General features: G+C 71.5%; 92 protein-coding genes and 1 pseudogene (1 of these 93 running past the window's edge). 41 read left to right on the top strand and 52 right to left on the bottom strand.

What is annotated here, in order from left to right; all coding sequences use genetic code 11:
• Positions 1-1,106, top strand: the 3' portion of a protein-coding gene (locus tag AB0I91_RS22160; RefSeq protein ID WP_498782595.1) for an aminotransferase class I/II-fold pyridoxal phosphate-dependent enzyme. 496 nt of this gene lie to the left of the window's left edge; the window shows 1,106 of its 1,602 coding nt (coding positions 497-1,602); its start codon lies off the left edge, out of view; its stop codon occupies positions 1,104-1,106.
• 90 nt (positions 1,107-1,196) lie between these two features.
• Here AB0I91_RS22160 and AB0I91_RS22155 read toward each other — a convergent pair whose 3' ends face one another.
• The 5 genes from AB0I91_RS22155 to sigK form a co-directional block, all read right to left on the bottom strand.
• On the bottom strand, positions 1,197-1,580 hold the full coding sequence (locus AB0I91_RS22155; protein WP_498782597.1) for an HNH endonuclease: 384 nt from the start codon (positions 1,578-1,580) through the stop codon (positions 1,197-1,199).
• Between the two features lie 120 nt (positions 1,581-1,700).
• Complete coding sequence (locus tag AB0I91_RS22150) at positions 1,701-2,342, bottom strand: fasciclin domain-containing protein (RefSeq protein ID WP_498782599.1); 642 nt, start codon at positions 2,340-2,342, stop codon at positions 1,701-1,703.
• Between the two features lie 128 nt (positions 2,343-2,470).
• A complete protein-coding gene (locus tag AB0I91_RS22145) occupies positions 2,471-4,066 on the bottom strand; it encodes a molybdopterin-dependent oxidoreductase (RefSeq protein ID WP_499609563.1) in 1,596 nt (531 codons plus the stop codon).
• A 54-nt stretch (positions 4,067-4,120) separates the two neighbouring features.
• Positions 4,121-4,891: an anti-sigma factor gene (locus AB0I91_RS22140; protein WP_498782603.1), complete on the bottom strand. Its 771-nt coding sequence runs from the start codon at positions 4,889-4,891 to the stop codon at positions 4,121-4,123.
• Entirely contained in the window at positions 4,888-5,487 is a 600-nt protein-coding gene (gene sigK, locus AB0I91_RS22135; protein WP_498782605.1) for an ECF RNA polymerase sigma factor SigK, read from the bottom strand. The genes AB0I91_RS22140 and sigK overlap by 4 nt, the downstream gene beginning before the upstream one ends.
• A 444-nt stretch (positions 5,488-5,931) precedes the next feature.
• Between sigK and AB0I91_RS22130 the strand changes: the two genes are divergently transcribed.
• Complete coding sequence (locus AB0I91_RS22130) at positions 5,932-8,046, top strand: PQQ-dependent sugar dehydrogenase (RefSeq protein WP_499638504.1); 2,115 nt, start codon at positions 5,932-5,934, stop codon at positions 8,044-8,046.
• A gap of 96 nt (positions 8,047-8,142) precedes the next feature.
• The gene (locus AB0I91_RS22125; protein ID WP_498782609.1) at positions 8,143-9,153 is read left to right on the top strand and encodes an SMP-30/gluconolactonase/LRE family protein; all 1,011 of its coding nucleotides are present in this window, start codon (positions 8,143-8,145) and stop codon (positions 9,151-9,153) included.
• Positions 9,154-9,162: 9 nt separating this feature from the next.
• Here AB0I91_RS22125 and AB0I91_RS22120 read toward each other — a convergent pair whose 3' ends face one another.
• The 5 genes from AB0I91_RS22120 to AB0I91_RS22100 are packed head-to-tail and all read right to left on the bottom strand — an operon-like array spanning position 9,163 to position 13,810.
• Positions 9,163-9,834: an RraA family protein gene (locus tag AB0I91_RS22120; RefSeq protein ID WP_499638501.1), complete on the bottom strand. Its 672-nt coding sequence runs from the start codon at positions 9,832-9,834 to the stop codon at positions 9,163-9,165.
• Positions 9,831-11,186 (bottom strand): hypothetical protein, encoded by a 1,356-nt coding sequence (locus AB0I91_RS22115; protein ID WP_499638499.1) that lies wholly within the window; start codon positions 11,184-11,186, stop codon positions 9,831-9,833. The genes AB0I91_RS22120 and AB0I91_RS22115 overlap by 4 nt, the downstream gene beginning before the upstream one ends.
• Complete coding sequence (locus AB0I91_RS22110; RefSeq protein WP_499638497.1) at positions 11,183-12,127, bottom strand: aminotransferase class IV; 945 nt, start codon at positions 12,125-12,127, stop codon at positions 11,183-11,185. The genes AB0I91_RS22115 and AB0I91_RS22110 overlap by 4 nt, the downstream gene beginning before the upstream one ends.
• Entirely contained in the window at positions 12,124-12,876 is a 753-nt protein-coding gene (locus AB0I91_RS22105) for an iron-containing redox enzyme family protein (RefSeq protein WP_498782617.1), read from the bottom strand. Before AB0I91_RS22105 ends, AB0I91_RS22110 begins: the two co-directional genes overlap by 4 nt.
• Entirely contained in the window at positions 12,869-13,810 is a 942-nt protein-coding gene (locus tag AB0I91_RS22100) for a hydroxymethylglutaryl-CoA lyase-like TIM-barrel protein (RefSeq protein ID WP_498782619.1), read from the bottom strand. Before AB0I91_RS22100 ends, AB0I91_RS22105 begins: the two co-directional genes overlap by 8 nt.
• A 694-nt stretch (positions 13,811-14,504) precedes the next feature.
• On the opposite strand from AB0I91_RS22100, the gene AB0I91_RS22095 reads away from it, so the two are divergent.
• Positions 14,505-17,216, top strand: a complete 2,712-nt coding sequence (locus tag AB0I91_RS22095) for an AfsR/SARP family transcriptional regulator (RefSeq protein ID WP_499638495.1) — start codon at positions 14,505-14,507, stop codon at positions 17,214-17,216.
• A 72-nt stretch (positions 17,217-17,288) separates the two neighbouring features.
• Here the strand turns inward: AB0I91_RS22095 and AB0I91_RS22090 are convergent, their stop codons facing one another.
• On the bottom strand, positions 17,289-18,905 hold the full coding sequence (locus AB0I91_RS22090) for an FAD-binding oxidoreductase (RefSeq protein WP_499638493.1): 1,617 nt from the start codon (positions 18,903-18,905) through the stop codon (positions 17,289-17,291).
• Positions 18,906-19,058: 153 nt separating this feature from the next.
• On the opposite strand from AB0I91_RS22090, the gene AB0I91_RS22085 reads away from it, so the two are divergent.
• Both AB0I91_RS22085 and AB0I91_RS22080 read left to right on the top strand, forming a co-directional pair.
• Positions 19,059-19,757, top strand: coding sequence for a response regulator transcription factor (locus AB0I91_RS22085; protein WP_498782625.1), 699 nt, complete (start codon positions 19,059-19,061; stop codon positions 19,755-19,757).
• Entirely contained in the window at positions 19,754-20,545 is a 792-nt protein-coding gene (locus AB0I91_RS22080) for a sensor histidine kinase (RefSeq protein WP_499638491.1), read from the top strand. Before AB0I91_RS22085 ends, AB0I91_RS22080 begins: the two co-directional genes overlap by 4 nt.
• 15 nt (positions 20,546-20,560) lie before the next feature.
• On the opposite strand, the gene AB0I91_RS22075 is transcribed toward AB0I91_RS22080, so the two are convergent.
• Complete coding sequence (locus AB0I91_RS22075) at positions 20,561-21,358, bottom strand: hypothetical protein (RefSeq protein WP_499609540.1); 798 nt, start codon at positions 21,356-21,358, stop codon at positions 20,561-20,563.
• A 189-nt stretch (positions 21,359-21,547) separates the two neighbouring features.
• Between AB0I91_RS22075 and AB0I91_RS22070 the strand changes: the two genes are divergently transcribed.
• A complete protein-coding gene (locus tag AB0I91_RS22070; RefSeq protein WP_498782631.1) occupies positions 21,548-21,754 on the top strand; it encodes a hypothetical protein in 207 nt (68 codons plus the stop codon).
• Positions 21,755-21,852: 98 nt separating this feature from the next.
• On the opposite strand, the gene AB0I91_RS22065 is transcribed toward AB0I91_RS22070, so the two are convergent.
• The 5 genes from AB0I91_RS22065 to AB0I91_RS22045 all read right to left on the bottom strand — a co-directional run bounded on the left by AB0I91_RS22065 (position 21,853) and on the right by AB0I91_RS22045 (position 36,181).
• Entirely contained in the window at positions 21,853-22,266 is a 414-nt protein-coding gene (locus tag AB0I91_RS22065) for a hypothetical protein (RefSeq protein ID WP_498782633.1), read from the bottom strand.
• Positions 22,267-22,528: 262 nt separating this feature from the next.
• On the bottom strand, positions 22,529-23,005 hold the full coding sequence (locus AB0I91_RS22060; protein ID WP_498782635.1) for an SMI1/KNR4 family protein: 477 nt from the start codon (positions 23,003-23,005) through the stop codon (positions 22,529-22,531).
• Complete coding sequence (locus tag AB0I91_RS22055) at positions 22,998-31,919, bottom strand: SpvB/TcaC N-terminal domain-containing protein (RefSeq protein WP_499638488.1); 8,922 nt, start codon at positions 31,917-31,919, stop codon at positions 22,998-23,000. Before AB0I91_RS22055 ends, AB0I91_RS22060 begins: the two co-directional genes overlap by 8 nt.
• 156 nt (positions 31,920-32,075) lie before the next feature.
• Positions 32,076-32,321 carry a DUF6289 family protein gene (locus AB0I91_RS22050; RefSeq protein WP_498782639.1) on the bottom strand — a complete coding sequence of 82 codons (246 nt, stop codon included), beginning with the start codon at positions 32,319-32,321 and terminating at the stop codon, positions 32,076-32,078.
• A gap of 143 nt (positions 32,322-32,464) precedes the next feature.
• Positions 32,465-36,181, bottom strand: coding sequence for an nSTAND1 domain-containing NTPase (locus AB0I91_RS22045; protein WP_499638486.1), 3,717 nt, complete (start codon positions 36,179-36,181; stop codon positions 32,465-32,467).
• 111 nt (positions 36,182-36,292) lie between these two features.
• On the opposite strand from AB0I91_RS22045, the gene AB0I91_RS22040 reads away from it, so the two are divergent.
• Entirely contained in the window at positions 36,293-37,900 is a 1,608-nt protein-coding gene (locus tag AB0I91_RS22040) for an FAD-binding oxidoreductase (protein ID WP_499638484.1), read from the top strand.
• Between the two features lie 30 nt (positions 37,901-37,930).
• On the opposite strand, the gene AB0I91_RS22035 is transcribed toward AB0I91_RS22040, so the two are convergent.
• On the bottom strand, positions 37,931-38,473 hold the full coding sequence (locus AB0I91_RS22035; RefSeq protein ID WP_499638482.1) for a hypothetical protein: 543 nt from the start codon (positions 38,471-38,473) through the stop codon (positions 37,931-37,933).
• A gap of 11 nt (positions 38,474-38,484) precedes the next feature.
• A complete protein-coding gene (locus AB0I91_RS22030; RefSeq protein WP_499638480.1) occupies positions 38,485-40,515 on the bottom strand; it encodes a toll/interleukin-1 receptor domain-containing protein in 2,031 nt (676 codons plus the stop codon).
• A 367-nt stretch (positions 40,516-40,882) separates the two neighbouring features.
• Between AB0I91_RS22030 and AB0I91_RS22025 the strand changes: the two genes are divergently transcribed.
• From AB0I91_RS22025 to AB0I91_RS21985, 9 genes are all read left to right on the top strand, one after another.
• Positions 40,883-41,419, top strand: coding sequence for an EF-hand domain-containing protein (locus tag AB0I91_RS22025; protein ID WP_499609517.1), 537 nt, complete (start codon positions 40,883-40,885; stop codon positions 41,417-41,419).
• A complete protein-coding gene (locus tag AB0I91_RS22020; RefSeq protein ID WP_499638478.1) occupies positions 41,416-42,510 on the top strand; it encodes an isocitrate/isopropylmalate family dehydrogenase in 1,095 nt (364 codons plus the stop codon). Before AB0I91_RS22025 ends, AB0I91_RS22020 begins: the two co-directional genes overlap by 4 nt.
• Complete coding sequence (locus AB0I91_RS22015) at positions 42,507-43,136, top strand: cysteine hydrolase family protein (protein WP_498782653.1); 630 nt, start codon at positions 42,507-42,509, stop codon at positions 43,134-43,136. Before AB0I91_RS22020 ends, AB0I91_RS22015 begins: the two co-directional genes overlap by 4 nt.
• Complete coding sequence (locus AB0I91_RS22010; RefSeq protein WP_498782655.1) at positions 43,112-43,960, top strand: SAM-dependent methyltransferase; 849 nt, start codon at positions 43,112-43,114, stop codon at positions 43,958-43,960. Before AB0I91_RS22015 ends, AB0I91_RS22010 begins: the two co-directional genes overlap by 25 nt.
• Before the next feature lie 313 nt (positions 43,961-44,273).
• Entirely contained in the window at positions 44,274-44,678 is a 405-nt protein-coding gene (locus AB0I91_RS22005; RefSeq protein WP_498782657.1) for an excalibur calcium-binding domain-containing protein, read from the top strand.
• A 3-nt stretch (positions 44,679-44,681) separates the two neighbouring features.
• Complete coding sequence (locus AB0I91_RS22000) at positions 44,682-45,380, top strand: class F sortase (protein WP_499638475.1); 699 nt, start codon at positions 44,682-44,684, stop codon at positions 45,378-45,380.
• A 143-nt stretch (positions 45,381-45,523) separates the two neighbouring features.
• A complete protein-coding gene (locus tag AB0I91_RS21995; protein WP_499638473.1) occupies positions 45,524-47,029 on the top strand; it encodes a S1 family peptidase in 1,506 nt (501 codons plus the stop codon).
• Positions 47,026-49,221 (top strand): serine/threonine-protein kinase, encoded by a 2,196-nt coding sequence (locus AB0I91_RS21990; RefSeq protein WP_499638471.1) that lies wholly within the window; start codon positions 47,026-47,028, stop codon positions 49,219-49,221. Before AB0I91_RS21995 ends, AB0I91_RS21990 begins: the two co-directional genes overlap by 4 nt.
• A 9-nt stretch (positions 49,222-49,230) precedes the next feature.
• Positions 49,231-50,652: a vWA domain-containing protein gene (locus AB0I91_RS21985; protein ID WP_498782665.1), complete on the top strand. Its 1,422-nt coding sequence runs from the start codon at positions 49,231-49,233 to the stop codon at positions 50,650-50,652.
• Between the two features lie 26 nt (positions 50,653-50,678).
• Here the strand turns inward: AB0I91_RS21985 and AB0I91_RS21980 are convergent, their stop codons facing one another.
• The 3 genes from AB0I91_RS21980 to AB0I91_RS21970 all read right to left on the bottom strand — a co-directional run bounded on the left by AB0I91_RS21980 (position 50,679) and on the right by AB0I91_RS21970 (position 53,701).
• Positions 50,679-51,752 (bottom strand): transporter substrate-binding domain-containing protein, encoded by a 1,074-nt coding sequence (locus AB0I91_RS21980; protein WP_499638469.1) that lies wholly within the window; start codon positions 51,750-51,752, stop codon positions 50,679-50,681.
• The gene (locus AB0I91_RS21975) at positions 51,749-52,996 is read right to left on the bottom strand and encodes a GlnX family signal transduction membrane protein (protein ID WP_499609491.1); all 1,248 of its coding nucleotides are present in this window, start codon (positions 52,994-52,996) and stop codon (positions 51,749-51,751) included. The genes AB0I91_RS21980 and AB0I91_RS21975 overlap by 4 nt, the downstream gene beginning before the upstream one ends.
• 264 nt (positions 52,997-53,260) lie before the next feature.
• Entirely contained in the window at positions 53,261-53,701 is a 441-nt protein-coding gene (locus AB0I91_RS21970) for a hypothetical protein (protein ID WP_499638467.1), read from the bottom strand.
• 384 nt (positions 53,702-54,085) lie between these two features.
• Between AB0I91_RS21970 and AB0I91_RS21965 the strand changes: the two genes are divergently transcribed.
• On the top strand, positions 54,086-55,312 hold the full coding sequence (locus AB0I91_RS21965; protein ID WP_498783062.1) for a chymotrypsin family serine protease: 1,227 nt from the start codon (positions 54,086-54,088) through the stop codon (positions 55,310-55,312).
• A 72-nt stretch (positions 55,313-55,384) separates the two neighbouring features.
• On the opposite strand, the gene AB0I91_RS21960 is transcribed toward AB0I91_RS21965, so the two are convergent.
• Positions 55,385-55,939 (bottom strand): RNA polymerase sigma factor, encoded by a 555-nt coding sequence (locus AB0I91_RS21960; protein WP_499638465.1) that lies wholly within the window; start codon positions 55,937-55,939, stop codon positions 55,385-55,387.
• A gap of 104 nt (positions 55,940-56,043) precedes the next feature.
• On the opposite strand from AB0I91_RS21960, the gene AB0I91_RS21955 reads away from it, so the two are divergent.
• The 3 genes from AB0I91_RS21955 to AB0I91_RS21945 are packed head-to-tail and all read left to right on the top strand — an operon-like array spanning position 56,044 to position 60,987.
• Entirely contained in the window at positions 56,044-58,812 is a 2,769-nt protein-coding gene (locus AB0I91_RS21955) for an AfsR/SARP family transcriptional regulator (RefSeq protein WP_499638463.1), read from the top strand.
• Positions 58,813-58,825: 13 nt separating this feature from the next.
• On the top strand, positions 58,826-59,158 hold the full coding sequence (locus tag AB0I91_RS21950; protein ID WP_499638461.1) for a hypothetical protein: 333 nt from the start codon (positions 58,826-58,828) through the stop codon (positions 59,156-59,158).
• The gene (locus AB0I91_RS21945; protein WP_499638459.1) at positions 59,155-60,987 is read left to right on the top strand and encodes a RiPP maturation radical SAM C-methyltransferase; all 1,833 of its coding nucleotides are present in this window, start codon (positions 59,155-59,157) and stop codon (positions 60,985-60,987) included. Before AB0I91_RS21950 ends, AB0I91_RS21945 begins: the two co-directional genes overlap by 4 nt.
• Positions 60,988-61,036: 49 nt before the next feature.
• On the opposite strand, the gene AB0I91_RS21940 is transcribed toward AB0I91_RS21945, so the two are convergent.
• From AB0I91_RS21940 to AB0I91_RS21930, 3 genes are all read right to left on the bottom strand, one after another.
• A complete protein-coding gene (locus AB0I91_RS21940) occupies positions 61,037-62,854 on the bottom strand; it encodes a hypothetical protein (RefSeq protein WP_499638457.1) in 1,818 nt (605 codons plus the stop codon).
• A gap of 220 nt (positions 62,855-63,074) precedes the next feature.
• Positions 63,075-63,527: a DMT family transporter gene (locus AB0I91_RS21935; protein ID WP_499638455.1), complete on the bottom strand. Its 453-nt coding sequence runs from the start codon at positions 63,525-63,527 to the stop codon at positions 63,075-63,077.
• Complete coding sequence (locus AB0I91_RS21930) at positions 63,527-63,847, bottom strand: DMT family transporter (protein WP_498783076.1); 321 nt, start codon at positions 63,845-63,847, stop codon at positions 63,527-63,529. The genes AB0I91_RS21935 and AB0I91_RS21930 overlap by 1 nt, the downstream gene beginning before the upstream one ends.
• Positions 63,848-64,187: 340 nt before the next feature.
• On the opposite strand from AB0I91_RS21930, the gene AB0I91_RS21925 reads away from it, so the two are divergent.
• Positions 64,188-64,544, top strand: a complete 357-nt coding sequence (locus AB0I91_RS21925; protein WP_498783078.1) for a MerR family transcriptional regulator — start codon at positions 64,188-64,190, stop codon at positions 64,542-64,544.
• Positions 64,545-64,643: 99 nt separating this feature from the next.
• Here the strand turns inward: AB0I91_RS21925 and AB0I91_RS21920 are convergent, their stop codons facing one another.
• Positions 64,644-65,912: a lysyl oxidase family protein gene (locus AB0I91_RS21920; RefSeq protein WP_499638453.1), complete on the bottom strand. Its 1,269-nt coding sequence runs from the start codon at positions 65,910-65,912 to the stop codon at positions 64,644-64,646.
• Positions 65,913-66,124: 212 nt separating this feature from the next.
• Positions 66,125-66,583: a winged helix-turn-helix transcriptional regulator gene (locus tag AB0I91_RS21915; RefSeq protein WP_499638451.1), complete on the bottom strand. Its 459-nt coding sequence runs from the start codon at positions 66,581-66,583 to the stop codon at positions 66,125-66,127.
• A gap of 82 nt (positions 66,584-66,665) precedes the next feature.
• Between AB0I91_RS21915 and AB0I91_RS21910 the strand changes: the two genes are divergently transcribed.
• Entirely contained in the window at positions 66,666-67,865 is a 1,200-nt protein-coding gene (locus AB0I91_RS21910; RefSeq protein ID WP_499638536.1) for an MFS transporter, read from the top strand.
• A gap of 243 nt (positions 67,866-68,108) precedes the next feature.
• Complete coding sequence (locus AB0I91_RS21905) at positions 68,109-71,303, top strand: S8 family peptidase (RefSeq protein WP_499638449.1); 3,195 nt, start codon at positions 68,109-68,111, stop codon at positions 71,301-71,303.
• Between the two features lie 137 nt (positions 71,304-71,440).
• Here AB0I91_RS21905 and AB0I91_RS21900 read toward each other — a convergent pair whose 3' ends face one another.
• The 4 genes from AB0I91_RS21900 to AB0I91_RS21885 all read right to left on the bottom strand — a co-directional run bounded on the left by AB0I91_RS21900 (position 71,441) and on the right by AB0I91_RS21885 (position 75,236).
• A complete protein-coding gene (locus AB0I91_RS21900; protein WP_499609466.1) occupies positions 71,441-72,058 on the bottom strand; it encodes a TetR/AcrR family transcriptional regulator in 618 nt (205 codons plus the stop codon).
• Between the two features lie 29 nt (positions 72,059-72,087).
• Positions 72,088-72,768 (bottom strand): ABC transporter ATP-binding protein, encoded by a 681-nt coding sequence (locus AB0I91_RS21895; RefSeq protein ID WP_499638447.1) that lies wholly within the window; start codon positions 72,766-72,768, stop codon positions 72,088-72,090.
• The gene (locus tag AB0I91_RS21890) at positions 72,765-73,892 is read right to left on the bottom strand and encodes an ABC transporter permease (protein WP_499638445.1); all 1,128 of its coding nucleotides are present in this window, start codon (positions 73,890-73,892) and stop codon (positions 72,765-72,767) included. Before AB0I91_RS21890 ends, AB0I91_RS21895 begins: the two co-directional genes overlap by 4 nt.
• A 1,053-nt stretch (positions 73,893-74,945) precedes the next feature.
• Complete coding sequence (locus tag AB0I91_RS21885; protein WP_498783091.1) at positions 74,946-75,236, bottom strand: DUF4342 domain-containing protein; 291 nt, start codon at positions 75,234-75,236, stop codon at positions 74,946-74,948.
• Between the two features lie 732 nt (positions 75,237-75,968).
• Here AB0I91_RS21885 and AB0I91_RS21880 point away from each other — a divergent pair.
• The gene (locus AB0I91_RS21880; protein WP_499609458.1) at positions 75,969-76,310 is read left to right on the top strand and encodes an HIT family protein; all 342 of its coding nucleotides are present in this window, start codon (positions 75,969-75,971) and stop codon (positions 76,308-76,310) included.
• Between the two features lie 490 nt (positions 76,311-76,800).
• Here the strand turns inward: AB0I91_RS21880 and AB0I91_RS21875 are convergent, their stop codons facing one another.
• Entirely contained in the window at positions 76,801-77,145 is a 345-nt protein-coding gene (locus tag AB0I91_RS21875) for a hypothetical protein (RefSeq protein ID WP_499638443.1), read from the bottom strand.
• Between the two features lie 495 nt (positions 77,146-77,640).
• Between AB0I91_RS21875 and AB0I91_RS21870 the strand changes: the two genes are divergently transcribed.
• Positions 77,641-78,345 carry a hypothetical protein gene (locus AB0I91_RS21870; RefSeq protein WP_499638441.1) on the top strand — a complete coding sequence of 235 codons (705 nt, stop codon included), beginning with the start codon at positions 77,641-77,643 and terminating at the stop codon, positions 78,343-78,345.
• A 78-nt stretch (positions 78,346-78,423) separates the two neighbouring features.
• Here the strand turns inward: AB0I91_RS21870 and AB0I91_RS21865 are convergent, their stop codons facing one another.
• The 3 genes from AB0I91_RS21865 to AB0I91_RS21855 all read right to left on the bottom strand — a co-directional run bounded on the left by AB0I91_RS21865 (position 78,424) and on the right by AB0I91_RS21855 (position 81,188).
• Positions 78,424-79,659, bottom strand: coding sequence for a sensor histidine kinase (locus AB0I91_RS21865; RefSeq protein WP_499638439.1), 1,236 nt, complete (start codon positions 79,657-79,659; stop codon positions 78,424-78,426).
• A gap of 13 nt (positions 79,660-79,672) precedes the next feature.
• A complete protein-coding gene (locus tag AB0I91_RS21860) occupies positions 79,673-80,221 on the bottom strand; it encodes a hypothetical protein (protein ID WP_498783095.1) in 549 nt (182 codons plus the stop codon).
• Positions 80,222-80,525: 304 nt separating this feature from the next.
• The gene (locus tag AB0I91_RS21855) at positions 80,526-81,188 is read right to left on the bottom strand and encodes a hypothetical protein (protein ID WP_498783097.1); all 663 of its coding nucleotides are present in this window, start codon (positions 81,186-81,188) and stop codon (positions 80,526-80,528) included.
• A 273-nt stretch (positions 81,189-81,461) separates the two neighbouring features.
• On the opposite strand from AB0I91_RS21855, the gene AB0I91_RS21850 reads away from it, so the two are divergent.
• Positions 81,462-81,878 (top strand): DUF6892 domain-containing protein, encoded by a 417-nt coding sequence (locus tag AB0I91_RS21850; RefSeq protein ID WP_499609443.1) that lies wholly within the window; start codon positions 81,462-81,464, stop codon positions 81,876-81,878.
• Between the two features lie 65 nt (positions 81,879-81,943).
• Here AB0I91_RS21850 and AB0I91_RS21845 read toward each other — a convergent pair.
• A pseudogene (locus AB0I91_RS21845) lies at positions 81,944-82,116 on the bottom strand (transposase); the annotation flags it as partial.
• Positions 82,117-82,199: 83 nt separating this feature from the next.
• Here AB0I91_RS21845 and AB0I91_RS21840 point away from each other — a divergent pair.
• The gene (locus AB0I91_RS21840) at positions 82,200-83,114 is read left to right on the top strand and encodes an IS982 family transposase (protein WP_499609441.1); all 915 of its coding nucleotides are present in this window, start codon (positions 82,200-82,202) and stop codon (positions 83,112-83,114) included.
• Positions 83,115-83,135: 21 nt separating this feature from the next.
• Here the strand turns inward: AB0I91_RS21840 and AB0I91_RS21835 are convergent, their stop codons facing one another.
• Positions 83,136-83,870 (bottom strand): SDR family NAD(P)-dependent oxidoreductase, encoded by a 735-nt coding sequence (locus tag AB0I91_RS21835; RefSeq protein WP_499638437.1) that lies wholly within the window; start codon positions 83,868-83,870, stop codon positions 83,136-83,138.
• A 272-nt stretch (positions 83,871-84,142) separates the two neighbouring features.
• Here AB0I91_RS21835 and AB0I91_RS21830 point away from each other — a divergent pair, with 272 nt between their 5' ends.
• Positions 84,143-84,724: a hypothetical protein gene (locus AB0I91_RS21830; RefSeq protein ID WP_499638435.1), complete on the top strand. Its 582-nt coding sequence runs from the start codon at positions 84,143-84,145 to the stop codon at positions 84,722-84,724.
• A 168-nt stretch (positions 84,725-84,892) separates the two neighbouring features.
• Positions 84,893-85,453 (top strand): hypothetical protein, encoded by a 561-nt coding sequence (locus AB0I91_RS21825; RefSeq protein WP_498783104.1) that lies wholly within the window; start codon positions 84,893-84,895, stop codon positions 85,451-85,453.
• 528 nt (positions 85,454-85,981) lie between these two features.
• Here AB0I91_RS21825 and AB0I91_RS21820 read toward each other — a convergent pair.
• Both AB0I91_RS21820 and AB0I91_RS21815 read right to left on the bottom strand, forming a co-directional pair.
• The gene (locus AB0I91_RS21820) at positions 85,982-86,722 is read right to left on the bottom strand and encodes a response regulator transcription factor (RefSeq protein WP_499638433.1); all 741 of its coding nucleotides are present in this window, start codon (positions 86,720-86,722) and stop codon (positions 85,982-85,984) included.
• Entirely contained in the window at positions 86,719-87,924 is a 1,206-nt protein-coding gene (locus AB0I91_RS21815; protein WP_499638431.1) for a sensor histidine kinase, read from the bottom strand. The genes AB0I91_RS21820 and AB0I91_RS21815 overlap by 4 nt, the downstream gene beginning before the upstream one ends.
• A 204-nt stretch (positions 87,925-88,128) precedes the next feature.
• Here AB0I91_RS21815 and AB0I91_RS21810 point away from each other — a divergent pair, with 204 nt between their 5' ends.
• Positions 88,129-88,926, top strand: coding sequence for an ABC transporter ATP-binding protein (locus tag AB0I91_RS21810; protein ID WP_499638429.1), 798 nt, complete (start codon positions 88,129-88,131; stop codon positions 88,924-88,926).
• Entirely contained in the window at positions 88,926-91,178 is a 2,253-nt protein-coding gene (locus AB0I91_RS21805) for an ABC transporter permease (protein ID WP_499609428.1), read from the top strand. The genes AB0I91_RS21810 and AB0I91_RS21805 overlap by 1 nt, the downstream gene beginning before the upstream one ends.
• 314 nt (positions 91,179-91,492) lie before the next feature.
• On the opposite strand, the gene AB0I91_RS21800 is transcribed toward AB0I91_RS21805, so the two are convergent.
• The gene (locus AB0I91_RS21800; protein ID WP_499638427.1) at positions 91,493-92,227 is read right to left on the bottom strand and encodes an SDR family oxidoreductase; all 735 of its coding nucleotides are present in this window, start codon (positions 92,225-92,227) and stop codon (positions 91,493-91,495) included.
• A gap of 114 nt (positions 92,228-92,341) precedes the next feature.
• On the opposite strand from AB0I91_RS21800, the gene AB0I91_RS21795 reads away from it, so the two are divergent.
• Together AB0I91_RS21795 and AB0I91_RS21790 are read left to right on the top strand one after the other, a co-directional pair.
• Complete coding sequence (locus AB0I91_RS21795; RefSeq protein WP_499638425.1) at positions 92,342-93,016, top strand: TetR/AcrR family transcriptional regulator; 675 nt, start codon at positions 92,342-92,344, stop codon at positions 93,014-93,016.
• A 481-nt stretch (positions 93,017-93,497) separates the two neighbouring features.
• Positions 93,498-94,847: an MFS transporter gene (locus AB0I91_RS21790; protein WP_498783118.1), complete on the top strand. Its 1,350-nt coding sequence runs from the start codon at positions 93,498-93,500 to the stop codon at positions 94,845-94,847.
• Between the two features lies 1 nt (position 94,848).
• On the opposite strand, the gene AB0I91_RS21785 is transcribed toward AB0I91_RS21790, so the two are convergent.
• Positions 94,849-95,487 (bottom strand): TetR/AcrR family transcriptional regulator C-terminal domain-containing protein, encoded by a 639-nt coding sequence (locus tag AB0I91_RS21785; RefSeq protein ID WP_498783120.1) that lies wholly within the window; start codon positions 95,485-95,487, stop codon positions 94,849-94,851.
• A 66-nt stretch (positions 95,488-95,553) separates the two neighbouring features.
• On the opposite strand from AB0I91_RS21785, the gene AB0I91_RS21780 reads away from it, so the two are divergent.
• From AB0I91_RS21780 to AB0I91_RS21770, 3 genes are read left to right on the top strand one after another with little or no spacing between them, the layout of a single operon-like run.
• Positions 95,554-96,513, top strand: coding sequence for a zinc-binding dehydrogenase (locus tag AB0I91_RS21780; protein WP_499638423.1), 960 nt, complete (start codon positions 95,554-95,556; stop codon positions 96,511-96,513).
• A 35-nt stretch (positions 96,514-96,548) separates the two neighbouring features.
• On the top strand, positions 96,549-97,760 hold the full coding sequence (locus tag AB0I91_RS21775) for an FAD-dependent monooxygenase (protein ID WP_498783124.1): 1,212 nt from the start codon (positions 96,549-96,551) through the stop codon (positions 97,758-97,760).
• 5 nt (positions 97,761-97,765) lie between these two features.
• The gene (locus AB0I91_RS21770) at positions 97,766-98,944 is read left to right on the top strand and encodes an FAD-dependent monooxygenase (protein WP_499638421.1); all 1,179 of its coding nucleotides are present in this window, start codon (positions 97,766-97,768) and stop codon (positions 98,942-98,944) included.
• A 144-nt stretch (positions 98,945-99,088) separates the two neighbouring features.
• Here AB0I91_RS21770 and AB0I91_RS21765 read toward each other — a convergent pair whose 3' ends face one another.
• Together AB0I91_RS21765 and AB0I91_RS21760 are read right to left on the bottom strand one after the other, a co-directional pair.
• Positions 99,089-99,937, bottom strand: coding sequence for an NAD(P)H-binding protein (locus AB0I91_RS21765; protein WP_499638420.1), 849 nt, complete (start codon positions 99,935-99,937; stop codon positions 99,089-99,091).
• On the bottom strand, positions 99,934-100,377 hold the full coding sequence (locus AB0I91_RS21760) for a nuclear transport factor 2 family protein (protein ID WP_499638418.1): 444 nt from the start codon (positions 100,375-100,377) through the stop codon (positions 99,934-99,936). Before AB0I91_RS21760 ends, AB0I91_RS21765 begins: the two co-directional genes overlap by 4 nt.
• Positions 100,378-100,505: 128 nt before the next feature.
• On the opposite strand from AB0I91_RS21760, the gene AB0I91_RS21755 reads away from it, so the two are divergent.
• A complete protein-coding gene (locus tag AB0I91_RS21755) occupies positions 100,506-101,327 on the top strand; it encodes a helix-turn-helix transcriptional regulator (protein ID WP_499638416.1) in 822 nt (273 codons plus the stop codon).
• Positions 101,328-101,499: 172 nt separating this feature from the next.
• Here the strand turns inward: AB0I91_RS21755 and AB0I91_RS21750 are convergent, their stop codons facing one another.
• The 3 genes from AB0I91_RS21750 to AB0I91_RS21740 all read right to left on the bottom strand — a co-directional run bounded on the left by AB0I91_RS21750 (position 101,500) and on the right by AB0I91_RS21740 (position 105,699).
• Positions 101,500-102,732 (bottom strand): FAD-dependent monooxygenase, encoded by a 1,233-nt coding sequence (locus AB0I91_RS21750; RefSeq protein WP_499638414.1) that lies wholly within the window; start codon positions 102,730-102,732, stop codon positions 101,500-101,502.
• Positions 102,729-104,276 carry an MFS transporter gene (locus AB0I91_RS21745; protein ID WP_499638412.1) on the bottom strand — a complete coding sequence of 516 codons (1,548 nt, stop codon included), beginning with the start codon at positions 104,274-104,276 and terminating at the stop codon, positions 102,729-102,731. Before AB0I91_RS21745 ends, AB0I91_RS21750 begins: the two co-directional genes overlap by 4 nt.
• A gap of 574 nt (positions 104,277-104,850) precedes the next feature.
• Positions 104,851-105,699, bottom strand: coding sequence for a helix-turn-helix transcriptional regulator (locus AB0I91_RS21740; protein ID WP_499609701.1), 849 nt, complete (start codon positions 105,697-105,699; stop codon positions 104,851-104,853).
• A gap of 95 nt (positions 105,700-105,794) precedes the next feature.
• Between AB0I91_RS21740 and AB0I91_RS21735 the strand changes: the two genes are divergently transcribed.
• Both AB0I91_RS21735 and AB0I91_RS21730 read left to right on the top strand, forming a co-directional pair.
• Entirely contained in the window at positions 105,795-106,544 is a 750-nt protein-coding gene (locus tag AB0I91_RS21735; protein ID WP_499609404.1) for an SDR family oxidoreductase, read from the top strand.
• A 32-nt stretch (positions 106,545-106,576) separates the two neighbouring features.
• Positions 106,577-106,786, top strand: coding sequence for a 4-oxalocrotonate tautomerase family protein (locus AB0I91_RS21730; protein ID WP_499609401.1), 210 nt, complete (start codon positions 106,577-106,579; stop codon positions 106,784-106,786).
• A gap of 321 nt (positions 106,787-107,107) precedes the next feature.
• Here AB0I91_RS21730 and AB0I91_RS21725 read toward each other — a convergent pair whose 3' ends face one another.
• The 5 genes from AB0I91_RS21725 to AB0I91_RS21705 all read right to left on the bottom strand — a co-directional run bounded on the left by AB0I91_RS21725 (position 107,108) and on the right by AB0I91_RS21705 (position 114,066).
• Entirely contained in the window at positions 107,108-108,118 is a 1,011-nt protein-coding gene (locus AB0I91_RS21725; RefSeq protein ID WP_499638410.1) for an NAD(P)/FAD-dependent oxidoreductase, read from the bottom strand.
• Positions 108,119-108,720: 602 nt separating this feature from the next.
• Positions 108,721-110,508: a condensation domain-containing protein gene (locus AB0I91_RS21720; protein WP_499638408.1), complete on the bottom strand. Its 1,788-nt coding sequence runs from the start codon at positions 110,506-110,508 to the stop codon at positions 108,721-108,723.
• Between the two features lie 5 nt (positions 110,509-110,513).
• Positions 110,514-110,660 (bottom strand): hypothetical protein, encoded by a 147-nt coding sequence (locus tag AB0I91_RS21715; RefSeq protein ID WP_498783147.1) that lies wholly within the window; start codon positions 110,658-110,660, stop codon positions 110,514-110,516.
• A 341-nt stretch (positions 110,661-111,001) separates the two neighbouring features.
• On the bottom strand, positions 111,002-113,398 hold the full coding sequence (locus tag AB0I91_RS21710; protein ID WP_499638406.1) for a VIT domain-containing protein: 2,397 nt from the start codon (positions 113,396-113,398) through the stop codon (positions 111,002-111,004).
• Positions 113,395-114,066 (bottom strand): MerR family transcriptional regulator, encoded by a 672-nt coding sequence (locus tag AB0I91_RS21705; protein ID WP_499638404.1) that lies wholly within the window; start codon positions 114,064-114,066, stop codon positions 113,395-113,397. The genes AB0I91_RS21710 and AB0I91_RS21705 overlap by 4 nt, the downstream gene beginning before the upstream one ends.
• A 307-nt stretch (positions 114,067-114,373) precedes the next feature.
• Here AB0I91_RS21705 and AB0I91_RS21700 point away from each other — a divergent pair, with 307 nt between their 5' ends.
• A complete protein-coding gene (locus tag AB0I91_RS21700) occupies positions 114,374-114,553 on the top strand; it encodes a hypothetical protein (protein WP_499638402.1) in 180 nt (59 codons plus the stop codon).
• The last annotated feature ends 790 nt before the right edge of the window (positions 114,554-115,343 follow it).

The raw sequence follows: 115,343 nt of genomic DNA, 5'->3' as shown, positions 1-115,343 counted from the left end.
CCAGGGGCATCAACTTCAACTCCCAGGACTACCTGTCGTTCAACGCCCACCCGGAGATCCGGGAGGCGGCGGTGCGGGCGATGCGCGACTTCGGCCCGCACAGCGCCGGGTCGCCGATGGTGCTGGGCAACACCCGCATCTCCGACGAGCTGGAGGTCGCCCTCGGCGAGCTGGTCGGCCTGGAGCACGTCACGCTGTTCTCGAACGGGTGGTCGGCGGGGTTCGGCACCGTCACCGGGCTGGTCCGCCAGGAGGACCACGTCCTCATCGACCGCCTCGCCCACTCGTGCCTTCAGACGGGCGCGCGTGCGGCGACCAGGAACATCACCCGCTACACCCACCTCGACGTCGAGGCGGTGCGCACCCACCTGGCCCGGATCCGCGCCACGGACACCCACAACGGGATCATGGTCATCACCGACGGCCTGTTCTCCGTGGACGCCGACTGGCCGGACCTCGTCACCCTCCAGGAGGTCTGCCACGCCTACGACGCGACCCTGCTGGTCGACGTCGCCCACGACCTCGGCTCGATGGGCCCCGGCGGCACCGGCGTCCTGGGCATGCAGGACATGCTGGGCAAGGTCGACCTGGTCATGGGCGCGTTCTCCAAGACCTTCGCCTCCAACGGCGGCTTCGTCGCGGCCGGGTCGCCCGCAGTCAAGCAGTACATCAAGATGTTCGCCGGGTCCCACTTCTTCTCCAACGCCCTGTCCCCCATGCAGACCGCGGTGGTGCTCAAGGCGGCCCAGATCATCCGCACCGACGAGGGCGACGCCCTGCGCGGGCGGCTGTTCTCCGCGATCCACGCCCTGCGCGACGAGCTGACCACGCGCGGGTTGACCTGCATGGGCTCGCCGAGCCCGATCGTGCCGGTCCTGATCGGGAACGAGAAGCTGGCCCGGACGGTCAACCGCCTGCTGTTCGACCGGGGGGTGCTCGCGTTCATGGTCGAGTTCCCCGTCACCCCGACCGGCGCCTCGCGCTTCCGGTTGCAGGTGCAGGCCGCGCACGAGCCGGAGCAGGCGAGGGAAGCCGCGCGCATCATCGACGAGGCCCTGCGCGACGCGAAGGAGCACCTGTCCAGCGCGTTCGGCAACTCGTTCTGACGGGACGGGCGCTCGCGGCGAACGCGAGCGCCCTCCCCCGGCCGGAAGCCCGGGATGCGGAGCCCTTGCCGAAGTGGCGGGTCCCGCCGGCTAGTCGTGCGCCTCGATCGCCTGGACGGCCGGGGGCGTGAACCGCGACGCCAGCTCGGCGTTGACCTCCACGTGGCGCAGCAGGAACGCCCGCTCGTCCAGCCGCTTCCGCCTCAGCCAGCCGGTGACCTCGTCGTTGCACTTGCTCGCGTTGCACGACCCGCACGCGGGCACGATGTTGTCGAGCGTGTAGCGCCCGCCGCGCGACAGCGCCTGCACGCAGTCCTTCTGGAGCGGCACCCCGGTCGACCCGCAGTAGGCGCAACCACCCCACGCCTCCTTGAGCGCCGCCCACTCCGCCACGGAGAGGTCGTGCTCGACGCGCTCCATCCGGCGCTTCCGCTTGCGCGCCGCACGCGCCCTCCTGCTGCCACCGACGGCCATGCGCGAACCTTACGCTCCGTCACCCCTCCGGCGCGGGCAGCCCCACCGCGGCCTCCGGGACACGACCGGAGGGATCGCGGCCGGAACGCGGCCACGATCCCTCCCGTCGGACGCCCTGGGTCAGGAGGCGGGCATCATGACCTTGTCGATGACGAAGACGGTGGCGTTGGCGGTGGGGATGTTGCCGCACAGCACCTTCGAGCCGTTGACGGTGATGTTGTCGCCGGAGCCCTCGACCTTGAGGGTGCCGCCCTGGACGGTGGGCAGGCTCGCGGAGGACACGATGCCGTCCCTGTCCATGCGCTGCGGCACGACGTGGTAGGTCAGGATGGTCGTGAGCTTGGCCTTGTCGGCCAGCACGGCGTTGAGCGCGTCCGCGCCGAGGGCGTCGAACGCGGGGTCGTAGGGCGCGAAGACGGTGTAGCCGGCGTCGCCCTTGTTGAGGGTGTCGACGAGGCCGGCGGCCTTGACGGCGGCCACGAGCTTGGTGAGCAACGGGTTGTTGCTCGCGGCGGTGGCCACCGGGTCGTCGACCATGCCGTCGAGGGAGCCTTCGGTGTCCGCGGGCAGGCTCGCACAGCCGGCGCCGAAGACATCACTGGTCCGGGTGACGCCGTCGCTCATCGCCTCGGTGGTGGTCGTGGTCGTCGGAGCCGCCGCCGACGTCGTGTTCGACGCGGCCGGTTCGCTGCTACAGGCGGTGACGGAGATCAGTGCCGCGGCGAGGACGCCGATCGCGGACGCGAGCCGGGTGTTGCGCATGAGGGGTGCTCCTTTGTGGACGATGCTCGGAACGAGGGCTCCGAGGCTTGTCACGAGTGGTTCGGCGCCGTCGCCGCGTCGGATTGGCGGACCGGCGGGAAAGTTCGGACTTCCCGGGTCGCGGCTGGTCAAGGCCGGGTGGTGAACACGATCGTGTGCCAACCGGAAGCGCCGTCCGGGATCGGTTCGGCCCGCTCGCCGGTCTGGGTGTGGCCGGTGCGGTCGGTGGCCCGCACTTCCAGCGTGTGCGACCCGGCGGGCAGGTCCAGCTCGACTCGCCACATCCGCCACGTGTCGACGTCGACCTCCGTGCTCAGGGTCGTGGCCTGCCAGGGACCGCCGTCGACGCGGACCTCGACCTTGTCGACGCCCCTGTGCTGCGCCCAGGCGACCCCGGCGGCGACGAACCTCCCCGCGGGCACCTGCTCGAAGGCCTTCGGCCGGTCGACGCGGGACATGGTCTTGATCGGGGCACGGCGCGCCCAGTCGCGTCGGACCCAGTAGGCGTCGAAGTCGGCGAACGTGGTGAGTTCGGCGTCGACCAGCCACTTGGTCGCCGAGACGAACCCGTACAGGCCGGGCACGACCATGCGCACGGGGAAGCCGTGCTCGACCGGGAGCGGTTCGCCGTTCATCCCGATGGCCAGCAACGCGTTGCTGCCGGGCCTCATGATGTCCTCGACAGGGGTGCCGCAGGTCCAGCCGTCCACGCTGCGCGTCGCGAGCTGATCGGAGCCCGGCCGCACGCCCGCCTCGGCGAGGATGTCGCTCAGGGACACGCCGATGAAGTCGGCGGTGGAGATGTAGGGCCCACCGACCTCGTTGGACACGCAGCAGAGGCTGATCGTCTTCTCCACCAACGGCCGGTCCAGCAGGTCGTCGTAGGTGAGCACGAGCTCGCGGTCGACCATGCCGTGCACGCGCACGCGCCAGTCCCGCGCCCGGACCCTGGGCACCGACAACGCGGTGTCCACCCGGTAGAAGTCCGCGTTGGGCGTGATGAACGCGGGCGTCCCGTCCCGGGCGAAGTCCGCGCCCGCCGGGATGGGCGGTGCGCTCACGTCGGGGGTGAGGCGGATCGAACGGCGGGACGCCTCCACGTCGACCCGACCACCGATGAGCTGGCCCGCGGCGGCGGTCGCCCCGGCCGCGGCCGCGACGGCGGTGGAGGTGAGCAGGAAGCGGCGGCGGCCCAGGCCGGGCACCTGCCAGTCCACCGGACGCGTCCCCTCACCGTCCACAGCGGCTTCCGCCGAACGGGGCGCGAGCCGGTGCAGCCACCGGAAGACCAGGACGCCGACGAGCAGACTGACCAACGGGGCCAGTGCGGCCGCCGTGCCCAGGGTGGGCCGGGCCAGCACCGCCGCGAGGCCGACCACGCCGAGCCCGACCGCCAGGATCGTCCCCGGCAGCGGGCTCCGGCGGGACAGCAGCCCGGCGAGCGCCGCGGCGACGGCGATGACGAACGCCATGCCCGCCAGCAGGACGGCTTTGTCGTCCTCGCCGAACGTGCGGATCGCGAAGTCCTTCACCGGGTGCGGTGTCAGGTCGATCGCCGTGTTGCCCACGGCCAGGAACGGCGAGGCGAGCGGGTCGACGACCGCGGCGACGAGGTGCCCGGCGGCCGAGGCCGCCGCCACCGCGATCAGGCCCGTCGCGACCGCCGCCCACAGCGGCAGCCGCGACGTGCCGGGATCCGCGTGCCTGCGCGTGGTTGTGTTCACACCAGGTGTTCGACGCCGACGACGTCGCGGATTGGCCTTCGCGGCCGGACTTCCTCAGACGAGTGGAAGGACCACCACGGTCGGCGTCGTGGGCCGGGGGGATCCGCCCCTCGGCTCCACGGTCAGCCCCACGGCCTCCCGGCCGGTGAAGCCGCTCGCCAGCAGGGGGTCGGCCTGCCCGTCGGACGACGTGAGCAGCCCGGCCGGCCGCGGCCCGTCGGCGCCGATCAACCACAGCTGGTAGGTGCGGTCCTCGGGCAGTCGCGGCAGGCCGTGGGCGAGGAAGAGCACTTCGCCGTGGGCGGAGGACGCCACCACGGTGCCCGTGCCGCCGCCCGTCACCTCACCGCGGACGAGCTTGGCGTCCGGCGCGGCCAGCAGGTCGGCCATCCGGCTGTGGTAGCCGTCGACCTGTTGCAGCGCTTGCAGGTCCCGTTCCAGGCGGCGGTTGGCGTCCGCGCCCTGGATCCCCAGCGTGACGGCGACCGCGATGCCCGCCGCGGCGGCGAGCGCGGCGGTCCGGCGCCACCACACGCCCGCGGCCCCCGGCGGCTCCGGTCCGATGGGGACGGTCTTCGCCCGGACGTCGGCCTCCGGCGGGAGTTGGCGGGTGTCGGCGATGGCGGTCATCACCCGGTCGCGCAGGTGCCGAGGAGGTTCGACGGTGGCCGCACCGGCCAGCAGCGCGGTGGTCTCGCGCAGTTCGGCGGTCTCCCGCACGCAGGCCGTGCAGTGCGCGAGGTGGTCGTCGAAGGCGCGGCGCTCGGTGTCGGAGACGGCGTCGAGCACGTAGGCGCCGATCAGCGCGTGGGTGTCGTCGGTCACCGGTTCACCCCCAGGCAGTCGCGCAGCCTGATCAGGCCGTCACGCATCCTCGTCTTGACCGTGCCCAGCGGGATGCCGAGCACGGAGGCCGTCTCCGGGTAGGTGTAGCCCCGGAAGTAGCCGAGCAGGATGGACTCCCGCTGCAAGTCGGTCAACGTCGCCAGGCACCTCCGCACCTGCCGCTGCTCGATGCGCGCGGCCACCTGCTCGCTGACCGCGTCGAACGGCGTCTCGACGTCACGGCGGGCGGCCACGTCCTCCCGCCGGGTCGCGGCCTGCGCGGAGCGGACCCGGTCCACCGCACGGCGGTGCGCCATCGTCATCACCCACGCCGACGCGCTGCCCCGCGCCGGGTCGTACCGGGCGGCGGTGCGCCACACCTCCACCAGCACCTCCTGGGTGACCTCCTCGGACTGCGCGTGGTCGCGCAGGATCCGCCGGACGAGGCTCAGCACCTTGCCCGCCAGCACGTCGTACAACCGCTCGAACGCCCTCTCGTCACCGCGCGCCACCAGGCACAGCAACTCCTCGGCCGAGGCGTCACCCGCCTCACCGACACCCGCCACCGCTCGGAGCTCGTGCTCACGCCCTGCCATCGCGTCCTTCCCGATCGACCGGTCCACGACAGGCATTCGTCGCCGACCGCCCTTCGGTTCGGTCCCGCTCACGTGAGGGCACGCTGTTATCGCTAACAATTACCGAACCGCCGACCCTGCAGCCTTGTCGGGCACGAACCGGGTGCGCTACGGTGCATCTGGGAGCGCTCCCAAACGCCCTCCCCCGGCACCTGGCGACTACCACCACGCACCCTGCTCGCAAGGAGACGAAGCATGGCTCTACGTGCGCAATGGAGATCCAGGTCGCTCTCGTTCCACCGCGGACTCGGCCCGGCGCCCTTCGCGACCGCCGATCAGCGCATCTAGGAACACCTCCGCTCGACCACTTCGGCGCTTGTCGACCGCCATCGACTCAGCATTGTTCCGCCTCGGTTTGTTAGCGATAACAAGGCGTTTTGCCTGGCAATCCGCGAGAGGAAGACCATGCGAGATCACCTTGCGACGACAAGGGGCGCGGTCCGCCGCCGGCGACGGCCACCGGTGTGGGTGGCGGTGCTGTCGGTGCTCGGCACCGTTGCCCTGACGCCCGTCGCGTCGGCCGCCACGGTCGACACCACCGCCTCGTACGTGCTGGTCAACCGCAACAGCGGCAAGGCGCTGGAGGTGTACGGACGCGCCACCGCCGACGGGGCCAGGATCTCCCAGGCCACCCGCAGCGACGGCGCCTGGCAGCAGTGGCAGTTCGTCGACTCCGGCGGTGGCTACTACCGCATCCGGTCGAAGCACAGCAACAAGGTCCTGACCTTCCTGTCCACCGCCGACCGCGCCGGACTGGTGCAGAGCACCGACCTCGACCGCTCCGGCCAGCGGTTCCGGTTGGCCGACTCCGCCGGCGGCCACGTGCGCCTGCTCAACCGGGCCAGTGGCAAGGCCGTGAGCGTGCTGGACTCCTCCACCGCCGACGGCGCCCGGATCGTCCAGCTCCCCGACACCGGTGGCGCCGGCCAGCAGTGGCAACTGGTCAAGCTCGGCGTCGACACCACGCCGCCGACCGCGCCGGCCGACCCCCGCACCTCGAACCTGACGTGCACCGGGGTGACGTTCTCGTGGTCGGCGTCCGCGGACGACACCGCCGTGGCGTTCTACGACGTCTACCACGACGGACAGCTCATGACCTCGGTGCCGGGCACGGCGCTGTCGGCCGACCTCACCGTCGCACCGGGCGCCACCTGGGGCCTGTACGTCAACGCCCGCGACGCCGCGGGCAACGTGTCCCAGGCCAGTTCCACGGTCACCATCACCGTGCCGCAGTGCCAGGCCGACACCGAGCCACCGAGCACCCCCACCGACGTGACGGCGACCGCCGCGGGCACCACGGTCACCGTGCGGTGGACCCCGGCCACCGACAACATCGGCGTCACCGGCTACGAGGTCCTGCGCGACGGCACGCAGGTCGGCTCGGTCAGCGGCGCGTCCACGACCTCCTTCACCGACAGCGGCCTGGCCGCGGAGACCCGCTACCAGTACCAGGTGCGGGCACGGGACGCGCAGGCCAACCGCTCGGCGGCGAGCACGGCGGTCGCGGTCACCACGGGCAGCGCGTGCGCCACGGCGCTGTGCTCGGTCACCCGGGTCACCACCGAGACCGACCTGCCCTGGGGCCTGACCACGCTGCCCGACGGGCAGGTGGTCTTCGGCCGCCGGGACGCCTTCGAGATCGTCCGGCTCGACCCCGCCACCGGCACGAAGACCAGCCTCGGGCGCGTGCCGGGCGCGGCGGGCACCGACGGCGAGGGCGGGGTCCTGGGCCTGGCCGTGGCCGCCGACTTCACGGCCGACCCGTGGCTGTACGTCATGCACACCACCTCGACCGACAACCGGGTGGTGCGCATCCGCTACACCGACGGCGCGCTCACGGGCACCCCGCAGGTGCTGCTCACCGGCATCCCGCGCAACAAGTACCACAACGGCGGCAGGCTGCGGTTCGGGCCGGACGGCAAGCTCTACATCGCCACCGGCGACGGCCAGAACGGCGACTGGGCCCAGGACCGCGCCAACCTCGCCGGCAAGGTCCTGCGGATCGACCCCGACGGCACCGTCCCCTCGGACAACCCCTTCGGCACCCCCGTGTGGAGCTACGGCCACCGCAACCCCCAAGGCCTGGCCTTCGACTCCCAGGGCAGGCTGTGGGAACAGGAGTTCGGCAACTCCGTCATGGACGAGACCAACCTGATCGTCCGCGGCGGCAACTACGGCTGGCCCACGTGCGAGGGCACCACGGGCGACTGCGACGAACCCGGCTTCATCGCGCCCAAGCACACCTACCCCGTCGCCGAGGCCTCGTGCAGCGGCATCGCCGTGGTCCGCGACGCCCTCTACATCGCCTGCCTGCGCGGAGCGCGGCTGTACCGAGCCGAGATCTCCGGTGACGACCTGACCAACGTCCAGCAGTACCTCAACGGCACCTACGGACGGCTGCGCACCGTGGAACCGTCCGCCGACGGTGGGCTCTGGCTGACCACCAGCAACCGCGGCGACAAGGACAGCATCGCCGGCAACAGCAACGAGAGCATCCTCAAGGTCCAACTCGGACGGTGAACCGGCCGCCGGGTCGGGGCGACCGTCCCGACCCGGCGCCTCCTCGATCCCGCGATCGACCGGGACCAGCCCCGTCCAGGAGACGAAGGAGTCGCCATGACGCACCGCACAGCATCACGCCACCGGCGCACGCGGACGCTCACGGCGGTGGCGATCGCCCTCGCCGGCGCCGTCGTGCCCGCCACCTCCGCCGACGCCGCGACGACCTCGCCGTGCACCCCGGGCGCGTCCTACGGCCCGCCGTTACCGACCCGTGCGGTGACGGCCCAGCTCATCCGGGGAGGGTTCAACTTCCTCGAAGGCCCGACGTGGGACCGGCGGACGGGCACCTTGCTGCTGTCGCACATGCAGCGCCCCACCGGCCCGCAGGGCGTGCAGCCGTCGTCGGTGCTCCGGCACACGCCACCGGCCACCTTCGAGACGTTCATCGCCGAGTCCGGCAGCAACGGCCTCGCGGTCTCGCCCGACGGCACGCGGTTGCTCGCCGCCACCCACGACAACCGCACGCTCTCCTCCTACAGCCTGACCGACCGCAGCCGCACGACCGTCGCGGCCAACCACCTCGGCCGCGCCTTCAACTCCCCCAACGACCTGACCACCGGCCCGGACGGCACCACGTACTTCACCGACCCGAACTACCAGCGCGCCAACCGCGCCGACGAGCAAGGCGGTCGAACCGCCGTCTTCCGCGTCCGCGACGGCGTGGTCGGCCTCGTCGACGACACGCTGCGACAGCCCAACGGCATCGTCCTGTCACCCGACGGCAAGACGCTCTACGTCGGGGCCACCGCCGACAACACGATCGTGAAGTACACCGTCAACCCCGACGGCACCACCGGCGGCCGCACGACGTTCGCGAGCATCCGCACGCCCGACGGCGCGACCGTCGACTGCGCGGGCAACCTGTACTGGGCGTCCTACGACGAGGGCCTCGTCCACGTCTTCTCCCCGTCGGGCGAACGGCTCGGCGCCATCTCCGCCGGCCGCAACAGCACCAACGCGGCGTTCGGCGGGCCGGACGGGCGGACGCTGTACATCACCTCCGGTGTCCCCGGCGGGTTCGGCCTCTACCAGACCTACCTCAACGTGCCCGGGAACCCGTACTGAACCCGAGCCTCACGGCCTCGCCGACGTGGCCCGCGCGACGTCGTTGTACCCGTGGTCGCCACGGGCGACCCGCAACGGCACGCCCGCCCGCACGTCGGCGAGCACCCCGGCCTCCATGGCGGCCACCCGCGTCACGGTGTCGACCACCACCGCCACGAGGTCGGCCGGCACGACGACGACACCGCTGCCGTCGGCGGTGACGAGATCGCCGGGGCGCACGGTGATCCGCTCCCCCTCGGCGCCGATGGTCACCGGCTCCTGGGTGGCCGCCATGCGCACGCGGTTCTTGCCGGAGCGCATGAACGCGCCGTGCGCCCACACCGAGTAGTCGAGCGCGCGGATGCCGTCGACGTCGCGGCAGTAGCCGTCGATCACGGTCCCGGCGACGCCCCGGGCCACCGCGACCTCGGTGAGGATGTCGCCCCACACCGTGCAGCGCGGGCCGTGGTTGGCGAGCACGACGACCGAGCCCGGTGGCACGTCGTCGACGTAGTCCGCGGCGGCGGCGCGCTCGCCCTCGGCCACCGGCTCGAAGGTGACGGTGAACGCGGGGCCGACGACCACGCCGGAGCCGGACTGGCGCGTGGGGCCCCACAGCGCGCCCGACACGCCCAGGACGTCCAGCGCGTCGCTGACCGCCGACGTGCCGAACGCCGCGAGCCCACGGCCGACGTCCGTCATGAGCCGTCGCCGATCACGTGCACGGCCAACTTCCGGCCTCCCTGGAAGATGTTGACCTTGGCGTGGCGGCTCGCCTTCGACCCGAAGCCGGCCACCTGGCCGCCGAGCAGGTACGTGTCCAAGCTGATCGGCATGGCCTGCACGTGATCCGAGCCGGCCTCCACCACGGGGTAGCCGGTGGGCGCCACCCGCCGCTGCACGAGGTGCCCCGCGCGCAGCCCGGCCGCGACGGCGTCGCGCCACGCGTCCGGAGCGCAGTCGTGGCCGATGGTCACGCCGTCGCCCCTGATGTCGTACGGCTGCTTGAGCACGAACTCGCGCGGGTCGGCGAGCAGCCGGTCGACCAGCGGGCCGCCGTCGTCGTCGACCGCGGCCGGGGTGAGCTTGCGCGACCACGGCAGCAGCTCGGCGACCAGTGCTCGTTCGTCGGCGGTGAACAGGTCGGCGAACTCGGGCTGCTGCACGAACGCCAGCGTCAGCTTGTTCTCCGCGACGTACCGCGCGCCGAACGGGTTCACGTGCACCATCGCGGTGTCCCGCACGGCGTGCGCCCACCGGTCGACGAAGGCCGGGTCGGCGCAGTGCGGCAGCCACGACACCGTGTTGACCTTGTTCCAGCACAGGTCGGCGGCCTTGCCGTCGAACCGCACCCGGTCACCGTCGACCTCGATCGCGCGCGGGTCGGCGAGGAACGCGTCCACGCCGGCGGCCCGCAGGCACTCCACCAGCTCGACGCTCTCCGCGCTCGGGGCGCCCGCGCGCTGGAGGACCGCGATGTGCGACGGGTCGGCGCAGCGGCCCGCGTCCCGTTCGGCGGCGGCACGCGCGGCGGCTCGCAGCGCGTCGAGGAAGCGGTGCTCGCCGGTGTACGTCATCGCGCTCGGCGAGCTCGACCGGATCCGGGCGACCACGTCGTTGATCCGCGCGGTGAACAGTGTGCCCGCGGGCGAGTCGGCGTTGTTCTCCAGCACCCGCAGCCGTTCCGAGCCCGCCTCCAGGTAGCCGTCGAGCCGGCACACCCACGGCGCGTCGCCCACCGCGCGGTCGGCGTCGACCAGGAGGTCGGCGGCCGGGCCGAGCCGGTAGAAGTCGCGCACGTCCGGCCGTGCCCGGTACAGCGCGACGACCTTGCCGAGCAGGTCGACGTAGCGGGTCAGCAGCGGCGCGAGCCGTTCGGCCCGATCGGCGCGGACCAGCACCGGCACCGGCGAGAGCGGGAACTCCTTGTTCCGGAACACCGGTCCGGCGGCCACCGCGCGCTCGGTGGCCGTGCGGGTGTCCGCCGGGCGCGCCACCGCGTCGTGGGTGGCGAGCAGGGCGGCCGGCCAGTCGATCAGACCGGTGACGCTCACGACGGCCGACCCGGCAGGCCGAGGTCGACCCCGGTCGGCACGGCGGCGCCACGCGCCTGCGCGAAGTACGCGTCCACCAACGCCTTCGTGACCGGGCCGGACGGCCAGCCGCGCAGGGGCACGCCCGCGACCTCGCGCACCGGGCCGAACTCGATGCCCGTCCCGCACAGGAAGACCTCGTCGGCCGCGGTGAGCCGCTCCTCGGTGACCGCGTCCTCGACGGCCTCGTAGCCGAGCGCGGCCGCGGTCGCCAGCACCCACGCCCGCGTGACACCGGGCAGGACGTGGTCGGAGAGCCTGGGTGTGACGACGCGGTCGCCCTCGACGAGGAACACCGTGGCCGTCGGCGCCTCGCTGATCAACCCGTCGGCGGTGCGCAGCACGCACGAGTCGTAGCCGTCGCGCTTGGCCTGCGCGAGCGCGAGGCGCGGCCCGGCGTAGGCCGAGATGTTCTTGGCGGCGCTGGGGAACACCGCGTCCGAGGGCCGCTGCCACGCGCTGATCCCCAGCCGGATGCCCTCGTGCTCGGCCAGCCAGCGCTTGCGGCCCGACGGCGTGATCGTGACCGTCAACGCGGTCACGGCGGCCTGGGCGATGTCGCCGGCGTTGGCCGCGCTCGCCGCGACCCGGACGTAGCCGTCCGCGTCGATCCGCTGCGCGGCGACGAGCTCGTCGACGATCGCGGGCACGTCGGCCGCGCAACCCTCGTCGAGGCCCATGAGCCGGCACGAGTTGCGCAGCCGGTCGAGGTGCGGCCCGGGCAGCCAGGGCGCGACGCCACCGGAGTCCTGCCGGTAGAGCCGGATCCCCTCGAACACCGAGATGCCGTAGCGCAGCGCGATGCTGCCGACCGGCAGGGTCGCCTCGTCGCGCGGCACGAGCCGGCCCCGGTGGTGGGCCAGCGGCCAGACCGCGTGGCCGTCGGCGGCGAGGGACGTCATGCGGTGTAGCGGAACACCGGCTCCGCCGGGTCGTACGCCGTCCGCAGGATCATGTCGAAGTGGCGGTGCCGCAGTTCGAGCGCGGCGGCCAGCGCGGCGATCGCGTCGCGCCGCAGCTCGGGGGTGTCGCAGTAGCGGCGGAGCAGCTCGCGCGCGGCGGCGGCGTGCTCGTCCTCCAGCTCGCTGACCGCGTCGTCGCCCTCGTCGGCCGAGGCGTGGTGCACGAAGAACTCGTACCCCTTCGCCGGCAGGCCGTAGACGTCGCGCATCACCGAGAGCATGCTCTTGCCGCCCTGGTCCACGATCGGCGGCTGGCCCTCCATCAGCAGCAGCACCGACGCGACGCCCTGGGTGAAGTGGGTCTCGGTGTTGCAGACCCGCACGTTGTGCTCGACGACCGCCGCGGTCTCCGGCACGACCGGCGCGTCGGCGAGCTCGTCGGCGGTGACCCCGACGGCCGCGCCGAAGTCGGCGAACGTGTCCAGGTGGCGGCCGGAGCCCGACAGCCTGCCGGTCTCCTCCTCGTAGATGTTCTCCACGAGCAGGACGCGCAGCCGGTGGTCCTCGATCCGCGAGGCGATGCCCAGGATGTTGCGGGTCCAGAAGCTCTTGATCGGCCAGCGGTGCAGCACGAAGTCGTGCAGCAACCGCCGGGTGGCCTTGCCGGCGAGGATCGTCTGGTAGAGCCCGCTGGTCATCTTCTTGCGCTCGTCGATCATCCGGTCGAGCTCGAGGACGAAGTCACTCATCGGCACCTCCGTGGTCGTTGGCGGGTTCGGCCGGCGGTCGCCCCCGACCGGTCAGCGTCAGGATCGTCGCGTCGAGCCCGTGGGCCGCGACCAGGTCGGAGAAGTGGGCCGCGCCGTCCAGGTTCACGTCGAGCAGCCCGCTGACCACGGTCTTCGAGCCGCCGTCGGCGATCATCCGCAACTGGGTGGCCAGCGTGGTGCGGTCCGCGGCGATCGGGTCGAGCCGCAGCTCCGCGCCGTGCCGCACGATCAGGTGCGCGACGATGACCTCCAGCCGCAGGTTGCCGCCGCCCTTGCCGATGCCCGCGATCGACGCGTCCACCGCGGTCGCGCCCGCCGCCATCGCGGTGGTCGTGTTGACGAACGCCAGCCCGAGGTTGTCGTGCGCGTGGAAGCCCACCGGCACGGGGCTCGCGCCGACCGCCGCGCCCACCCGCTCGGCCACCGAGCCGGGTTCGAGGCTGCCGTTGGAGTCGGCGAGGTAGACGACCTGCGCGCCCGCGTTCGCGCAGTCCTCGACCGCCACGGCGAGCCGCTGGGGGTCGCGCTCGCTGACCCGCGTCAGGTTCATCGCCACGTCCAGACCCGCCGCGCGGGCGGCGGCCACGTACGGCTCGGCCGCCTCGACCGAACCGCCCGTGACGAGCACCCGGACCATGGCGACGCCCCGGTCGGGCAGCTCGGCGATGCGTTCGAGCGGCGCTTCGCCGGGGCGCACCATCACGACGAGCTCCGGTCGCCCGGCCACGGCCGCGAGCGCGTCCAGGTAGGCGGGCGGGCAGCTGGCCGTCGGCCGTCCCGGGTCGTGCGCCTGCCGCAGGTAGCCGATTTCCGCGTACGGCACGCCGGCGGCCCCGACGGCGCGCACGATCGACTCGGCTTCGCGGGTGGTCCAACCGTGGTCGTTGAAATAGCCGCCGTCACGCAAGGTCACATCGAGGAGAATGGGCGTCGAATTCACGTTCACCGCGCGGTGCGGCCGGGTGAAAAAGCTTCGGCTGCGCAGAGCACAATCAACCGCCCTTTCGGCCCATCGCCATGGTGGATGACTTCAGCCTAACCGGCCGTCACCTCACGTGGCAACCTTCGGCCACGCACCTCCGGGCATTGACCCGATTGTCGTACCGATTCGACGTCCGGCCGCCGAAAACTCCCTGACCAGCGAATATGAATTAGGACCACGGTCGCCCGCGCAACCGCGCCGGGCCCACCCCGGCCCGACCGATCCGGGCCGACCCGAACCCCGTCAGCCGATTACCGGGGTCGCGCTCCCGGGATGCGGCACTGGTTCACGCCGGCCGCGTGCGCCCTTCGGCGTCACCCCGCTGAGCAATACGGCCGCGACGGCCGCCCATTCCCTTCGACCACCCACAGGATCCCCCTGTTCGAGTTCCGACAGCCCGACGTTAGGCCCTCGATGCGGGCCCGCGGCCCGTTCGCCCTGTTCGGGTCTGTTTCGAACGGGCGGACGGCGGCGGACGCGTTCGGCAACACTCGACCTGACCGCAATTCGGCGGGAACGCGGCGCGAGCGGCGCATTGTGACGTGGCGATCTGGGGAAGTTCTGGGATCCGCCTTGTCGACGGCGGTCGGAGTCGGTAGGCCGGTGTCAGGAGGGGGGACTTCGGGTGGCGGTGTCGTTCGAGTTGCTCGGCGAAGTGCGGATGCTCGTCGACGGAGTCGCGGTCGGCCTCGGGCACGCCCGCCAGCGGTGCGTGCTGGCGGCCCTGCTGGTGGACCCCAACCGGGTCCAGTCACCCGAGTCGATCGCGGCGAAGGTCTGGGCCGACCGCGCTCCCCGGCAGGCGCGCACCACGCTCCACGGCTACGTGTACCGGTTGCGGCAGGCGCTGGGCGGTGTTCCCGGCCTGGTGATCGACCGGACGTCCGCCGGCTACGTGCTCCCCGTCGACCCGGACAGCGTCGACCTCCACCGGTTCCGAAGGCTGGTCGAGCGGTCGCGCTCCGGCGCTGACGCCGAGGCGTTCGCCCTGGTCGAGGAGGCGCTCGGGCTGTGGCGGGGCGAGGCGCTCGGCGGGCTCGACGGCAGCTGGGCCGACGCGGTGCGGCAGGGCCTCGACCGGGAGCGGTGGTCGGCGACGGCCCACCGCAACGACCTCGCGCTGCGGCTGGGACGGCACGAGTCGCTGGTGGCCGAGCTGTCCACGCTGGTGACCCGCGACCCGCTCGACGAACGGCTGGCCGCGCAGTTCATCCTGGCGCTGCACCAGTCCGGCAGGCAGGCCGAGGCGATGGCGCACTACCAGGTCGTCCGACGGGCGCTGTCCGACGAGCTCGGCACCGACCCCGGTGTCCGGCTGCGCGAGCTGTACCAGCAGATGCTGGTCGGCGAGGTGGCCGCACCCGTGACCGGACGACCGCCCGTGCCGCGGCAGCTGCCGGCCCCGCCACGGCTGTTCGTGGGCCGCGACGACGAGTTGACGTCGATGGACAAGGCGTTGGCGCAACCGGGAGAACCACTCGCGGTCGTCGGGCCGGGCGGCTCCGGGAAGACCGCGTTGGCGTTGCACTGGGCGCACCGGGAGCTGGACCGCTTCCCCGACGGGCAGCTGTACGCCGACCTGCGCGGGTTCGACCCGACGGGCCCGCCGGCGTCGACCTCCGCGATCCTGCTCGGCTTCCTGGACGCGCTCGGCGCCGATTCGCCTCCCGCCGACGTGGACGCCCAGGCCGCGCTGTACCGGAGCCTGGTCGCGGGCCGGCGCCTGCTGGTGGTGCTGGACAACGCGCGTGACAGCGACCAGGTGCTCCCCCTGCTGCCCGGCGGCACCACGTGCACGACGTTGATCACCAGCCGGCACCGCCTGAGCGCCCTCGCCGCCTCGCGGGCTGTGCCGACGCTCGCGCTCGACGTCCTGCCCGACGATGTCGCGCACGCGTTGTTGGCGGGCTACCTGTCGCCGCAACGGATGTCGGCCGAGCCGGAGGCCGTCGCGACCCTGTTGCGGCACTGCGCGGGACTTCCGCTGGCCGTCGGCATCGTGGCCGCGCGTGCCGCCGCGCACCCCGACTTCCCGCTCGCCGCGCTCGCCGACGAGCTGGGCCGGGCCGACGGGCTCGACGGGCTGGACACCGCGGAGTTGAGCACCAGCCTGCGGGCGGTGTTCGCCGCGTCGTTGCGGGCGCTGCCGGCGGACGCGGTGAGGCTGTTCGCGCTGCTCGGCATCGCGCCCGGCCCGGACATCGGCCTGCCGGCGGTGGCCGCGCTCGCCGACGCGCCGGTGACGCGCGTTCGGTCGTCGCTGGAGAAGCTCGAAGCCGGTCACCTGGTGCGGCAGCACGTGCCGGGGCGCTACCGGATGCACGACCTGGTGCGGCTGTACGCCGCCGAACGGGCGCACGGCGAGGAGGCGGCGCTCGCGCGGGTGATCGCCTACTACGTCGGGTCGGGCCTGGCCGCCGAGCGGGTCCTCTACCCGCACGACACACCGGCCGCCGTGTCCTCCGACCAGCCCGGACCGGCCGACGACGGCGCCGCCCTGGCCTGGCTGGCCACCGAGTACGTGTGCGTGACCGCCGCTCAGGAGGCCGCCGCACGGGTCGGCGACCACCCCGCGGTGTGGCGGCTGGCCTGGGCCCTGGACACCTTCCAGCGCCGCCAGGGTCACCTCCACCACGACCAGATCACCGTGTGGCGGGCCGGGCTGGCAGCCGCGGACGCCGCCGACGACCTCGACGCCCGCGCACTGGCGTCGTGGCGGCTGGGAGCCGCCCTCGCCCGTGCCGGCGACGTCGACGAGGCGTCCGCGCACCTGGACCGCGCCCTGCTCCTCAGCCGGGAAGCGGACGATCTCTCCGGCGAGGCCGCCGTGCACCAGTCGTTGGCGTGGGTCCGGGAGACCCAGGGCGACGACCGCCGAGCCCTGCGCCACGCGGTGAGCGCCCTCGACATCCTGAGCACCCTGGACCGCCCGATCCGCCAGGCCCACGCCCTCAACCAGGCGGGCTGGTACGCGGCCCGGCTGGACGACCTCGACCGGGCCCGCCGCTACTGCGAGACCGCCCTGGCCCTCGCCCGCGCGCACGCCGACCGCGACGCGGAGGCGCGGACGTTGGACAGCCTGGGCTACATCGCGCACCGCGCCGGTCACCACGACGAGGCCGTGGCGCACTACGAGCTGGCCCTCGCGCGCTTCGAGGACGTGGGCGCGACCTACGACTACGCCGACACCGTCGAACGGCTGGCCGACGCCCACGCGGCCGGAGGTCGCCGGGACGAGGCCCGCGAGCACCGGCTCAAGGCGCTGACCCTGTTCCTGCACCAGCGCCGCACCGCCGACGCCGATCGCGTGACGCTGACCATCGAGGACGCCACGTGAGCCGAGGTGGCGCGGCCGGGCGTGGTGAGCGAGCAGGCGTCCGGCGTGACGTCGCCCGAGCGGGTCCGGCCGTCAGCTGTCGGGCAGCTTGATCGACAGGGCGTGGTGGAACACGTCACGCGGGTCCCAGCGCGCCTTGACCTCTTGGAGCCTGCGGTAGTTGTCCTTGTAGTACAAGGCGTGCCACGGGACGCCGGACGTGTTCCACGTCGGGTCGGCGGTGTCGATGTCCGGGTAGTTGATGTACGAGCCGTCGTTCACGCCGTTCGGCACCGGCACGCCTCCGGTGTCCTGGTACATCTCGCGGTACCAGCGCCGGATCCAGTCCATGCTCGCCCGCTCGCGGTCCGGGTCGGTCCAGGTGGCGATGTAGACCGCTTTCATGATGCTGTCCCGCTGGGGCACGGCGGTCGCGTCCGGCGCCACGGTGTTGACCTGGCCGCCGTAGGACACCAACAGCAGCAACGCGCGCTCGTTGTCGTGGTCGGTGCTGGTGAGGTAGGTGTACGCGGTCCTGATCTGCTGGTCGGTGAACCGCTTGCGCAGGTAGGCCGCTTTCGCCTTGAACATCCCGGACTCGTCGGCCTGGCTCAGCGACCCGGCCTCCACCGCCGCCAACCACGGCAGCCGGTGGGGTGGCTGCAACGTGATCGTGCCCGGGACGCCCTCGGTGACCTCCGCCAGGTAGTCGTCCAGCAGCTGGTCGGCGTCGGGCCGGCTTCCGTCCACTGTGGCCACCAGGGCGATCGCACCGGGGTCGGCGCCGGTGTTGCGCCGGCTGACCAGCATCGGGCTGAACAGGCTGGCGTAGCGGGAGCCGGGCGCGCTGTTGCGCTCGTGCCACTCGCCGTAGTTGCGCAGCAGCCGGTGGAACGACTCCTCGGTGACGTCCCGCCAGCTCCACCCGATCGTCGCGCCGAGCGTCACGGCGGGTGGCTTCGGCAGCAGGCGGCTGGGATCGTCGCCGGTGGCGCCGGGCGTGCGCATCCAGTACCGGGTGACCACGCCGAAGTTCCCGCCCCCGCCCCCGGTGTGCGCCCACCACAGGTCCCGGTTCGCGTCGCCCGGCTCACGGGTCGCGACCACCGCCCGTGCCCGTCCGGAACGGTCCACCACGACGACTTCCACGGCGTGCAGGTAGTCCACCACCGAACCGAACTGCCGGGACAGCGCGCCGTACCCGCCGCCCTGGATGTGCCCGCCGGCGGCCACACCGCCGCACTGGCCGCCGGGGATCGTGACGCCCCAGCCGAGGTAGAGCCGCTCGAACACGTCCCAGAGGCTCGCGCCCGGCTCGATCGAGAACGCGTTGCGGCGCCGGTCGAACCCGACCTGCCGCATCGCGGACAGGTCGATGACCACCTCCGCGCCGTCGCCCACGAAGTTCTCGTAGCAGTGCCCGCCACTGCGGACGGTGACCCGCTTGCCCGCGCGCACGGCGTCGTCCACCGCGCGCACGACCTGCTCGGTCGTGGTGGGCAGCCGGAAGTACCGCGGCCGGGGGAAGAACCGCTCGCTCGTCCGGCGCAGCACGAGGTCCTCGTAGCGGGGGTCACCCGGCAGGATCGCGGCCGACTCGAGCCCGCTCCCCTCCGCCGCCACGTCCGCGGTCGCCGGACTCCCGATCAGCGCCGCACCTCCCAGAGCCGCGGTGCCGGTGATGAACCCACGACGGGTAGGACCAGACATCCTCGTCCAATCTGTTCGTTGGTGTGCCGGGGAAAACGCTAGGAGCGGCCAGGCGGCGAGACCACCCGCGGCGGCCGACTGTCAGGGAACCAGCAGGAAACCGTCAGGTTCGCGCACCGGCGGTGCGCCGCGCGGACCCGGCAGGATGGTGTGATGGAGGACGTGGATCGCATCCTGGTGGTGGACGACGACCCGGGCCTGCGGGAGCTGTTGCTGTCGGCGCTGCGGTTCTCGGGGTTCGAGGTCGAGGCGGTCGGCGACGTGCCCGCCGCGCTGGCCGCGATCGGGGCGCGCACGCCCGACGCGATCGTGCTGGACGTGATGCTGCCCGGCACGAACGGCTTCGACCTGCTGCACCTGCTGCGCTCGCGGGAGGTCCACGTGCCGGTGATGTTCCTGACCGCGCGCGACGAGGTGGACGACCGGGTGCGCGGGCTGCGCCTCGGCGGCGACGACTACCTCACCAAGCCGTTCCACGTGGTGGAGGTCGCCGCACGGCTGGAGGCGCTGCTGCGGCGTGCCCGCCGCGTGCCGCCGGTGGTGCCGGAGGGCGTGTGGCGCTGCGACGACCTGGAGCTGGACGAGGTGCGGCACGTGGTGACCAGGGGCGGGCAGCCGGTCGAGCTCTCCCCCACCGAGTTCCGGCTGCTGCGCTACCTGTTGATCAACTCCGGGCGGGTGGTCTCCAAGGCGGACATCCTGGACCACGTCTGGCAGTACGACTTCGGCGGCAACGCGAGCGTGGTCGAGCGGTTCATCTCCAACCTGCGCCGCAAGATCGACTTCGGCGGGCCGTCGCTGATCCGCAGCGTGCGGGGGTTCGGGTACAGCCTGCGGCCGGTGCGGCCGTGAAGCGGCCGTCCCGGTGGCGGCGCGCCCTCGTCCTGCTGCTCGCCGGTCCGGAAGCCGCGGTCGCCGTGGCGGTCAAGCAGGCGTTCGACGCCCAGCGGCGCGCCCAGGACCGGCTGCGCAGCTTCGTCGACGACGCGGGCCACGAGCTGCGCACGCCGCTGGCGACCGTGCAGGGCTGGATCGACCTGTACGTCCAGGGCGCGCTGACCGACCCCGACCAGCTCGACCACGCCATGGCGCGGATGCAGGCGGAGGTGGGCCGGATGCGGCTGCTGGTCGACGAACTGGCGCTGCTGGCCCACCTCGACGCGGCCCTTCCGCTCGACCGCGAGCCGGTGGACGTGGTGGCCCTGGCGGGCGAGGTGGTGGGTGACGCGCGGGTCGTCTGCCCCGACCGGGTCATCACCCTGCGCGGGGCGGCGGAGGCGGTCGTGCGCGGGGACGGCGCGCGCATCCAGCAGGTGCTGCACAACCTCGTCGGCAACGCGGTGCAGCACACCCCGCCCGGCACACCGGTCACGGTCACCGTCAGCTCGCACGACGCGGACGTCGTGATCGCGGTACATGACGAGGGCGACGGGATCGGGCCGGAGCACCTGGCGCACGTCTTCGAGCGCTTCTACCGCGCCGACCCCGGCCGCAGCCGGGCCGGCGGCGCCTCGTCGGGCCTGGGCCTGGCCATCGTCGAGGCGATCGTGACCGCGCACGGCGGCACGGTCGGCGTCACCTCGGCGCCCGGGCAGGGCACCACCGTCCGGGTCACGTTCCCCCTCGACCGTGCTACGTGACCGGACGCCGCCTCGTCAGGAGCTCTGCTCGTCCGAAGAGGACGACATGTCCTCCAGGTTCCCCAGTGCGGCGGCGGAGAGCTGGTTCTGCCCGGCCAACGCCGTGTTGTAGACCTGCGCCCCGTGCTCCTGGGCCAGCGGGAACAACTCCCTGAACCGCTGCCACCCGCCACCGGTCGCCCCCACCTCGTCCAGGGCGCTGCACGCGGCCTTGACAGCACCCGGCGTCCTGGCGTTCTCGGATTCGCGGATGAGCCCGTAGAGCACGGCGGCGGCGCGCTTCTCCGTCGCGGTCATCGCGGCGAGGACGGCCTGGTCCAGCGCCCGGCCGCGCAGGGCTTCCGCGACGAGCGGCAGGTGCTGCTGCTGGAGCTGGGCGAACACCTCGACGTAGAACGTCCCGACGGACGAGGACCGCGGGTGCTGCCGGTTGTTGGACGTGATGTACCCCTGGTGCCCGTACCCCGATTGCACCGTGTAGTTCCCGAACGGGCTGGTCCCCTGGCCGGGCTCGACGCGCGACGCCTGCCCGCGCTCCACCTCCCGCTGGTTCGCCCTCCGCAACCGGCTCAACCCGTCCATCGGCTTGTCCTCCAGCGGGCCCTGCCCCGTGCCGCCCTCGGACGTGCGCTGGACGGCCACCGGCTCGAGCGCCGCCGCGACCGCCGCGTTCCCGACGGTGCGCTGCAGGGCGAGCACCGCGTTCGGCGTCATCGGCCGCCCCCAGGCAGGCGGGGCGTCGGCAGTGCTCGGCGGGTGCACGTGCCCGGCGTGCGCGTCCTCCCGTTCCGGAGGCCGAACGTGCTTGCGCATCCACATCACCTCGTTTCGTCAGGGCCGGCAGCGGCGCACCGACAGCGGGTCAGCCGTTGTCCCACGCTCCGGGAGCACGGGGGTCCTCGGCAACGGTCGCAAGGGCAAGCCACGGGCAGACCCGCTGCCCGTGCCGCCAGACGGCCGGGAGCAGTGGCCCGGTCGGCGAGGACCTGGGACGATCGAGGCATGCGACCCGCCACCACCTCCGGAGCCGTCACCGCGAGCCGTCGCCGAGGCGTGCAACTGGTCACCGGCACCGCCGTCGTGGGCGGCTTGTGGTCCGCGGCCGCCCCGTGGTGGGCGTGGGCCGTCCTGCTGTCGTGTCTGCTGCTGCTGGCCACCGGCTTGCGCCGGATGAGCCCGACGGAGCTCCTGACCAAGTGCAGCGGCTAACGGCCGGCTGCACGTGATCGATCGCCGGCCGCCGGACCCCCCCGCTCGGGAGGTCGCTGACCGGACCGGTCGACGGCGTCCTCAGACCGGCGGGAACTCTATTCGATCTCGATCAAGTCGATGCCGTACCCACGCCGCACGCTCTCCACAAAACGCCTCGATCCACCGTTCACCATGCCCCGAGCCCACCAGAATTCCTTCGGAATCCCAGGGAAAACGTCCGCCGTCAGAAGTGCGCGAAATCGTGAATCGATCCTCTCCACACGCGCGCGCAGACGGGACATTTCAGGGTGGATCTGCAACTCGACAGAAGCAAGGGCCCGCTCCAAGGCATCCCTCGAGGTGAGATCGTTGAAGTAATCTTCAGCGTCGTGCGGGTAACCCCGCACGCACTCGTCGACGAACCTCGACCACCGCCCCAGGAGCGCGTCCGGAGCAGTGTCCCGCCACCGTCCCGACGCCTTGACGAAGCTGGAGAATTCCTCGTCGAATGCGGCAACACCCGAGTTCATCGGGCCGTCTCCCTCGAGATCGACAGCCGGGTCACGACCAGCACGTGCCCGCCGGCACCACGGCCACCACGACCGAGTTCGACCCCTTCCGCACCCGGAAGACCAACGGCAGGGATCACGGAAGACAAGCGAGTCGCGCTTGGCCTGGAAACAGCTTCGCCAGGACCCCCGTCATCACGATCGGCGGAGGGGTCCTCGTCACAGAGGATCGAACACCCGTGTTCCACGGGAGCGACGAAGCGACGCAACAGTTCACCCACGGTCAGTCCGGGCAGCTCTCGAGCGCCGCGACGAATTCGTCGAACGACGCGGCGACGCGGCGAGGCACCCGGTCCTCGTCGATGTAGGCCACGGACGGCTCGCCGGTCGGGCCGCACTCCGAGTAGTCGAGCATCACGGTGTCGTGGCCCGCCGACGGGGTGTCGCAGATGACCACCCCGATGTCCGGGTAGCCCCACTCCCCCACCAGGTACCGGCTGCCCAACTCCGCCGAATCCACACCCCAGGCGCCGCCGAGGCCCCGCAGACCGCGGATCTCGAAGTGGTCCGGGGCCCACGACGTCGGGAACGGGGTGGGCAGGCAACGGCGGCGTGGGGTGCCGCCGTTGCGCCGCGCCAGCAACGCGAGATAGGCCCGCGGGAGCCGGACGCCCAGGTGGGCCTCCGCCGCGCGGACCATCCCGTCGGTCAGAGGAGGACCCGTGTAGTACGGGTCCTCCTCGAAGAACGGCTCACTCATGCAGCTTGACCGCGTGCCCTCCCGTGTGGCCCGTGGCGGCGTGGACGTCACGGCGGATCAACTGCATCAGACCACTGTCCTGGTGGTGGTGCCAGGTGTAGTCGGACGGCGTGTTCTTCAGCCCGGCCGCCTCGTTGGCCAGCCGCTCGTCCACCTTCCGGTTGCCGGTCAGCTTGATCCGCACGTCCGGGACCTTCGGGTGGCGCCACTTCGAGAAGTCCGGGAAGCCGTTCTTGTCGAACGGGACCCCGGTCTTCGGGTGCTTGCCGCCGGCCAGGTGCTTGTTGCGGATGACGGGACCACCGCAGTTGTGCACCAGGACGTCGACCGCACCCGCCGCCACGTGGTAGGTGTGCAGTCCGCCGACGGTCAGGTTGTGCACCCGCTGCTGCTGCGTCCACGCCCTGACCGCGACCACCTGGACGTAGGTGCCGCTGCCGGTCCGCAGCAGCGTCCCGACCCGGAGGTCCTTCGCGTCGACCCACGACCCGAGGTCGGCCGCCCAGAACGGGTGGCCGTCGGTGGCGATGACGGCGCCCTTGCCGGCACCGGTGTCGACGGTGATCTCGACCAGGTCCTTCGAGCCGTCGCCGACGATGAGGTCGGTCACCGGTCGGACCTCGGTCACGCCCGTCTCCGGGTCGGTGGCCACGACCAGGTCGCCGACCTCCACCTCGCCGATCGGCTTGCGCGTGCCGTCGGCCATCAGCACCGGCGTCTCCGGGGTGAAGCTGTTGGGCACCGCGCAGGGCACCGACGTGGTGCGCGCCGCCTTGGCCGCGTCACCGCCCTTGTCCGCGGCACGGGCCGTGGCCTGGACGCCTTCGACGACCCGCTCCGCGTCCCGTGCCCGGTCGGCGGCCCGGACCACCTCCACGCCCTTCTCCGCCGCGCGACCGGCCTTGATCAAGGCGCCCGCACCGCCCGGCACGACGGGCAGCACCAGCGCCGCGCCGTCCGCGACGATGCCGACCGCGTCCAGCGCCGCGCCCCACCCGTTGCCCTCGCGGACGTTCTGCACGAAGCTCGCCACGCCGATCCCCAGGCTGATGGCGTCCCACGCGCTCTCCACGTACCGACCGTCGGGGTCGGTGAACTTCACCGGGTTGTTGTGGGCGTAGGTGTAGGCCGCGAGGTTGGCCGGCCGGTGCACGCCGCCCGCGGGCCCGCCGTCGAGGTAGGACTCGATGATCGGGTCCGGGCTCTGCCAGACCTGCGTGCGCGGGTTGTAGTAGCGGGCCCCGTAGTAGTAGAAGCCGGTCTCCTCGTCCAGCTCCTTCGACCCGTACAGGTACGGGACCGGTGTCGGCTGCGCCGGGTGCTCCTGCACCCACGGCTCGCCGAACGCGAAGTACTCGGTGTGCTCGGTCAGGTTGCCGTGCTCGTCGGTGACGTACCCCGACGAGCCGAGGTGGTCGGCGTGGAAGTAGAAGTGGTGGTTCTCGTAGGTGGAGTCGGTCTTGACGGTCTTCGTCGCGATCCGGGTGTCACCGACGAACACGTGCTTGAACGACGTGCCGTTGCGCTCGCTGAACGCCCGGTTGGGGTAGATGTGCTGCGGTCCGGCGTTCTTGACGACCCGGTTGCCCTCGTCGTCGTAGACGTACCTGACGGTCGCCGGCTGCTGCGGGCTGGTGCACGCGTCCGGGTGCTGGGCGACGGTCTTGTTGCGGCTGTGGTCCTGGTTGCAGGCGAGCCGGTTCTCCTCGTCCCACACGAGCTGCCGCCGCTTGCCCGGCGCGGGCGGCAGGGTGTTGACGGAGTCGACCAGGTTGCCGTTGGCGTCGTAGGACTCGTTGACGGGACCGACCGCGCTGGGCGCGTGCGGCTTCCCGCTGTGGTAGGCGTAGGCGTAGTCGTAGGTGGTCTTCTTCTGCTCCTGCGCCGTCGTCGCGGCCTGCACCGAGTAGGCGACCGGCTCGTACGCGGGTTGCGTGGTCGGCGCGGGCTCGGTCTGCGAGACCTGCTCGTCCTCGGGCTCGATCGGCCCCAGCGGCGGCAGGGCCTCGCCGGTCGCCGGGTCGGTGACCGGCTCGTCCGCCAACGTCGTCGTGTCCTGCGACAGGGCGGACGTGGAGCCGGACTGCACCAGGATCTCGTGCCGCTGGCTCTTGGCCGTCAGGTTGTGGATGGAGTCGTAGCCCAGGGCCATGGAGTACCGGTCGAGCTTGTTGTCCTTGTTCCGGTACTCGCCGGTGGCCGAGGTGAGCCGGTACAGGTCGTCGTAGCCGTAGGTCTGCCTGCTCGGACCGCCGATCGGCTTGCCGTGCGGCAGCGGCACGGTGTTGGTCAGCGACAGGACGTTGCCCACGTTGTCGTACTCGTAGCTGATGTCCTGGAACTGGTGACCGTCGGCCAGCCGCGACTTCAGGTTGCTCAGCTGCCGGTCGGCCGGGTCGTAGGCGAACGTGGTGCGCACACCCGTCCCGGTCTCCTGGAGCAGGCGCTGGCCGAACTTGTCGTAGTCGAGCCGCGTCAGGTACGGGTAGTCGAACCCGGCCTTGTGCCCGGTGGCGCGGGTGACCTGGCCTCCGGAGTCGTACTCGTAGGTGAGCACCTCGCCGTCGGGGTAGGTCAGGTCCAGCACCCGGTTGAACGAGTCGTACCGGTACCCGGTGGTGTAGCTCCGCGCGGGGGTGGTGAGCGCGGTGACCTCGCGGGTCTCGCTCGTCTTCTCGCCCAGCGCGCCGTACTTGCGGGTCACGGTGCCCGCCGCGTCGCGGACGGCCACCACGCGGTCCGCACCGTTGTCCGGCGCGCCCGGCCCGCCGTAGGTGTAGGTGACGTCGTTGCCGGAGAACACCGGGTACCGGATGCCGGCGAGCCGGTTGTACTCGTAGTCGTACTCGACGGCCTTGCCGGCCGCCCGCAGCTTCGCCGTGACCTTCGCCGTCTTGTTGCCCGCCAGGTCGTACCGGGTCTCGGTGCGGCCGGAATCGGGGCTGTCGACGACGGTGCGGCGGCCGAAGTTGTCGTACTCGGCCCTGGTCGTGTTGCCCTTGTCGTCCACGACGGTGGTGAGCTGACCCATCGGGTCGTAGCCGTAGCTGGTCCAGATCGCCGTGCCGGCGTTGAACTCCTGCACGGCGGTGGTCAGCACCCGCACGTCGGTGTAGGTGCTGCGCTGCTTGCCGTTGGCGTCGGTGGCGACCGTCCGGAACCGGGTCTCGCCGGAGCGGTCGGCGCCGAAGCCGTAGGCCAGCTCGTTGGACGTGCCGTCCGGCAGCACGGACTTCACGCTGCGGTCCACCACGTCGTAGCTCAGCCTGGTCGGTGCGACCGCGTCGTAGGCCGCGTTGAACGCCGTGTTGCCCGCGCCCTTCGGCTCGGTCACCGGGTAGTACTGCTCGACGACGCGGCCCAGCGGGTCGAACGTGACCCGACCGGACACCACCATCACGTCGGCCGGCGCGCTGCCCGCGGTCTCGGCCACGGAGCCGTCCTGCTTGCTCTGCACCGGTCGGGCCAGGCCGTCGGCGAACTGGACGGTGTCGATCGTGTCGTCGCGGACGCCGGTGGCGGTGCGGTCGAGGTGCCGGGTGACGGCGTACGGGACGGCCGCCTCCGGGTGGTACTCGAAGTCGATCGTGGCCCGGCCGGAGCCGATCTCGTACGGCCCGACCACCTCGTCCACCCGGCCGACGCTGTCGTAGGACATGCGCAGCGACTGGCGGTTCTCGTCGACGGTGAGGTCCGGCAGGCCGAACCGCAGGTCGTGCGTCGCCGAGGACTCGTAGCCGAAGCTGTCCTTGATGGACTCGACGTGCACGCCGACGACGCCGTCGTAGCCGTACTCCTGCCGGTAGCGCTGCCCGTTCTTGTTGGCGGGCCCCGTGATGGCGAGCAGGTTGCCGTTGTCGTGGTAGGTCAGGTCGCTGACCGCGGCCGACCCGTCGGGCAGGATCTCACGCACCGCCAGCACGTCACCGGTCGCGCAGTCCAGTGTGGACTCCCGGTGGCGCATCAGGGTGCGCGGGGTGGCGCCGTGCTCGCGGACGAGGTTCGCGACGCCGATGATGTTGCGGTCGCGGCACGCCGGGATCGAGGACGTGTAGCCGAACTCGGCCTCCACGTCGTCACCCGGGCCGGTGTCGGCGGCGTCGAACGACCGCACGAGGTTGCCGTGCTCGTCGTAGGCCATCTCGGTGTAGGTGGACTTGCCGGGGTTCGCCTGGCCCTCGTGGTAGTGCTTGTCCACGCGGGCCAGCAGCGGGAAGACCCGCGCCGTCGTCGCCTTCGGGTTCGCGTCCGCGCCGGTGGCGACGTCGCGCAGCCGGTAGGTGTTGACCGTCTCCTGGAACAGCCCGCCCGACGCGTCCGCGGTCGCCGACCGGGTCACCAGGCCGCGCAGGTAGTAGCTGTCGGTGCGGTACTCGCTGGTCAGCGCCCGCAGGAGGGCGTCGCCCGAGCCCGCGTCGCGCTGCTCGGAGACCACCTTGCCGTAGCCGAGGAACTCGCGCTCCAGCCGGTCGTACCGGCCCGCCTCGTAGCGGAACGTGGACAGCTGCACGTCCTGGCCGTCACCGGGGTGCCCGTCGTGCACGGCGGAGCGGGAGAGCACCCACTTCGAGTCGGGCTGGTCCTGCGTGTTGCCGGACCGGGTGTAGTCCAGGTCGATCCGGGCGCCCAGCGGCCGGGACACGGTGCGCAGCAGGTTCGTGCGCCCGGTCTTGTTGGCCGCCACCACGAGCTCGTCGTCGCGGGTGGAGCGGACGTGGTCGGCGTAGCCGTCGCCGTTGACGTCGCGCAGCGCCACCTCGGCGCGGCCGATGCCGGTGGAGACGTCGGCGCCGGGGTTGAAGACCAGGCAGCCGAAGAAGAAGCAGAACCCGAACGTGAAGTACACGCCGCCGCCGAGGGTGGCGTTCTCGTCCTTGCCGACGTCGCCCGCGCTGCCGCGGAACGGGGTCGGCGCGCCGAAGCCGTTGCCGGTGTTGACGGCGACGCCGACGGGGTTGTCGCCGTTGGCGAACACGCGGTCGGCCAGGCCGTCGCCGTTGACGTCCAGCAGCGTGGCGCTGGTGACCGACGAGCCGAGCGCCGCCGACACACCGCCCGCGAAGCCGTAGTAGTTGGTGTTGAAGCCCAGGTTCACCCCGGCGCTGGTGGTCTTGCCGTCGTTGACCGGGCCGCCCGGCCACGGCTCGCGGGCGGCGAACGAGTAGCCGAGGTTCAGCGCGGCGTCGCCGTTGTCGAACACCTTGTCCGGCAGGCCGTCGCCGTTGATGTCGATCAGGTCGTGCCCGGTGTCGGACTCGCCGCCGCCGACGTTGCCGCCCACGCCGAGCGCGGGCATCTCCGGGCCGGACTTGGCGCTGTTGGCGTTGCGGCTGCCCGAGGGCGCCGCCTCGCCGCGACCGTTGCCGCTGGTGCGGGCCGGGCTGCCCGCGTTGGCGTTCACGCCGTAGGCCAGCGAGTCGGACTCGCGCACCGCGCCGCCGACGCTGCCCCTGGTGTCGCCCAGACCGCCGGTCATGTCGGAGTACTGCACGCCCGCCGACCCGACGACGTCCGGGAACCGGTCGCCGTTGAGGTCGAGGAAGTCGAGCTGCCCGGTGGAGCGGCCCTTCGCGACGCTCGCGCCACCGCCGATCGGGACGCCGGGGATGCTCGCGCCGAACGTGGTCGAGATCTGCTGCGTGCGCCCGCGCCGGGACACGGCCGCCGCACCCGCGACGTCGCCGTCGGTGAGGACGTCGATGGTGTCCAGACCGAGGCGCGAACTGGCCGAGGCGTCCCGCGAGACCCACGTGTTGTCGTCCGCGCCGGCCCAGCGGTCCTGCGCGGGAAGCGGTGCGAACACCACCACCCTGGGCTGCTTGACCCGCGGGTTCTCCGTGAAGCCCGGCACGTCGTCCTCGGTCGGCCCGTCGGGCAGCTCGTCGCGGTAGCTCTCGTCCAGGACGAGGTCGCCGCGGCTGATCGGCTTGGTCGCCCGGTCGCGGTTGCCCTGGTAGCCCACGGCGCCCCAGCCCCGGTACGGCTGCGCGAACGCGCCCTGCTCGGCGGAGGCGTGCAGGGCGCTGGGCACGGCGGTGAAGTTCGTGCCGTCGTGGGAGAGCGACGCCGACTGGCCCGTCAACCGCGAGGGCAGGGCGGTGTCGAGGGTGGCGAAGTCGAAGAACAGCTCGTCGCCCTGGGCGACCTCGGCGGTGACGCGCAGCGAGGCCGGGTCGGGCACCTGGCCGTCCACGACGTCGATCACCCGCTTGGCGAGCAGCCCGCCGCGCTTCTTGACCGTGAAGACGACCCGGGTGTCCGGGGTCTGGCCCGCGAAGTCGAACGTCAGCGCGGGCTCCACGGTGACGGTGCCGCCGTGCGTCGCCGTGTACGACGCCTGCGGCGCGGTCAGCGTGGAGACCGGGTACATGTCCAGGTCGTACGGCGGGTGGATGACCAGCGTCGGGTTGCCGTTGTCGTCCACCACCGAGTCGACGCCCTGCGCCGCCGTGTAGTGGGCGCGCGGCACCCAGCGCAGCGTCCCGGCGTCGACCGGCGAGTCGACCTTCAGCCGCCACGACAGCGTGTCGTCGGCGGTGACCGGGACGTCCAGGTCGATCGACGCGGTGCCGGCAGCGCCGCGGGCCAGCGTGTGGCTGTAGACGTCGGAGCCGTTGCGGGTCACCACGACCGTCACGTCGTCGGTCGTGGGACCGGACTTGGCGACGTCACCGGACAGGTGCAGCGTGCCGGTCAGCGGCGCGACGACGACCGAGGGCCGGCCGCCGAGGGTGAAGTCGCGGGAGGCGAGGTAGGTGTCGTTGGCCAGGCCGTTGACGTCGGTGCTCGCGGGGACGCCGGTGTAGGTGACCCGCGGGTCCCACGCGACCGCGTCGAAGCGGCCGTCGAGCACGGACTGGACGCGGAAGAACAGCGCTTCGCCCTTGCGCACGGCGATGTCGTCGGTGCCCGTCGGCGCGAACTCGATGTGGTCGTCCGGGCCGATGCGCTGCGACCACAGCTCGGTGTCCTGGTGCTGGACGGCGACCCGGACGCCGTCGGCCGAGCGGTACGCCTGCCGTTCGGGGCTCGTGTCCTGCACCAGCTTCACGCGGCCGTCCACGCGGACCGTGCCGTCGAACGGCGCCACCCAGCGGCGGACGCCGTCCAGCAGCGGGAACGCGTCGACCTGGCGCTCGAACTCGGCGGTCTGGTCGCCGACGATCGTGCCGGACGCGGTGCCGTCGCCGACGGGGACGCCGGTGTCGCCGCTGTCGGCGCTGTAGGCGGGCCGGCCGTCGGCGTCCAGGTGGCCGAACAGGACGCCGCCGTTGTTCACCAGGTCGGTGATGCCGTCGCCGTTGACGTCGGTGAAGTAGCGGTCGGAGGTCGTGGTGGTGGAGACGTGGTCCAGCTGTGCCGCCACGCCGAAGTAGGACTCGATGCCGACCGTGCCGGACCGCGTCTTCTCCGACGAGATGCCCGGCAGGTTCGTCAGGCGGATCGGGGTGTCGCCGAACCTGGCCTGGCCGTCCGGTCCCGACTCGTTGGGGCGGTAGAACACGCCGCCGTCGGAGCGGAACACCTTGTCCGGCAGGTTGTCGCCGTTGACGTCGGCGAGCGCGAGCAGGCCGTCGGAGGAGCCGGAGTTGTAGCCGACCTTGAGCCCCGCGGAGTTCGACTTGCTCACCGAGGTCGGGTTGTAGCCGACGTACAGGTGCCCGCCGGCGCTGGTCGACGTGGTCGCCGAGAGGGCGCTGGCCTCGCCGTCGCGGATGTTCACGCCCAGGTCGTCGTCGGCGACGGCCCAGTTGCCCGCCGCGTCGAACGCGTCGTACCCGCCGGAGGCGTCGCGGATGTCGTCGAAGTAGTCGAACGTGTGGGTGTTGAAGCGGGTGTTGCCCGCGTCGAACTGGCTGACCGAGCCGAGCAGCGTCTTGGCGAACGCGCCCTGGCGGTAGTCCAGCTCGTAGGCGCGGATCAGGGTGTCGTCCACCTTCACCTCGACCCGCCGCAGCAGGTCCGCGGTGACCCGCTTGAACCCGGAGCGCGCCTCGATCTGGACGTCGCCGCGGCGCGGCTCGCCCCGGTCGCGGTCGCGGGTGAAGGTGACCGAGTAGCGGCCCTCGGTGTCGCCGTGGCCGGTGTAGGTGATCTTCGCGGGGTACAGGTTGGCGCCCGGCACCGATCCGCCCGCGACACCGGCGTCCTCGACGCGGACGTTGTGGTAGCGCACGAAGTTGTCGTTGGTGTCACGGGTTTCGCGCAGCGCCCAGGTGGCGATGTTGCCGGACGCGTCGGCCAGCGTGGCGGTCTCCTCGCCGCCGAAGACCGACCGCGTGCCTTCCCGGTCCACGACCTCCCACCAGTAGTTGGTGGGGTGGTCGCCGTGCCGGACGATCTTGTCGAACCGCCCCTCGACGCGGGTGTGGAACACCTTCTCGGCGGTGCGCGCCTGGAGCTCGCCGCGGTGCGCGACGGGGGTGAGCTGCTCGCCGTTGAGCAGGTAGGTCTCGGTTTCCAGGCCGGCGTGGTAGCGGGGCACGCCCCAGCGGGTGTCCAGGGTGATCGCGGCCTGGGCGAGGTCCCAGCCGACGCCGGTCCAGCCGTTGCCGCCGGCGGAGTTGTACTGGACGACGAGCTGCGGCTGCATGCCCGCCCGGCCCGGCGGCACCTCCAGCGGGTACGACAGCCGGGCGTCGCCCAGGTTGTTCGCACTGGGCGCGGAGACGAGGTTGACCCCGCTGCTCGGGTCCGCGGCCTTGATGCCCTTGAGCTGGTTGGGGTTGAACGCGGCGCCCTCGGGGTGGTCCGGCGCGGTCACCGAGCCGCTGCCCGCCGAGGTCGGGCTGACCCGGTCGTACAGCTCGGGCGGCGTCAACCCGATGCCGACCAGCGCCAGGAGCGCGAGGAGGGCGGTCGCGGCACGTCCCCTGGACCTCGGTCTGCGGCGTAATCCGGCGCGAGCGAACATGCGGCGTCCCCCTCATCAGGCGGCGGTCTTCCCTAGCCTGTTCGGGGAGCGGCGTCCCGGTCGTTACGCGAGCGCCCGTCCGTCACTCGTCCGGCCTAGCAACACGACGGCGGTGGTGGTGTCAGTGGCGGTCCAGGCCCCAGTTCCCGATCGGGCTCAGGCGGCGGTGTTGCAGCGTGCCTGGCCGAACACCAGGTAGCCGCGCTGCACACCGGAGCTGTCGACGTTGCCGTCGCAGTCGATCGCCCGGTAGCCGTTGAACTGGGTGTGCTCCGGGTCGGCGTACCACTGGTACAGGCACGCGTAGCCGCTCTTGCACACCGGGATGGCCTGGGCGGAGGCGGGCGCGAGGGCCACGACGCCGAGTGCCGCCACGACGGCGACCAGCAGCCGACGGATCACGGTGGACCTCCTTGCTCCGGGAACGGGTCCCGGGACGCGCGGTGCGGGGACGCCGTCCAGGATGGCAGCGGGACCGGAAACCACAGCACCACCGATCGGCAGATCGCTTCGGGACGACCGAAGCCGTGCACCGCCGCACGGCGTCACTCGCGCTCCGCGCAGGTCGCGGGCGGCGGTTCGCGCACGGGGAAGTCGTGGGCGATCACGTGGCAGAGCCGGTCGATCGCCTGCTCCACCCCCGTGGTCCACGGGGTGATCGTCCGGTCCCGGCTGCTGCTGGCGACCGTCGCGCCGTCCGGGCTCCAGGACAGGTCGGTCACGGACCCCGTGTGCCCGCTCAGCTCCGCCCAACGGGTGTAGCCGTCCGTCTCCCACAGCGTCACCGCGTGCTCTTCGCCGAACGTGGCGATCAGGCGACCGTCGGGGCTGAACGCCAACCACTCGATCGGACTCGTGCGGCTGACCAGCTCGCCCTTCCGCTCCCGCGTGGCGACGTCCCAGACCACGACCTCGCCCTCGCCGTCGATCGTGGCCGCCTGTCCCCCGTCCGGGCTGAACGCGACCATCGGCACCGGCCCGTCGCCGACGTCCAGGGTCCCGCGCGGCTCTAGGGTGGTCGCGTCCCAGAGCAGGACGCGCCCGCGCGAGGTCGCGACCGCCAGCACGCTCCCGTCGGGGCTGTACTCCATGTGCAGCGCGGATTCCCCCTCCACGGTGCGGCTCACCCGCGGCCGCCCGGCCACGTCCCACAACGCGACGGTCCGGCCGTTGGTCAGCAGTGCGAGGGTGCGCGAGTCCGGGCTGAACGCCGCGCGCCGCGCCACGACGCCGTCATCGCGACCGGTCACCACGGCCACGGTCCGCAGCGTCTCCGCGTCGCGGATCGTGACCTCGCCCTGGTGGCCGGCGGCGAGCAGTCGCCCGTCCGGGCTCTGGACCGGACCGATGGTGTCCAGGGAGGTGTTGCCCGAGCCCGCGACGGTCGCGCGCGGCGTGCGGTGCTCCCGGTCCCAGACCACGAGCGTGCCGTCCGCGCTGCTGCTGGCCAGGGTGGCGCCCTCGGGGTTGAACGCCACGCCGCTGACCGTGTCGACGTGACCCACGAACGGGAACCCGGCGCGGTCCCACAACAGGATCCGGCCACCGCTGCCCGCGATGAACCGCCCGTCGGGGCTGAACGTCGCGCTGGCCACCCCGCGGCTCTTCGACTTGACGAGCTGCCCGATCCGCGTGCGGCGCGGGACGTCCCACAGCAGCGCGTCCCCGCCGATGTCGACGGCGACGAGCCGGTCGCCCTGCCGGCTGAACTCCACCCGGCGCACGCTGTCGACGTGGTCGAGATCGGCGACGTGCCGCCGGGTCGCGGTGTCCCACAGCCGGACCACGCGACCGGGACCGGCGGTCGCGATGGTGGCGCCGTCGGGGCTGAACGCCACCGACAACGACCGCTTGGTGTCGTCGACGGGGATGCGGTCCACCGCCCGGGACGTCGCCACGTCCCACAACGTGATCCCACCGCCCCCGTCGGTGAACGCGAGCAGCTTCCCGTCCTGGCTGAACGCCAGGTCGGAGGGACCGCGGTCCACCAGCGTGACGAGCGGCCGGCCGGTCGCGGCGTCCCAGAGGCGCACCCCCGCGTCGCCGGCGGAGGCGAGCAACCGCCCGTCCGGGCTGAACCTGATCTTGGTGATCGAGCCGGGGGCCCTGCCTTCCAGGGCGACCGACCGGTCGGCCACGTCCCAGACGACGAAGCCGCCGTCCGCCGTGCCGTGCGCCAGGCGGCGGCCGTCGGCGCTGAAGTCGACCGTCAGCGCCTGCCCGGGCCGTCCGCTCAGGACGCCCGACTTCGTGCGGCTGCCCACGTCCCACAGGTCGACCTCGCCGGCGGCGCCGGGAGCGGCCAGCAGCCGGCCGTCCGGGGAGAAGGCGGTCTCCGCGGGCATCCCGGCCGAAGGGGACAGCTCGGCGGCGTAGTGGCGCCGGGACGCGAGGCTGAGCACGGCGCTGCGCGCTTCGACGGTCGGGTGGCTCCGGTAGGCGTCCAGGGCGCGCCGCATCGCCGCCCCCACGTCCTGGTCGGCTTCGGTCATGGCCTCGGCGGCCAGCTGGCGCGACGCCGTGATCAGCCCCTGGGCGATCGCGTCCTGGCGTTGGCGCACGGCCACGGCGGTCATCGTGATCGCGGCCACCAGCAGCACCGCGAGCGCTCGGGACGACCACCGCAGCTGCCGGGTGCGGCGTCGGCGGGAGGCCTGCTCGCGTTCGTCGGTGGTGAGGCTGGTGCGCAGGAACGACGCCTCGTCGGTGGTGAGGTTGCCGCTGTGGCGCTGCGCCCAGTCGCGGGCCGCCACCAGCCGTGAGCCGCGGTACAGCGCGCCCGGGTCGCGGTCGAGGGACAACCACGTCTGGGTGGCCTCGGTGAGCTGGCGGTGCACGCGCAGGCCGTTGCGGTCCTCGGCCAGCCAGCCGCGCAGTCGCGGCCAGGAGCGGACCAGCGCTTCGTGCGCCAGCTCCACGCCGTCGTGGTCGACGGTCACCAGCCTCGCGTCGACCAACGTCGCGAGCACGGCGGTGGTGTCGGGGTCGTCGTCGAGCTCGCCGCGCCGGACGCGGCGCTTGGTGTCCTCGGTGCCGTCGCCGAGCGCGATCAACCGCAGCAGGATCTGCCGCGCCAGTTCCCGACCGCGGTCACCCAGCGCGGTGTAGGCGTGCTCGGCCGTCTGCGCCACGGCGCCGCGGATACCGCCCGCCATCTCGTACCCGTGCACGTCGAGCGTGTTGCCGCGGCGGCGCCGCCACGTCTCCAGCAGGGCGTGCGAGACCAGCGGCAGCGTCCCGACCTGGCCGGTCACGTCGGCGACGATCCGGGCGAGCAGCGCGCCCTCCACCGCGTACCCCGCCTGGACCGCCGGGCTGGTGATGGCCTGGCGCAGCTCTTCGGCCGTCATCGGGTCGACGGGCACGTGCGCGTCCGCCAGGAACGCGGCCAGCCCCGGGTGGGCCGCGCAGTGCCCGTAGAAGTCCGCGCGCACCCCGAGCACGACGCGGCAGCGGCTGTTCTCCGCCTGCGCGGCGACCAGCAGCGCGTCGACGAAGTGGTTCCGCTCGTCCTCGTCGTGGCAGAGCGTGAACACCTCCTCGAACTGGTCGACCACGAGCAGCAGCTCCACCTCCGGCGGCTGCTCCGCCAGCGCCTGCCGGACGAACAGGTGCAGGTTGCGCGGGTCCGCGGCGAACTCCGCCCGCAGCTGCCCGGCGGTGCGCCCGTCGAGCCGACCGAGGTGGATCGCGCACTCCTCCAGCGGCCGGGCCCCCGGCGTGAACAGGACCGCCTGCCACCCGTCGGCGCGCAGCCGCGGCAGCACCCCGGCGCGCAGCAGGGAGGACTTGCCCGCCCCGGAGACGCCGGACACGACCAGGAACCGGCCGCCCGCCACCCGCGAGGTCACCTCGGCGACGAGCCGGTCGCGGCCGAAGAACCGGTGCGCGTCCTCCGACCGGAAGGGCGCCAACCCCACGTACGGCGAACCGGTCGTCTCCGCGGGCCGGTCGCGCTCCCGCGCGGCGGCCGTCGCGGCGGCGAGGTCATGCCACCGCTGCTCCCACTCGGCCTGGTCGCCGTCGCACGCGCGGACGTAGGCCAGCGTGACCGGCAGGCTCGGCAGCTTCCGCCCCGCCGCGGCGCTCGACAGCGCCGTGGCGGAGAAGTGCGCCCGCCCGCTCAGCTCCCGGTAGGTCGGGCTGCCCGCCTTCTCCCTCAGCCGGCGCAGGTCGGCCGCGAACTCCACCAGCGCGTCGTCCCCTGCCTCAAGCGGGCGCTCCCGACGTGGCAATGCCGTCCCCCAGGCATCGGTGGCCATTCATCAGACCTTGTTGTACACCGTCCGGCCACCGACAGCGATCAATTCCGCGGCACTACGGATGAGGTCGACGGGCGCGACACCGTCGAGATCGACAACCGTGAGAGGCCGGTGCTGACGTTGACCGAGTTGACCCGCCGTGCGTTCCTGGGCACGACCACCGTGACGGGAGGCGCCGCCCTCGGGCTCATCGGCGCCAGGGCGTCCGCGAGCCCTCAGCTGCGCTTCCCACCGCAGGGAGCGGTCGCGGTGGGACCGGACGACCTGCGCTACCAGGACCTGGTCAACCGCGGTTTCAACGCCCGGTTCGCGGCGCGGCCCGAGTGGATCCGCCTGGTCCACACGACCGGGCAGGTCGTGCGGGTGGTGGACGAGGCCGTGCGCGCCGGCAAGCGGATCTCCGTGCGCAGCGGCGGGCACTGCTTCGAGGGCTTCGTCGACGACCCGTCGGTGCAGGTGATCGTCGACACCTGCGAGATGAACGAGGTGTACTACGACCCCGAGCGCAGGGCGTTCGCCGTCGAGGTCGGTGCCACGCTCGGCCAGGTGTACCGGACGCTGTACCTGGGTTGGGGCGTCACGGTCCCCGGTGGCGAGTGCCACCAGGTGGGCGTCGGCGGGCACGTCGTCGGTGGCGGGTTCGGCCCGCTGTCGCGCCGGGACGGGTTGATCGTGGACCACCTGTACGCGGTGGAGGTGGTCGTGGTGGACCGCTGGGGGCGTGCCCGCGCGGTGGTGGCGACCCGTGACGCCGACGATCCGAACCGGGAGCTGTGGTGGGCGCACACGGGTGGTGGCGGCGGGAACTTCGGCATCGTGACCAGGTACTGGCTGCGGTCACCGGGGCGCACCGGCGACGATCCGGCGACCGCGTTGCCCGAGGCGCCGGGAACGCTGCTCAAGGCCGAGGTGACCTGGCCGTGGAGCCGGATGACCGAGCAGGCGTTCACCCGGCTGGTGCGCAACCACGGCGCGTGGCACGAGCGGCACGCCACCGACCAGGCGCCGTGGTCGAGCCTGTGGAGCCAGCTCACCCTCACCCACCGCGCGCTGGGCCGGATCGGCCTGATCGCCCAACTCGACGGCGCGCTGCCCGGCGTCCGGCAGTTGATGGACGGCTACCTCGCGGCGCTGGCCGACGGCGTCGGTGTGCCGCACGAGGTGCGGACGTCGTTCACGCCGTGGTTGAAGGCCACCATGGGCAACGGCTTCGACACCACCGGCATGAACCGCACCAAGTCCGCGGACGCCTTCCTCCGCCGGGCCTGGACCGAGCAGCAGATCGCGACCTGCTACCGGTACCTGGGGGACGGGCGGCAGACGGGCATCGGTGCGGTGTTCCTCTACTCGTACGGGGGGAGGATCAACGCGGTGCCGTCGTCGGAGACCGCCGTGCCGCAGCGCGACTCGGTCCTTCGGGCCTGGGTCACCTCGTTCTGGGCGGCACGGGAGCAGGACGCCGACCAGGTGGCGTGGGTCCGCGAGTTCTACCGCGACCTCTACGCCGCGACCGGCGGCGTCCCCGTGCCCGACACCGCGACCGACGGCGTGGGCGTCAACTTCCCGGACGTGGACCTCGCCGACCCGCGCTGGAACACCTCCGGCGTGCCGTGGCACACGTTGTACTACAAGGCGAACTACCCCCGACTGCAACGGGTCAAGGCCCGCTGGGACCCCCGCGACGTCTTCCACCACGCCTTGTCCGTCAAGTCGACGTGACGGCCCAACCGATCACCGCGCGACGCCCGTTCACCCCGCGACGTCGGCGAAGAAGGTCACCGCCGACCAGTAGCAGAACGCGAACAGCGCCAGGTAGATCACCGACGACTGCGCGAACTGGTGGCGCAACGGCACGGCCAGCGTGTCGCCACCCTGGCCCGGGACCGTCGGCAACCACCGTCGCACTTCGTCGGCGTGCGGGGTGAGCCAGGCCAGGGCCAGGAAGACGTTGACGAGCGCGCCGAGCAGGATGATGCCGAACTGGCTGTCGAACGACAGCAGGAACTGGAGCTGGGTGACGTACAGGACGACCACGACGGCGTTCAGGCGTACCCGGAACCGCGCATACGTGGTGCGGGACGACGCGAGTTCCATGGCCAGCCAGAAGAGGTAGAGGCAGCACGGCACGCAGATCCAGAACATCAGCTTGGCCACCACCGGGACGAGGCGGCCCACACCCTCGTCCTGGATGAAGCTGCTGTACACCCGGCCCTCTCCGAACAGGGTGACGGCCAGCAGCCAGGTCGCGCACAGCCTCATCGCGTGGCTCTTGTACCACACGGGTCCGGGCACGACCATTCTCGTCAACCTCTCCGGGAGGGCCGGGAAGGAGTAGGCGGTATTCGTCGCCGGACCCTGTCGGATGGAGCGCGCGAGCAGGGCGAGCTTGTCGGGCGATCGCTCGCGGTAGTCGAACCACTGGTGGCGGTTGAGCAGTTCCGGGTCTCGACGTGCCGAATGGTCGTGCACACCACGTAGATCAGGTCGGGGTTCTCTCGCTCGACGCGCTCCAGCCAATCCAGCGGGGTGCGGTTGGACAGCAGGACGACGGCGACGTCGCGCTGTTGCGAGCCGCCACCGTCGGCAGCCGCGCTCTCGGCCAGTGCGGCCTCGATCTCCGTTGCGACGTGACCATCGGCGGGCTGGTGCAGCAGTCGCCACGGCCGTTCGGATGCGGTCCGCGGCGGCTCCGGCGGTGTCCCCCCGCGCTGCGATCGTTCGGCGGACCGGGGCGGGTCCACCGCGAGCGCGCCCCGGTCCTCGTTGTGCTGGAGTCGTGACCTCTCGGGCGCGACGCCGGTGGCCAGCCAGCGGTACAGGGAGGCGGAGCGCCGTGACCTCACGTACGCGACCACCGCGAGCCCGAGGAGCAGCAGTGTCGGCCAGCGCCACTGCGCGCTCGTGGCCGTCAGGTACGGCGCCGCGTCACCTGCGGAGAGAAAGGCGGATCCGTACTCGAAAGAAGATGACGAGCTGTACTCCACGTACTGCGCGAGGAGCATGTCGTCGAGGTCCCGCCAGGCCGAGGAGTGCAGGTTGGCCGGCGTCGACATGAAGCCGCCGCCGATGCTGACGATGACGTGACTGGTCGAGTGGTCGATGAAGCTGGTGTTCAGGTAGAGCCAGCAGGAGCCGAGCAGCGCGAGCGGGACCAGGGGGAAGGAGAACCTCCGCCGGTAGAGGATCGCCACCAGGAGGAACGCCACCAGACCCGTGAGCGTCAAGGTGATCACGGCGATTCCCAGGAATGCGTAGACCTTGCTGGAGAGCCTGTGGAAGGTCAACCCGAGCAGGTGGGTCGTGAAGCCCACGTCGGCCTCTTCGGGAATGTTCTTCTCGTGCGGCGTGGTGATCGCCACCAGGGTTCGGAGGTTGAGGACGTCGAAGAACACACTCGTCGCGAGCACCAGGACCAGGGTGGCCGTCGTCAGGAAGACGTCCGGCGGCAGGCGCAGCGGAAGGCCCAGCGGGTTTGCCCTCGGGACCCGATCGCGATGGTGCCGGGGCTCGGCCAGCAGTTCGACCAGTGTCCGCACCTTCGGTTCGAACCGGCTGCGCAGGTCGACGACCGCCACGGCCGCACGGCTCAACTCGGGTGGAAGATCGACCGCTTCGAAGAGGACGACGTATATCCGCTTGCCGTTCTCCAGGGCCGTGCGCCATTCGTAGTCGACGTTCTTCGACGCCAAGGCGTCACGTGACGCCACGAGCACCAGGGAGTCGCACGCCGCGAGACCCCGATCGATGCTCTCCCGCCAGTCGGCACCCGCCTGGATCCGGTGCGTGTCGAACCACACGGACACCGAACCACCCGTCAAGCGCAGCATCAACGACTCGGCGAAGTAGAACTGCCTCCGCGAATAACTGAGGAACACGTCGGGATCTCCCACCTGGTCTTCCCGCCCCGCACCTCGCCCGACATCGGAATCCGGCGGCACATCGCCCGCGCCCATGTCGTCGAGGCCGTCGTGGAAGCGAGTGCGGAGGTAGCCCAGGACGATCGGGCTGACGGCCGCCGACACCACGAGCCAGCCGTCCAACGACGTCTCGACCAGCAAGGCGATGACCACTCGCAACGCCTCGGCGGAGACCGCTACGGCGAACCCGGGACCGCGCCGGGCGAAAATGAGCAGGACACCGACCACCTCGATGGCGGACACCACTCCCAGCACCGGATCCCAAGGTGACGACGAGCGCCCGTGGTCGATGTCGACCTCGAATTCGGTGACCGTGATGTACATCGCCCAAGCGGCCTGCCCGAGAACGAGGCAGAGCAAGGTGATCGGTAACGCCCCTTCTCCCCGGGACGAGCCTGCGCCGGCGCTGTGGTGCATGGTCCCCCACTCGTCGAACAGCCGCGACAGTCGACGTCCTGACCGAACTCGCCCCCCGGCATCCTCCCGTGCAGGCGAGGCGGTCGAGGACTTGGCGACACAGTAGCGTCGAGGACTTGCCCACGGGACCGCATCGGGTGAGAGCAATCGGAAGGAGCAGCCGGGCCGCCAGGACGATCGGCACGCCGACTCACGCTCGGACAATTCCAGGTGACGTCTGACAATTCACACTTTCCAGTGAAGATACGAATCGTTCGGCCGGGCAGGCGGAGCCTCCGACATCATGGGGACACCGCCACCGGCACGGCGGCGGACGACCGCGCGATTCCCTCCGCTGTCGCATATTTCCGGACGAAGAGAAGGAAACATGAACCATCCTCAGGCGGCACTGAGCCGGGTCGACGTCGTCTTCGCGCTGTTCGACGCCAACGGCTCCGGTGAGATCGACGCGAGCGACTTCGAGGCCATGGCCCGCCGGGTGGTCGAGGCGGCGCCGCAGTCCGACGCGGCCGCGAAGGACGCGATGACCGCGGCGTTCCACCGCTACTGGAAGACCCTCGCCGAGGAGCTGGACGACGACCGCAACGGCCGCGTCAACCGGGACGAGTTCGAGGACATCGTGCTGTCGCCCGAGCAGTTCGAACCCACCGTCGACGAGTTCGCCCGCTCGTTGGCCCGGTTGGGCGACCCGGACGGCGACGGCCTGATCGAGCGGGAGGTGTTCACCGCGCTGATGACCGCCATCGGGTTCGAGCGCCAGAACATCGACGCGCTCTTCGCCGCCCTGGAGCCGGACCGGGACGACCGGATCTCCGTGTCGGACTGGGTGGACAGCATCAAGGACTTCTACCGACCGGAAGCGGCCGGCATCCCGGGCGACCGCCTGGTGCCGAGCGCCGGATGACGGCGGAGGTCGGACTCGCCGTGGGTCGAGGCACGGGGCCTGAACTCGCGGACGTCTTCGAACGGGTGGTGGACCGGCTCGGCCGGGCGCACGGCGGCGCGCCGACGATCACCCGCTCACCCCGGGTCTACCACTCCTACCACTCGTTACGCGCGGAGGCCGGCGGGATCGCGGACCTGCGCCGGCTCACCGAGGACGACGCCGAGCACTACGAGCGGTTCTGCCGGACCCTGGCCAGGCGCGGCGCCGGCGCGGTGTTCCGCACGGCCGTCAACGCGCAGTCGCTGTACCTGGTCAGGCAGCGCCTGCGGGCGGTGAAGGTCGACGTGATCCCGACGCCCGGATCCTCGCCCGACGAGGCGCTGCTGCTCGTCCGGGACGAGGCCCAGGGCTTCTACACCGGCGAGAACCGGCACGCGCCGGGCGTGCTCACCCGCACGATGCGGTTCAGCCGCGAGGTCACCGACGACGTCATCGCGCACGCCTTGGCCCGAGCGCGGCAGCAGTGGCCGGACGGCGGCGCCGACCGGATCGTCATGGCCTACAAGCACCACCTGCTCGACGGCGCCTTCGACGACTGGGTGCGCGCCGCGGCCGAACGCCACGGGGTGCGGATCGAGCTGAGCCAACCCGACACCGTGAACCGCAACCTGATCCAGCACGGGTTGCCGAGGCGGGCGGTCGTCGTGGCGGGCAACGAGTGGGGCGACATCATGCACGTCGTCCTGCTGGACCGCTACGGCGGGCAGAAGCAGGAGAACCGCTGCACCGAGAACGTCTACCTGCACCCCGAGCTGCACGGGCTGGTGGAGTACCAGACCGTGCACGGCTCCGCCGACGACCTGGCCGGTCGCGACACCGTCAACCCGGTGGCCACCGTGCGGGCCGCGGCGGCCGTCGTCGAACGGCACTGCGACGGCGCGGGCGCGATCGAGTCGACGGAACGGGCCCTCGCCGCCGTGACCGCCCGCGGCGTGCTCACCCCCGACCTCGGCGGGCGGCACTCGACCACGGCCGTGGTCGACGCGCTGCTCGCCGAACTGCCCGACCGGCGCGTCGGGCGGTCGGCGAGGCTGGAGGCGGGTTCGTGACCCGGACGGCACTGGTCGTCGTGGACCTGCAGAACGACTTCTGCACCGGACCGGTCGCCACGGCCAGGTACCCCGGGGATCCCGCACACCTGGACGCCGTGACGACCAACGCCGCACGCGCGGTCGACCTGGCGCGAGACCGCGGCACCGAGGTGGTGTTCGTCCGCTTCGTCGGCGACGCGGAGCACCAGGGCCCGAGTTGGCGCCGCCGCAATGAACGCGCCGGTCGGACGCCGACCTGCCGTGAAGGCACCTGGGGTGCGGAGTTCTGCAAGGTCGCCCCGGCGCCCGGCGAGTTCGTGGTCACCAAGCACGCGTGCTTCGACGCGTTCCTGACCCCCGGCTTCGAGCAGCACCTGCGGCGGCGCGGCATCGAGCACCTCGTGTTCGCCGGCGTCTACGCGGACGTGTGCGTGGACTCGACCGCCCGCACCGCCTTCCAGAAGGGCTGGCACATCACGCTCCTGGTCGACTGCACCACCAGCCTGCGGCAGCGCGACGAGGACACCGCGCGGTTCATGGCCGACCTGTACGGGGCCCGCACCACCACCCACGACCGTCCCGACACGTGGTGCGATCCCCTCGGGCGAGAGGACGGGCGGTGCTCGGCGACGGCGTCGCGCTGACCGCGCTCATGATCGCGGCAGCCCGCGCGATCGAGACCCACCGCCCGGACTCCTTGGCCCGCGACGACTACGCCGAGCACTTCGTGCGGGCCGCACCGGCGTCCGCGAACTGGCCCGTGCGCCCGCGCGACGTGCCGGACGGCGAGGCGAACCCCCTGTGGGGCAGGCTCGGCCGCTACTTCGGGCTGCGCACCAGGGTGCTGGACGACGTCGTGCTCGCCGCGGGCAACCGCCAGGCCGTGCTGCTCGGCGCGGGCCTGGACACCAGGGCGTTCCGCCTCGACTGGCCGCCGGACTCCGTCGTCTTCGAACTCGACCAGGCCCCGGTGCTGGCCTTCAAACAACAAGTGCTGGACAGCCTGGGCGCACAGCCGCGCGTCACCCGCCGGCCGGTGACCGCGGACCTGCGCGACGACTGGGCGCGGCTGCTGCCCGGCTTCCGACCGGACGAACCCACGACCTGGCTGGCCGAAGGCCTGCTGCTGTACCTGCCCGGCGACGCTGAACGCCGCCTGATCGACACCGTGGACCGGCTGTCCGCGCCCGGCAGCACCCTGGCCTACGAGGTCAAGCTGGTCCGGGAACACCCCGCGGTCCGCCGCAACCCCGTCTACACCTCGACCAAGGCCCAGACCGGCATCGACCTGCTCGCCCTGTTCGACGACGACCCCCGCCCCGACTCGGCCGCCACCCTCGCCGCCCGCGGCTGGACCACCCACGTCCACACCCCGTTCGACTTCACCCACCGGCACGGCCGCGGACCACTCCCCGAACCCCACGACGCCCTGGCCGCCAACCGCTGGGTCACCGCCACCAAGACCTGACCCCGCGGCCCTGCCTTCACCGTCGACTACGCCGTCACGCTCACGCGGGTCAGTCGGTGCAGCGTCCACCTCCACATCGGCGACGCCGGCCGTGCACGGTCGGCGACCGTGCCGCGGCGTCAGGTTCCTGATAGGGCCATGACGCCGATGGATCGGGTGAACCCGCCGTTGCCCCCTCCAACCGGGCGGAGGACGGCGTTAGCGTCCTTCTGGAGCAGTTGTCGATTTCGCGAGGAGGTCGGCCGCACAGCCATCGAACAGCGGGCGCGGTCGACGAACCAGGATCTCGTTCAGCAGGGAAGGGATGTGCGACATGCTGCTTTCCAGGCTCGTCGGAGCCGCTGTGCTCACGGCGAGCGCCATGCTGCCGATCGTCGGAGTCGCGACCGCGCAGGACGACCGCGACTGCGCGGACTTCAGCAACCAGGCCGAAGCACAGCGGTTCTTCGATTCCGCCGCGACCAACTACCACCGGCTCGACGCGGACAACGACGGCATCGCTTGCGAACAGCTCCCGGCGCCCAGCCATGTCCCGGCAACCCGTCGGACCCAAGCGCCCGAGCCGCCCGTCGGCGCGATCGACACGGGTGACGGCTCCACCGTGAAGGACCCGACCGCTGACGACTCGGGCGCCCTGCCACTCCTCCTCGGGTTGGCCGGGCTCGGCGCCGTCTCCGGCACCGCTGTCGTGGCTCGGCGTGCGCGCAGGAGCAGTTAGAGCATGCGCGACCGCTCACGCCGCCATCCCCGCCGGAGCGCGAGAGCTCGACTGGCGGGGATGGCGGCCGCGGTGGGCCTGGGTGTTCTGACGGGCATCGACCACCCGGCCGACGACGTCCACTCGGTCGACACGACCCCCGCCGCGGCGGCGCACCAACCGGCCGGAACGGACTTCGCACCCGCACCGGGCACACCGCCGGACCCACCATCGACAGGGGCGCTCGGCGCATCCCGACCGACGCGGCTGACCATCCCGGCGATCGGCGTCGACACCGCCGGTCTGATCGACCTCGGGCTGCGCGCCGACCACACCATGGAAGTCCCGGCCGACGCGGAAACCGTGGGCTGGTACACCAATTCGCCGACTCCGGGGGAGAACGGGCCCGCGCTGCTCGCCGCGCACGTCGATTGGCAGGGGCGGCTGGGGGTCTTCCACGACCTGCGCAAGCTGGAACCCGGCGACCAGGTGACCGTGCAACGGGCCGACGGCTCGGCCGCGTCGTTCACGGTCCAACGGGTCGAGCAGCACCCGAAGGACCGTTTCCCGACCCAAGCGGTGTTCGGCCACGTCGAGAGCCCCGAGCTGCGGCTCGTCACCTGCGGCGGCCAGTTCGACCGGCAGGCGGGCAGCTACCGGGACAACATCGTGGTCTACGCCCGGCTGACGGGAAGCCCGCATCGCGCCGGATCCTCCGGGTGAGGTCCCGCCGGCAGCGCGGAGGACCTGATCCCCACCCCGGTTGACGCGGTCTACCTGGTGGTCCGCGAACGCGCATAGGCCGATCGGGCGTTTTAGCACGCAAACGGTGATCGTCGCGGTCGGACCGCGCCTAGTGTGCGGCAATGATCACCGGTGAGGGACGTGCCGGGCCATTCCCCCACGGGACGGAGGAGTGGCGGGTGCGGCTTCGGTGCCGCGGACGCCGCGGCGTGGTGGGCGCGGGTGTGCTGCTGGACAGCGAGCACGTGCTGACGTGCGCCCACGTCGCGCTGGCCGCCGAGGACCTCACCGTCGAGCTGGTCGGCCTGCCGGAGATGCCCGTGAGCGCCGCTCACATCGTGGAGCACGTCGAGCCGCAGCACGAGCGCGGCGACGTGGCGCTGCTGCGCCTCGCGACGCCGCAGCCGGGCGTGCGCCCGGCGACGTTGCACAAGGTCGCCATGACCTGGAACAGGTCCGTGCACGCCCAGGGCTATCCGGGTGGCCTGGAGGAGGTCGGCGCCTGGGCGACGATGACGCTCTCGGGTATGGCGGGCGCCGAGTGGCAGCAGATGAACAGCAACGGCGGGCACCGGGTGCAGCGCGGGTTCAGCGGCGCCGGGGTGGCCGACGACGCGAGCGGGCACGTGCTCGGGATCGTGGTCAGCGAGTACAACGCCGACGGCGCCGGGCTGTCGTGGATGATCCCGGTCGCGGCGGTGGAGGCGCACCTGCCCGTGCTGTCGCGCTGGGTGCTCGGCGACGACGGGATCGACGAGCGGTTCAAGAAGCGCGCGGCGCACTACAACGGCAGGGTGCGAGAGCTGATGGACTGGCTCTCGCGCCGGCAGGACGGCGGCGCGGTGCTGATCATCGTCGGCGAGGACCTGGAGCACCTGCAGGACGCGGTCTCGTTCTCCGCGGTGGGCGAGTCGCCCGCACCCGACCTCGCGATCAACGTCGAGGGCCTGACCACCGAGGAGGTCTCGCGCCGGGTCCTCGACCGGGCCGGCCTGGTCAGCCGCGGTTCCAGCACCGAGCGCGTGCGGGAGGGCACCCCGCCGATGACGGTGGTGATCGACGGCGTCGACGCCGCGCGCGACCCCCGGTCGCTGCTGCAGGACATCGGCGGGCCGATGGTGGCGAGCGGGGCGCGGCTGGTGCTGGGCTTCCGCGACGGCGACGCCGCAGACGTGGTCGCCGCACGTGAGCTGGCCCGGGCCGCGGTCGTGACGCGGCTGGACGGGCTGGTCGAGCGGGTGACCGCGCTGATGCGGGAGGACCCCGACACCGCGGCCACGAAGCTGCGGCTCGGGCTGAGCGCGTTGCGCCGCGCCGCCGCGGCGGACTGGCGGCTGGTCGAGGGGAAGCTGCCGCGGTTCGACCGGGCGATCACGCGGGCCGAGCGCGAGCGCGCGGCGCTGCGGCGCGTGCGGGCGGAGGTGTCGGTGCTGCGTGGGAGGCTCGCGTCGGCGCAGGCGCGTGCCGCCTCGGCGGGGTTCGCCGAGGACCTCGAGCTCGACCGGCACCGCCGAAGGGCGCACGCGGCGCTGGAGGCCGAACCCCTCGACCTGGCGGTGGCGCTGCGGGCCGTGCAGGCCTGCGAGGAAGCGGTGCGGCGGCGGTTGGGGAGAGGGGATCAGGCATGACGGCGTGCACCCACTGCGGTGGGACCGTTGACGACACCGGGTTCTGCGTCGACTGCGGCGAACCCGCGGTGGTGCGCGGCAGCTCCACCCGGGCGGCGGGCCGGACGTCGAGCGCCACGGCGAGCAGCCGCCGTTCGCACACCGGCGACCCGATGTCGTTGCCCGTCTTCGACTTCAAGGACCCGACCAGCCGGATCATCACCGATCCGCGCGTGCCGGTGCGCACCCGCCTGTGCCCCAACGACCAGTGCCCCGACCGGACCGCGCTGCCCCAGCGCGACTCGGGGTTCTGCCTGGCCTGCGGCACGCCGTTCTCGTTCCTGCCCAGCCTGGAGCCCGGTGCGCTGGTGGCCGACCAGTACCGCGTGGTCGGGTGCTTCGCGCGCGGCGGCCTCGGCTGGATCTACCTCGCCAGGGACACGCACCTGGACGACAACCCGGTGGTGCTCAAGGGGCTCATCGACGTCGCCGACCTGGAGATCTCGACCAAGGAACGCCAGGCGCTGACGCTGCTGGACCACCCGAACGTGGTGCGGATCTACAACTTCGTCAGCCACCCGGACGCGCACACCGGCGAGGACCGCGCGTACATCGTGATGGAGTACGTGGACGGGCTGGTGCTCGAAGAGGTCGCCGAGATGTCGGCGCGCGGCTTGGTGCCGCTGGGCGAGCCGCTGCGCACCGAGCACGTCCTCAGCGCCGGGCTGCAGCTGCTGGCCGCGTTCGACTACCTGCACGAGCGCGGTTTCCTCTACTGCGACCTCAAGCCGGACAACGTGATCATCCGCTCCGGCAAGGTCGGCGAGCGCGGCAACCGGGTGAAGCTCATCGACCTCGGCGCGGTGCGCCGGATCGGCGACCGGAGCAGCAAGATCGTCGGCACCCGGCCGTACCAGGTGGACGAGCGGGAGATCGCCGAGCGCGGTCTGACCGTGCGGTCCGACCTGCACACGCTCGGGGTGATGCTGCGCAGGCTCGACTACGCGACCACCGACCACGACGAGCCCGAGCGCTCGCACCTCGCGGTGGGGCTGAACTCGTTCCAGCGCGCCTACGAACGGGCCATGCACCCCGACCCGGACCAGCGCTACGGCTCGGCGGCGGAGATGGCCGACCAGCTGCGCGGCGTGCTGCGCGAGGTGGCGTCGTTGCGCGACCGGACGCCGCGCCCGGAGCCGTCCGCGGTGTTCGTGCACACGACGACGCTGCTGGACGCCGGGCTCGGTGCGGTGCCGGCGCTGGCCACGTGGACCGGGCGCGCGGTCGACCTGCTCACCGAGAGCGCGCTGTCCGACGGCAGGCCGGCCGCCGACGTGGTCGCGGTCGGGTTGCCGGTGCCGCGCGCCACCGCCGACGACCCGGCCGCCGACGTGCTCGCCGCCGCCGACACCGAGGACCCCCGGCGCCTGATCGCGCGGCTGGACAGCGACAACGTGACCTCGCCGGAGACCGCGCTCGTGCGGTGCAGGGCGGCGCTGGCCGCGAACGACGTCGCCGCGGCCCGGGAGAGCCTGGTGCCGGCCCGCGGCCTGCTGGGCAACGACTGGCGGGTGAGGTGGCACGAGGGCCTGATCGAGCTGGCGAGCGAGGACATCGGCGCGGCGCGGCAGGCGTTCGACGGCGTGTACTCGTGGCTGCCGGGTGAGGACGCGCCCAAGCTCGCGCTGGCGTACTGCGCGGAGCACGAAGGCGACCTCGACCGCGCCGAGGCCCTGTACGAGGCGGTGTGGCGGCGCGACCGGTCGGTGGTGAGCGCGGTGTTCGGGCTGGCCAGGGTGCGGCTCGCGCGCGGCGACCGGGGTGGTGCGGTGGCGTTGCTGGACGAGACGCCGCAGGCGTCGCGGTACTTCGACGCGGCGCGCATCGCGGCGGTCCGCGTGCTCAGCGGCGGCATCCGGACCGAGGGCGGGCTCCTCGCGCCGACCGACGCGGATCTCGCCGCCGCCACCGACCGGCTGCGCGAGCTCTACCTCGACGGCGGTGCGCCCGCGGGCGAGTCGCGCGTGCGGCTGGAGACCGTGGTGCGGGAGGCGGCGCTCGCCGTCTCGCTGTCCGCCGGCGCCGACACCACGCGGTTGCGGCTGCTGGTCGAGCACTCGTACCGCGCGCTGGCCCGGCAGGCCACCAACCGCGCGGACCGCTCGTCCCTGGTCGACCGCGCGAACCACCACCGGCCGATCACCAGCCGCTGAGAGGAAGCCATGGAGCCCGGTTTTTCGCTGTCGGTGAGCCAGAACCCCTACCTGGCCACGGAGGAGGGCGAGATGGACGCGGTGCTGACCGTGTCCGGTCAGGGCGTGGTCGGTGGCGCGGCCGCGCCGGAGGTGGCGCAGGTGATCGCCATCGACTGCTCCGGCTCGATGTCCTACCCGCAGAAGAAGATGGCGTCCGCGCAACGGGCGACGAGCGCGGCGATCGACGCGTTGCGCGACGGGGCGCTGTTCGCGGTGATCGAGGGCACGCAGGCCGCCCGGGTCGTGTACCCGGCCGGGCCGCGGCTGGTCGCGGCGACCGCGGAGACCCGCCGTGCCGCCAAGAACGCCGTGCGACAGCTGAGAGCCGGTGGCGGCACGCGCATGGGCGAGTGGCTGGAGCTGGCGCGCGGCCTGCTGTCCGGGCACCCGACCGCGGTGCGGCACGTCATCATGCTCACCGACGGGCAGAACAACCCCGGCGACTCGAAGCTCGACCAGGAGCTCGTGGCGTGCTCCCGGGTCTTCACCTGTGACGCGCGCGGCGTCGGCGCGGACTGGGACAAGCGCGAGCTGCTGCGGATCGCCGAGGCGCTGCACGGCACCGCGGACGCCGTGCGGCAGCCGGAGGACCTGGTCGCCGACTTCGAGGTGATGACCAGGACGGCGATGGAGAAGGTGATCCCCGAGGCGCGGCTCGTGGTGACGACGACGGTCCGCTCGTCGGTCGACGTCCTGCGGCAGACGTTCCCGACCGAGGCCTCGATGGCGGGCGATCCGCTGGCCGAGCGCAAGACCGCGTTCCTGACCGGCTCGTGGGGCGCCGAGACCCGCGAGTACTTCCTGCGGCTCTCGGTGTCGTCGGCCGGGGCGAGGCTGAACCACGACGTGCGGGTGGCGCGGGTCGACCTGGAGGTGCGCAAGCCGGGTTCGACGGAGTTCGAGCGGGCGTGCGACCCGGCCGTCGTGGTGGCGCAGTGGACCAACGACCTGAAGCTGTCCAGCGTGATCGACCCGAAGGTCGCGCACGTGACGCGGCAGACCGAGCTGGGCCAGGCGGTGCTGGCGGGCTGCGACGCGCACGACGTGGGCGACCTGGACGGGGCGGCCCGGCACTGGGGTCGGGCGGTGGCGCTGGCGACCTCGCTGAACAACGAGAAGGTGCTGGGCCGGTTGCTGCGGCTGGTCGACGTGGTCGGCGACCCGGCCGACGAGAACGTGCGGATCCGGTCGGGGCTCCGGCCCGAAGAGCTGTTGTACACGGGGATGAGCTCGGTCATGTCGAGCATGAGCCCTTCGGTCGAGCCTGCCGCGGTCGCCGAAGACCCCGCCGCGGCGGCCCTCCCGGACCTCGTCTGCCCGAAGTGCGCGCAGCGGTGGGAAGGCAGGTACAAGTTCTGCGGCGCGTGCGGAGAACCGCTGGCCGGATGACCCCAGGGGGCTTTCCAGCCTGTCGGCTAGTCGATGTAGGCGATCGGTGGCAGCGGGAGCACCGGGCCCGGTTCGAGCCCCGCCGCCCGCACGTGCTCGCCGAACCACTTCTCGTGCGAGGCCCGCAGCGAGCCGTCCGCGCGCATCGCGGCGATCACGCCGTTGACGAACCGGACCAGGTCCTGGTGCTTGGCGCTGATCGCGACGCCCGCGGTGCCGCCGCCCTGGCCCGGCAGGTCGGTCAGCTCGGTGCCGGGATCCTGCAGCTGCAGACCTTGCAGGATCGGGAAGTCGGTGTAGACCGCGTCCACGAGACCGCGTTGCAGCAGCATGAGGCACTCGCTGGAATCGGGGGTGGACACCGGCTTGACACCGGTGGTCCGCTGCGACTCGAGCAGGTCGACGATGCTCGTGGTGGCCGACGCGGCGCACACCTTCCGGTCGCGCAGCTCGTCCAGCGAGTCGCGCGCCTCGGCGCCCCGGCGGGTCAGCAGGCCCGCGTTCGTGGTGAGGTAGGGCGTCGAGTAGACGACGTCGTGGTTGTAGACGCGGTCGCAGGTCATCGTCACGTCGGCGACGACCATGTCGACGACCGGGACCTCCTCCAACGCCTGGTCGGCTTCCCTCACGGCGTTGTTCTTGTCGGTGTCGAGCGCCAGCAGCCTGCTGCCGGTGGGCATGGTGACCAGGCGCAGCATCGGGTCGTTGCGCTGGAGCGGACGGCCGAACAGCTCGGTCGCGATCCGGTTGATCAGGTCGATCTCGAAGCCCTCCATCTCCCCCGTCACCTGGTCGCGGCGGCTGAGGAGCGGGGTGGTCTGGCTGACGCCGACGTCCAGGCCGTGCTCGCGGATCTCCGCGAGCGTCCCGCCGTCGAGCACGCTCGTGCCGTCGCCGAGGCCACCCGCGGGGTTGAGCGTGCGCGCCGGGTCGTACTTCGCCCTGCCCTCCGGCGTCGTGCACTCCGCCGGCAGCGAGGCCGGCTGCCCGGGGTCGCGGTAGCCGTTGGGCAGCACGGGATCGGCCGTCCGCTCGGCCGGTTGGGCGGGCTGGGCCGCGCAGCCCGCGAGCAGCAGGAGTGCCAGCAGCAAGCGCTTCATCGGTAGTACTCCGCGATCCGGGGCCGGAGCCCGGCCAGTGCCGCGATGGCCGCTCCCGCCATCAGCAGGGCGAAGACGACGTCCAGTCCGCTGATCCACGCGCGCGCTTCGGCGGTGGAGCGGGCGGAGGCGTTGGTGTAGGTGGAGATCGCCGCGGTGAGGTGCTCGTCCACCAGTTCGGCGGTCGACTTGCCCCGCTCGGGCGGCGTCACGAGCGCCACGGTCTCCGGGTAGGTCAGCCGCGAGTCGGTGGTGACCAGCGTGGCGTCCGCCTCGGTCCACTTCCGCGTCGCGTCGGCCGCCTGGTCGATGTGCTCCCGGTCGGTGGCCGATTCCGCCGCCCGCGCGATGAGCCCGGCGATGTCGGCGAGGTCCTTCCGCAACGCCTCCTTGTCGCCGACCGAGGGGTAGATCAGCAGTCGGGCCTCGTTGCCGTCCGCGGACCGGCCGACGTTGCGCGCCTCCGCGAGCGGCGCGACCACCTCCTCCCGGTTCCGGATGCTGTCCTCGGCGTGGCCGCTGGAGATCAGCAGCGGGACCGAGGTGACCAGGAGCGCGGCGCCGGTGAGCCCCGCGGCGACGATGAGGCCGGTGTTGTAGCGGCGCTTGGTGCGCCGGAAGAGGAACCTGTTCGACCAGTGCAGGACGCCCAGCACGGAGAACCCGAGCAGCCAGACGAGCCAGGACTGGCCGGTGGCGTCCTGCTGGGCCTCGGTGAGGTTCTCGATCTGCTCGCGGTGCAGGGCCGCCGCGTCTTCGAGGATCTTGCCGCGCGCCAGGAAGCTCGCCTGGTTCAGGTAGGAGGTGGCGACCGGGTGGCCCTCGCGGCCCGCGCTCCAGCCGCTCTCCACGAGCTGCACGTACTGCGGCACCAGGTCGGTGATGCGCTGGATGCGCTCGGCCGCGCTCCCACCGCCATCGCGCTCTGCCGCCGCGCGTAACGCGTCGAGTGCGTCGAAGACGTTCTCGCGCACCTTGTGCTGCAACTGCGGCGAGCGCTGCTGGTCGACCAGCAGTGCGTCGAGCGAGGTGGCGTCGGCGTCGGCGAACGCGCGGTAGACGTCGAGGGCCGCGGACGTGAGCACGCCGCGCCTCTCCACCGCGTCGTCCAGCATGTCCTGCCGGTCCTGCAGGACCAACCAGCCGATCAGCCCGAGCAGCAGCGCCGACGCGGACGTCAGCGCGGCGACCATGGTCAGCTTGCCTTCGGTGCGCCGGAGATAGGCGCGCAACTCCTTGCGCACGCTCGTTCGACACCTCCGCCCTCGATCGGCGCCGAGTGAATCACCCGGCGCCGTCCGGTGTCGGCGGAATCGGTGAAGTGCACACGTTCGGCCCCACCGCCGCGCTGCACGCCTGGAACGCCGTGAGGCCGAGGGTCACGTCCGTGCGGGCGTCCCCGAAGGAGGGCGGGCCGAGGTCGTCCTCCTTCGGGGATCGGCGTCACCGTTGGCGCGCATCGCGTTGCACGCGATCCGACGATCGCGGTCGCCGGCGCGGTGTCGGGGTCACCACCAGACGGTGGAGTTGCCCGCGGTGCAGGTGCCGTGCGGGTCGACCACGTAGCACGCCCGGAAGGCGCGGTTCGGGCTCGAACTCGTGGGGTAGGCCTGCGTGTAGTTGCGGCTGCCCGCGGTGTAGGTCGAGAAGTCGTCCGCGACCCGGTCCCCGTTCAGGTCGACCTCGAAGCGGATGAACTCCGGGCCGGTGTAGTTGAGGATCCGCCCCCAGCCGTACTGCGCGCCGCCACAGTTGCCGTAGCGCACCTGGACCAGCCGGTTGTCGACCGTGCGCTCCACCGCCGTGAGCGGGTTCGCGCACGTCGCCGGGTCGCTCCACCACGGAGCGGCGGCGCCGGCGGCAGATGCGGATGCGGTGGTGGCGGCGATCAGCGCCGTGGTCATGGCGGCGGTCGTCAGGGCAGCCGCCACCTTCGTCGTCTTCGTCATCGTTCCCCCTGTTGCCAGTTCGACGGGGGCGGTCGGCGCTGCGCCTGGATCTGCGGTCGTGCCCGGGCTTCCGCCCACGTCGGCCGTGGTGTCGTCGCTCCCCACCGAGACGAACACCTCACCGCCCGTCCTCATGGTCGCACCACTGGTGGAGTATCGGCATCATCTCGTTCGGGTGAATACGCGCCCCACGATCACACAGCGCTACCCACTCCGGTCCCAGCCCCGGTCACGCCTCTTCCCGGAAGCCGCAGGTCCGGCGTTCGTTGCCGAACCCCGAGTCCCCGGGCGCGCGAGCACCACCTGTCGAATTCGCGGTATCCCCGCCCGCCCCGGCCGCATCTCCCCTGTGTCGGTTACACCGGTTGAAGGGGGGAGAAGCTGATGCACAGATCCACACGGCGGCGCTTGACCGCCGCACTGGGCGGGGCGGTGGTCCTGGTGCTGGCGACCGCGGGCACCGCGCTCGCGGAGCCGGATCCGGACGGGAAGACCTTGGACGCGAAGCCGACGGGCACCGCGCCCTCCGGCACCTCGGCGGAGGGCGGGCCCGTGCCGGGCGGCTTCACGTCCTGGGGCGAGCTGCGCGCCATGCAGCAGAAGCTGAACGACGCCGCGGACCGCATCACGGCCGCAGACGACGACGGGCTGGCAGGCGTCGTCGCCGCGCCGGAGAACCGCGAACTGCGGGTGTACTGGGCGGGCAAGCCCTCGCCCGCCGTCGCGGACCTGCTGGCCGACGTGAACCGGGCGGTGCCGGTCAAGGTGCTGCCCGCCGCGCACAGCCACCGGTCGTTGCGGGCGGAGGCGGCCCGGCTCGTCCGGCAGCCCGGCGTCACGTCCGCCGCGCCGAAGGTCGACGGCAGCGGTCTGGTGCTCGGCGTCCGGGACCCGGCCGGCGCGCAGGCGCTGTCCGCCTCGGTCCCGCTCGACCAGGTCGCGTCGGCGCCCGAGCCGATGGCCTCGCGCGGCAACGACTCGCCGCCCTACTGGGGTGGCGCGCGTTGGAACGGCTGTTCCACCGGGTTCGCGGTGTGGCACGCCGGCGTCACGAAGATGCTGTCCGCCGGTCACTGCGGGGCCAACGGCCAAGGCGCGTACGACGGCGGTGGCGACTACATGGGGCCGATCGAAGGCGACGACAACGCCTACGACCGGTTGCTGATCAACACCTGGTCGTCGGGCCGGACCTACGACGGCGGCGTGGGCGTCAACGAGTTCTCCAAGCCCACGGCCGGCGCGGCGCGCAGCTACGTCGGGAACTGGGTGTGCGACTCCGGCGCCTACTCCGGCGCGCTGTGCGGCATCCAGGTGAAGTACACCAACGTCACCATCAACATCGGCTACCTCGTCTACCAGACGGTGTGGGCGGAGCAGGTCGACCACGTCGCGCCGGTGGGCAACGGCGACAGCGGCGGCCCGGTCTTCGACCTCACGTCGGACCACCTCCGGACGATCGCCAAGGGCACCAACACGGCGATCGACCTGTCCACGCAGGCGCCGTGCCGCGGTGTCCCGGAGGGCCCGAGCCGCCGGTGCGCGTGGCGGTTCTTCTACGTCGACGTCGTCAACTCGCTCAACGCGTACGGCGCGACCATCGTGACCGGTTGATCGCGCGCGATGGCGCCGGCGTCCCGTTTCGACGCCGGCGCCATCACATCTCGACCGGAGCGGCGAGTGCCCTCAGTCCTCCAGCAGCGCGGCGATCGACGGGATGCGCCGAATCCTGGCCAGGCACCGCCTGCGGGTGGGGCCGATGGACCCGCGCGGGATGCCGAGGCTCTCCACGATGGTGTCGTAAGGCGTCGGCGGGTCGGAGAAGAGCAGCGAGAGGAGTTCGCGGTCGCGCGCCGGCAGCAGGGTGAGCGCCTCGCGCAGGGCTTCGTGCCGCTCGGCGTCGAGCAGGGACACGTCCGCGGCGGGCTCGGCCTCGTCCACCGGCTCGTCGGCGGTCGGCGTGTGGCGCTCCCTGGTCCGCATCAACCGGTAGCACTCCCTCCTGGTCGTGGTGGCGAGCCAGCCGGGTAGCGCCGCGGGCTCGCGAATGCTTCTCAGGTTCAGCACGAGGCGCAGCCACACGGTGGCCGCGACGTCGTCGGCGTCCACGCCCCTGATCCCGCTGCGCAGGCACACGCTCCGGACCAGCGGTGTGTAACCGCGCACGATGTCCCGCCAGGCCGAGTCCCAACCGCGCGCGGCGTGGTCCAGCAGCAGCGAGTCCGATGTGTTGTGCCCCATGTCAGGCCCCCTTTTTCGTGTGCCGGGTTCGTCGGTTCACGATTTCGGGTCGTCCTGCTCGGAGACCTTGCGGCGACCTTGCGGACGGACAACCATCGATCGATGTGGAATTCCGGTTGTTCGGTGAGGTGAGGTTGCTCGCGGGCGACCGGCCGCTGGACGTCGGAACCCCGCGGCAGCAGGCCGTGCTGGCCGCGCTCCTGGTGGACGCCGGCCGTCCGGTCGGCATCGAGACCCTCATCGACCGGGTCTGGGACGACGAGCCGCCCGTGGAGGCGCGCAACGTCCTGTACTCCCACCTCAGCCGCATCCGGCGGCTGCTGGCCACCGCGACCGAGCGCACCGGCGTCCGGGCCCGGCTGGAGCGCCGCAGCGCCGGGTACGTGCTCGACGTCGAGCCCGACCTCGTGGACCTGCACCGGTTCAGCCGGCTCACGGCGGGCGGCCAGGTCGAGGACGCGGCCCGCGCGGCGGCGTTGGCGGAGGCGCTGGGCCTGTGGCGCGGCCCGCCGCTGGCCGGGATCTCCGGCGACTGGGTCGACCGGGTCCGCGACAGCTGGCGGCGGCGCAGGCTCGACGCGGTGACCCGGTGGGCCGAGGTGCAGCTCCGGCTCGGGCGTCCTGACGCGGTGATCGCCGCGCTGCCCGACGTCCTGGCGGAGCACCCCCTCTCCGAGCCCCTGGAAGCGGTGTTCATGCGGGCGCTGCACGCCGTCGGGCGGGACGCGGAGGCGATCGAGCGCTTCGCCCTCATCCGGGCCAGGCTCGCCGACGAGCTGGGCGCCGATCCCGGCGCCGAGCTCCGCGCCCTGCACGCCGCCATCCTCCGCGGCGAGCTGCCGCCGTCCGACCGGGGCGGTTCGCCGGCGACGCCCGCTCAACTACCGCCCGACCTGCCCGGCTTCGCGGGCCGCGAGGAGGAGCTGCGGCTGCTGGACGACCTGGCGGGCGGGAGTGCGACGGCGGTCCGGATCGTCGCCGTGTCGGGCACGGCGGGCGTCGGCAAGACCGCGCTGGTGGTGCACTGGGCGCACCGGGTGCGCGAGCGGTTCCCCGGCGGGCAGCTGTACGTGAACCTGCGCGGGTTCGACCCGACCGGGGCCCCGGTGACGCCCGCCGAGGCGGTGCGGCGGTTCCTGGACGCGTTCGAGGTGCCGCCGCAGCGGATCCCGGTCGGGTTCGAGGCGCAGGTCGGCCTGTGCCGCAGCCTGCTCGCGAACCGCCGGGTGCTGGTGGTGCTGGACAACGCGCGCGACGCCGAGCACGTGCGCCCGCTGCTGCCCGGGTCGCCGGCCTGCCTCGTGCTGGTGACCAGCCGGGACCAGCTGACCGGGCTGGTGGCCGACGGGGCCCGGTACCTGACCGTCGACCTGCTCGGCGCGGACGAGGCGCGGCGGCTGCTGGCCGGCCGGCTCGGCGCCGGACGGGTCGCGGCCGAGCCCCGGGCGGTGGACGAGATCGTCGCGCTGTGCGCCCGGCTGCCGTTGGCGCTCGCGGTGGTGGCGGCCCGCGCGACGACGCACCCGAAGTTCGGGCTGGCGGCGCTCGCTCGTGAGCTGCGCGCGGCGCGGGGTCGTCTCGACGAGTTCTCGGGCGCCGACCCGGCGACCGATCCCCGGGCCGTGTTCTCCTGGTCGTACCTCCAGCTCAGCCCCGACGCGGCCCGGCTCTTCCGGTTGACGGGCCTGCACCCCGGACCCGACCTCGGCACCCGTGCCGCGTCGAGCCTGGCCGGACTGCCGCCGCGCACGGTGCGCCGACTGCTGGCCGAGCTCTCCCACGCCCACCTCGTCACCGAGCACAGCCCGGGCCGCTACACCTGCCACGACCTGCTGCGCGCCTACGCCTCCGAACAGGCGCAGGCCCTCGACGCGGAGGACGACCGGCGGGCCGCCGTCCGCCGAACGCTCGGCCACTACCTGCACACCGCGGACCAGGCGGACCTGCTGCTCGACCCGCGCCGGGAGGAACCGGCCCCGCTGACCGCGCTCCCGCCGGGCGTCACGCCCGAGCCGGTCGCCGACCGCACCGAGGCGCTGGCCTGGTTCGACGCCGAGCACCGCGTGCTCCTGGCCGCGATCCACCAGGAGCCCGAGTTCGACGCCGAGGTGTGGGAGCTGGTCCGGTCGACCCGGCGGTTCCTCGCGCACCAGGGCCACTGGCAGGACGAGATCGACGCGCTGACCGTGGCGCTGGCCGCCGCACGACGGCTCGGCGACCCGCTGAAGCAGGCCTTCGCGCACTGCTACCTCGGCTGCACCTACGTGTGGTTCGGCGAGTACGAGGACGCGTGCGCCGAACTGGACCTCGCGCTGCGCCTCTACCGCGGGGCGGGCGACCGCGTCGGCGAGGCCTACGTCCGGTTCTACCTCTCGTGGTCGCTCGAACGGCAGGAGCGCAACGCCGAGGCGCTGGCGAACGCGGAGCAGGCGCTGGCGCTGTTCCGGGCGGCGGGGCACCAGGCGGGGCAGGCCAAGGTGCTCAACGCCGTCGGGTGGTTCCACGCGCTGCTCGGTGACCACGCGACGGCCATCGAGCACTGCCGCAAGGCACTCGACCTGCAAACGGAGCTCGGCGACCAGCTCGGCGCCGGCCAGACCTGGCACAGCCTCGGCTACACCTACCACCAACTAGAGGACCACGCCCAGGCGGTGGCCTGCTACCAGGCCGCGGTGGAGCTGTTCCGGGCGTCCGGCTACCGGATCAACGAAGCGCACGTGCTGTCGTCGCTGGGCGACGCGCACCACGACGCGGGCGACGTCGACGCCGCCCACGACGCGTGGCAGCGATCCGCCGACATCGTCGACCAGCTCGGCCACCCCGCCGGGCACGACACGCGCGCCAAGCTCGCCAAGTCCACATCGGACAGTTGAGAGGCACAGCACGATGACCGAACCCTTCATCACCGCAGAAGAAGTCGAAGAGCTCTTCGCGAAGCTCGAATCGCTGGAGCTGAGCGACCCGCAGCGCGCCCTGCTGTCGGCCATCCTCAAGGTCGCCGGCGACGTCACCGAGGTGGCGGAGGAGGCGGACGAGCGCCCCTTCAGCGACCAGTTCGCCACGTCGTTCACGCCGCACCACGCCGCCCTGGTCGTCGCGTACGCGGCGTCCTCGAGCCTGATCAGCCGGGCCGCGCCCCCCTGCCCGCCCGTCCCGCCGGGCTCGGCGACGCCGGCCCTGATCAGCAGGAGCACCACGCCGGGCAGCTCGCAGCCGTGACCGCGCCGACGGTCCTGGTGTCGATGCCGTTCATGCAGGCCGATCGACCGTCGATCCAGTTAGGACTGCTGAAGGCCATCGGGGAGGCGGCCGGCTTCCCGGTGCGCACCCTGCACGCGAACCTCGACTTCGCGGCGCGGATCGGACCGGACTACTACCGGTTGCTCGCCGATCACCGGGGCAGGCAGGTCGGCGACTGGCTGTTCTCCGTGGCGGCGTTCGGCTCCTCGGCGCCGGACGCCGACGGCGAGCTGCCCGAGGAGTTCGCCGACGAGCTGACCTACCTGGCGGAAGGGTCCGAGTCGGTGCGCGACCGGCTGTTGCGCACGCGCGAGCAGGACGTGCCCGCGTACCTCGACGCGTTGGTCGACGGGTTCGACTGGCTCCGCACGGGAGTCGTCGGCTTCAGCTCGACGTTCCAGCAGAACACCGCGTCGTTCGCGTTGGCCCGGCGGCTGAAGGAGCGCTACCCCGACCTCGTCACGGTGTTCGGCGGCGCGAACTTCGACGGTGAGATGGGCCTCGAACTCGTGCGCTCGGTGGACTGCGTCGACTACGCGGTCATCGGTGAGGGGGACCGGGCTTTCCCCCTGCTGCTGGCCGCGTTGGCGACGGGAACCGACGTGGCCGGGATTCCCGGCGTCGCCCGCCGTGACGGCGACCGGGTGGTGGCGGCCACCCCGTCGCCACCACTCGACCGCCTGGACGACCTGCCCGCGCCGGACTACGGCGAGTTCTTCGAGCGGTCGGCCGCGCTGGGCCTGCCGACCACGCAGGTGTGGCTCCCGTTCGAGTCGGCGCGGGGCTGCTGGTGGGGAGCGAAGCACCACTGCACGTTCTGCGGCCTCAACGGCACGACGATGCGGTTCCGCGCCAAGTCGCCGCAACGGGTGCTGGACGAGCTGGTCGGGCAGTCGCGGCGCTACCGCGCGTTCCGCTTCGAGGCGGTCGACAACATCCTCGACCCGGCTTACCTGAAGGAGCTGTTCCCCGCGCTGGCCGACGGGCGCCACGACTTCCAGATCTTCTACGAGGTCAAGGCCAACCTCACCAAGGAGCAGATCAAGGTCCTGGCGCGCGGCGGCGTCACGCACCTGCAGCCGGGGCTGGAGTCGCTCAGCTCGGACGTGCTGCGGCTGATGGACAAGGGCGTGCGGGCGGCGCAGAACGTCAACCTGCTGCGGTGGGCCCGGTACTACGGCATCGAAGTGGGCTGGAACATCCTGTGGGGCTTCCCCGGCGAGACCGAGGAGGACTACCTGGCCCAGGCGGCCGTCGTGCCGCACCTGGCGCACCTGCAACCGCCGGCGAGCGCGGCCGGGATCTGGCTCGAGCGCTTCAGCCCGCTCTACGCGCGACCCGACCGGTTCGGGCCGGCGCGCCGCGTGGTCGAGCCCAGCTACCGGCACGTGTACCCGGAGACGGTGGACCTCGCCCGGGTCGCCTACTTCTTCGACCACGAGTTCGCCGACGCCCTGCCGCCGTCCGCTTACGAGCCGTTGGCGAAGGCGGTCGCGGAGTGGTCGGCGGCGTGGTCGGGCAGCCGCCCGTCGCTCACGTTCCGGTCCACCCGCGGGTTCCTCCAGATCGACGACAGGCGGCAGCAGGGGCGTGACGGCACCTACACCTTCCACGACGCGCTCGCCGACATCTACCTCGCGTGCAGCGACCGTCCGACCACCGCTCCGGCCGTCCGCTCGGCGTTGGGCCTCGACCGGCCGGTGGCGGACGTCGAGGCCGCGTTCGCCCAGTTCGCGGAGCGCGGGCTCATGTTCCTGGACGGCCGCTTCGCGCTGTCCCTCGCGCTGCCGGCGACACCGGGCCGCTGACCGGTCGTCAGAGCCGGAACTCCGGTCGACCGGTCAGCGGCGGTCGGTCTCACGCGACGTTGAACGTGAAGAGGTTGCTGTAGTCGCTGTACCGTCCGTCGGCGTCGATCGCGTAGACGTCGAGATCGTGGTAGCCGCTGGTGGTCGGTGTCAGCGTGATCGTCGCGGTGCCGTCCGGGCCGGCCGGGACGTCGACGTACTCGCCCCAGTCGAGGGAGTAGCGGTAGGTCGAGACCTGGGTCCAGCCCGGCGGCGGGCTGAAGGTGAACGTGCCCGGCACGCCCACGCCCCCGGTCGGTTCGCCGCTGTCGGTGTACACGTCGGAGTGCACACCCGGCCCCGGGAAGAAGTAATGGGTCCAGGTCGCCGCGCCGGACGTCCAGCCGTCGGCGCTGCGACTGCTCGCGGTGACGGTGTGGCCCCTCGGGTCATCGGCCCGGAAGGTGATCGTCGCCGTGCCGTCCGCGCCGGCCGCGATCACCTGCTGCTCCCCCGAATCGAGCCGGTAGACGAAGTCGACGGTGCGGTCGGCCAGGGCGGGCAGCGGCACGAACCGCAGGGTCACGTCCTGGTTCCACCGGGGTTCGTCGCCGACCAGGGTGATGGACGGGCTGCTGGCCGGGACGAACACGGAGTACTCGCTCGGCGCCGAGCGGTTGCCCGCGGCGTCGATCGACCACGCCGTGAGCTTCTGCGGGCCGGCGTTGGGCGGGACGAGGGTCGTCGTGGCCGTGCCGCCGAGGTGGTCCGCCCGGACCGCCTGGTCGCCGTCCAACGGGTCCGCGCAGATCAGCCGGCCCAGCTCCCCGTTGAAGCAGCCGGGCACCGGGATCGTGCTGCCCCACGTGTAGCCGAACCCGATCGTGTCGGCGTCACCGCGGGCGTCGAAGACGAACACGCCGTCCTCGCCCACGGGCGCCGTCGACGAACCGTCGTTCGGCGGGTAGTTGGGGGAGGTGATCGCGGGTGCGGGCGGTTTCACCCCGTCGGCGACGAAGTGGCAGGGTGTCGACCAGGCGGACAGGTCGGCGCCGTCACCGGCGCGTGCCTGCCAGGAGTAGGTCCTCCCGTCGGCGAGCCCCGGGAAGCCCGCGCTGCCCACCCGGGTGGTGCTCGCGAACTGCGAGGCCTTCTCGGTCCGCGCGGTCGGGTCGTCCTGCGGCCACAGGGCGAAGTCGACGGTCAGGGAGCTCGGGCTCTGGTCGCCCGGGTCGCCGTCGGCGGCCAGCGCCTCCAGCGTCACGAACGAGGTGCTCAGCTTCGGGTAGGGAGGCGTGGTGGCGCACGGCTTGCCGGAGTTGTAGCGGTGCTGGTCCACAATGGACGGAGCCTGGTTGTGCTGCACGCTCAGCGCGGCTTTGTAGTACCCGTACAACGTCCGACCGTAGGTGGTGTCGCGTTCGAGCGGCGCCGGCACGGCGACCTCCACCGTGATCCGGGACTCGTTGCGCGCCGACGCGTCCCGCATCGCGGCCGCGACGTCGAACGACGGGTAGGACAGGCACACCCCGGTCGCGGTGAAGTCGTCCAACCACCGCTCGCGCCTCGGCGCGTCCGCCCACGTGGGATCACCGGTGACCGGCGCGGTCTGCCACACCTCGATCGCGCGCTTGGCGCAGTCGGCCGTCGAGCTCTCCTGGAGGTAGAGCTTCGCGCCGAGGATCCGGGCCCCGGCGAACTGCGCGACGTCGAACGTCAGGTAGACCCGCGAGACGTGCAGTCGACCGTCCCGCGTCGAGGCGCCCAACGGCGCGTCCTGGTCCTGCCACGGGAACGCGGTGTGACGCTTCGCGGAGTCGGTGTAGGAAGCCAGCACCGGGTACGACCGCGTGGAGTGAGGCGCCGCCTCCGCGGTCGTGGCAACCATGCCCGATGCCACTATCGCGGTACCCAACAGCGCGGCCAGGGCTCTTCGTGGTAACAAGGTTCCCCCCTCGATCGGCCTGCGAGCTTCCTCGCGGCAAGGCCGAACGCCAATGCTGCCCCGCGCACGACCCGCCCGTCCGAGGTTCGGTCGCGGTTGTCCCTTTCGCTCCAAGGGGGTTACGGCGATCGGCGCACGGCGACAGCCGGGCGTGCCGGGGTCGTCAAGGCCGGGCAGGCCGCTCGGTCCGCGTTCGCTCGGGGCTGTCGGAGAGCTTGAGCCAGACGACGCCCGCGATGATCACGGTGAGCCAGAAGGCCTTGACCGGGGTCAGGGTCTCCCCGAAGAAGACGGGGCCGAGCAGTGCGGCTCCGACGGCGCCGATGCCGGCCCAGACGGCGTAGCCGATGCCTACGTCGATGGTGCGCAGGGCGAGGCTGAGGGCGAAGAGCGTCAGCAGGAAGAAGACGACCGCGACGAGCGACCAGGACAGCACGGTGAAGCCGTGGCTGCCTCCGACGGAGAGGGCGTATCCGACCTCGAAGGCCCCGGCGAGGAGGAGCACCAGCCATGCCCGTGCCCGGTCACGGCGGGCGGTGGCGGTTTCGTCGGTCATGTGAGGTCCTTCCTGACGATCGATTTCGAGGTGGCGTGGTGCGGGGCTGGTGTCGGTCATCAGGCTGCTCCGCTGAGTTGGAGGCCGACGACCCCGGCGATGACGGCGGCGATGCCGAGGAGCTTGCGCCAGTCGAGACGTTGTCCGAAGAAGAGGGCGCCGAGGACGACGATCCCGACGCCTGCGACGGAGGTCCAGATCGCGTAGCCGACGCCGACGTCGAAGGTCAGCAGCGCCAGGCTGAGGAGGTACGTGGCGATGCCGCCGCTGACCAGCGTGGCGACGGTCCAGGCAGGCCGGGTGAAGCCTCGGGCCTTGCCTGCGGCGACGGCGACGGCGATCTCGAAGACGACGGCGATGCCGAGGTAGAACCAGTGCATGGCGGGTGACCTTTCATCGAGGTGAGTCACGAGCAGGTGGTGACGTCGGAGCGGTGCAGCTGCCCGCCGAACGGAAGCCCTCAGGCTCGACATGGCGGACGCCGATCTCCACGAGGTCGGCAGTCAGGGCCCCGAACCGGGTCGAGTCCGGGCTCCCCGGCCGGGCCCTGGTCCAGGGCGTGCCGGGCGCCGGACGGAGTCCGACCACGCGTGGATCCGGGCATTCACGGTGACCTCCGGCTCCCCGGGCGCCCCTGCCGGGCGCGGCCCCGCAATCGTGAAACTTCACACCGGTGTCAACTGCAAGAATGGGAGGCGGCGGACAGCGTCAGGAGGTCTCATGCGCATCGGTGAGCTAGCGGATGCGAGCGGCGTCAGCACCCGGTCCCTGCGGTACTACGAGGAGCACGGGCTGATCCGCTCCGAGCGCACCCCCGGTGGGTGGCGCGACTTCGACGACTCCACGGTCGAGCGGGTCGTCCTGATCCAGCACCTGTTCGCCGCCGGCCTGGCCAGCGCCACCGTGAAGGAGCTGCTCCCCTGCCTGGAGGCCACGCCCGAAGAGCGCACCGGCGTCATGGAGCAGTTGCTCGCCCAGGAGGTCGAACGCCTCGAGGCCAAGCGGCGCGACATCGATCGCGAGCTCGAGACCCTGCAGGCGCTCCGCCGCGAAACGGCCGTGCCCGCGGACGCGTGACCTGCCCGGACGAGTTCGGGCCGCTGAACCTGTCCCCGACGTCCGCGAGACGGCGCCGAACAGACGGGGCAACGTCGCCGGATGTTCCGTCGACGCGGGTCAGGTGCAGGGCTCGGCCGGGCTGCCCAGTGCCGCCGTCGGGGTGCCGGTGGCGAGACCGGTCAGCGTGATCGGTACCCGCACGCAGTTGTCGTTCTCCTCCGACTCGTGCAGCCTGTTCCCGGGGTCGACCCGCGTGACGAGTGCGTACGTGCCGTCCCCCAGCCCGCTGACCTCGATCATCTGGTCGGGCAGCGCCCACCAGTACTCGTCCGCCCAGCCCCTGGCGATGCCGTTCTTGAACGCGTCGACCCCCGGCGGCGAGTCCGGTTCGGGGTCGAAGCAGCGTGGTGCCGGGTAGCTCTGCGGCGCGTTGCCCTTCCGGTCCCACCACGCCAGCTCGGTGTCGGCCATGCAGAAGCCGTTCTTCTTGCCGGTGGCGACGGGTGCGGTCCCCGTCGGCCGCCCGGCCGCGTCCAACGCCCACAGCTCGGAGACGGAGAAGTCCTCGAAGTGGTAGTGGGAGTGGATCGGGTGGTAGTGCATCGCGCCCACGGACGGGACGTCGGTGAACGTCCCGTCGGAGCGGTGGATGCGCTGGGCCCCGGGCACCTCGTCCGGCCGCTCGCCGGCGGGCGTGCGGTAGCGGACGTCCACCGGGCCGTCGCCGGTGTTGACCATCGCCTGGCCGAACCGCAGGCACAGCCGCGCGTCCCGCTCGTCGACCTCGCTGCGGAAGCACGACGAGCCCGGCTCGGCCGAGTCACCGAAGAACGGGGGCGGCGTGTCGAAGGTCGCGAACCGCTGCGGCAGCGCCTCCAGGTCGGGCAGCAGGTCGCGCGGCGCCGGTTCGAGCCGCGAGTCCTCGTTCTCCACCGCGCCCTCGTACCGGACGGTGGCCGACGCCAGCTCCGGCACGAACGGGTTCTGGAAGACGTAGACGGTGTAGTGGGCGGTGAGCTTCGGCAGCCACACCGACCGGGAGGTGCCGATCTGGGCGTCGGCAAGACCGACCCGACGACCGTTCCGGTAGACGGCGAAGCCCAGGCTGTCGTCGGGCGTCGCGCCGACCGTGCGGATCGCCACCTCGACCCCACCGGGCCGGTCCCGCAGCCGCACGGGCAGCCGAACCGCCACCTCGACCCGGTCGCACCCCACGGGCCGGCACTCAGGCACGTCCCGCACCCGCGGGTCGTCCCGAACCAGCCGGCCGCGCCAGGTCGCCGACCGATCCGAGTCGACCACCACCCCCTGACCGCGCGCGGCGGCGGGAGCCACAAAGGCCAGCAGCAGGACCACCACCGACACGACCACGCCCGTACTCCTCATGCCGATCAGCGTCCGCCGCGGCGGCCCGGCTGTCAGCGCTTGGGCCCCGATCGGGTGTGCCGCCGAACGGTGACACCCGACCCGGCGACCGGGCATTCCTCGCGGCACCGCTGCACCGACTCGCGGCGCCCACGTTTCGTCGACTCCGACTCCCGGTGCGCCCGCCGCGGCTCGGCTGGAGTCCGCATCCGCCGGACCCGGTGGGCCACGTTCTAGCGGACCTTCCGGACGTGGGTGTTGCCGGTGCCGAGGAGGGTCCCGTCGGCACTGGTCGGCGCGATCTCCGGCACCGGGGCGCCGTGCTCGTCGAGCAGGACGGAGTGGGCCTCACCAGGGGCGAAGGCGTGGCGTTGCCCCCACTGCCGCAGGGTGAGGATGACCGCGAAGAGGTCTCGACCGGAGTCGGTGAGCACGTACTCCTGGCGGCGGCCCGACGGTGCGGCGCACTGGGCGAGGAGCCCGTGAGTGGTGAGCTTGCGGAGGCGGTCGGCGAGGATGTTGCGGGCGATGCCGGTGCGTCGCTGGAACTCGGTGAACGACCGCACCCCGTCCATCGCGTCGCGGATGACGAGAAGGCTCCACCTGTCGCCGACGAGGTCGAGCGTGCGGGCGACGGGGCATTCGGGGTCGGTCCAGCCAGGGGTCGGAGCGCTCATGGCGGTGCGGGACATGACACCTCCCATTGAGTTGCGAATTGAAACCATTGTGCCGTACGGTCCGATTGGTTGCAAACTGCTACTAATTGGGAGTCTCATGAACGTGTGGCGACGGTTGTTGCTCGCGGTGGCGTGTGGTGTCGCGGTGGCGAGCATCTATGCCGCGCAACCGGTTCTGACGCCGATGGGACGAGATCTCGGTGTGTCGGCGGAGTCCACGGGGTGGATCGTCGCGATCGGCCAGGTCGGCTACCTGGCGGGGCTGGTGCTGTTGGTGCCGCTTGGTGATGTGGTCGACAGGCGCCGACTCATCGCCGTCCACCTGGCGCTCACCGCGGTGGGCCTGCTCCTCACGGCCTCGGCGGCAGCCGCGTGGATGGCGCTCGCGGGGCTCGCGGCGGCCGGGGTGTTCGCAGTCGTGGTGCAGACCGCGGTGGCCTACACCGCGTCGGTCTCGCCGCCCGCCGAACGCGGACGGAACATCGGCGTCGTGACTTCGGGCGTTGTGGTCGGCATCCTGAGCGCGCGGGTCGTCGCCGGCGCGCTCGCCGACGTGTGGGGCTGGCGGAGCGTCTACGCCGTGCTCGCGATGCTGTCACTCGGGCTCGCGGCCCTGGTCCTCGCCGTGCTGCCGGCAGAGGAGCGCCCCCACCGACCCTCGGGGTACCGGAGGGCCGTCGCCTCACTCGGCGGACTGTTCGGGCAGCGCGCCCTCCTGACGCGCGGGCTCATCGCGTTCTTCTCGTTCGCGTCGTTCGGAACCCTGTGGAGCGGGCTGTCCCTGCCGCTGGCAGACACGCCGTGGCAGCTGAGCGAGAGCCACATCGGGCTGCTCGGCGTCGCCGGGCTCGCCGGCGCGCTCGGCGCGGCACGCGCCGGGCGGTGGGCGGATGCGGGACGGGCGGCGCCGGTCACCGGTCTCGCCCTCGGCCTGCTCATCCTCTCGTGGGCTGTGATCGCGCAGCTGCCCTGGTCGTTGTCGCTCCTCATCATCGGAATCGTGGTCCTCGACTTCGCCGTGCAGGCCGTGCACGTGAGCAACCAGCACCTGCTCACCGCCGCGTACCCGGATCGCACCAGCAGCGCCATCGGCGGCTACATGGTCTTCTACTCGCTCGGCTCCGCCCTCGGCGCGGCCACGACCACCGCCCTCTACACCGCCCACGGCTGGGTGGGCTCCAGTCTCGCCGGGGCCGGCTTCGCGGTTGGCGCGCTCGTCGTCTGGGCCACCGGCAGGCAGCTGCCGATCGATGACGCGCACCCCCGATCCCGAGAAAGCAGGCACGCGAAGACCTGAGACTCCGACTTGTCGCATCCCCTCCGCCACGCAGTCGCAACGTCCGCGAGCGTGCCAACGCCTTCGCCTTGCTGCACCGGCCACCCCTGAGCGAGCAGGACAGGGACGTGGAGATCCTGGACCACGATCGCCCGTACGACGTCACGCAGTGGCGATTGTCGAGCGGCGAGCAACCCGACAGTCCTCGCCCGGCGTCTTGACCTCCGACTGGAGCAGTGGACGCACAGACGGGAGAAGGACTCGATGAGGCACAAACGGGTGCGGTTCGGCCTGGTGACGTCCTTAGTGGTCGCAGCGGGAACAGCGGCGGCGGGAGCGGGGTACCCGGCCGCCGCGGCGTCCACGCCGGAGCTGACGCCGACCGGGCCGGAGATCACGTTGCTGACGGGCGACGCGGTGGTCCTCGGCGGACCGCAGGGAGCGCAGGTGCGGGCGGCCGAGGGCCGCGAGCACGTCACCTTCTACATCAGCAGGGACGAGCACGGGGACACGCACGTCGTCCCGGAGGACGCCGTTCCCCTGCTGTCCCGCGGCACGCTGGACCCCGACCTGTTCAACGCGAGCGCACTGGCCGAACTCCCCGGCGACCGGCTGCCGCTGATCGTCGACCACGCCGGCCCGACGCCACGCAGCGCGGCCGCAGTGGTCAGCCGTGAGCTGCCGGCCATGGGTGCCACCGCGGTCTCGGTGGAACGGTCCGGCGCGTACTGGCCGGTCGCGAGATCCGCCGAGCGCGTCTGGCTCGACGAGCCGGTGCGGGCGAGCCTGGACCGGTCGACCGCGCAGATCGGGGCGCCGCGGGCGTGGGCGGCCGGGCACACCGGAGCCGGTTCGACGGTCGCGGTGTTGGACAGCGGGATCGACGCCGAGCACCCCGACCTGGCCGGCGCGATCTCGGGTGAGCAGAACTTCACCGACAGCGACAGCGTTTCCGACCGGTACGGTCACGGCACGCATGTGGCCTCGACCATCACCGGGGACAACGAGAGGTATCCCGGTGTCGCACCGGGTGCCAAGTTGCTCAACGGCAAGGTTCTCGACGACGACGGTTGGGGCTCGACCTCGGGGATCATCGCCGGCATGGAGTGGGCCGCGGCCAACGGCGCCGACGTGGTCAATATGAGTTTCGGCGGCCTGCGTCCCAGTGACGGCACCGATCCGCTGTCGCAGGCCGTCGACCGGATCACCGCGGAGACCGGTGTGCTCTTCGTGGTCGCGGCCGGCAACTTCGGTGAGCAGGTCCCGGGTCCTGGCGCCGCGGCGGCCGCGCTGACCGTCGGGGCGGTGCACCGGGACGAGCGGCTCGCCAACTTCTCCAACCGCGGCCACGTCAACGGCGTGATCAAGCCGGACATCACCGCACCCGGCTCGGAGATCGTGGCGGCGAAGGCGGGCGGTGGTCATGTCGCGCAGTCCGGCACGTCGATGGCCGCACCGCACGTGGCCGGCGCGGCGGCGATCCTGGCCGCTCAGCACCCGGGTTGGGCCGCCGGTCAGCTGAAGGCGGCGCTCATGGGCAACGCCAAGCCGAACGACGGGCTGACGGTGTTCGAGCAGGGCGCCGGTCGGGTGGATGTCGAGAAGTCCTCGATGTCCACGGTGTTCGCGTCGGTGGGGAGTTTGAGCCTCGGCGTTCAGCAGTGGCCGCACGACGATGACGAGCCGATCGCGAAGTCCGTCACCTACACCAACACCGGCGCCGAGCCGGTGACGTTGGACTTCGCCGCGAAGGTCTCGGATTCCGACGGATCCCCCGCGCCGGCCGGGATGTTCACGTTCGACCCGGTGACGCTGACCGTCCCGGCGGGGGCACAGGCGACCACGACCATCACCACCGACACCAGGACCCACGGGGCGGACGGCGTCTACAGCGGAGCCTTCACCGCGACCGGTGGCGGCCAGGACGTGCGCACCCCGATCACGGTGCACCGGGAGGTCGAGCACCACGACGTGACGTTCAAGGTCGTCGACCACGACGGCGCGCCGACCGCCGAGTACAGCGTTCGCCTGGGGAACGTCGCCCCGGAGGCGCACTACCCCAGGGTGTACCGGCCGTACGACGAGTCGGGCACCACCAGGGTCCGGCTGCCGAAGGGTGAGTACCTCCTCTTCGGCACCATCCTCAAGCGCAGCGGGGAGGACTACCTCAACGCCGAGATCGTCGAGCCGGCGTTCACGGTCACCGGTGACGCCGAGATCGTCCTCGACGCACGCGAGGCCGAACCGGTCGGTGTCCGGACGGACGAGCCGAACGCGAAGCCGGGCAAGGGATGGGTCTCCTTCTCGCGGGAGACGACGTGGGGTCGACAGGGGGTCATCGTCAGAGGGCAGAAGACCGCCTTCGACACCATGACCATCCGGCCTTCGACCACCGGGGAAGGCACGTTCAGGTTCGGGGTGGAGGCGCACTTGGCGCAGTGGAACGGGACGTCGTTCGACGGCAGCCCGTACCTCTACCACGTGCGGCACGTCGTGCCCGACGTCGTGCCACCGTCACCGCGGTGGACCTTCCACGACCGCGACCTCGCGAAGGTGCGCTCCACCCACGCCCGGACCACGCCCGGCACGGTCGGACGTCGGGACTGGATCATGCACCTGCCGCTGCCGGGCGCGTTGACCGAGTACTTCACCCCGGAGGTCGACTGGCAGTGGGAGCTCGAGTTCGTCGAGGTTCCCGAGGGCCAACCGGACTTCGCGGCGACCAGCAACCGGCAGGTCGCGCCGCTGACCTTCCAGCGCGGCCGGACCACCACGATGCGGTGGGGCGTCGGCGTGTTCGGCCCGGGCTTCGCATCGTCGGAGTACTGGTCGCCGATCAACAACGCGGTGCGGGACTCCGACGGCGACGGCACCAACATCCTGCGCCTCTCCCTACCTCTTGGCAGCGACCAGGACGGTGGGCGCATCGGCTACACGGGATCCGGCACTTTGACCCTCCTGCGCAACGGCGAGGTCATCGGCGAGAACCCGGAACCCGGCAACCTCTTCTTCGTCGTCGAGCCGGAACGCGCGGAGTACACCGTCCGCTCGAAGTCCGACCGGCCGCACAGCCGGCTCTCCACCCGGATCAGCGCCGAGTGGACGTTCACGTCGGAGTACAGCGCCGAGCCCGTCCCCCTGCCGTTGCTGGCGGTGCGGTACGCGCCGAACCTCGACAACCACAACGCCGCGTCGGCGGGACGGCCGTTCACGTTCCCGGTGTACGTGCAGCGCAACGGAAGCGCGGACCTCGTCGGCGTGAGCCCGCCGGCGATCGAGGTCTCCTACGACGACGGCACGACCTGGCGGCCGGCGACCGTGAAACGTGACCGCGACCAGTGGCAGGCCACGGTCCACCACCCGGCCGGCGCGGACTTCGTCTCGCTGCGGTCGAGCGTGTCCGACTCGGCCGGCTCCTCGCAACGGCAGACGATCATCAGGGCATACGCCCTGAAGTAGGGCTGTGCCCTACCGCACAGCGACCTCCGCCGGATCAAAGTACCCGGCGGCCACGTACAGGTTCAATCAACACTGAAACTATAGAGTTGCCTTACACCGAGTTGCCCACCACGAACCTGCGCAGACGTATGTGCAGTTCAGGAGGTATGCCCGACTTCTGGCGCGCCATGGGGCCGCCCGGTCCGGTTCACGTCCAGGTAGGGGCGGAGGAGCCGGTCGAGCAGGGCCAGCACGGCCGTTCGACCGTCGCGCTCGATGTCCTGTGACGCACGCAGGACGGTCGCGTTGACCAACTCGGCCATCTGGTCGGGATCCGCCTCGCCGAGCAGGCGCAGGGCGTTGACGAGCGGCTCCCGGAGTTGGGCGTGCAGCCGCGCGCTGTGCTCGTGCAGCACTGAGGGGTCCATGGCGGTCCGCAAGGCCTTGGCGACCGCCTGCTCGGGCCCGGAGAACAGCGCGACGTTGGCTTCCACGTACGCCCACACCTGATCGGCCGGGGTGGGTGCCGCAGCGACGTGGGCGCGCACCTGGGCGGCCCAGGCCGGGAAGGTGTCCTCGACCACGGCCTGCAGGAGTGCGTCTCGCGAGGAGAAGTACTGGTAGACGCTGGACCGAGCGAGACCGGCGCGCGCGCCCGCGGCGGCCAGCGACGGGGCTTGACCCGTCTCGGCGAGCAACTCGTGCGCCGCGACCAGGATCGCCCGCCGTTGCCGTGCGCGGTGCTCGGCCACGGTGGGCGCCTGGATGCGGGGCATGCTCTCCTCCTGGCGGGTGTCGCCTTTCGCTACGCCAGGGCGGGCTGGGTCGGGTTCAGCCTGCCGTCGACCATCTCGTAGACCCGGTCGCAGTGGCGCAGCACGTCGTGGTCGTGCGTGACCACGACTGTAGCCATCCGGAGGTGGTGGGTCTCCTTGGCCAGCAGTTCGACCACCTCGTGACTGCGCCGGCGGTCCAGCGCGGCGGTCGGCTCGTCGACGAGCAGCAGGCGCGGCCGGGTGACCAGCGCACGGGCGATGCCGACCCGTTGGCGTTCACCACCGGAGAGCTCGTGAGGCCGACGACCGGCCTTGTGCTCCATGCCCACCTCGGCGAGCAGTTCGAGGGGGTCGCGGCTCGCGTCGTGCCGACCGAACGTCAGCGGCAACCGCACCTGGTCGACGGCGGTCAGCGAGGGGATCAGGTTGTTGCTCTGGAACACGTAGCCGATCCGCTCCCGACGGATCCGCGCCCGGTCCCGCTCGGTGCCCGACAGGTCGACGTCACCGACGAGCACTCGACCCGAATCGGGCACGGTGAGCCCGCCCGCCACCGCGAGCAGGCTCGACTTGCCCGCCCCCGACGGCCCCACCACCGCGACGATCTCGCCTTCCCCGACGCGCAGGGTCACCTCGTCGAGCGCGGTGGTGATGTCCTCCCCGTCGCCGTGACGGAGGGTGACCTCGTCCAACAACAGCCCGGCGCTCATCGGTTGCCTCCCAGCGCGGTGAGGGGGTCGACCTTGACGATGCGCAGCACCGCGATGGCCGCACCTGCCATGCCGAGCACCACCAGCAGCAGCCCCGCGACGGCGATCGACCCCGGGTCGAGCGAGAACGGCATCGGCGTGGACGAGATCGCGGCGCCCGCCGCCACCCCGACGCCGACCCCCAGGACGGTCGAGATCGTCAACAGCACCAGCGACTGGGCCAGGCTGTCCCGCAACACGTACCGCGTGCTCGCGCCCATCGCGCGCAGCACCGCGATCTCCGGTTTGCGCTGGATGGTCAGCACGGTGAAGAAGGCCCCGACCACCAGGGCCGAGATCGCGTAGAGGAACACCTGGATCATCTGCAGGGTCGACGTCTCGGCGGTGTAGCCGGGTGACGCGCCGAAGGACTCCTCCAGCGTCATCGACATCGTGCCGGCGTCGCGGTCGCCCGCGGCGAGGTCGGCCTCGGACGCGGATCGCACCGCGACCGCGGTGATCTCCTCGTAGGCGTGTGCCGGTGCCTGAGCGCCCGGCGCGGTCCCGGTCCGGATCTCCTGCCACGTGCGCAGCGGGATGTAGCCGATGTCGACGTGGCCGTAAGTGTGCTGACCGTCCAGCACGCCGACGACGGTCAACTCGGTGCCGACCCTGTCGACCGTGACGACATCACCGAGCCGGACGCCCGCGTCCAGTGCCGTGGCGCTCACCACGATCTCGTTCGGGTTGGACCCCAGGCGCGTGCCCTGCGTCGGTTCCGGGTCGATGAACGAACCGGGCTGGACGCCGAACAGCGCCAGGTCGATGTCGACGTCACCGTTGGTCTTGGCGTTGACCAAGGTGTTCCCGTACGGCGCGGCGTCGGTGACGCCGTCGCGCTCCGCCCACTCGTCGACCGCGCCGAGGTCCACCACGCTGCGCGAGAACGCCGCGTCGGCCGCCACGTCCCGCTCGAAGGCCAACGACGTGACGGGCAGCTTCTTCAGCCCGGAAACGCCGTCGTCGACCAAGCCCACCGACAGCCCGGACAGCAGCACCATGAGGATCGCGATCAACGCGACCACGGTGCCCATCAGCGCGAAGCGGCTCCTGGCGAAAACCAGCTCACGGGTCGTCAAGAACATCGGCTACCGACCCACCTGAGTTGTCGACATCATGTCGGCAACTTTACCGACACGATGTCGGCATGTGGGCTCGGGGTCTCTTAACGTCTCCCACCCCAGACATGAACCATCTTCACCTTCCGTCCGCCTTGCACGGACACGCGGCGGTCGCCGAGGGGCGACGCCTGCGCGGCGTGGACCGCGAGCGCATCGTCCAGGAGGCCCCGGCGTTTCCGGGCAGCACGAGACCAGGTCGGGCCTATCGACGCGTGCCTCGTCCCAGTCGATCAGCATGGCCCGGTCCCGTGCCGCTCGAGAAAGTCATTGTCGCCGGCACAGCGGTACTGGGGACCGTGAACCGAGCGGTGCAACTCCTGATCAAGGATGTGCACCTGATGACCCAGACGGGTCCGGCGGAGGAACACCGAGGACACCAAGCCCGAGACCGCCCCTGGACGGCCTGGGTCGTGTCTCAGATGTGCCGTAGCGGCAATGTGGATGGTGACCCGGTAGCGGCGTCATGGGCGTCCACTCCCACGTCACCCAACCGATGATCGACACCATGCTCGCCGCTCTCCACCACCGCTGGGAGCAAACCCGGGAGCAAACGGTGAGCGCGAACCCATGACCACCTTCGCAAATGCAGAGGCGGTCAAGATCACCCGCTCCCGAATGGGAAGGGTGGGCGATGGGCTCGGGAACCGGTGACACCAGCAATCGGCTTCGGCCGACCGGATCTACTTGCGCAGCATCTGCTGCAAGGCCACCCCGAGACTTCGCCGCGATCGACCACACCACCGCCCACCACGACGGGTACTCGCCCAGGCGCTCCCAGACCAGCCGCACCCGCCCGCGCCCGCACCTCAGCCGACTGCCGTGACGTTCCTGCCATGACTCCGTCCTCAACAAGCGATGGAGCCCTATGCAAGCCGGGCGATTCTGAAGATCACCAGCCTTCACAGTCGTTCCAGCCACAGCATCAAGCGCGGCGCCGCCACCAACCACTGACGACGGCACCAACCCCCTGCGTCCCGCCCGTGCCTCCTCGCTACCGCGACAACCTGCGACTGCCGACTACACCTGCTCGCTTTCGACCGTTGTCACGGACTGACCGCCAGGCTGTCGGCGGTCCTCGAGCGTGATCCCGCACTTGCCGGCCAGCGCGACACCGGTACCGATCGCCGTGGCCACCGGAGCGGCCAGCGCCGCGACCAACCCGAGAGCCACCGGCACCTCCAACACCACGTCCTCCTTGCTGTCACGCACGACCACACGGCGGTTGAAGCCCTCGCTGACCAGCCCGCGAACAGCGTCGACCACAGCGTCGACGGCGACACGGGGATGCTCGGGCCTGAATTCGCTCATGACTCTCCTCGAACTGCGGATGCCTGCTGACCCCTCAAGCGTGCCCACGGTCCGGCGCCCTGCCATCAGGGTTTCCCCCGATCCCCGCCTGATTCATCCCCCAGAACCACCGCTCACCGCAGGACCTGTCCAACGAGCGGTTCTGCCGCTGATTGCGTGGTCATCCAAGCCACCAGGGATTTCGTCATGGACCTCGAAGACGCCGACAGCTCCCTGCGGTTCCTGATTCGTGACCGAAACGGGAGCTCCCAGCCTTGTCCGACGTCGTCCTCGCCGACGCCAGTATCCAGGTCGTCCTCAGCAGCATCCGGATACCACGAATGAACTCGATCACGGAACGCTGAGCCCGCAGCCGCCGCCGCGAACTCCTCGACTGCACGCTGATCCGGCACCAACAGCACCTGCCCCACGCCCTACGCGAGGTGCTACACCACCTCGACCACGCCGTGCCGTGGTGAAGCGGAACGAGATCCACCGCAACGACGACCCCCGTCCGATGGGCACGGTAAACGCGGTGGGCCCGCCGCGCCCGTGTCGCCCGCACCATCGCCGCCGCACTCCAGATCCCCGTCGCGCAGGGACTTTTTGCCGCTGTTGCCCCAACCGGGTGAGCATCGCTAGCCGGCTTACCTTCGGCCATCGAGACCGGCACCGACTTCTACCGCCTCGCCCAGGCCCGCACCCGAGGGCGCAAGGACACCTGACACGACGCGTGGTGGCTATGGTCGGAGAATGCGGCAGGACTGGTACTGCGACGAGGTCATTCCAGGCGCGGTGAAGGTGGAGGTGCTCGTCCGGACCGAGAACACGCTCGCGTTCCGTCCACCTCTGCCAGGCTTCGGAACCGATCACATCATCGTGATCCCCACACGACACGTCTCGTCGTTGCTCGACCTGGACGACCACTTGGCCACCGAGTTGATGACCACCGTCAAGAAGGTCGCCGCATGGGCCGTTGATCAGCACGGTGGCTGCCAGGTACTCACCACGTTGGGCAACGAACAGCACAACAAGCACGTGCACTGGCACGTCGCGGTCGGCGAGGGAGTCGCCCGGTTCGTCCCACCTGCCTGACATCGGCCGGTCGTTGAGCGAGCGCAGCGTCGCCGGGGTGGTCAGGCTGCTGTCGATAGTCCTCTGCGAGGCGACGACGGGCTGATCGGATCGAACCGGTGCCGCAGGCTGCTACTCAACTCCGGCGACCAACCCGAACGGCCGACCGCCGACCCGACGAAGTGACCGCTGGCCGAACGGACGTCGGCCCGCAACGCCGTCCTGATCGTCACAGCGGCGTACACCGGCATGCGTTGGGTGAGCTGGCCAGGCTGGTCTCGGGTCGACCTAGACAACCAGGAGATCCACGTCGACGCTCGCGACGGCGCGCTGCACAGCCGGTCAGACGGTGGGCTGCACCGGCGGTCCAAGACCTGCGTCACACCCACAAGACCTGGGTGATCGAGGACGGCGTCCCATCCCTTCACCGGCGCGAACGGCCAGAAACCAAAGCAGCGCAGGAAGACGAAGCCGACCACTCATCGACCCCGCCGAATAGGTTGAACTCGAGCTAGTTGGGCTTGGTGACCGAGATTGTCTCGTCGCGCTGTTGGGGCGGACCTGGCATCCGTCGATAGAGGCACACAATGGCGATACGTTCGCTATTGCCCAGCGCGCCGATGACGTTACCTCCACAGGCGGACATCTTGTCCAGTCGCCAGCCGAGCGATTCAATGGCCTCCACCTGGTCGTTTATCCCGGTCATGGCACCGGTTGCGGAGCTATTTGCATGCGCCTCGATGAACTTGAATACAAAAATGTGCCTTCCCGCTTCGATCGCGTGCTTCGCCTGGTCAAGAGCACTCTGCTCCTTGGCCCTGTTCAGGAATCCATCACTGATCATCTTCTTGCGCAAAGGCCCTGCATTGCCTTGCTTTCACCATACGCGCAGGTGGGGAGGGCAGCCGGGTGAGCTGCGTGGACGAGTTCGGATCGCCGACCTGTTGCCCTGGAACGGCAAGACACGGCGCTGCAACGCGACGTCGAGTTCCTCGACTCCCTCAAGGCTCCGCAAGTCAGGTAGTGGGTTTGTCCCGCTTTGACGAAGATCAGAGATCACGGGACGCAGGCCCCCGGAAGGATGTCCCATCATGGAGGCCATGGGCAGGAAGAAGCGGCGGCTCCGCCGGTCGTTCCCCGCAGAGTTCAAGGCCGAGATCGTCGAGCTCCGCCTTCGGGGCGACCGGTCTCGGTCAGGTCGCGAAGGACTTTGACCTGACCGAGACCGCGGTGCGGCAATGGGCCGTGCAGGCCGAGCGCGACGCGGGCACGCCGCACCAACGGGCTGACCACGGACGAGCGCGAGGAGTTGGCCAGGCTTCGGCGGGAGAAGCGCCGGCTGACGGAGGACGTGGAGATCGCCGACTCCCCCGGGCTGCTGCGCGAGCACCGACTGGTGACACCGGGAACCATCCTGCGATGGCGCCGGCGCCTGGTCGCGAGGAAGTGGACCTATCCCGATCGCACCGGCCGACCGCCGGTAGACGACACCGTCGTAGCGTTGAACGAGCGCATGGCGCGGGAAACACCGGCTGGGGCTACCGCCAGATCCAGGGCGACCTGCTCAAGCTCGGTCTATGCGTTCTTCGTGATGGAGATCGCCACCCGCTACGCCCACATCCTCGGCCTCACCACCGACCCCGATGGCCCCTGGACCGCCCAACAAGCCCTCAACCCATTGATAGACCTCAGCGACCGGACAGACGGCTTCCGGTTCCTCATCCGAGACCGGGCCGGCCAGTTCACCACCTTGTTCGACGCGGTCTTCTCCGGCGCAGGCATCCAGGTCGTGAAGATCCCACCACGGTGTCCGCGAGCCAATGCCCACACCGAACGCTTCGTCGGAACCGTGAGGCGTGAACTCACTGACCGACTGCTCATCATCAACCAACAACGCTGGACCGCTACGCGACCCACTACAGCCACCGCCGACCGCACCAAGCCCTACAACTCACACCACCACGGCCGGACCACCCGACTGCAGAGCCGGGCTGGACCTCTAACGCCGCCAGTCCTCGGCGGCCTGATCAACGAGTACGAACCCACAGCAACATAACCGCAGGTCACGCCATGCAGCCGACTTCTGGTACCCCACAGGTGCTGCAACTGGCACGACAGAACCCGAGGAAGTCGATCAGCGCGTGCCGGGCCCCGTCGTGGCGTCGGACGGCCCGGCGTCGTATCGGTCGGCCGCCGCGGGGAGCGGGTCGTGGACCGGGAGGACCGCGTGCAGGCAGAAGCCGCCTCCGGGCAGGGGGCCGGCGGTGAGCTGCCCGCCCAGGACGGCGAGGCGTTCGCGCAAGCCGGTGAGCCCGTGGCCGGTCGACAGGTCGCGGCGGGGCGGGGAGGCGTCACGACCGTCGTCCGTGACCACGATCTCGATCCGGTCGGCGGTCCAGGTGAGGCGGACGTCCGCGGTCGCGCGGGGGCCGGAGTGCTTGGCGACGTTGGTCAGTGCCTCCTGCACCACCCGGTACACCGCGAGGCCCACGCTCGGCGCCACCGGCCGCGGTTCACCGACCACGTGCAGCCGCACCGCAGGTCCCGTCGCGCCCACCGACTCGACCAGGTGCGGCACGCTGTCCACGCCCGGCAGGCGCTCGAACGCCTGGTCGGCGTTGTCGGTGCGCAGCACGTCGAGCATCCGGCGCAGCTCGCTCATCGCCTGCTCGCCGACCTCCTCGATGGTGCCGAACGCCCGCTCGGCCCGCATCGGGTCGTGCCCGAACACCCGCCGCCCGCCCGCTGCCTGCAGCACCATCACGGTGACCGAGTGCGACACCACGTCGTGCAGCTCGCGGGCGATCCGCGCGCGCTCCTCCGCCACGGCCTGCCGCGCCTCCCACTCACGTCGGGCCTCCAGCATCCCCGCGTGCTCGCGGCTGGTGCGGATCCACCGACCGGCCGCCCACACCGCGAACGACTGCACCGCCATGTACGTGAACACGGCCACCACCACCAGCACGGGCCGCGGGGTGGCGGAAGCGAGGTCGAGCACGGCTATCCAGGCCGCGTGGGCCTGTGCGGCTACCAGCACCACGACCGCGACCCTGGTCGGGCGGTGCACGGCGACGGTGAACAGCGCCAGGTACAGCCCCACCATCGGCCAGAAGTCGAAGCCGCTCAGGAACTTGGCCAGGACGGAGTGCGCGAAGGCCACCGCGAACACGGTCGCCGGGGCCCGCCGCCGCAGCAGGAGCACCACGAACTCGATCGCCACGTACGCGATCGAGAACCGCATCTGCTCCGGCGCGCGGTCCCCGGAGACCGCGTCCGAGTACAAGAGCACGTCCAGCGCGCAGGCCGACGCCGCCAGGGCGACATCGGACACCACCGGCGGGATCGACCGCGCACCGGACGTCGCGCTCATCGCCTTCGGCTCATCATTTGCAGACCGGCACACCAGGCGGGCACACCTTCGACCGGAAGATCCTCTCTTCCGCGTCGTCGTGCTCGTAGCGGGGGTTGCTCTGCTGGTCGATCCACTGGGCCGACTCGTCGAGCAGCTCGGGCGTGATGTCGACGTGCGCGCTCGACCCGGTCACGCCCAGCGCCTCCAGCGCCGCCCATGCGCGTCCCCCGTGCGCGGCGACCGCGTTCCGCACCGCGCCGCCGGCGAGGCCGTTGCGCTGGTAGCTCGGGGCGTGTCTCGACGGGAACTCCAGGTCGAGCGCGACCATCGTGGTGTCGTGCAGCTTCACGACGGTCACCCGGGTGGGCGAGATGCGCTCGATCCTGTTGTGGCCGAGCGGCAGCGGGAGCACCAGGACCTCGACCCGCGTGGTCCCCTCGACGAGGCCCGCCGGCGGCTCCGGGACCACGACGTAGCTCGGGGCCATCAGCAACCCTGGCGTCAGGTGGCCGTGCTGCGGCTCCTCGCGGAAGCCTGCGGCCTGGATCGACACGGCGAGGCCGGTAGGTGAAGTGGGCATCGGATTTCTCCGTTGTCGGTTGGTTTCTGACACCGCCAAGGGAAGCCCTCTTCGGCCGCTACATCGTCCACCGCAGAACGGATGTCAAGCGTCCCCTCAGGGGTTTACCACTAACGGGTGGCTCAATTCGAACGAGTGGTTGTCCAGTGCCCTTGAGGATCGTTTGGGCTCACTCGACCGGCTTTCGTTGGTCGCCTGGACGCCGCTGAAACCCTCACCCTGGGTAGTAGCAATCGAAGTCTGATCACGGCGGGCACGCGCTCCACGAACGTCGCGGTGGTGGGCGCGCTTGAGCGCGGCGCGATCAGGCGTTCTCAGGAGTCTTTCCCGTACCCGCGACAGCGCCGGGCTCGTCCGGCCGGCGCGGCACGAGAACGCGCCAGCCGTCCGGCAGAGGAGGCAGGGCGACGTCCTCCCCGCGGATGAAGTCCCTCCTCCACCGCTCCCGACGGCGGGCGTACCGGTGTGCCAGCACGGCGGCGATGATGCGACAGGCCAGGGCGACCAGCACGGTCACCCGCGCAACCGCCCCTTCCGACCAAATCAAGACCACCGCAACCATGGCGAGCAAGAGCATTTCGTACAGCACCCAGGCCACCGTGCGCCACAAAGGCGTCGGGACGTCAGCGCGCAGATCCGTCAGGGTGTCGACCTCGTCCGCGCCGTACTCACGGATGCGCGCCGCCTCTTCCGCACGCCGCCGGGACTCCTGCAAAGCCTCGACGATCGCGTTCGCGCCGGCCACACCCAACCCGATACCGACGGCACTGGTGAACCACGCGTCCGGCCCTACGGCCACCACCACCGCCGCGGCCAGGAGATCCAGCACGCCCGAGGCGACCGACAGCCCCAGATCCCGCCGAAGGAGTCCGCGCGGCAGTGCCCTGCGGCCGGCCGACGTCGCCACCGGGCGCAGCGCCACCATGTTGACCACCTCGTCACGCGCCCGCCGAACCCGCTCGTCCACCGACTCCTCCCACCGCTCATCCCACGAGGACACGGATCCCCGATCCGGCAACGCATCAAACGCTGCCGCCGAGCAAGTCGAGGAGGTGGCGGTGATGAGGCCGATGTCCTGTGAAACGGGCACCCGCCGGCGACCCATAGCTCCCCGGCGACCGGGCGTTGCTCGCGGACCGCTGCACCAGCTCCCTGCCGCCACCCTTCGTGGCTCCCCCGCTACTGGTACGAGAACTAGATGACTTCCGGACGGCGGTGTAACCGCCTATATGGTTCGGGTATGAGCCAGCCGATTCCGTTCTCCGACGTCAACTTCAAGCTCGCCGTCGTGCAGGAGCTGATGTACAACCAGGGCCTCTTGCCGAGGTTCGACCTGCGCGAGCACGCCGCCGAGCAGGGCTTCACCTACGACGACGGGAGCGTCGAAGCGGTGCCTGAGGCTCTGGCCTACTTCGAGGCGCTCGAGGTCCCGGTCGAGCTCGCGGAGAAGATCACCGAGATCGAGATGGACGGCGGCAACGAGATCTACCTCGAGATCGCGCCGAACTGGGACGGCGAGGACGGGCTGTTCGACGTCGACGAGTTCGCCGACCTGCGGCACTTTCCCAACCTGAAGTCGATGACGCTGTTCTACACGGGCAACGAGGAGGCGCTGGAGACGCTGCGCGCCCGTGGAATCGAAGCAGACTGGCTCTGAACCGCTCTGACTTCGACCTGCCGCCACCGGCGATGAAGTCCCGCGTTCACACCGCCGACCGCCACCACCTCGACGTAATCCCGCGTCGAGGTGGTGGCGAACTGCTGCAACTGCTGACGATCCACCCTGAGACGTTCGCCCATCAGCTGCATCGACTTGCGCTTGCCGTCCGACAACAGGCCACGCAGGTACAGCTCGCCCTGGCCCTCTGGTCACGCCGGGCGAACCCGCCGAACATGTCCGCGGCGAAGTCCTGCTAGATGACCGATTCCAAGGGGTAGGCACCTGGAGATATGGGGCGAGGGTGTCGATGTACGGGTTGTGACGACCGACATTGACACCCTCGCGACCGCACTCTATGTCAGAACCGACGACCTGTTGAAGGACGCGCCGCACCTCGCGCCGTGGCGTCCGAAGGTCGGACTGCAACCCGTACTGACCGACGCGGAGCTGGTCACCCTCGCGGTGATCCAGGCCCTGCTTGGGTTCACCTCCGAAGCCCGCTGGTTACGCCACGCCCGCGCGCATCTGGGGCACTTGTTCCGCTACCTGCCTGGCCAGTCCGGCTACAACAAGCGGCTGCGCAACGCCGCCGGCCTGGTCAAGGCGGTGATCCGTCTCCTGGCGGTCGACACGACGGTGTGGACCGACGACGTGTGGCTTGTCGATTCCACTCCGGTGGAATGCGGGCGTTCGCGGGAGACAGCGAAACGCTCGGACCTGGCCGGATGGGCCCAGTACGGCTACTGCGCCAGCCACTCCCGCTTCTTCTGGGGTCTGCGGCTGCACCTGGTCTGCACCCCGGGCGGCCTGCCGGTGGCCTTTGCGTTGGCCGGCGCCAAGGCCGACGAGCGCACCACCCTGCTCGACATCCTCGACACCGACCCCGCGTTGATCGCCGACCGGCCCGGTCAGACGCTGGTCGCCGACCGCCACTACTACGGCCGCGAGTTCGAGCACGCCCTGGCGACGGCGGGTGTCGAACTGCTGCGCCCGGCCCGCAAGGGCGAGGCCGAACGACCCGGCGCGCGGCTGTTCAAGCCGCTGCGCCAGGTCATCGAGTCGATCAACCAGACCTTCAAGGCCCAACTCGACCTGGAACGACACGGCGGCCGCACCAAGCCCGGTGTGATCGTCCGCGTCCTGCAACGTGTCCTGGCCCTGACCGCCGCCATCTGGCACAACGACCACACTGACCAGCCCGTCAAGCGATCACTGACCGCCTACGACCACTAACGAGCCCTTGGACTTACTCATCTAGACGATGGTGTACCCGCCGTCGGCCAGCAGGAGCGCACCCGTGACGTAGCTGGACCGCGGCGAGGCGAGGAAGAGGATCACCTCGGCGATCTCCCTCGGCTCGCTCATGCGCCGCAGTGCCGTGGTGGTGGCGGCGTTGGTGTGGACCGCGTCCCCGAACAGGTTCATCACGGTCTCGGTCGTCACCCCGCCCGGCGCGACGGAGTTGACCCGCACGCCGCTCATGCCGAATTCGACGGCCCAGTTGCGGGTCAGCGACTCCAACGCGGCTTTCGTCGCGCCGTAGGCGGCGGCGTTGTAGACCGGTGTCACGGCGGCCACGGTCGAGACGTTGACGATCGCGCCCGCGCCCTTGGCGACCATGGCGGGCGCCAGCGCCGCGGTGAGGTGGAACGGCGCGAGAACGTTGACCGCGAATAACTCCTCGAAGCCCTCGCGGGTCTGGTCGGCGGTCGACGCGAACGGGTAGATGCCCGCGTTGTTCACCAGCACGTCCACCTCGCCCGCCGCCGAGGCGAGCTCCCGCACGCCCTCCGCGGTGGACAGGTCAGCACGGACGAACCGCGCGGTCCCGCCGTCCGCCTCGATCTCGGCGACGACGTCCACGCCGCGCGCGGCGTCCCGGCCGTGGACGATCACGCTCGCGCCCTCACGGGCGAACAACTTCGCGGTCTCGTGACCGATCCCGGCGGTGGCGCCGGTGACGAGCGCGACCTGGTTGCGCAGTTCCACGGGTGTGCTCCCTCGCAGTTCGACAAAAGGCGAAGAACGTATGCCGCACCGAGCCCCTTTCGCAAGCCCTCGCGACGGATCAGCGCGCCGACCGACCTGACACCGTCGAACAAACCTCGATGCCTGCTCGACCGGTCGCTGCGCCGCCCGGAAAGTCATCGTCGCGGGTAGAGCCAAGAACGTGGAACTGCTGGTGCTGCGGCACGCAGTCGCCGTACTGCGCCGCACCACCCGACGGGCCCTGGACCGCTCGACAAGCCCGCAACCTGCTGATGGACCTCGGCGACAGGGCAGACGACTTCCGGTTCCCCATCCGCGACCGGCCGGCCAGTTCACCGCCTCGTTCGACACGTCTTCTCCGGCTCCGGCATCCAGGTCGTGAAGATCCCGCCACGGTGTCCACGAGCCAATGCCCACTCGAACGGTTCGTCGGCACCGTCCGCCTGCTCATCCTCAACGAACGCCACCTGCGGGCGGTGCTGAACCGCTGCGCGAACCACTACAACCACCGCACGGGCCACATCTCGACACGTCGCCGACCAGTCCTCGGCGGCCTGATCGACGAGTACGAACCCACCGCCGCCCAACCGCAGGTCAGACAGCGGTGGTCGACTTCTCGCACCGCACCCCACAGGACGTCGCCGTCAAGTCCGGCCTGGGGAAAATCCCATCCAGCCAACGCGCCCGCTCACCCAATCGAGCGGAAGACGAGCCTTCGGCCAGACATTGAGGGAGCCGAAAATGCTTCGCTCGATCTCATGAACCGCTGGCGGGTAGCCGCCGCCATGCTGGTTCTTCGCGTATTCATGAAGAGCACGAACCAGGTCCACAATCCGAGGCGGCTCGTCGAGTGACAGGTCGGACTGCTGACGAAGGACCTCAGCCGCAACCGGGAACTCCTCTGCATGTCGCGAGAACTGTGCCCGATGTCGATCACAGCGATCTGCTCATGGCCAGCGCGCTCCGGAGCGCAGATCACGAAACCTTCACCGCTGGAGCCGCCTTCGGCTACGCTGCCGCTCGTGCACGGACAGACATGGTCCCCCGATCCTGCAAAGCCCGTCATCGAATACCGGTCCGGTAGGTGGGTGTTCATCGGCGGGCTGGCCATGTTCGTCGTCTTCGGGTTGATCGCCGTCTTCCCGGACGTCGGGCAGGCGTCAGCTTCGTCGAGGGCGAAGAATATTCCTCCGGCCGCCGCGGCGGTCCTCTTCGGCGCGCTCGCACTGGGCGGCCTGCTGGTCATGATCGGCTCCGTCCCCCGCATGCACCGCTTCGTCGTCGATCACCGCGGACTGTGGTGGCAAGCCGGTCGCAAATCCGATCTGATCGCGTGGGAGGAGTTGCGCGCCGTGCGCGGACAGGAACCACGCCCGCCGGTCAAGGGCGACCCGAACTCGAAGCCCATGCCGTCGGCCCTGGTGTTCACCCCCGCGGACGGCCGTTTCACGACTCGCCACAACGCGCTGGTGAAACCCTCGCCGATCGCCAATCCGGAAGCCGAACTGAGACTGCCCAACACCGCCACAGTCCGGCAGCTGACCCAAGAGATAGCCAAAGTCCGGCCGGACCTCCTTCACTGATACCCCTGACAGGTCCAGCCCGACGCTTTCGCGCGGGCATGGTGGCTGACTCGTGTCACGAATGGGAAGGCACCCTCACGACCTGGGAGAATCCTGACCGTCGTGGTCGGAACTCACGTCGTTCGAGAAGCACCCTTCCGGTGCACCGAGCACTGCAACTCGCGCCGCCACGGCCGGACCAGCCGACCGCAGAGCTGCGCCGCACCTCGGATACGCCGCCGACCAGTCCGTACGTAGCCCAAGTGCCCGAAGCTCTCACGGGCCACGGTTACCATCCGCGTGATGTCCTCCAGCACGGCATGACCGGCCGTGCTGCTCCGACTGACCTACCTCGGCGTGACCAACGCCTTCGCACTGCTGCGCCTGCTGCCATGAGCGACCGGGACAAGGACACAGAAATCCTGGCGCTACGGAGCACCCTGCTCGGCGGCACGCGACTCGGCCGCCCCGGTCAACTCGTCGAAGTGGACCTCACAGCAGCGCTGCCGGCATGACCGAGCAGCCGAAGTCCTCGCCCCGCGGCGGCGGTCACCGGTGGTCGGTGCCGCCGTCGGGAAAAGTGCGGGCCAGACCGGTTTGGTAGGCGATGACGACGAGTTGCGCGCGGTCGCGTGCCTCCAGCTTGGTCATGGCGCGCTGCACGTGGGCGCGAACGGTGAAAGGGCTGAGGTACAGGCGGTCGGCGATCTCCAGGTTGGACAGACCGGTCGCGACCAGGGCGACCATCTCGCGTTCGCGCGGGGTGAGGGCGGCGAGTCGTTCGGGATGGCGTGGTGTCGTCTCGGCCGGTGTGGCGAGGAAACGGGCCACCAGGGAGCGGGTCGCCGCCGGGGACAGGAGGGTGTCGCCCGCAGCGATCGTGCGCACGGCGTCGAGCAGGCCTTGCGCCTCGATCCCCTTGCCGATGAAGCCGCCGGCCCCCGCGCGCAGAGCCTGCGCGATGTACTCGTCGGTCTCGTACGTGGTGAGGATCAGTACGCGGGTGGCACGCAGATCCGGATCGGCGCAGATCTCCGCGGTGGCGGCGAGGCCGTCGGTGCCGGGCATCCGGATGTCCATGATCACCACGTCCGGGCGCAGTTCGCGGGTCAATGCCACCGCCTCCCGGCCGTCGCCCGCCTCCCCGACCACGGCGATGTCGTGCGCGCTGTCGAGGAGAGTGCGGAAGGCACCGCGCAGCAGCGCCTGATCGTCGGCGAGGAGAACCCGGAGCGTGTCCTCGGCCGCACCGTCGGTGTCCTGCCCGTCGGGTGGCGCGTCGTCGGTCATCGGCCCTCGCTGTCGGTCGCCGCGTCGGTTCGCCGTGCCGCGTTCCCGGCAGCGGGCAGGGGCAGGTCGGCGGAGACGAGGAAGCCCCCTTCGGGGCGCACGCCCGCGGTGAGGGTGCCACCGACCGCGGCGGCCCGTTCGCGCATGCCGATCAGACCGTAGCCCGGTGGCCGCTCCGGCCGCGTGCGGGCACCCTCGCCGTCGTCCGCGATCGTGACGTTCACGTGGTCACGAGCCCAGGCGAGCCGCACCCGGGCGCTATCGGTGGCAGCGTGCTTGGTCACGTTGGTCAGAGCCTCCTGGATGATGCGGTAGGCGGTGAGGTCCACCGCGGGCGGCAGCGGCCTGGCTGTGCCGTCGTCGTGCATCGACACCTCCAGGCCCGAGCGGCGCAACGCCGCCAGCAGCGCGGGGACCTGCGACAGCCCGGGCGCCGGGTCGGTGGGTGCGGACGTGTCGTCGGGCCGGCGCAGCAGACCGACGGTGGCCCGCAGCTCGTCGAGAGCGTGGCGGGTGGTCCTGACCAGTTCGTCCAGGCTCGTGCGGGTCTGCTCGGGGCGGGTGTCGAAGAGGTGGGCGGCGACGGTGGCCTGCGCGTTGGCGAGGGTGATCTGGTGGGCCACCAGGTCGTGCAGCTCGCGGGCGATGCGGACCCGTTCCTCGGCCACCTTCCGGCGCGCTTCGCGGTCCCTGCTCTCCTCGGCCCGGCGTGCCCGCTCCTCCACGACCGCCAGGTAGGCGCGCCGGTGCCGCGTCGAGCGCCCCAGCGACGCGGCCACGAGCAGCGACGCGGCCACGGTCACCAGCCTGCTCATGTCCTGCCACGAGAAGTCGGCTTCGAAGAAGGGGACGAAGCCGACCAGCAGCGCGGCCGACGGGAGCAGGACCGCGACCGCCACCCGCCGTTCGCTCCGCACGGCGAGCGAGTAGGCGCTGACGACGGCCGGGGCCACGATGAGCGGGGTCAGCAGCAGGCCGGTCGGTGCGACGAGCATGCCGCACGCGGTCGTGGCCATCGTGGTGGCCACGGGCGCGCGGTGCCGCGCCAGGAGCAGCCCGGACGACACCGCGGCGATGAGGTAGGCCGCCACCAGCGGCGGTGCCACCGTGTCGTCGACGTGCAGCCAGCCGCCGAGCAGGCAGACCACGAACGCCACCGCGACGACCGTGCCCTCCCGCCACCACTTCCCCGGAGGCGACACAAGGTCAGCGTACGGGACGGACACTCCGCACGCGGGGCCAAGCAGGCACGTGTAGTGCGTCCGCACCAGGAGCGGGCCGGGCTGGTCCGTGCGCACCAGGCGAAGACGATCCGGGCGAACGATGTGCGGGACCGCGGTTGGCGACAGGGTTGGTGGCGGAATCGTCCGGCGGCGGGCCGGACGGCGAAGCGGCGGGAAGAAACGTTGCACGACAGCGGAAACAGGACCGACGCGGTTCGGCTGACGGCCGTCCGCAAGGTCTACGGGCGGCGCGACCACCAGGTGGTGGCGCTCGACGACGTGACGACCCGGTTCGGCCGGGGCACGTTCACGGCGATCATGGGGCCGTCGGGCTCCGGCAAGAGCACCCTGCTGCAGTGCGCGGCCGGGCTCGACCAGCCGACGTCGGGTTCGGTGCTGCTCGAGGAGCACGAGCTCAGCGAGATGAACGAGACCGAGTTGACGAAGCTGCGGCGGGATCGGATCGGCTTCGTCTTCCAGGCGTTCAACCTGCTGCCGGTCCTGACCGTGCGGCAGAACGTGACGTTGCCGTTGCGGCTCGCCGGCCGCGAACCGGACCGGGGCCGGGTTTCGAACGCCCTCGACCAGGTCGGCCTGGGCGAGCGGGGCAACCACCGGCCGGCCGAGCTGTCCGGCGGGCAGCAGCAGCGGGTCGCCATCGCCCGCGCGTTGATCGGCGACCCCGCCGTCATCTTCGCCGACGAGCCGACCGGCGCACTGGACACGAGGACGGCGCGGGACATCCTCACGCTGCTGCGGCACTCGTCGCGGGCCGCCGGTCAGACGATCGTCATGGTGACCCACGATCCGGTCGCGGCGTCGTACGCCGACCGCGTCCTGTTCCTCGCCGACGGGCGGCTGGCCGGTGAGCTGCGCTCGCCGACCCCGCGAACCGTGGCCGACCGGATGACCCACCTGGGTGCCTTCGCCGACGAGGGCCCTCTCCCCCGGTTGGCGACGAACCGGGGAGGGCAGCGCTGATGCTGCGGTTCGCACTGCGCACACTGCGGTTCCGCGCGGGCATGTTCGTGGCGGCTTTCCTCGCCATGTTCTTCGCCGCGGCCATCATGATGGCCTGCGGCGGCCTCATCGAGACCGGCGTCCGCACCGCCGTCCCTCCGCAGCAGCTGGCCTCGGCCGATGTCGTCGTCGCCGGTGACCAGGAGTACCACGGCTCCGGCGGCGACCCCGACGAACCGCCGATCCTGCCCGAGCGGGTCCGGGTCGACGCGGGGCTGGCGGACAGGATCGCGGCGCTGCCCGGCGTGCGGGAGGCCGGGAGCTTCGTCTTCGAAGGTGACGCACCTGCCGGCACGGTCGACGCGATCGGTGTGGTGGCCGAGTCCGGAGTGGACATCGGCGAGCTCCGGGCGCGCGTCGACGCCGAGCTGGACAGCGGAACCGTCACGCTGGTCGGTGACGAACGCGGGCAGGCCGAACTGCGCGAGGCCAAGGCGAGCGGCGTCACGGTGATGGCCCTGGCCGGGGTCTTCACCGCCTTCGCGATCCTGGTGTCCGTCTTCGGGGTGGCGGCCATGCTCGGGCTCTCGATCGCCCAGCGCCGGCAGGACCTGGCGTTGCTGCGGGCCGTGGGCGCGACGCCTCGTCAACTGCGCGAGCTGATCTCCCGTGAGACGCTGCTGCTGTCCGTGGTCGCCACCGCGCTGGCCTACTTCCCGGGCAGGTTCCTGGGCGAGTTCGTGTTCGACCGGCTGGCCGAGCGCGGGATCGCCGCGGAGGGTGTGGTCTTCCACCAGGGCTGGATCCCGGCCGTGGCCGCCATGGCGGTGGCGATCCTCGCGGCATTGGCCGGTGCGCTGGGCGCCGGCAGAAGGGCGTCGCGCATCAAGCCGGCCCAGGCGCTCACGGAGGTCTCCGTCGAAGGCAAGCTGATCGGCGGCGGACGCCTGCTCCTGGCGGTGCTCTTCCTCGCCGCCGGGATCGCCCTGACCATCGTGACCATCGCCGTGATCAGTGGACCGCTGACGCCGGCCACCGGCGCACCTGCCGTGATCCTCCTCGCCATCGGGTTCGCCTTGCTGGCACCCGTGCTGACGAAGGTCACGACCTTCGCCGTGCAGTGGCCCGTGCGCGCGCTGGGTGGTGTGACCGGCCAGCTCGCCGTGCTCAACGCACGTGGCCACAGTGGCCGGCTGGCGGCGGTGATGGGGCCGGTCATCCTGCTGACCGCGGTGTCGACCGGCATGCTGTACCTGCAGACGACGAACGACGAGGCGGATCGGCGGAGCTTCGCCGACACCCTGGTCGCCGACGCCGTGGTGACCGCTCAGGACCGCGTCGACGCGGACCTGGTGGCACGGATCGACGACCTGCCGGGCGTCGCAGGCGCCTCGGCGTACGTCAGCAGCGTCGGCTTCATCGAGCACCCGGAGGACAGCTCACCCGCCAACGAGGGCTGGACCCTTCAGGGCGTCACCGCCGAGGGCGCCGACGCCACCACGCCGGTCGAGGTCACCGCGGGCGACCTCGCCGACCTGCACGACGACACGGTCGCTGTCGAGCACCGGCACGCCGACCGGCTGGGCGTCGACATCGGCGACACGATCACGCTGCGGATGGGCGACAACACCCCGCTCGACGTGCGGGTGGCCGCGCTGTTCGCCGCGCAGGACGACTACGACACGCTGTTGCTCCCGGCCGACACCCTGGCGGCGCACACCACCGATGGACACGCGAAGCGCATCCTCGTCAAAGCCGACGAGCACACCGACCCGGAGCGGTTGATCGCCGACCTGACCGAGGTGACCTCCGCCGCGGGCGGACTGACCGTGGCCGGCCGCGACGTCCTGCTCGGGGAGTACGACGACCAGAAGACGACCGCCAACTTCGCAATCTACATCATGGTGCTCATGATCGCGGGCTACGCGGCGATCACGGTGATCAACACGCTGGCGTCGAGCACGACGGCGAGGCGGCGGGAGTTCGGGCTGCAGCGGCTCGCGGGCTCGACCCGTGGTCAGGTGCTGCGGATGGTCGGCCTGGAGGGTGCGATCCTGGCCGTGAGCGGCATCGCGCTCGGCACCGTCGCCGTGCTCGGGATCCTGGTGCCGGTCAGCCTCAAGCGCCTCGACTCGGTACTGCCGGCCGGGTCTCCGTGGGTCTACGCGTCGACGGCCGCACTGACCGTGCTGCTGACGCTCGGAGCCATGCTCCTGCCCGCGTGGCGCGCGACGCGCGACCGGCCCGCCGAGGCGGCGCTCACCATCGAATAGACCGCCACCGAGGGCGAAACCGACGGCGGCCACGGGATGGTCGACCTGCCCCGCAAGGCCCACGACCTGATGATCGTCGGCGCTGGTCAGCGGCCAGGATCGTCGACGAGGAGCACCGCCGCCATGGCCTTCCTCGCCTGCGAGCAGAGCAGCTTCATCACCCGTTCAAGCCTGTACGTCGACGGCGGCTCGAACCAGATCCCAGTTCCGACGCCGCACACCCGGCAAGGATGGCGACCTCTCCGACGCCGGGGCCGCCATCCCCTCGACGGGAACGCTCCCGCGGACGGGCGCGAACACACCGTCGTCCGTGGTCAGATCTGGCCGATTCCGCCGTCGACGGGGAGGTCGATCCCGCTGACGAAGCTCGAGTCCGCGGAAACGAGGAAGAGCGCCGCGGTGGCGATCTCGTGCTCGGCGCCGAGGCGGCCCACGGGTACCCGCGCGGCGATCTGTTCCTTGAACCCCGGCGGGAGGTCCGCGAACGCCGGGGTGTCGATCGCGGCAGGACTGAGGACGTTGACCCGGATCCCGCGCTCCTTCAGGTCGGTGGTCCAGGTCCGGGCGAACGACCGCAGCGCCGCTTTGCTCGCGGCGTACACCGTCGTTCCCGGATCACCCTTCTCCGCGGCGCCCGAGCCGATGAGCACGATCGAGGCGCCGTCGGACAGCAACGGCAAGAACTTCTGCACGGTGAAGAACGTCCCCCGCACGTTCACCCCGAACACGGCGTCGAACGACTCCTCGGTCACATCCCCGATCGCCTCGTTCCACGTCCAGGCCCCGGCGCTCGCGACGAGAACGTCGACCCGGCCCAGTTCGGCCGCCACGACATCGACCAGGCGGACCACGTCGGCGATCTCACCGACGTCACCGACCACACCGGTCACATCGTGGCCGATCGCGGCCACCGCCGCGTCCAACCGGTCCTGACGACGGCCGGTGATGACCACGTGCGCACCCTCCGCGACGAACAACTTCGCCGTCGCCAGTGCCAGTCCGGAGGTCGCCCCGGTGATCACCGCGACCTTCCCACCGAGCTTCGCCATGTCACTCCCCCTGTCTCAAAATGATGGTGCTCTCATTTTCAGTGCTTGCCGAGCCTATGAAAGATGAGGGAACTCTCAAAGTTGAGACATGTCACATTTTGTTAGGGTGGCCGCATGCCCTCCAGCAAGAACCCGCCGCCCACTCGTCGGGACGCCCACCGCAACCGCGAGCGGCTTCTCGAGTGCGCCCGGCGCGCGTTCGCCGAACGAGGCGCCGGGGCCGCCCTCGACGGCATCGCACGGGAGGCGGGTCTGGTGACCGGCACCCTCTACCGGCACTTCCCGACACGTACGGACCTGCTGTGGGCCGTTCTCGAACCGAAGCTGCGCCTCCTGCTCGACGAGGTACGGGCCTTGCCCGACCTGGAGCACCCGTGGGAGGCGTTTCGCAGCCTGCTGGAAGTCCTGTGTTCGGCCCAGGCCGGGGATCGGGCGTTCGGCGACTTCCTGGCGAAGCGGTTTCCCGGCGACGACCGCACCGAGGCCGTGCACAGCGAGATCTGCGCACTCGCACAACGCGTTCTCCAGCGAGCACAGGAAGCCGGCGCCGTGCGCTCGGACGTCACCGGCGCCGACCTCTTCCTGTTGTTCTGGGCGAGCGGTCGAGTCGCCGAGGCCACGCGGCACGTTGCCCCGTCGATGTGGCGGCGGCACGTGTACCTGGCGATGGACGGGTTCCGGGCCTCGAACCGGCTCGACCTGCGGGAGCCCGCCTGGGACGCAGACCAGCTCTACCGGGCGATGGCCGTGCCCGGAGAACAGGCGGTCAGGACTTCCACGGCGAAGTAGCCCTCGGCGGCGAAGGAACCACCTTCGCCAGGGACCGTGCCGGAGGCGGAGCGACAATCGGCTTCACCATCGCCACCGCACGACTTCTGCCTGGTTGCCGACTTCACTGGTGCGTTGACCACTTGGTTCGCCGGGTTGGCCAGGCTGCTCGCGGGCGGCCCTGCCGTTGTCGGCGTTCGCCGCGGAAGCGGGCTCGCCCGCGAGCGTCCTTCACCGCGCTTGACACCTTAACAATGTTCAGGCACGGTCGACGCCAGACGAGGTGAACAAAGTTAAGGAGTCTCTGGTGCGCGCAGCAGTGGTCAGCAACCCGGACGCGCCGCAGACCTAGCGCTCCCCGGAACCGGAGAAAGAAGCCCTCGATGCGGTCGGGTGTTCCCGGCTGCGCCTACCTGGAGAACTCATGGTGCAAGGCACGTCGGTAGCGCGCTCGTCGGGTGTCGCGGAAGACAGGTGGAGCGGTCGACTGGTCGGCTGGTTGATGATCCTCGTCGGGGCGAACCTGTTGGCCGACGTGGTCATCGTCGCCCCGCTGCTGGCGTTGCCGGACATGATGCGGCACTTCCAGACCGACCAGGCCGCGTGGCTCAACTCGAGCGCGATGCTGGCGGGTGCGATGTGGGCGCCGTTGCTCGGTCGCACCGCCGACATCCACGGCAAGCGCCGGATCCTCGTCGTCACCATGCTCGTCACGCTTGCGGGATCGCTGGTCTGCCTGGTCGCGCCGAACGTCGTCGTCTTCGTGCTCGGGCGGTTCCTGCAGGGGGCGGCCATGGGAGCGGTGCTGCTCACGGTGGCGATCACCCGCCAGGTCTGCACCCCACGGGTCGGGATGGCCGCCGTCGGCGTCGTGACCACAGGCGCGTCGGCACTGGGGATTCCCGCGATGTTCCTGCTGAACCCGGCGATCGACGCGTTCGGCTACCGGAGCGTCTTCGTCGTCGCCACCGCTCTCGCGATGGTCTGCGCGGTCACCGTGCGGCTGTTCGTCCCGGAACCGCCGATCCGCTCCGGCGGGTCGGTCGACGTCGCCGGGGCGCTGCTGCTCGGTTCCGGTCTGGTCGCGGTGCTCGGTGGCGTCAGCATGGGCCCGGACGTGGGCTGGGCGAACCCGGGTCTGCTGGCCGCGCTGGTCGGCGGCGTCATCGCGCTGGTCGCCGGGGTGCGGCACGTGCTGCGGGTCCCCGAGCCGATCGTCGACCTGCGTGGGCACAGCGGGTCGCTGGCGTTGACGCTGGGAGCGGTGGCGCTCACGGCCGGCGCGGTGCAGAGCATGCTGCAGCTGAAGAGCCTCGTCGCGGAAGTGCCGCCCGAGCTCGGCCTCGGCTACGGCCTCGGCGGTGGCGACGTGGTGCTCGCGTTGTTCGTGCTGTCCGCGGTCGGGATCATGATCGGCGGTCCGGTGTCGGGTGTCCTCGCGTCCCGGATCGGTCCGGCGCGCACGCTGCTCGCCGGTATCGCGGTGGGCCTGTTGGCCACGTTCGGGATGCTCGTGGGCGTCTCGGTGCTCCCGGTCGGGCTGGTCTGCGCCACCCTGCTCGGTGTGGCCGCCGGCGCGGGCATCGCCTCCAGCTTCAACCTCGCGACCGTCTTGACGCCGCCCGAAAACCACGGTGCGATCGGCAGCCTGGTGGCGGTCGTGCTCTGCGTCGGGTCGGTCGTGCTCAACGTCGTCGGCGTGATGGTGCTCAACGCGACAGCCACCGACACGCTCGTCGCGGAGGTCGCCGCGAACTCCCTGACCGGGGTGCGGCTCTACATCCTGATGGGTGGCGCGGCGCTCGTCGCGGCCGCGGTGCTCGCGACGGTGCTGGTGCGCAGGCGCGGGTGAGTCAGGCGATCGGCCGGGCGGCGATCCCGTCGAGGACCATGCCGAGGTGCCGTTCGAACCGCTGGTCGCCCTCGTCCTGGAGGTGCCCGGCCCGCTTGACGAGTGACGCGCCTTCGCCGAGCCAGGCCTCGCGCGCGGTGACCGAGTAGCGCGTCGGATCGGTCTCGGCGGATTGGCGTCGTTCCTGTTCCTCGATGACGAAGCCGACGACGAACGCGGTGACCAGGTCGACGGCGTCGTCGGCGTGGTCGGGCTTCCAGCCGGCTGCGGTCCAGCGCTCGAACAACGGCTCCTTCATGCGGACCACGTCCGGGTCGGTGATCCGGGTGCCGCTGAAGATGCGGGCCCCGTCGCGGTGGAGCAGGTACTCCGAGCGCAGGACGCGGGCGTAGGCGGTGAGGTCGTCACGCCACCCGTCTCCCGGCGGGATCGCGGCGAAGGCGCCGGCCACGCGGCGCATGACCTCGGTGGCCATCTCGTCGAGCAGTTCCTGCTTGTTGCGCACGTGCCAGTAGAGGGCGGGGGCGCGGACGTCGAGCCGGGCGGCGAGCGCGCGGACGGTGAGGGCGTCCATGCCCTGGTCGTCGAGGAGTTCGAGCGCCGCCGTGACGATCCGTTCCCGGGTGATGCCCTTGGTCATGGTTGACACCTTAACGGCGTTCAGGCACGCTGGACACATCCTTGAACTAAGTTAAGGAGCCGGGAAATGCGTGCTGCGATCGTCACTGCCCCCGATGCGTCACCCGTCTGCGGTGACTTCCCCGACCCGGTGATCCCGCCCGGTCACGAGCCGCTGCACCTCGTTGGGGCCGGCCTGCACAACATCGTTCGCGGACTGGCCACCGGCCGGCACTACGGCCGCGGCCAGATGACGTATCCGCTGGTGCCTGGCATCGATGCGGTCGCCCGCACCGGTGACGGGCGCCTGGTCTACACCGGCTACGCGCGTCCGCCGTTCGGGACGATGGCCGAGCGGCTGGTCGCTCCCTTCCAGGCGGAGGTGCCGGCGGGGGCGGATCCGCTCGCGATCGCCGCGGGCATGAACCCCGGCCTGTCGGGCTGGATGGTCCTCACCGCGCGGCGCAAGGAAGTGGGGACGTTGGGCACCGTGCTGGTGCTGGGCGCCACGGGGATGTCGGGCAGTCTTGCGGTGCAGGGGGCTTTGGCGCTCGGGGCGGAGCGGGTCGTCGCCGCCGGGCGCGATCCGGAGGCGCTGGAGCGACTTCGCGGCGCTGGAGCGGCGACCGTGTCGCTGGCCCACGACGGTCCCGACGGCCTGGAGAAGGCGCTGGCTGATGCGGTGTCCGAGACGCCGCCCGGTCTCGTGCTGGACTACCTGTGGGGACCCGTGGCCGAGGCCACCTTCGCCGTGCTGGGTCGCGGCGGCGAGGACACCGAGGCAGACACGGCCTACGTGCAGATCGGCTCGCTCGCGGGCCTGGAGGCGTCGCTGCCGGCGGACCTGCTGCGCAGCAGGCGGATCCGCATCACCGGAAGCGGCGTCGGATCGCGGTCCGCCGAGGAGATGCTCGCCGAGGCACCCGAGGTCATGGCCCGCTTCGCCGACGGGTCCCTGCACCTGCCCTACACCGCTTTCCCGCTGAGCCGGGTCGGTGAGGCGTGGGCGCACACCGGCCGCAGCCGCGCCGTCGTCGTCCCGGACTGAGCCATCCCGCAGAACGTGATCGGAGGGAGGAAGCCATGCAGAAGAGGGCACTGGTGGTGGGGCTCGGGATCGCGGGGATGTCCGCGGCCATCGGGCTGCGCCGGGCGGGGTGGACGCCGGTGATCGTCGAACGAGCAGCCGAGCGTCGGACGGAGGGTTACTACATCTTCATGTTCCCGGAGGGCGTGCGGGCCGTGGCCGACCTGGGGATCGCCGAGCACCTGCACACCCGCAACCCGGACTGGCGACCGGGCGGGAACTCGTGGTCAGTGGATCGTCGGGGCAGGCGGAGACCGGTTCTGGGCTTGCTGGACGCGCCCGGCGGGCTGGCCGCGGTGCTGCGCGGTGACATCGAGGCCGCGTTGTGGCAGGGCATCACCGGCGACGGGACCGAGGACCCGGTCGAGGTGCGGTTCGCGACCACTCCGGTCGAGATCACCGAGGGCGCAGGCGGGGTGCAGGTCCTGCTCGAGGACGCCGGCAGCGGGCAGCAGTACCGCGAGGACTTCGATCTCGTGGTCGGCGCGGACGGGATGCGCTCGAGCGTGCGCCGGATGGTGTTCGGTCCGGACGAGGACTACCTGGCGAACTGGAAGGCGATGATCTGCGCGTTCCAGCTGAAGGAGCAGGTGCCCTCCTACGAGGCGAGCGACAGCATCATCGTCTCGCGCCCCAAGCGTGCGATGTGGGTGTTCGGACTCGCCGACCACGCGCCCTGCGCGTGGCTGACCTACCGCACCGAGGACATCCCGGACCGGTTCGCCGGGCCGTCGATCGAGCAGGTGCGCGCGGCCTTCTCCGGGATGGACGACAACCCCGTGGTGCGTCACGTCCTGCACTCCCTGGAGCAGGCCCCTGACCACGTGTTCGACTCGATCCACCAGGTGAGGATGCCCCGGTGGAGCAAGGGTCGGGTCGTGCTGGTGGGCGACGCGGCGTGGTGCATGAACACCTACTCGGCCATGGGCTCCTCGTCCTCGCTGCGCGGCGGGGCCGCGCTGGGCGTGGCCCTGCGGGAGCACCCCGAGGACCTCGCCGCCGCTCTGGACGCCTGGGAGACCCGCCTGCGGCCCTACATCACCCGCCAGCAGCGCTCCGCACGGATCAAGCAACAGAGGTTCGTCCCGTCCAGCCGCCCGGTCGAGGTGCTGGTTTCGGGTGTTCTCGAGCTGATCCGCAGGGTCGTCCACCGCCGGATGGCGGCGGAGTACACCGCATCGTCGGCCCTGTCCGGCACGGCGCGGTGACCGCCATGCGGAAGAGGGTGTTGGTGGTGGGGCTCGGGATCGCGGGGATGTCCGCGGCGATCGGGCTGCGCCGGGCCGGGTGGACGCCGGTGATCGTCGAACGGGCGCCCGAGCGGCGTACCGGGGGCTACTTCGTCGGGCTGTTCCCGGAAGGCCGGCGGGCCGCGGTCGACCTGGGCATCGCCGACCACCTGCACACCCGCAACCCGGAACGGAAGGCGGGCGCGAACACGTGGTCGCTGGATCGCCGGGGCAGGCGCAGGCCGGCCCTGGGATTCCTGGACCAGCCCGGTGAACCCGCAGCGGTACTGCGCGGGGACATCGAGGCCGCGCTGTGGCAGAGCAGCACCGGCGTCGAGGTGCGGTTCGGGACCACTCCGGTCGCGATCACCGAGGGTCCTGCCGAAGTGCAGGTCCTGCTCGAGGACGCCGGCACCGGGCAGCGGTACCGCGAGGACTTCGATCTCGTGGTCGGCGCGGACGGGATGCGCTCGAGCGTGCGCCGGATGGTGTTCGGTCCGGACGAGGACTACCTGACCAAGTGGAACGCGATGATCTGCGCTTTCCAACTGAAGGAGCAGGTGCCCTCCTACGCGGCGAGTGACAGCATCATCATTGCGCGCGCGAAGCGGGCGGTGTGGGTCTTCGGGCTCGCCGACCACGCGCCCACCGCACTGCTGACCTACCGGACGACGGACATCCAGGACCAGTTCGGCGGGTCGCGGGTCGATCGGCTGCGCTCGGTCTTCTCGCGCATGGACGATCCCGTGGTGCGGCACGTCCTGGACTCCCTGGAAGAGGCCCCGGACCACCTGTTCGACTCGGTGCACCAGGTGCGGATGCCCCGGTGGAGCAAGGGCCGGGTCGTACTGGTGGGGGACGCCGCGTGGTGCTTGAACCTCTACTCGGGCATGGGTGCCACGTCGTCGCTGCGCGGCGGGGCTGCGCTGGGCGTGGCCCTGCGGGAGCACCCCGACGACCTCGCCGCCGCTCTGGACGCCTGGGAGGGCGGGCTGCGGCCGTTCATCACCAAGCACCAGCGCACCGCGCGCCTCAAGCAGCAGATGTTCGTCCCCTCCAGTCGTCGGGCCGAGGCGCTGCGCTCGGTCCTCCTCGGTCTGGCCCGCAGAATCCGCGGCCGACGGCAGGCGACTGAGGCGGCGCTGTCCGGCACGTCGCGGTGAGGACGACGTCCGCGTCGAGGAGGAGAGGGGATCCGCCATGACAAGGCGTGACGCCACGGCTTGGGGCGCCCGCGCAACCAGCTCACCAAGCCGACCAAGCGGCTTCCCTTGCCGGCCTGAGGCAACGGGCACCCAGCCCCGTGGTCACTTCCCGCGCCATTCGTCCGCGTGCTCCGAGACGAACCGCGCGAAGGTGCGGGGCGGCCGGCCGGTCAGGTCGAGTACCGTCGTGCTGACGCGGTCTTCCCGCCCGCGCCGGATCCCGTCCTCGACGGTCGCGAGGGCAGCGGCGAACTCGGCGGGCAGTCCGGCGGCCCGGTAAGCCGCGGCCTGCTCGTCCGGCTCGATTTGCCGCACCCGGATCCGGCGGCCCGTCTGGGCGGTGATGGCTTCCGCGGTGTCGCCGTAGCTCAGACCCTCGGGCCCGGTGAGCAGGAAATCGTCGCCCGCGGCGCGGACTTCGGGATCCCCCAGCAAGGCCGCCGCGGAAGCCGCGACGTCCCGGACGTCGATCCATCCCACCTTGCCGTCGCCGGCCGCGGTGCGGATCTCGCCGAGCCGGTGGATGCCTTCCCCCAGCGGGTGCGGACGCAGGAAGTTCTGCATGAACCCCGACGGGCGCAGCACCACCCAGCCCGGCTCGGCCCGCACCTGTGCCGCCAGTTCCAGCGCGCTGGGCGCGTTCGGCAGGACGATGGCGGAACCGAGCAGCACGACCCGGCGCACGCCGGACCGCCGGGCCTGGCGCAGGAAAGGCCCGGCCAAGGGCAAGGGGTCGACGCTTTCCACCGGGGGAACCAGGAAGACGCGATCCATGCCGCGCAGCGCGGCTTCGTGCGTGCTCGGGTCCTCCCAAGCGAATCGGATCGCGTCGGGATCGCCGGCGGAGGGGCGCCGGCTCGCGATCCGCACCGGTACCCCCGCCCCGCGAAGCCGTTCGACGAGTGCCGCGCCGGTCTTCCCGGTGCCTCCGGTCACGAGCACCCCGGTCACGAGGCATCGTCCCGGTCGAGCGAAGCGATCAGCTCGGGCAACCGCCCGGCCGCGCGAGCCGTCGCCAGCGGACTCCAGTAGTCGCGATACACCGTGATCCGGTCATCGCGCACCGTCAGCACGACGACGTAATCCAGCCGGTAACGCTCGCCGGTGCGAACCGTGCGGCCCTCGGCCGTCCACTCGATCACCGCGGTATCCGCGTCCTCGGTCGGACGCACGGTGAGCGCGGCGACTTCCCGCATATCGAGCAGTTCCGGGTATCCGGCCAGGTAACCGCGGACTTCTTCGCGCCCCGTCAGGCGCCGCGGCGCATCGCCGGCGGCGAAGGGGAACTCCGCGGTGCCATCCGCAGCCCAAAGATCCGCGACAGCGTCCATCTCCTTCTTCAGCATCAGGTCGAGCAGACGCCGGAAAACTTCCTCCGGTGCACTGGGCACGTCATCCTCCTCGGGAACTCTGCTTGCCGGACCAGCGTGCCCAGCAGGCAAGCACCCGAGGAACCCACGCTTCAGCCCCGGACTGCCAGGGGGAGGTCAAGCCGGACGCCGCCTGGGATGATGGCGGTGTGTCCGGACAAGAGCTCGCCGATTTCCTCCGCCGCCGCCGGGAGAACCTGCGACCGGAGGCCGCCGCGCGGGCGCACGGACCGGGGCAGCGTGCCCGGCGCACCCCTGGTCTGCGCCGCGAGGAGGTGGCGGCTTGGGCGCAGGTGTCGGTCAGCTACTACGAGCGGCTGGAGCAGGCACGTGCCTCCCGCCCGTCTCCGCAGGTGCTCGACGCGCTGGCGACAGCCCTTCAGCTCACCGGAGCGGAGCGCGAGCACCTGGCCAGGCTGGCCGGCCAGATCCTGCCCGACGCGCACCGCGAGCCCGAGCGAATCCCCGATGGAGCGCGTGCGCTCCTCGACCGGCTCGGCGCCATTCCGGCCTACATCGTGAACAGCAGGCAGGACATCGTCGCCTGGAACCGCGCGGCGGTGGCCTTGATCACGGACTTCGGCCAGTTGGCACCCGGCGAACGCAACGCCGTCCGGCTTGCCCTGGTGCTGGCCGGCACCCTGTGCGACGCCGCACCGGAGGCGGAAGCGACGTTCGCGCGGCAATCCGCCTCGCAATTGCGCACGGCCGCCCTGAAGCACCCCGCCGACCGCGCGCTGGCTGAACTGATCAACGAGTTCGCCGCCCACGACGCCGATTTCGCCGCCGGCTGGCGTGACCACGACGTGCGCCCCATCCCCGCCGTCCGCAAGCGGGTGAAGCACCCGGCTTTGGGAGAGCTGGAGCTGGATCGGACCACCCTGCTGTTCCCGGGCGCCGGACACACCCTGGTGATGTACACGGCCGAGCCGGGCAGCTCGAGCGCCGCCGCCCTCGATCGCCTCAGCTGACGAAAGAGCAAAGAGCCCGCAGCCAGGATCGAAACCCCGGCTCCGACGAAGGACGCGGCACTGCGGCGGAGCCGGCTCGCGTGACGGACCGGAACCCCGCCACCGTGCACGGCAGCTCGGCCGACTGCGCTCGCGGCATACCGAGCCGGTGCCCTCGACCGGCCGTCGTCGATCAGCCGGTGGAGGGCTTCAGGGGCATGAACTCGGGCAGCGTGAGGGCCGAATGAGCCGGTCGCGGCTCGGCGGAGGGCGTGGTGCCGAGCTTGCGCAGCCTCTCGTTGCGCTGTTCCAGGGCCTGGGCGGTGGTCGGGAAGAGCGTGGCGCCGCCCTCGCCGACCAGCCCTTGGTTCGCGGCCACGAACTCACGCGTGCCGTCTTCATATGCGGCGAGCCCGGTGGTGTGGTCCCGCCCGGCCAGGGAACCGGCGAGCATGTACGCGCCGACGAGCGCGAGGCTGGAGCCCTGTCCGGTGAGGAACGAAGGCGCGTACGCGGCGTCGCCCGCCAGCGCGACCCTGCCGCGGTGCCAGCGGGGCATGCGGATCTGGCTGACACCGTCGAAGAACACGTCGTCCGCCTCGTGCATCGCGGCCAGCATTCCGGGGACCTCCCAACCCGCGTCCGCGAAGACCGCGGCGACGAGATCCCGTTGTGCTTCCGGGTTCGCGAACACGTCGGACGGCGGTTCCGGCCGGGCGAAGTTCAGGAAGGCGTGCACCTCGTCGTCCTCCCCCACGGCGTAGAGCGCCGCCGACCGGCCCGGGGTGTTCCACATGACGGTCTCGTGGGAGAGCCCGAAGGTGTTGCGCACGCGGAACACGGCGAAGCAGTAGCCGAGGTACCGGCGGAACCGCTCTTCGGGGCCGAACACGAGTTCCCGGGTCCGGGAATGCGCACCGTCCGCACCCAACACCAGGTCGAACGTGCGTTGGCCGCCGCCGCGGAAAGTGACGTCGACCCCGTCGCCGGACTGGACGAGGGTGTCGACCGAGTCGTTGAACAGGAACTCCACGTCGTCGCGGACCGCCAGGTGAAGCGCGTCGGTCAGGTCCCCGCGCCGCACCTCCAGGTCCCTTCCCCTCGCACCTCCGGTGACCGCGTGCGGGTGGACCGAGGCCACCTCACCGCCGTTCCCGTCGAGGAAGGTCAGCCGGCGCAGTTCGATGTGCGCGTCGCGCAATCGTGGGAGGATCCCCATCCTCCGGACGACCTCCAGCGCGGTGCCGCGGACGTCGACGGGATAACCACCGCTGCGAACCGCAGCCGCCCGCTCCACCACCGTGACCGCGTATCCGTAGCGGGTCAGCCAGTACGCGAGCGTGGGACCGGCGATGCCGGCACCGGAAACCAGCACCCTGCCCTTCGGGGTGCTGCGAACGTCGTTCAGGTGAGCGGTGAAGGTCATGCCTTGACTCCCTTGTGCATGGTGCGGGTGACGAGCAGGGCCAGCGCCGTGACGGCGCCGGCGATGACGAATCCGGTCATGTACGACGATTCGGCCGCCACGTCCGACCCCGACGGGGTCCCGGCGGCGAGGAGCACGCCACCGAACATCCCGCCCGAGGCCATCCCGAGCACGCGGGTCACCAGGATCAGGCTGGTGGCGACGCCGGTCTCGTTCGGCGCGACGGAGGTCGCGATGCCCGTCGTCATCGCGGTGACGACCAGGCCGTTGGCCAGGGCGACCAGTGCCTTGCCGACCACGAGGTGCCACGCCTCGGTGTGCACGACCGCCATGCCGACCAGGGCCAGGGTCATGATGACGACCCCGGCGGTGGCCACGGCACGTGAGCCGGAACGCCGCTCCCAGCTCCCGCCCACCGGTCCGGCCAACGTCGCGACCACGGTGCCGGGCAACAGGAACAAGCCGATCTCGGTGGCGCCGGCCCCGAAGCCATACCCGTCACCGGGCGCGCTCCACAGCTGCGTGACGAGGAAGATCGCCATCGAGGTGCCGACGCAGATCATGAACGTCGCCACGCCCGACTTCCACATCATGGGCCGGGCCAGCAAGCGCAGATCGATCAGCGGCGAGGCCGCGCGACGCTCGACGGCGATCCAGCCGGCCACCAGTGCGACCAGCAGCACGACGAGGCCGCAAAGCGCGAGCGGCTGCGAAGCGAGGTCGAGCGCGAAGTTGATCGTGAGCATGAGCGTGATCAGCACCCCGCTCAACAGGACCAGCCCGGGCCAGTCGACCCCGGCGTCGCCCGACCCGTCTGCCGAATCCGCCGGCACCAACCGGTTCACGAGAAGGGTGGCCACGATGACGGCGATCGTCGGCAGCGCGAACATCCAGTGCCGGGACAGCTGTTCCGCCACGGGCCCGGCCAGCAGCATGCCCACCATCCCGCCTCCCACGAACAGGCCACTGACCACGCCGATGGCCGCCTTCGACTCTCCTGCGGACAGGTGCTTGCGCACGACGATGAACGACAGGGGCAGCGCGCCGACCATCGCGCCCTGCAGGACCTGGCCGGCCAGCAGCACGGGCAGACTCGGCGCGAGTGCGGACACCACGCCGCCGACGCACACCACGATCATCAGCCGGACCAGGACACGTTTTCCGCCGTAGCGGTCGCCGAACCTGCCCGCCAACGGTGTGACGAGTGCGCCGGTGATCGGGAGCAGGATGCTGAGCAGTGCCCCTCCGGTGGGCCCCATGCCCAGTTCGCGTTGCAAGAGCGGCACCGTCGGCTGCACCACCGACTCCAGGGCGCCACTGGCGAGGGCCAGCATGCCGAGAGCCCCGACCGCGGCCCTCCCGGCCCGCACCGGAGCAGCCAGGGTGGTGGTCATGGGAATCCTTTCCGTGACGGGAAAGTGACCTTGCGGACGGCCGTCAGCCGAACCGCGTCGGTCCTGTTTCCGCTGTCGTGCAACGTTTCTTCCCGCTGCTTCGCCGTCCGGCCCGCCGCCGGACGATTCCGCCACCAACCCTGTCGCCAACCGCGGTCCCGCACATCGTTCGCCCGGATCGTCTTCGCCTGGTGCACACGGACCAGCCCGGCCCGCTCCTGGTGCGGACGCACTACACGCGTACGGGCGGCCGTCCCTGGACGTGGGGTTGTCCCCTGACGCCGACAGCGTCGGCCGTGATTCCGGTTCGTGGCGAGACGCGGTTCTTCGCATCCTCAAGCTGAACGGTCGAGTGCTGGACGCCGACGGCCGCTCACGGCCGATGAGCCCTTCACCGTTCGCGCCCACGTACAGCGCGCCATGACCAACCTGGAGGCACGCGACCGCGCGCAACTCGTCGTCATCGCCTACCAGACCGGTCTGGTGACCGGAACGGGGAGTCCCGCCTGGACGAGGGAGTCCTGACTGTCGCGCAACCGCACGGCGGCCAGCTCCATGCGCCAGTTCGCCAGACGTGCGAGCTGACGAGGAGTTGCCGTGGACGAACAGCCGCCGTGGCCTGCCGGCGCAGATGTCCCTATCCACACCGGACCCGGAGGCCGCCCCTCATTCCAAGATAATCCGACTCAGTGTCGGACCTTTCGCACCACGCAGGGCAGTACAACTAGTCGGGGTGCGGCGTGAACTCCTGGGTGCCGATGACGGCGAGCAACTCCAACTTGTCGACGCTGTCGGTGCCCAGCGCGGGGGTGAACCACAGCAGGCGCTGACGACCGTCCTCGCTGAACAGGGTGAGGCAGTTGACCTCGACCAGGCCGAGCGCGGGATGGGCGATGCGCTTGCGGTCGTCGCGGCGGAACGCCACGTCGTGCTCGGCCCACAGCCCGGCGAACTCGGCGGAGCGGTCGAGGAGTCCGGCGACGAGCGCGCTCGCCCCGGTGTCCTTGGCGTCGCGGCGAGCGGCGGCGGCCCGCAGGTCGGCGGCGAACGCCTTGGATTGGGCCGGGTGGTCCTCCTCGGGGTAGAGCCGCCGCGCCTCGGGGTCGGTGAACCAGCGGTAGACGAAACTGGCTTCCTCGCCCCGGAAGTGGGACTGGTCCCCGAGCAGCGCGATGGCGAGCGGGTTCTGCACGAGCGTCACGTGCAGGTCGGTGATCACCTGCGCGGGGGTGGAGGTCAACCGGGTGAGCAGGTCGAGCATTCCGGGGTGCACGTGCGAGCCCGCGCCGCCAGGCGGCACCGGCCGGTTGGCCAGGTGGTAGAGGTGGTCGCGCTCGTCGGCGGTCAGGCGCAACGCACGCGCCAGCGCCGCCAGCATCTGTTCCGACGGCTGCGACCCGGCTCCGCGTTCCAGCTCGTTGTAGTAGTCCACCGACGCCCCGGCAAGGTGGGCGACCTCCTCTCGGCGCAGTCCCGGCACGCGCCGCCGCGGCCCGGAGACCAGTCCGACCTCCTCGGGGCGGATGCGCTCACGCCGCGAGCGGAGGAACGCGCCCAGCTCGGCGTACTTCATCGAGTTCACGTCCTCCAGTCTGCAGTGGAGCGGGCCACGGACACAGGGGACGGCGTCCCCTGTCACCGGTCCGCACGGTCCTGCACGGTGGAGGCATGACAAACACCGACCCCACTGTCGGACGAGTCGCCATCGTCACCGGGGGTTCGCGCGGCATCGGTCGGGCGGTCGCCCGCAGGCTCGCCGCGGACGGACTGGCCGTCGTCGTCAACTACGCCGGGGAGGACAACGCCGCGGCGGAGACCGTGCACGCGATCACCGCCGCGGGCGGGAACGCGACCGCGGTCCGCGCCGACGTGGCCGACGAGACCGCGGTGGAGGAGCTGTTCGACCGCACCGAGAGCGAGTACGGGGGCGTTGACGTCGTGGTCAACTCCGCGGGCCGCCTCGCCCTGTCCCCCATCGCCGAGCTTGATCTGGACGTGCTGGACCGGTTGCACCGCGTCAACATCCGCGGCGCCTTCGTCGTCGCGCGGCAAGCCGCTCAACGGCTGCGCACGGGCGGCGCCTTCGTCAGCTTCTCGACCTCCGTGGTGGGCACGCAGTTCCCCGGCTACGGCGCGTACGTCGCGAGCAAGGCCGCGGTCGAGGCGATCACCCTGATCCTCGCCCGCGAGCTGCGCGGACGCGGGATCACCGTCAACACGGTCGCGCCCGGCCCGACGGCCACCGAAATGTTCCTGGACGGCAAAACCGAGGAACAGGTGGCGGCGCTGGCCAAGGCGCCACCACTGGAGCGACTGGGCACCCCGGAGGACATCGCGGGCGTCGTCGCCTTCCTGACCGGCCCCGAGGGCCGCTGGGTCAACGGCCAGGTCCTGCGCGCCAACGGCGGCCTGGTCTGACACCGCACTGAACAACAACGAGGAGAACACCTGTGCCATTCGCCAACTTCAAGGTCCCCGCGGGCACCATCAGCGCCGAGGACAAGAAGAAGCTCGTCGAGCGAACCACCGAGCTGTACGTCGAGATCTACGGAGAACGCGCCCGGCCGACCACGGTCGTGCTCGTCGACGAGGTCGAGGACGGCGGCTGGGGCGTCGGGGGCCACGTCCTGACCGCCGCGATGCTCAACAGCAACGCCTGACACGCCCCGCGTACGTCGGCGGACGGCCCGACGTCCCACCGGACGCCGGGCCGTCCGCCGACGGCTCGCCCCCGTTCGACGGACACCAGAGATCCGCAACTGCGTGCGCAACCCGACCTCCGGTCCAGGTGTTCGGCTCCGTGGTGGAGGTGCGGACCGCCGTCGAGCGCGGCGAGGTGAGCGCCGGCTGGGCAACCGCCTTGTGGCACGCCGAGGAGCGAGTGAAACGCCTGCGGCGCCGACCACTCGAAGGTCGTGGGCGAAGCGGGCTCGAAACCCACGCCGGCCGCGTCCGACCACCTGCCCGTACCCGCGCGAGGTTCACCGGTTGCCGCCCAGCGAGACGGGCATCGGCAGCTCGGCATGTCCGTCCGCCGACGGTGCGGTGCCGTGGTGCCGGCGCGCGGCCTGCAGGTAGTGGTCGAGCTGGCACAGGCCGTCGTCGGGGCGGTAGGTGAGGGCGTCGAGCACTTCGGGGATCAGGGCGACCGGATCGGTCAGTCGGTCGTAGATCTGTTCGGCGGCCTCCCGGTGGCGGCGGGCCATGATTCCGGGGTCGAGGAAGTACGGCACGCGGAGGCCGGCGTCGACCGAGGCGTCGACTTCATGCCTGATGAACACCTCGACGGACTCCTCGACGGTCGTTCGCTGAATCGGGAGGCGTTCCACGGCGAAACAGCCGAAATGCGGGTCCCCGGCGGCTCCGCGCAGGAGCACGTCGGTGACGTGGCGGGCGATCACCGGCGAGCTGTGGAAGCCATCGCGGTAAGTGCCGGTGGCAAGCACCAACCCCGCGTGCGAGGCGACCGTGCCGATCAGGGGAAACCCGTCGAGGGCGATGGGACGCCGCCCGGTTGACCACCGCGTGATCTGGGAAGTGCCAAGCCGGTGATCGAACTGCTCGCAGGCGTCCTTCAACAAGCTGAAGGTGACTCCCACACCAGGGCCGGCGGCAGGGTGGAAGTGGAGGATGTTCGTCGCCCCGATGTACTCGTGGCCGCGCTCGGCCAACGGGACCAGGTGTATCCCGCACCCACCGACCGCGTTGGGGGTGCGCACCACGTGGGCGAAGCCGGGGAAGGCCCGGCGGCGGGTCTGCACCGCGAGTCCGGTGCTGTGCAGCAGCGGCGGGACGGAGCCTGCGGGCAGTCGCTCGATGAACTCCTGGGTGAGGCTGCCTGCGGCCAGCACCACGTTAGGTGCGGCGATCGACTCCCCGCCGGCGAGGCGCACACCGCGTACACGACCGCCGGCCGCGTCCAACTCGTGCACGGTGGCGGGGATGATGTCGACGCCGTTCGCGCGCACCGCATCCTCCAGCAACGCGAGCACCGCTCTGCACGGGCAAGGGCTGTGGAACCTGCGCGGACCGCGTGCCCGCGGTAGTGCCCGGTAGCCATGACCCGAAAACCTTCGCATGCGGATGTGAGTGTGGTCACCCGGGCCAGGCTCTGGCGGGCCACCGGAACCTCCGTACACATTCGGTTGATGCGACATGCCGAGGCGAGGTGAAGCGGTGCCGCGGAATCGTCACGTCGCCTTCAACCCGGCCGGCCGGGCCAGGACCCGTGGCGCCAACTCCGACGGGACGAACCGGTTGTCGACCCAGCGGTCCCGTGCGTCGGGCTTCATCGAGGCGTAGAACTCTTGACACCCCACAGGGCCATGTCGGCGCCGCCGGCCACCCGGCAGGCAGGTGCGATTGCGGCACGGAGCGGTCCAGGGGCCACCACGCGAGGTCCGGTGACCCGGTCGCGTCCGAAGGACGTCGTCTCGGTCAAGCGGCAGCAGATGGGCTCCGATGGCGCGCGTCAGCCCGATCGCAGCCGCCTCCAGCTCCCGGCACACGGCCGACCCGCAGGTGACAACGAGCGGGACCGGCGGACCCGGGCAGTCGACCGCCGCGATCGCCTGCGGCCACCCGAGCCCAGCGTTCAGAGCTCGACCGGCGGTGCGGGTGCGCGTCCCGTGCCGGTGTGGCGGGGGGCGGGCCAGGAGGCGAGGTCCGCCGGGTCGGTCGGGGCGGTGGGGCACAGGACGTAGTGGCGTGGGGTGAGGACCGCCGGGTGGTCGGGAAGTGCGGCCATGCAGCGGGCGTGGGCCTGTTCAGGGGTGCTGACTTGGTCCGTGATGGTCACGTAGGCCACCAAGGGGTGACCGTTGGCTTCGGCGAAGACCCGGGTGACGGCCGGGGCCAGGGCGTCGTCCAAGAGGGACTGGACCTGGCGCAGGTCGACCCGGCACGAGTCGAGCAGCAGCCAGTTCGCCGAGCGCTCGGCCGTCGGCAACCCGATGAGGTCGTGCATCCGCGCGGTGGTCAGGTCTTCGTGTGCCGCGGCCACCAGGACGCGCTCGAACGCCAGCAGCAGTGACTCCGCTTCCTGACGCGGGACCACGCCGTCGTCCTCGACCCACAGGTCGAGCACCAGCCGCTCGTCGAGTTGGTTGAGGTTGAAGCGGACCGGTTTCGCGTTGCGCTGCACCGGACGCCAGCGCAGCTCGGTGTGGGCGAGTGCGGCCCGGAGTTCGTCGGTGCCGGGCAAGGCGCCGGGCGAGGTACCGGGACCGGGCTCGGGGGCGAGGTTGTTGAACAGCGGTTCGTAGCGGAACAGCAGGCCGCGTTCGTGGGCTATCCGCTCGTCCAGCCGGGCTCGTTCGGCCGCGTCGTACCGGGCGTGCCTGCTGGCCTCCAGGACCGCGGTCCACGTGTGCGCGACCAGCGCGTCGAAGTCGCGCCCGGCGACGCCGACGGAGGCGATCGTGCCCTGGGCGAGCGAGCCGACGTAGTCGAGCAGGTGGCGGTCGAAGCGGTTGCCCGACATCAGGGGCAGCACGATCTCCTCGTCGCCGGTGCGGTGGGCCAGCACAGCGCAGATCGCGGCCAGCACGACGCTCTGCCGGCTGGCGCGGGTGCGGACCGCCACCCGGCGCACCGCCGTGGCGGCGGCCGGTGAGGACAGCTCCACGGCCAGCGGATCGCCGCCGGGGCTGGTGTCGGGCATGTGGTAGAGCAGGCGGGGGATCTTCGAGGTCTGGTGCTGGAGGTAGACCTGCGCCGCCCGCGCCCGGCGCCGCTCGGCGGGGGTCGCCTCCAGTCGCGCCTGGTCCAGTGGCTGGTGGCGGGGTGTGCCGACGTGCCGGCGGGAGGTGTCGCCGACCAGTTCGGCGAACTCGCGCCGCAGGACCTCGATCGCGCCGTGGTCGACCGCCATGTGCGAGAACGCGCCCGCGCACGCGATGACCCTGCTGTCCTCGTCGGGAGAGACCGCGACCACGACCCGCATCGCCGGCCGATCCGGGTCGGGGTTGTCGCGCAGCAGGCGGAGGAGCGTCCCCGCCACCGACGTGCGGTCGCGCGGACCCCACCGGCCCTGACCGAGCACCCAGACCTCGAGCGGGAGCGTGCCGGACGCCGCGACCAGCTGCCGCTTCTCCTCGCCGAGGTCGTAGGAGGTGCGCAGGGCCTCGTGCCGCGCGCCCAGCACGGCGATGGTCTCGACCACGTCGTCCACCGAGGCGACGGCCGGCACCGGGAGCTCGACGCAGAGCACCGAGTAGAAGTGGTCGGAGACCTGGCTCAGCCACTGCGCGATGTTGAGCTGACCGAGGGTGAGCGGCCCCTCGGCCTCCCGCGAGCCGGTGACGGGTACCTGGATCGTGCGCTGCGGTGTCAGCCGCACCCGCTGCCGGCGGTGCTGCCCCGGGTCCGCCACGACGGTCACGGTGCTCACCCCACCCGGTCGCGGAAGGCGGCGGCGAGGCGCGTGACCGATCCGACCCGGGAGGACGGGAGGACGTGATCACCCCAGTGGACGGCGAGGTGGTGCCACGACGCTTCGTCGTGCACCACGAGGTCGGGCGTCGGCGGTGGCATGCGCCCCATCCTCCGTGCCGCCATGGGCCGCAGTCCATAGGGCGTGGCGAAGGAGCGCGCCGGACGGGAGCAACTCCGACCGCGCCCATGGGTACGGTCACCTTGGCGTTCTGACAGGCGTCGGTGAAGGCCCGGTAGCTGTACTGCCGCACTTGGACGAGGGGCGCTCGCCGGTTCGGGTGATCGGCCGGTGTCCCCGACCTACGGCGCGACTTCGGGGCCGTTGCCCTCAAGTGCCTGACCGCGATGACGGGTCGGTTCCGCGCCGCGACAACAGGCAGCGTCGTCTGCGGCGGACCGTTCCCGGGGCGGGAGGCGGGCTCCGCCCCGGGAACGGGAGGTCACCGCTTCCAGAACGGCTTGCGCCGGTGGGGCTCGGCCGGCCGGGATTGGCCTGACGGGGGTTCGGCCAGGGTCTCCAGCGTCGCGATCGCGTGCCGCAGGCGGCGGTCGACCTCGGTGGGATCGGTGGTGGGCGCGGCGAGTTCCGCGGCCAGGTCCGACAGCGTCCGCAGCGCCTCGGCGGGCGCGCCCGCGGCCCGCCACGACGCGAGGTGGCGGCCGATGGCCTGGTGCAGGCGCCCGAGCAGGACAGCAGCCGGTTCTCGCGCTTCGCGCAGCCGGATCAACGCCTCGGCGGCGAACTCCGCCGGCGCGGGGACGGGCGGCGCGGGTGCGACGGGCTTGGGTGCTGCCAGGTCCGCGCTGCTCGCCACGGCCGCTTCGAGACCGGCACGGGCCCGCGTCTTCCGCGCGCGGGGTGCCGCCGGGGCCGCGGCGGGGACGAACGGCATGGCCGCCATCGGCGCCCCGGCCACCGGCATCCCGGCCGGAGCCGCGCCGTAGCCGCCTCCGCGGGCGAACGCGGGGACGGACGACCAGCCGTCGGGCAGTTCGACCGGCTGCGTCACCCGCCGCACCCGACCGCCCTCGTTGACGACCCGTTCGTCCACCGCGACGAACGCGGTGAACCGGGACAGCACGCCGTGCTCCAGCGATGTCCTCACGACCTGCCGCTCCAGGGCGTCGAGGTCGCCCGCGCCCACGACGTAGCGGTCCTCCAGGTCGCGCACCCGAGCCCTGGCCCACAGCGCGGCCAGCCCGGCGTTGTCGCTCGCCACCGCCACCACCCGCTGCCGCCACCCACCCGAGCCGGTGACCTCCACCGCGCCCGACGGCTCGCCCGCGTACCTGCCGGTGACCACGACCGGGACGCCGGGGAACAGGTCGGGCAGCGGCGCGGGGGCCAGCGACCCCTCCTCCACGGCCAGGCCGTCGGCCCGCACCGCCAGGCCGGTCAGCACGGGCGCGCCGATGCGGTGGTGGATGGCACGCATGGCCTCGTCCAGCCGGTCCTCCGACTCGACCAGCTCGCACCGGCCGGTCGAGCCCGCGAGTCGTTGCAGGAACGCCGCGTTGACCGCGCGGTCGATGCCGACGGTGTGCACCCGCACGCCCGCCAGGCTCGTGGCGACCTCGCGCAGCAACCGGTCCTCGTCGCCCACCTGGCCGTCGGTCACCAGCACCAGCACGCGTTCCCGATCGCCCTCCGCGCCGAGCAGCCCGGCCGCGCGCTGGAGGGGGTTCAGCATCTCGGTGCCGCCCCGGGCCTCCAGGCCGGCCAGGAACTCCACCGCGCGGTAGCGGTTGCGGTCGGTCGCCGCGACCAGGCCGGCGGGCAGCTCGTCCGGGCTGTCCAGCCGGTCGTCGAACGCCAGCACGGCGAACCGGTCGTCCGCGCGCAGCGAGTCGACCACGCGGCTCGCGGCCCGGCGCGCCGCGACCACCTTCCAGCCGTGCATCGAGCCCGACCGGTCCAGCACCAGCACCACGTCCCGGCTCGGCAGCCGTCCGCCGGCCGCCGGGGGCAGCACGGTCAGCGCGAACGTGCCGCCCTCGCCGTCCTCGTCCGGGCGCACGGCCAGCGAGGTGCGGACCACGTCGGCGTCGGCGAAGCGCAGGCGCAGCAGGAAGTCGCGGTCCACGCGCGCGCCCGGCTCGACCCGCACGCGGAACCCGCCGGCGGTCTCCTCGGTGACGGTGGCGTGCAGGCTGGCCGAGGGTTCGGCGGGTGGCAGCCCGGCCAGGTCGACGTCCACCACCAGGGACAGGCGGACCGGGTTCGGGAAACCGGGCAGCAGCACCGGAGGGCTGATGCGGGAGGCGTCGGGCACCGCGTCGGTGTCGTGGGCCACGCCGTCGCCGACCTGGTCGCCGGGCAGCGGGGTGCCGGGGACGTAGCGGGGTGCGACGACCAGCGGCAGGCGGTACTCGGCGGTGTCGTCCTCGTAGGCGAGCACGCCCACGATCGTGAGGCGCACGGTGATCCGCTCGCCGGGCACGATGTTGCCGACGCGCGTGGTGAACACGCCCGGCCGCTCCTCCTCGGCGATGGCGGCGCGCTTGCCGTCGGAGACGGCCTGGTCGTAGTCGGCCCGCGCGGCCGCGCGTTCCTTGAGCATGCCCTCCACCACGCGGCCGTCGGCCTCCACGCGCAGCGCGGTCACCGCGGCACGGGCGGGCAGCGGGAAGACGTAGGTCGCTTCGAGGGGGTCGGGGTGCGGGTTGTGGAAGGTCTGCGTGATGGTGGTGCGCGAGGCCAGCCCGGTGATGGTCGCGTGGACGTCGACGGCTTCCAGCGGGAGGTTGCCACGCTCGGTGCGCAGGCAGCCCAGGCCGTCGTCCTCGGTGGGCCGGGTGGCCCCGACGTCTCCCACGACTGCGATGCGGGTGCTCATCCGTTGTCCTCTCCAGTGGTCGGGGCCAGACCCGTGCGGGCGAGCAGGTCGAGCAGGGGTGCCGCGGCGGTTTCGATGGCGGCGAGTTCGGCCGCCTCGGGGACGCGGTCGGCAGCGTGGAGCACGAGGGTGACGCCGGGTCCCAGGCGCAGACCGGGCACGACCCGGGTGACGCCGGCGGCCGGGGGCGCGGAGGCCACCGGTGCAGGAGCGGCCGGCGGCATCACTGCGGGTGGCGCGGGTGGCGACGACGCGGGCCGGTCGCGCCAGAAGGCCCCGCTGCGGGACGCCGCGGCACCGTCGTCCGACCGTCCCGCAGGTTCGGCTCGTCCAGTCGGCTCGACCTGCCGCGTCACCCCGGCCAGCTCGGCGAGCCTGCCGTCGTCCGCGCCCACCACCACCGCCTGGATCTCCGCCAGCGTGTGCCCCGCCGCCTGCAACTTCTTGACCGCGACCACCTGGAGCAGGTGCCGCCGCCCGTACAGCGCGGCGCGTCCCCGGTACGCCACCGGCCGATCCACCAACCCGATGGTCGTGTACCACCGGATGGCGCGCCCGTTCGGCAACTCCCGCACCCGGCCGCTCCGCTGGCCGCCGTAATCGTCGGCGAGCAGCGCGGCGACCCGGTCCGGCAGCTGCCCGATCGTCCACAGCTCCTCGTCGCTCACGACACGACTATAACTGACACTGTCAATATGACAGTGTCAGCTTCACCTCCCCGTTCGGTTGGCCGCGACGACGTCCCTGCTGTCGGCGAGTGCCGGGCTCCTGCTTCTCTCGGCGAGAGACCCGCGTCCGAGTGGTGGATCAACCCCGCCGTGATCGGGTGGCCTGTGTGCCCGCGGGTCCACAACGCCATCTCCAGCGCGGTGCGCATGGAGGTGTCGGCCTTGGGCGACGACGGCGATAGACGACTCGAACGGCATCCCGGCCAACCCGTACACGCCCGAAGAGGTGTGCGGCACCGGGTACCGGGTGATCGACTCCCGACCGGCCACTTGGAACGGCAAGGCCTACGGCGGTGTCCACCTGCTGCACAAATCGGGCGGCTACAAGTACTACGCCGTGGTCCGCGGGTACGCGCCGTACTGCAATCAAGTACGCGGGCTGGACCGGAGCAGCGGTGGCGACGAGCGGATGGGCTGGTGCTCGTAATCCGGCCGTCGGCCGCGCAAAAGCTCCAAGGAATCAATCTTGATCCGCGCACTGATCTTCACAGTCGGGGCCCTTGGCGGAGATTCTTCGACCATCGCCGCTGCCCAGAACGCGCGCGTGCCGGGGAACCGGGTGCATCCCCGCCTTCCGCCTGCTCGGCAACCGCACGGCCAGCCCCCGGTGACATCCAGGCGGTGGATGCACCGACCGTTGCCGGTCGACGGTCGCTCCACGTCCGGCTGACACCAGCGTCGTTGCTAAATGTTAGCGCTAACCAACGCTCACCTGAAAGCGCTGTCGCAACCCTTCATGAGGCCCCCATCCGACCGGCGAATCCCCCGCATTGCCGTACACCTCCCCCGCAGAGACTGTCTTGTGAGCGTGAACAATGAGTGCCACACTGTCTCCGTCGAAGCCTGCGCCGCTGACGGAAGCCGCCACGTCAAGCCCGCCGGCGGATTTGTCGAACCCGGAATTCCGGAGCAACGGGCAGCACTGTGCCCGGCCGTGCGGCAGCACGGATGGCAGCCGGAGCGTCGTACGCACCGAGGAGTGAGATCAAGGTGACCGCAACACGACTTCCCCGTCCTCGCAGGGCGGCAACGCTGTTAGCGGCAGGCGTGCTGCTGCTGTCCGCGTTGACGGCGGTACTGCACACGTCGTCCGCGCAGGCGCTGGAGAACGGTGTGGCACGGACGCCGCCGATGGGGTGGAACTCGTGGAACACGTTCGGCTGCAACATCAGCGAGACGTTGATCCGGCAGATGACCGATGCGATGGTCAGCTCCGG

The organism is Actinosynnema sp. NPDC049800 (genome assembly GCF_040656635.1).
Taxonomy (GTDB): Bacteria; Actinomycetota; Actinomycetes; order Mycobacteriales; family Pseudonocardiaceae; genus Actinosynnema.
The sequence above is the reverse complement of the archived record's forward strand: the minus strand, read 5'-3'. Positions and strand labels throughout refer to the sequence as shown.

Excerpts from the sequence above, each read along its gene's own strand:
- AB0I91_RS22155 (WP_498782597.1), bottom strand. The coding sequence starts at position 1,580 with ATGGCCGTCGGTGGCAGCAGGAGGGCGCGTGCGGCGCGCAAGCGGAAG.
- AB0I91_RS22150 (WP_498782599.1), bottom strand. The coding sequence starts at position 2,342 with ATGCGCAACACCCGGCTCGCGTCCGCGATCGGCGTCCTCGCCGCGGCA.
- sigK (WP_498782605.1), bottom strand. The coding sequence starts at position 5,487 with ATGGCAGGGCGTGAGCACGAGCTCCGAGCGGTGGCGGGTGTCGGTGAG.
- AB0I91_RS22130 (WP_499638504.1), top strand. The coding sequence starts at position 5,932 with ATGCGAGATCACCTTGCGACGACAAGGGGCGCGGTCCGCCGCCGGCGA.
- AB0I91_RS22125 (WP_498782609.1), top strand. The coding sequence starts at position 8,143 with ATGACGCACCGCACAGCATCACGCCACCGGCGCACGCGGACGCTCACG.
- AB0I91_RS22120 (WP_499638501.1), bottom strand. The coding sequence starts at position 9,834 with ATGACGGACGTCGGCCGTGGGCTCGCGGCGTTCGGCACGTCGGCGGTC.
- AB0I91_RS22110 (WP_499638497.1), bottom strand. The coding sequence starts at position 12,127 with ATGACGTCCCTCGCCGCCGACGGCCACGCGGTCTGGCCGCTGGCCCAC.
- AB0I91_RS22105 (WP_498782617.1), bottom strand. The coding sequence starts at position 12,876 with ATGAGTGACTTCGTCCTCGAGCTCGACCGGATGATCGACGAGCGCAAG.
- AB0I91_RS22090 (WP_499638493.1), bottom strand. The coding sequence starts at position 18,905 with ATGTCTGGTCCTACCCGTCGTGGGTTCATCACCGGCACCGCGGCTCTG.
- AB0I91_RS22085 (WP_498782625.1), top strand. The coding sequence starts at position 19,059 with ATGGAGGACGTGGATCGCATCCTGGTGGTGGACGACGACCCGGGCCTG.
- AB0I91_RS22075 (WP_499609540.1), bottom strand. The coding sequence starts at position 21,358 with ATGCGCAAGCACGTTCGGCCTCCGGAACGGGAGGACGCGCACGCCGGG.
- AB0I91_RS22070 (WP_498782631.1), top strand. The coding sequence starts at position 21,548 with ATGCGACCCGCCACCACCTCCGGAGCCGTCACCGCGAGCCGTCGCCGA.
- AB0I91_RS22065 (WP_498782633.1), bottom strand. The coding sequence starts at position 22,266 with ATGAACTCGGGTGTTGCCGCATTCGACGAGGAATTCTCCAGCTTCGTC.
- AB0I91_RS22060 (WP_498782635.1), bottom strand. The coding sequence starts at position 23,005 with ATGAGTGAGCCGTTCTTCGAGGAGGACCCGTACTACACGGGTCCTCCT.
- AB0I91_RS22055 (WP_499638488.1), bottom strand. The coding sequence starts at position 31,919 with ATGTTCGCTCGCGCCGGATTACGCCGCAGACCGAGGTCCAGGGGACGT.
- AB0I91_RS22045 (WP_499638486.1), bottom strand. The coding sequence starts at position 36,181 with ATGGCCACCGATGCCTGGGGGACGGCATTGCCACGTCGGGAGCGCCCG.
- AB0I91_RS22030 (WP_499638480.1), bottom strand. The coding sequence starts at position 40,515 with ATGCACCACAGCGCCGGCGCAGGCTCGTCCCGGGGAGAAGGGGCGTTA.
- AB0I91_RS22025 (WP_499609517.1), top strand. The coding sequence starts at position 40,883 with ATGAACCATCCTCAGGCGGCACTGAGCCGGGTCGACGTCGTCTTCGCG.
- AB0I91_RS22020 (WP_499638478.1), top strand. The coding sequence starts at position 41,416 with ATGACGGCGGAGGTCGGACTCGCCGTGGGTCGAGGCACGGGGCCTGAA.
- AB0I91_RS22005 (WP_498782657.1), top strand. The coding sequence starts at position 44,274 with ATGCTGCTTTCCAGGCTCGTCGGAGCCGCTGTGCTCACGGCGAGCGCC.
- AB0I91_RS22000 (WP_499638475.1), top strand. The coding sequence starts at position 44,682 with ATGCGCGACCGCTCACGCCGCCATCCCCGCCGGAGCGCGAGAGCTCGA.
- AB0I91_RS21995 (WP_499638473.1), top strand. The coding sequence starts at position 45,524 with ATGATCACCGGTGAGGGACGTGCCGGGCCATTCCCCCACGGGACGGAG.
- AB0I91_RS21990 (WP_499638471.1), top strand. The coding sequence starts at position 47,026 with ATGACGGCGTGCACCCACTGCGGTGGGACCGTTGACGACACCGGGTTC.
- AB0I91_RS21985 (WP_498782665.1), top strand. The coding sequence starts at position 49,231 with ATGGAGCCCGGTTTTTCGCTGTCGGTGAGCCAGAACCCCTACCTGGCC.
- AB0I91_RS21980 (WP_499638469.1), bottom strand. The coding sequence starts at position 51,752 with ATGAAGCGCTTGCTGCTGGCACTCCTGCTGCTCGCGGGCTGCGCGGCC.
- AB0I91_RS21970 (WP_499638467.1), bottom strand. The coding sequence starts at position 53,701 with ATGACGAAGACGACGAAGGTGGCGGCTGCCCTGACGACCGCCGCCATG.
- AB0I91_RS21965 (WP_498783062.1), top strand. The coding sequence starts at position 54,086 with ATGCACAGATCCACACGGCGGCGCTTGACCGCCGCACTGGGCGGGGCG.
- AB0I91_RS21960 (WP_499638465.1), bottom strand. The coding sequence starts at position 55,939 with ATGGGGCACAACACATCGGACTCGCTGCTGCTGGACCACGCCGCGCGC.
- AB0I91_RS21950 (WP_499638461.1), top strand. The coding sequence starts at position 58,826 with ATGACCGAACCCTTCATCACCGCAGAAGAAGTCGAAGAGCTCTTCGCG.
- AB0I91_RS21940 (WP_499638457.1), bottom strand. The coding sequence starts at position 62,854 with ATGGTTGCCACGACCGCGGAGGCGGCGCCTCACTCCACGCGGTCGTAC.
- AB0I91_RS21935 (WP_499638455.1), bottom strand. The coding sequence starts at position 63,527 with ATGACCGACACCAGCCCCGCACCACGCCACCTCGAAATCGATCGTCAG.
- AB0I91_RS21930 (WP_498783076.1), bottom strand. The coding sequence starts at position 63,847 with ATGCACTGGTTCTACCTCGGCATCGCCGTCGTCTTCGAGATCGCCGTC.
- AB0I91_RS21925 (WP_498783078.1), top strand. The coding sequence starts at position 64,188 with ATGCGCATCGGTGAGCTAGCGGATGCGAGCGGCGTCAGCACCCGGTCC.
- AB0I91_RS21920 (WP_499638453.1), bottom strand. The coding sequence starts at position 65,912 with ATGAGGAGTACGGGCGTGGTCGTGTCGGTGGTGGTCCTGCTGCTGGCC.
- AB0I91_RS21915 (WP_499638451.1), bottom strand. The coding sequence starts at position 66,583 with ATGTCCCGCACCGCCATGAGCGCTCCGACCCCTGGCTGGACCGACCCC.
- AB0I91_RS21910 (WP_499638536.1), top strand. The coding sequence starts at position 66,666 with ATGAACGTGTGGCGACGGTTGTTGCTCGCGGTGGCGTGTGGTGTCGCG.
- AB0I91_RS21905 (WP_499638449.1), top strand. The coding sequence starts at position 68,109 with ATGAGGCACAAACGGGTGCGGTTCGGCCTGGTGACGTCCTTAGTGGTC.
- AB0I91_RS21900 (WP_499609466.1), bottom strand. The coding sequence starts at position 72,058 with ATGCCCCGCATCCAGGCGCCCACCGTGGCCGAGCACCGCGCACGGCAA.
- AB0I91_RS21895 (WP_499638447.1), bottom strand. The coding sequence starts at position 72,768 with ATGAGCGCCGGGCTGTTGTTGGACGAGGTCACCCTCCGTCACGGCGAC.
- AB0I91_RS21890 (WP_499638445.1), bottom strand. The coding sequence starts at position 73,892 with ATGTTCTTGACGACCCGTGAGCTGGTTTTCGCCAGGAGCCGCTTCGCG.
- AB0I91_RS21885 (WP_498783091.1), bottom strand. The coding sequence starts at position 75,236 with ATGAGCGAATTCAGGCCCGAGCATCCCCGTGTCGCCGTCGACGCTGTG.
- AB0I91_RS21880 (WP_499609458.1), top strand. The coding sequence starts at position 75,969 with ATGCGGCAGGACTGGTACTGCGACGAGGTCATTCCAGGCGCGGTGAAG.
- AB0I91_RS21865 (WP_499638439.1), bottom strand. The coding sequence starts at position 79,659 with ATGAGCGCGACGTCCGGTGCGCGGTCGATCCCGCCGGTGGTGTCCGAT.
- AB0I91_RS21860 (WP_498783095.1), bottom strand. The coding sequence starts at position 80,221 with ATGCCCACTTCACCTACCGGCCTCGCCGTGTCGATCCAGGCCGCAGGC.
- AB0I91_RS21850 (WP_499609443.1), top strand. The coding sequence starts at position 81,462 with ATGAGCCAGCCGATTCCGTTCTCCGACGTCAACTTCAAGCTCGCCGTC.
- AB0I91_RS21830 (WP_499638435.1), top strand. The coding sequence starts at position 84,143 with ATGGACCTCGGCGACAGGGCAGACGACTTCCGGTTCCCCATCCGCGAC.
- AB0I91_RS21820 (WP_499638433.1), bottom strand. The coding sequence starts at position 86,722 with ATGACCGACGACGCGCCACCCGACGGGCAGGACACCGACGGTGCGGCC.
- AB0I91_RS21805 (WP_499609428.1), top strand. The coding sequence starts at position 88,926 with ATGCTGCGGTTCGCACTGCGCACACTGCGGTTCCGCGCGGGCATGTTC.
- AB0I91_RS21800 (WP_499638427.1), bottom strand. The coding sequence starts at position 92,227 with ATGGCGAAGCTCGGTGGGAAGGTCGCGGTGATCACCGGGGCGACCTCC.
- AB0I91_RS21795 (WP_499638425.1), top strand. The coding sequence starts at position 92,342 with ATGCCCTCCAGCAAGAACCCGCCGCCCACTCGTCGGGACGCCCACCGC.
- AB0I91_RS21790 (WP_498783118.1), top strand. The coding sequence starts at position 93,498 with ATGATCCTCGTCGGGGCGAACCTGTTGGCCGACGTGGTCATCGTCGCC.
- AB0I91_RS21785 (WP_498783120.1), bottom strand. The coding sequence starts at position 95,487 with ATGACCAAGGGCATCACCCGGGAACGGATCGTCACGGCGGCGCTCGAA.
- AB0I91_RS21780 (WP_499638423.1), top strand. The coding sequence starts at position 95,554 with ATGCGTGCTGCGATCGTCACTGCCCCCGATGCGTCACCCGTCTGCGGT.
- AB0I91_RS21775 (WP_498783124.1), top strand. The coding sequence starts at position 96,549 with ATGCAGAAGAGGGCACTGGTGGTGGGGCTCGGGATCGCGGGGATGTCC.
- AB0I91_RS21770 (WP_499638421.1), top strand. The coding sequence starts at position 97,766 with ATGCGGAAGAGGGTGTTGGTGGTGGGGCTCGGGATCGCGGGGATGTCC.
- AB0I91_RS21750 (WP_499638414.1), bottom strand. The coding sequence starts at position 102,732 with ATGACCTTCACCGCTCACCTGAACGACGTTCGCAGCACCCCGAAGGGC.
- AB0I91_RS21740 (WP_499609701.1), bottom strand. The coding sequence starts at position 105,699 with ATGAAGTACGCCGAGCTGGGCGCGTTCCTCCGCTCGCGGCGTGAGCGC.
- AB0I91_RS21735 (WP_499609404.1), top strand. The coding sequence starts at position 105,795 with ATGACAAACACCGACCCCACTGTCGGACGAGTCGCCATCGTCACCGGG.
- AB0I91_RS21715 (WP_498783147.1), bottom strand. The coding sequence starts at position 110,660 with ATGCCACCGCCGACGCCCGACCTCGTGGTGCACGACGAAGCGTCGTGG.
- AB0I91_RS21710 (WP_499638406.1), bottom strand. The coding sequence starts at position 113,398 with ATGAGCACCCGCATCGCAGTCGTGGGAGACGTCGGGGCCACCCGGCCC.